The organism is Pseudomonas sp. S36 (assembly GCF_016647875.1).
Classification (GTDB): domain Bacteria; phylum Pseudomonadota; class Gammaproteobacteria; order Pseudomonadales; family Pseudomonadaceae; genus Aquipseudomonas; species Aquipseudomonas parafulva.
Window position 1 is genome coordinate 55,256 of record NZ_JACVVG010000006.1, and the last position, 112,105, is coordinate 167,360.

Sequence of the window (112,105 nt, forward strand, 5' to 3'; positions counted from 1 at the left end):
GGGCGACCTCACCGAAGACGGCCGCCTGATGGTGAACCTGGACCCGTACGAGGCGCTGTGCCTGCGTATCGTCAACAGCACCGGGCACGTCTGAACCCCGGGCAACTTGCTTTTACGACGCTACAGGCATAGCGTGCGGGGGTTCCCAACCGTGCCCAGGAGCCCCCATGTACACCGGCATCGTCCAGGCCGTGCGCCCTTTGCTTGATGTGACCCGTCACCCAGGCCACAACCAGTTCACCATCGACCTCACCCCTGCACTGCTGGACGACCTCAAGGTCGGCGCCAGCGTGAGCGTCGAGGGCACCTGCCTTTCCGTCACCGACATCGACGGCACCCAGGTTCGCTTCGATGCCATGACCGCCACCCTCGAACGCACCAACCTGCGCACCTTCGTTTCAGGGCAACAGGTCAATATCGAGCGTTCGGCAAAAATGAACGCGGAGGTCGGCGGCCACTTGATGGCGGGTCATATCGCCACCACTGCTGAAGTGGTCGAGCTCTGTATTGCCGAGAGCGGTGCCTTCGTGCGTTTCCGCATGCCGGCCGAGTGGGGGAAGTACGTATTCGCCCGGGGCTTCATCGGCGTGAATGGTTGCAGCCTGACGGTGGCCGATATCGACGACAACGTAGTCACGATCAATCTGATCCCGGAGACGCTGCGGCAAACCACGTTCGCCCGCTACACGCCCGGCGACCTGCTGAACATCGAGGTGGATCACCACACCATGGTGCTGGTGGATGTGGTTGAACGCACCATCAAAAGCACCCTCGCCCGCGAAAACCTGCTGCCCTGAGGCCTGCCCATGCTGCCTTACGCTCCAACCGCACGCACCGCCAGGCGCCTGCGCTTGCAAGTCTTGCGTGGCCGCGTAGGCCTTGGCCTGGTGGCTGGCCTTTCGGTGCTGGCGGGCATGACCGATGCGATCGGCCTGCTGGCGTTGGGCGACTTCGTGTCGTTCATGAGCGGTAACACGACCCGCCTTGCTGTCGCCATCAGCGAGGCAGACGCGGGCATGGTGCTGCGCCTGAGTGGCGCGGTGCTTGGGTTCGTGGCCGGGAATGCCCTTGGCGTGATGCTGGCGCGCGGATGCCGACGCCGTGCCTGGCCAGTATTGGTGGTGGTCGCCGGGTTACTGGCGTTTGCCGCAGCCTGGCCGTGGCCGGCTACATTCCCTGCTCTGCTCGCGGCTACCCTGGCCATGGGCATGATCAACGCAGTCGTGGAACAGGTGAACGGGCTGCCCATCGGCCTGACGTATGTGACCGGGGCGCTGTCGCGCTTTGGCCGTGGCCTGGGGCGCTGGCTGCTTGGGGAGCGGCGCAACGGCTGGCGGGTGCAACTGGTGCCGTGGGCGGGGATGTTACTGGGCGCAGCATTGGGGGCATGGCTGCAGAAACACCTGGGCCTGCAGGCTCTGGCAGGCAGTTGTGCCTTGACCTGCCTGCTGGCCCTGGTGTCGCTGTTCATACCGCGTTCATGGCAGCGGGGCTATATGCCCCACTGATCAATCGATGCGCGGGTGTTGCTGCACCAGCAGCTTGCGCTTGGCTTCCAGCTCGGCGATCTGGGTGTCGATGTCCTCGATCTTCTGCTCGATATTGTCGTGGTGCTCCTGCAGCAGCTCACGGGCCTCACCAATATCCGATGCCGCGGGTGCGGCGCCACGCAGAGGCTTGTTGGCGGTTTCCTTCATGGTGATGCCGGTTACCAGGCCGATCACCGCGATGACCATCAGGTAATAAGCCGGCATGTACAGGTTACCGGTGCTTTCCACCAGCCAGGCTGCCAGGGTGGGCGTAACGCCCGCAATCAGCACCGAAATGTTGAAGGCGCTGGCCAGGGCGCTGTAACGGATGTGCGTGGGGAACATCGCCGGCAATGTCGACGCCATTACGCCGATGAAGAAGTTCAGCAACACCGCAATCAGCAGCAGGCCCGCGAAGATCAGGCCAAGCACGCCACTGGTAATCAGCATGAAGGCCGGGATGGCCAACACGAACAGGCCGATGCTACCCACGATGATGAAGGGACGGCGGCCGACCTTGTCGCTGAGCAGCCCGATGATCGGCTGCACGAACAGCATGCCCACCATGATCGCGATAATGATCAGTACACCGTGGTCCTCACTGTAGTGCAGGTTGTGGGACAAGTAGCTGGGCATGTAGGTCAGCAGCATGTAGTAGGTCACGTTGGTCGCGATCACTACCCCGATGCAGGTGATCAGGCTACGCCAGTGCTTGGTTGCCACCTCCTTGAACGACACCTTCGGCCCCGAGGCCAGGCCTTCACGGTCACCTTGCTCCAGTTTTTCCACGTGTTGCTGGAACGCCGGGGTCTCTTCCAGCGCATGGCGCAGATAGAGGCCGATAATGCCCAGCGGCAGTGCCAGGAAGAACGGCAGGCGCCAGCCCCACTCAAGGAACTTCTCTTCTCCCAGTACTGCGGAGATCATCACGACCACGCCGGCACCCAGTACAAAGCCGGCGATGGAACCGAAGTCCAGCCAGCTCCCGAGGAAGCCGCGCTTGCGGTCGGGTGCGTACTCGGCAACGAAGATGGACGCGCCGGTGTACTCACCGCCTACCGAGAAGCCTTGGGCCATCTTGGCCAGCAGCAACAGTATCGGCGCCCATATGCCAATACTGGCGTATGACGGTATTAGGCCGATGGCAAAGGTACTGAGCGACATGATGACGATGGTGGCTGCCAGCACTTTCTGCCTGCCAAGCCGGTCCCCCAGGGCACCGAAGAACAGCCCGCCCAGCGGGCGGATCAGGAACGGCACCGAAAAGGTGGCCAGTGCTGCGATCATTTGCACGCTGGGGTCGGCGTTGGGGAAAAACACCTTGCCCAGTGCATAGGCGACAAAGCCATAGACCCCGAAATCGAACCACTCCATCGCGTTGCCGAGTGCTGCGGCCGTAATGGCCTTGCGCATCTTGGCGTCGTCGACGATGGTGATGTCCTTGAGGCCGATTGGCTGGACTTTTTTCTTGCGAGACTTCATTTGTGTATCCCTGACGGTGACTGCTCTATGCCATCAGATACAAAGGGACACTAAATAATTCAGCGCTTAGTGATTTTTTGTGCAGGGTGCGGCGCTCGGTCTTCCACGCGCCGCACCCGTCAAGAAGAACATCTCCCAGCCAAACCGCCTGGACGACGCTTGGGTCAAATACCTTGCAACGCCAAATCCATCGCAAAATACGTAAGGATCACATCCGCACCCGCGCGTTTGATGGCGCCGATGCTCTCGCGCACCACCCGGCCTTCATCGATCGCCCCAGCCAGGCCACCGAACTTGATCATGGCGTATTCCCCGCTCACCTGGTAGGCGGCCAACGGCAAGCGTGACGTCGCACGGATGTCGGCGATAACGTCAAGGTAGGCACCGGCTGGCTTGACCATCAACACATCCGCCCCTTCCTGCTCGTCCAGCAGCGATTCGCGCACCGCCTCACGGCGGTTCATGGGGTTCATCTGGTAGCTCTTGCGGTCGCCCTTCAGCGCCGTGCCGCCCGCCTCGCGGAACGGCCCGTACAGCGAAGAGGCGAACTTGGTGGAATAGGCCATGATCCCCGTGTCATGGAACCCGGCGCCGTCCAGGGCGCTGCGGATCGCCTGGACCTGCCCGTCCATTGCAGCGGAAGGTGCAATGAAGTCGGCGCCCGCGGCGGCAGCGATGACGGCCTGCTTGCCCAGGTTGGCAATGGTGGCATCGTTGTCCACGCCATGGTCGTGCAGCACACCACAGTGGCCATGACTGGTGTATTCGCAGAAGCAGGTGTCGGACATCACTACCATTTCCGGCACGGTGTCCTTGCAGATGCGCGACATACGAGCCACCAGGCCGTTTTCGTTCCAGGTGTCGCTGCCAACCTCGTCCAGGTGGTGGGACACGCCAAAGGTCATCACCGAGCGGATGCCGGCGCGGGCATAACGCTCGATTTCCTGGGCCAGCCGTTTTTCAGGGATACGGTTAACCCCTGGCATCGTGCTGATCGGCACGAAGTCATCGATACCTTCTTCAACGAAGATCGGCAGGATCAGGTCTTCGAGACGAAACTCGGTTTCCTGGAATACAGTGCGCAGCGACTCGCTCTGACGCAGACGACGGGGGCGAACGGACGGAAAACGGTTGGACATGACAGCTCCAGGGAATTTGAACGGCGTATACCTTATGCCTGCGGCGGCGCAGTGAAAAGGCCAAATGACGAGTTATTGCCCTGCGTCAAAGGCAATGATCGCAGGGCGCAGTTTCAACGCATCCAGGGTGGGGTTGGCTCTTCGGCCTTGGGCGCGCCCTGCTCGGCCTCGGCACGCGGCTCGCGGCGGCGTGCGTCGTCCAGCCGCGCGGCGTCGATCTCGCGCATCACACCTGCAACGTCTGCCGCCTGTTCCTCATCTTCAAATACCCCGGTCAGCAGGCTGTCCGGGCGCAGTTCGCCGGCTTCGAACAAGGCCCACATTTCCTGGGCATAGCGGGTGGCCTTGAGTTCCGGGGCGAAACGGCCGAAGTAATGGGCCATGTTGGTCACGTCCCGCTCCAGCATGCTGAACGCGTGGTTGTTGGCCGCCGCATCTACCGCCTGGGGCAGGTCAATGATCACCGGGCCGTCGGGGCCCAGCAGCACATTGAATTCCGACAGGTCACCGTGCACCAGGCCTGCGCAAAGCATCAGCACGATCTGACGGATGACGAACCCATGGTAGTCGCGCGCCTGGTCAGCTTCGAGGTGCACATCGTTCAGGCGTGGAGCCGCATCGCCATCGGCATCGGTCACCAGCTCCATCAACAGGACGCCGTCCTGGAAGTCGTAGGGTTTAGGCACCCTTACCCCGGCGCCCGCCAGGCGGAACAACGCGGCCACTTCAGCGTTCTGCCAGGCATCTTCCGCCTCCTTGCGCCCGTACTTGCTGCCCTTGGCCATCGCGCGGGCCTGACGGCTGTTACGCACCTTGCGGCCTTCCTGGTACTCGGCGGCCTGGCGGAAGCTGCGCTTGTTGGCTTCTTTATAAACCTTGGCACAGCGCACCTGGGTGCCACAGCGCACCACGTACACGGCCGCTTCCTTGCCACTCATCAACGGCCTGAGTACCTCGTCGACCAGGCCATCTTCGATCAGGGGTTCGATTCTTTTAGGGGTCTTCATCAGGCTGTGTTCGGGTCCTGGCTGTATTGCCGTACATCCTCTCACAGCCAGATTCCAGATGCTTGCCTGTGTTCACGGGGGCAGCGTGCACCTGAGCGTGCCAATGGCGCTAGATGAATTATTCTTAAATCGCCGGCCAGCTATTATTTGGCACAATCATGTCTCTATCTGGATGCCCGGGAACCCGCATGCCTCGCGTACTCACCATCGAAGACGACGCCGTCACCGGCCAGGAAATCGTCGCAGAACTCAACAGCCACGGCCTGGAGGTGGATTGGGCCGACAATGGCCGTGAAGGGCTGGCCAAGGCCATTGCCGGCGGCTATGACCTGATCACCCTGGACCGCATGTTGCCAGAAGTAGACGGCCTGACCATCGTCACCACCTTGCGCAACCTCAAGATCACTACGCCCATTCTGATGATCAGCGCCCTGTCCGATGTGGACGAACGGGTGCGCGGGCTGCGCGCAGGTGGGGACGACTACCTGACCAAGCCGTTCGCCTCCGACGAAATGGCAGCACGGGTCGAGGTGCTGCTGCGCCGCAACAGCGTGCCCCTGACCGAGACCCGCCTGCAGGTCGCCGACCTGCAGCTTGACCTGATCAGCCATGAAGCCCGCCGTGGCGAGCAGGCGCTCAACCTGCTGCCGACCGAGTACAAGCTGCTGGAATACCTGATGCGCCACAGCGGCCAGGTGATTACCCGCATGATGATCTTCGAAGAGGTATGGGGCTATCACTTCGACCCCGGCACCAACCTGATCGACGTGCACATCGGCCGCTTGCGCAAGAAAATCGACATGCCAGGCCAATCGCCACTGATCCGGACCGTACGGGGCTCCGGCTATGCCATTGCTGAACCCGTCTAAAGGCTGGAGCTCGTCCACCAGCCGCCTGCTGGCGCTTTACAGCTTCCTGTTCGTGGCCTGGAGCAGCATCCTCATGGGGGTGCTGTATTTCGAGGTATCCAGCTACCTGAACAAGCTTACCCGCCACTCGATGCTGCAGCGCCAGCACCTGTTCGCCCACATGAGCGGCAAGCAGCTCGACGACGCCCTGATCGCCAGCCAGGCCTTCGAAGAGCGCAGTTTCGATGCCTACGGCCTGTTCGACACCCAGCTCAACCCACTGGGCGGCACCCTTCGCAACCTGCCGCCGGAGCTTGGGCTCGACGGCAGAATCCACGAACTCAAGCGCTGCCTGGATGCCGATGACCCACGCATGCCCCGCGACAGCTGCGATGCCGTGGCCATCAAGGTGCAGGATGGCCGCTGGCTGGTACTGGTGCGCGACAACGGCTCGTTGTTCGTGGTCACCCGCATCATCCTTCACGCGCTGCTGTGGGGCATCTCGTTAACGCTGATACCAGGTTTTGCTGGCTGGTACCTGCTCAGGCGCCGGCCACTCAAGCGCATCCGCGCCATTCAGGCACAGGCCGAACTGATCGTGGCCGGCGACCTCACCCATCGCCTGCCCCTGTCGGCCAGGCGCGACGAGCTGGACATGCTGGCCGCCATCGTCAATGCCATGCTCGACCGCATCGAACGGCTGATGCATGAGGTGAAAGGCGTGTGCGACAACATCGCCCATGACCTGCGTACCCCCCTCACCCGCCTGCGCGCCCAGCTGTACCGCATCCGCCAGCAGAGCAGCCACGACCCGGCGCAAGCCGAGGCCCTGGACCAGGCCATTGGCGAAACCGATACCCTGATGGCGCGCTTTCGGGGGCTGCTGCGCATCAGTGAGCTAGAGGACCGCCAACGCCGTGCCGGCTTCGTCGAACTCGCGCCCCACGACCTGCTGGTGGAGTTGCACGACTTCTACCTGCCGCTTGCCGAAGACGGGGGCATTAGCCTGGAGCTGCAGCAGCCGGCGCGATTGCCAGCGCTACACGGGGACCGCGAGCTGTTGTTCGAGGCGCTCGCCAACCTGGTGGGCAATGCCATCAAGTTCACCCCCGAAGGCGGCCACGTACGGCTCTGTGCCAGGCACGACGACGAGGGTATTCACTTGGGGGTCGAGGACAGCGGGCCGGGCATCCCGGAAGAGGAGCGCGCCGCCGTGTTGAAGCGCTTCTACCGCAGCGATGAAGGCCATCGCCACGCAGGCTTCGGGCTGGGGTTGTCGATCGTTGCGGCAATCGTCGACTTGCATGGCTTTGGGCTGGAAATCGGCGAAAGCGAGCTGGGCGGTGCCAAGCTGGTGTTGCACTGCCCGCTACCCGGGGTAACCCAGTAAACGGAGGGCCGCCACACGGCGGCCCCCACGCCCCTGTCAATCAGCCAGGCGCCAGGTGGTGGTGCCCTTGCTGTCTTCCAGCACCACACCCATGGCCGTCAGTTGGTCGCGAATGCGGTCCGACTCTGCCCAGTTCTTGTCCGTGCGCGCCTGCAGGCGGGCCTGGATAAGGGCTTCGACCTCAGTTGCATCCACCTTGCCTTCGGCGCCGGCGCGCAGGAAGTCATCGGCCTCCAGCTGCAACACCCCCAGCACATCACCCAGTTCACGCAGGCGCCCGGCCAGGCCAGCGGCGGCTTGCGGGTCGCTATCGCGCAGGCGGTTGATCTCGCGCACCAGGTCGAACAGCACAGCGCAAGCTTCTGGCGTACCGAAGTCGTCGTTCATGGCCACGCTGAAACGCTCGACGTACGCCTCACCGCCACTGGCTGCCACACGCGGCAAACCGCGCAGGGCGTGGTAGAACCGCTCGAGCGCACCCTTGGCATCACGCAGGCTGTCTTCGGAGTAATTGATCGCACTGCGGTAGTGGCTGGCCACCAACAGATACCGCACTACCTCCGGGTGATACTTCTCCAGCACATCGCGGATGGTGAAGAAGTTGTTCAACGACTTGGACATCTTTTCGCCGTTGATGCGGATCATGCCGCAGTGCATCCAGGCGTTGGCGTATTGCTTGCCGGTGGCCGCCTCGCTCTGGGCGATCTCGTTCTCGTGGTGCGGGAACTCCAGGTCGCTGCCGCCGCCGTGAATGTCGAAGCTGTCGCCCAGGCAGCAGGTGGACATCACCGAGCACTCGATGTGCCAACCGGGGCGCCCCGGGCCCCAAGGCGATGCCCAGCTCGGCTCGCCGGGTTTCACGCCTTTCCACAGCACGAAGTCCAACGGATCCTGCTTGGCTTCATCCACCTCGATGCGGGCACCGATGCGCAGGTCTTCGATTTTCTTGCGCGACAGCTTGCCGTAACCGACGAACTTGCCCACGCGGTAATAGACGTCGCCGTTGCCAGGCGCGTACGCATAGCCTTTGTCGATCAGGGTCTGGATCATGGCGTGCATACCGGCAATGTGGTCGGTCGCACGGGGCTCCTGGTCGGGCGGCAGGATGTTCAGACGGCGCTCGTCTTCATGCATGGCGTCGATCATGCGCGCCGTGAGGGCATCGAAGGTTTCGCCGTTCTCGTTGGCACGGTTGATGATTTTGTCATCGATGTCGGTGATGTTGCGCACGTAGGTCAGGTCGTAGCCGCTTTTGCGCAGCCAACGGGTAACCAGGTCGAAGGCCACCATGCTGCGACCATGGCCCAGGTGGCAATAGTCGTAGACGGTCATGCCGCACACGTACATGCGCACCTTATTGCCATCCAGCGGCTTGAAGGTTTCCTTCGCTTTGCTCAGGGTGTTGTAGATGGTAAGCACGGCGGTTCCTCAGCTGCCCCAGGAGTCACGCAGGGTGACAGTGCGGTTGAACACCGGGCGGCCCGGCTGGCTGTCCCTCAGGTCTGCGCAGAAATACCCCTCGCGCTCGAACTGGAAACGGTCCTCCGGCTGGGCCTGGGCCAGGGAGGGCTCGGCACGGCAACCGCTCAGCACGTGCAGCGACTCAGGGTTGATATTGTCGAGGAAGGTACCGCCCTCTTCGGTTTTTTCCGGGTTGGACGAGCGGAACAGGCGGTCGTACAGGCGCACTTCGCACTCCACGCTGCCTTCGGCCGGTACCCAGTGGATCACGCCTTTGACCTTGCGGCCCTCGGGGTTCTTGCCCAGAGTGTCCGGGTCGTACGAGCAGCGCAGCTCGACGATGTTGCCTTCTGCGTCCTTCACAGCTTCATCGGCACGGATCACGTAGCTGCCGCGCAGGCGCACCTCGCCATTGGGCTCCAGGCGCTTGTATCCCTTGGGCGGCTCTTCCATGAAGTCGTCGCGGTCGATGTACAGTTCACGGGCAAACGGCAATACCCGCACGCCCATGTCTTCTTTCGGATGACGCGGCAGCTCCAGCTGTTCGACCTGCCCCTCGGGGTAGTTGGTGATGACCACTTTCAGCGGGCGCAGCACGCACATGGCGCGTGGGGCGGTACGGTCCAGGTCGTCACGGATGCTGAACTCGAGCATGGACATGTCCACCACGCCGTCGGAGCGGTTGGTGCCGATCATCTCGCAGAAATTGCGGATGGAAGCCGGGGTGTAGCCACGGCGGCGGAAGCCCGACAGCGTGGACATGCGCGGGTCGTCCCAGCCATGGACGTGCTGCTCGTCAACCAGTTGCTTGAGCTTGCGCTTGGAGGTGATGGTGTAGTTCAGGTTCAGGCGGCTGAACTCGTACTGGCGCGGGTGCGCCGGCACCGGCAGGTGCTCGAGGAACCATTCGTACAGCGGCCGATGGCCTTCGAACTCCAGGGTGCAGATGGAGTGCGTGATGCCTTCGATGGCGTCCGACTGGCCGTGGGTGAAGTCGTAGTTGGGGTAGATGCACCAGGTGTCGCCCGTCTGGTGATGATGGGCGTGGCGGATGCGGTACAGGATAGGGTCGCGCAGGTTCATGTTGGGCGACGCCATGTCGATCTTGGCCCGCAGCACGCGCTCGCCGTCCTTGAACTCGCCGGCCTTCATGCGTGCGAACAGGTCCAGGTTCTCGTCCACGCTGCGCTCGCGGAACGGGCTGTTCTTGCCCGGTTCCTTGAGGTTGCCGCGGTATTCCTTGGCCTGCTCCGGGGTGAGGTCGCAGACATAGGCGTTGCCCGACTTGATCAGCGCAACGGCCCAGTCGTGCAACTGGTCGAAGTAGCTGGAGGCGTAGCGCACCTCCCCCGCCCAGTCGAAGCCCAGCCACTTCACATCGCTCTGGATGGCGTCGATGTACTCCTGGTCTTCCTTGGCCGGGTTGGTGTCGTCGAAGCGCAGGTGGCAGACGCCGCCGAACTCCTTGGCCAGGCCGAAGTTCACACAGATCGACTTGGCGTGGCCGATGTGCAGGTAGCCGTTGGGCTCTGGCGGGAAGCGGGTGACGATCTGGGTGTGCTTGCCCGAGTCCAGGTCGGCCTGGATGATCGGCCGCAGGAAGTTCGCAGGGACAGCGGGGGCGCCTTTGGCAGCGGCGTTGGGCGCGTTGTCGGCAGTGGGCTTGCTCATAGGATCCTTGAATGCACGTAGCCGGCCTGGGTAGGCCGATTGAATCAAAGGGCCTATCATAGCCGAAGCAGTCAAGCTGCTGACAGTCGGGCCCGGGCAAACTCGCGTGATTTATCACCGCTTTTTTGCCGCGGCCGGGCAAAATGGCCGGTGCGCGCCATGTGTCGTAACCGCCCGAACCAGCGTCAGGTGGTAATGTGCGCCCTGCGCACCCCAATTTTCGATTGCCTTGAAAAAGCGAGTTTCAGCATGTCCAAAGTCAAACTGACCACCAACCACGGCGTAATCGTCCTGCAACTGGACGCTGAAAAAGCGCCAGCGACCACTGAAAACTTCGTTCAGTACGTCAAGGACGGCCACTATGATGGCACCGTGTTCCACCGCGTGATCAAGGGCTTCATGATCCAGGGCGGCGGCTTCGAAGCGGGCATGAACCAGAAAAAAACCCGTGCCACCATCCAGAACGAAGCCGACAACGGCCTGAAGAACAAGAAGTACAGCATTGCCATGGCCCGTACCATGGAGCCGCACTCCGCCTCCGCCCAGTTCTTCATCAACGCCTCCGATAACGACTTCCTCAACCACAGTGGCAAGAACGTGCAGGGCTGGGGCTACGCCGTGTTCGGCGAAGTCACCGAAGGCCGCGAAGTCGTGGATGCCATCGAGAAAGTCGCCACCGGCTCCAACGCCGGCCATCAGGACGTGCCCAAAGACGACGTGATTATCGAGAAAGCCGAGATCATTGAGTGATTCTGCTGATCTCCGATCTGCACCTGCAAGAAGAACGCCCGGACATCACCCGGGCGTTTCTTGATCTGCTCGATGGCCGGGCGCGCCACGCCAGGGCGTTGTACATCCTGGGCGACTTCTTCGAAGCCTGGATCGGCGATGACGCCATGACCCCGTTCCAACAGCAGATCTGCCAGGCCCTGCGGCGGCTAAGCGACAGCGGCACCGCCGTCTACCTGATGCATGGCAACCGGGACTTCCTCATAGGCCAGGCATTCTGCGACGCTGCCGGGTGTACGCTGCTCAGCGACCCGAGCGTGATCGAGCTGGGGGGTGAGCGGGTATTGCTGATGCATGGCGACACCCTGTGCACCCGCGACCTGGGCTACATGAAGATGCGCCGCTTGCTGCGCAACCGCCTCAGCCTGTGGGTTCTGACCCACCTGCCACTGTCGATGCGCCAACGCCTGGCGCGCAAACTGCGCAGTGAAAGCCGCGCACAGACGCAGATGAAGGCGACCGACATCGTCGATGTCACGCCCAAGGAAGTGCCCAGGGTGATGGCTGCCCAGGGTGTGCTCACCCTGGTGCATGGCCACACCCACCGCCCGGCGATCCACAAGCTGGTGGTCGACGGCCAGCCGGCGCGGCGTATCGTGCTGGGTGACTGGGACCGCCGGGGCTGGGCCTTGCAGGTGGACGAACAAGGCTTCCAGCTCGCGCCGTTCGAATTTACCTGACAGCAGCGCGCTCGCTGATCACCACCTCTGTGTACGCGGGGTCGGCCTTGATCTGCGCCTCGGTAAACGGAATCGCCGCCAGTTGCTTGGCTGCGAAGGCTTTGGTCTGATCGCTGGCGTGGGGGGATGCCGCTTCACTGGATTGCGAAAACGCCAACAGCCCCCGCGCCTCAGGCCCCTTGTCGGTAAAGCTGACCAGTTGCAGGTAGCTGGTGCCACTGACCACCAGGCGCTTGCCCGCCCCGTGGGGTACGCTGTACATCGCGTTGTAGATGCCCAAGGCCTGTGGGCCGCCCGGCACCGGCGTGCCATCGAGGGCCTGCTGCACCTGCCCCCACTTCGCCTGCCCTGGGGTCCCGCTTTCGCTCAATTGCGCCAGTGACGCCAGTGCAGCTTCGTGCACCCGCTTGCTCACCGCCGCCTGCTCCACTGCCAATCCGCGCGGCGTGTGTTGTGGATCCCTGGCGTCGAACGCCACTCGCCAGACCTCCGGGTGCTCTGCCAGGCTGTCGAGCAGGTTCTCGAAATGCACCAGGCCCATGCCACTGTCCAGGTCGGCCTTGCCATTCCAAGCCGCGAGGCTTTCACAAACCGATTGCACGTCCGCGCCCGCTGCCTTGCACCACTGCAGCAGGTCAGGCAACACCAGGCGCGCGAGGTACACCTCGTCATCCAGCACCATGTGCTGCAGGTCGTCCACACCCAGCCGCCCCTTGCCCTGCAAGCGCTGCAACGCATAGCGCCCACGCATGCTCAGCGGCTGGTCATTGCGGCTGACCAACGGCGAGTAGCCTGTCAGTGGCTGCGCCGGGTTCGTCATCCAGGCCGGATCGTTGGAGTTTTGTACGTAGTCATCACGCTCCAGGCTCGGCAGTAGACGCGCCGGGAAGATGCCGGCCTGAGCCGCCTGCGGGTCGACCTTCCACTGGCAAGCGCTGCGCGAGCCGTCCAGGATGACCAGGGGCCCTTGCGCCCGGGTATCGCCGCAGGTCGCCAGCATGGCTTGGTCGACATAGGGTACAACCGACTGGTTCAGGTACAGTGTGCTACCGGCAGCGTCCACCGCCAAGGTGTTGACCCATGGGATACCCTGCAGCTGCTCCACCGAGCGCTTCAGCCCTTTCAGGCTGTCGGCGCGGTTGATCTGGTACCACTGCTGCAGCACCCGGGTGTTGTCGGCGTTGGCGTCACGCAGGCTGTACGCCATGTGCGAGTCCCAATCGAGGCGCCCCGGCCATTGCACGACGGGCCCGAACTGTGAGCTGTAGACCACGTGTTGCACTTCGCCCAGGCTGCCATCCTTGGCTTTGACGGTGACAGAGACGGCGTGCTTGGCGAGCGGTATCGACTTGCCATCGAGCAGGTAGTGGGTCGGGTCCTTGGGGTCCAGCTGCAGGCGATAGAGGGTAAAGTGCCTGGACGTGTCAACCGTGTGGGTCCAGGCCAGGTGATGATTGAAACCAATGTTGATCACTGGCAGCCCTGGTAGCGCAGCACCCATCACGTCGAGCTTGCCGGGGATGGTCAGCTGCATCTGGTAAAAACGCATGCCACCCATCCAGGGGAAATGCGGGTTGGCCAGCAGCAGCCCGCGCCCATTGGCCGAGCGCTGCGCCCCCACCGCCACGGCATTGCTCCCGCGTTCGCTGGCAAAGCGTGCTTGCTGGGCCAGCGCCTGGGCGTAATCGGTAGCCGCCTGCGCCTGCTGCCGGGCCTGGCCTGGTGGCTGCGCGCCCGCCAGGGACTCGACGAATTGCCCTGCACCGCCCTCGGCCAACAGGCGCCGAGTGAGTTTGACCAAGTCTTGGCTGGTGATGGGGCGCAGCCACGTGCCGTCGCCGCACTCGGCCGGCAGGCCCTGGCTGCGGCGCTCCGCCAGCGCCCTGTTGTAGCCGCTGGCATACCCGGCAAGCAGCGCCTGAACCGCCGCAGGCTGGGCCTGAAGAAACGCATCAACCGCCTCCGGGCGATTCAGCCAACTGAAGAACACATCGCTGGCAAGGTTCTCCCGTTGCTCCAGGGTCTTGCCGTCAGCACCGAAATGGCGGGACCGCTCGCCACTCACCGTCAGCACCTCGTTGCCCAGCAGGCACAGGTTGTCCTGGGCGTAGGCATACCCCACGCCGTACCCCAACCCGCGCTCATCCTGGGCAACGATATGGGGCACACCGTAACTGGTGCGACGGATCTGCGCACTGGCATCGGCCACCACGGCCTGCGCCTGCGCGCCAACGCTCACCGCGAGCAGCGCGCAGGCCAGGCCTGCGAAATGGATGGGGCGGGTAAGTGAAAGCACGGGCACTCCTCGGGTTCGGGGTCATCCCGTTCAGACGAGCGGATGTGCCGAATTTTTAGCCAAATCGCCCCGCAAGCAATTGTGAAACAAAATTCAGCATTTTTTTAACCGGTTTGGTTGCAGATTTTTGTGGCTCATTCGTCCTAATAAGTGAGGCACCCAACTTTCGGGTTCGTCCACGAAAAGGAGCATTCACATGTACAACCCGCAAACCCCGGTTCACGCGGGGAGCCCCCCAGGGAAAGCGTCCAAGGGACAGGACGCGTTTGCCGACGAACGTGTAGGCAACGAGCAGATTCGCGAACTGTTGCGTAGCTTTGGCCTACGCACCAGCCTGATCCGGCTGAAGGTGATCGATGCACTGCATGCCGCCGACCGCAACGGCCGCAGCATAGGCGTGCGCGGGGTCCATGCGCAGCTGGAGCAACTGGACATACCGCTGTCGTTTCTCAGCGTGCGGGAAGTGCTGAAACGGCTGTGCTCAGAAGGCGTTATCGAACTGGGCAGCGACAAATGCTATAGCCTCAACCCCCAGGCGCGGGCGATGCTGGAACAAACGGCATCACGCTGAGGGCGTGGCCGGCCCGGCAGGCCGGCCGGCACGGATCAGCGCCTGACCTTGCGCCGCAGAATCCCGTTGATTACCACCACCACGACAGCAATGGCGATGGCCAGCAGCTGGAAGGTCTGTTCGCTGATGGTGCCCGCCTTCTGCAGATGGGAAAGGCCAAGCATCAGGCCAAGCACCACCAGAATGATCAGAAGGGAGTATTTGAGGCGCTGCACGTGTGTCATCAGAGGTTCCTTGCAACATCATGGGCAAATGGCTCGCTGCGAGCCGCGGCAATGATACAACGCGCACCGGCCCTGGCGCTGTATTTCCTGCTGGTTTGGCCTGCAACGGGCTGAAAGCATGGGGTTTCACAGCCCATGCGGAGCCTCTATGTACAAGCCCCTGTTGTTAGCATCGTTGTACCTGACCTCACCCTCCCTCCATGCCCTCGATACCGAAAAGCTCCCGGCCGAACAATTGCTTGAGTTGGGGAGCAGGCTGAGCGCACAGGCAGGTAGCAGCCAATGGCAGCAGTTGTGGCGACGTGTGCGTCAAGCTGGCTACCTGCACCCCGGCGGGTCTTCGCTGCGCTTTACCCTACCCGCTGCACAGCTACCGGCGTTGGCCCGCCAGACCTTGGCCGATGCCGACCAGGCAAGCCCGCTACATGCCACTCAGGTGGTGTACCGCCGCAGCTTCGCAGACCAGGTGATTGGTCAGCGCGATGGCCAGCCACTGCATGCACTGTGCCTGCTGGTGGATTGGCGCACCCTGCCGGACCGCATGCGGGACGCCCCTGACGCCTACCTCAAAAGTGCAGGGCTGGTCAGCAGCTACCCCTGCGATTGAGGGTAGTGGTACCCACCGCGCAGCAGCCAGCGCGCGGCCAACGTAAATAGCCCGCTGCGGCGGTATCGGGCGTTTATTTCCTACATCGGCAGATATCACTGCCTGCAAAAGCTAATCATCGAGGCTACAACCCCCAGCCTATATACCGCCTAGCGAGCAGCTTGGGCTGTCGCTGAGAATCCGGTCACACCTTCGACATAACGCCGCGGGTGATCGGGTAGCACATTCCATCCATCCCGAAGGAGCGTCATATGGAAATGCCAGACCTCAGCCATATCGATATCAGCCAACTGCCCCATTCACTGCAGGCCCTGATCGACTGCATCGGCATCGACAACGCGTACCAGCTCACCTGTGCCTACGGCGGCAGGCCCAAGTACATCCCCAAGCACCGCGAACGCACCCAGCTTGCCGACGTACTGCCGCCAGCAGCACTGGACGCTCTGATCAAGCGTTTCGCTGGCGTCGCGCTGGAAATTCCCAAGGCCGACCACTTCCTGCGCCAGCTGCGCAATCAGCAAATCCAGGAAGAAAGCGCCAAAGGCCTGTCGCGCAGCCTACTGGCCAACAAGTACGGCCTTAGCCTGCGCCAGATTGGCAACATCCGCCGCCAGGACTTGCCTGCACGCTGAGCATGACAGCGTGACGGTCAAGCGCCATTTCACCCCTACCCCCACTAAAAAGAGAATCCAGCATGTCGATAGACAACAGCTTAATTGGATCGGTCATCAACGCCTTGCCCATGGACCGCATGATCGCAGGCCCACTGCAAGCCATGGTCCAGGCCCAGGTTACCGCCAGCAAATCCTATGCAGACTTCCTGATGCAGGTGTGTGTGCAGGATGGCAAGGCGGTAGCCATCCAGTTCGACTACGACGAAACCATCGTTGACGAACAGGGCGAATACAAAGGTGTGGTCAGCAAGACCATGAAGGTGCCCCTGGTGGCGGCCATCACTCATCCAAACATCGCCATCGAACAAGGCACTGTCGAGTTCGAACTGGTCATCAACCAGGTGTCCGAAGAAACCTCGGGCAAGGACCTCAACGCCGAGGGTGCTGCATCTCTGGGCTGGGGGCCATTCAAGCTGAACGTCAAAGGCAGCGTGAGCCATAAGTCCACGCAAACCCGCAAGACCGATACCCGCGCCCGCTATGCGTTCAACACCACGCTCAAACGCCAGGAGCCGCCCGAGGCGATGATGAGGGTGATCGATTTTCTGACCGACGCTGCCACCAAACCCACAGTGGTCAAGAATGCCGCCCTGGAAAGCCAGGAACATATTTCGCAGGCAGACAGGCTCAAGGCCCCTGAAACCAACCCGACACCTCCCAGCACCACGCCCGCTCCGGGCGGAGCAGTCACCTGAACCCCACCCTTGATCGCGCCCACAGCCCCCGTGCATCGGGGGCCCCAAGGCCTGAAGAGTCGACCCATTGAACAAGCCCCCTGCCCCCATGACCTCCATCGACCTGCGCGAGATCACCCGCGGCCTGCAGGAAGCGGCCAGCGCGGCCAACAGCCTGATCGCACAGCAGTACATCAACCTGTTCGATCAGTTCTTCGAATGCGACAGCGACGCACTGGGCGCCCCCATGAAAGCCAAGATGGTGGAGGTGGCCATGGACGGCCATCACATCATGCGGGTGCCGTTGTTCGCCCTGGTGTCGCCCAAAGGCCTGGCGCTGGAGCGCATGCAAGTGGACTTGTCGGTGCGGGTGAAAGGTACCGAAGCCCGCCAGGCCCTGCGCAGCGCCGGGGATGACAAGACGGCAAGCTTCAAGGTCACCATCGGCGGCCAGGGCCGCCAAGGGGACAACCGCGACCCTGACGAGGTACAGATTCGCATGCAGTTCCAGGCCAGCGAGCCACCCGAGGCGCTCAACCGGTTGATCGAGGAATACACCAGCCTGATCATCCCGGTTCGGGCCCCGGCTGCCCCTCCCGCCCCTGACAGCAACGAGTTCATCGAGGCAGCCACTGTGCGCTGAACAGCGCCCAGGTGCCGCTAGAAGTCCCGCTTGTAGAAGATGTCGAGGGAGCTGGCCAGCCCGCTGGCCGCCTCCACATACACCTTCTTGCTGAGTTTATAGCGCAGCGCAATGGTGTTGGCCGGCTCGAACACACCCACCCCGTAACGCAGGCTGAGCTTCTCCGTGAGGTTACCGCTGGCCACCACGCTGGTGGTGTTGCCCGACCCCTCGGTATCGAGCTGGAAGTCATCGATACCCAGCCGGGACGCGACGCCGCCGGTAAACCCGGCACTCCCCGCCAGGCCCAGGCCCAGTGCTGCCTCGGCCAGCATGTTGTTGTCTTCGCCAGACGCCCCCAGCGGCCGACCCAGCACCAGGTAGGACAGCGCCTGCTCCTGGCTCATGGCAGGTTCCGAGAACACCGTGGAGGTGGGCTGCTCGGCATTGCCGCTCAAGCGAATACCTGCCACCACGTCATCCACCTGGCGGATCGCCTCGATATCCAGATAGGGCTGATCGATAGGGCCTGCAAACAACAGCCGTGCCCGGCGAATGGTCAACCGCTGGCCATAGGCGCGGTAGCGGCCATCCGCCAGGCTGAGTTCACCACGGGTATCGAGGTTGTCGCCGATATGCACATGGCCCAGCAGGTTGGCCGTGAGGCCGAACCCGCTGAACGACAATTTATCCCGGCCCACTTCCACATCGATGTCCATGGCCATGGCCATCGGCGGCTTGCCTTCTTCGGTCTGGTTGCCGACGATCACGGTGTCGTCCGACACCTTGACTGTAGAAGGCGGCAGCTCACGCACGGTGATCTTGCCCTTGGGCACCTGCACTTTGCCCGTCACCGCCAACTTGTCATCGATCAGTTGCAGCGTCAGGTCGGGGGCGACTTCGAGCGTGGCATAGGGCTCCACCGTGACCGGCAATTGCTGGCCCTGAATGCGTACCTGCATACCCAGCGCCTGCCCCCAGGTCAGGCTGCCACCCACCTGGCCGCGCCCTGCCGCACCGCTGCGCCAGCTGCCATCAAGCTTCACCTGCTCGCCGGCAATCTGCGCCTGCAGGTTGAGGTCCTCGAAGCTGGTGGGCAGTTCGGCACCGCTCACCTCACCCCCGCTGAGCATCAGGTTACCGTTGACCTGGGGTGTGAGCAGTGTGCCAGACAGCTGGCCACTGCCCTTCAACTGCCCGGCCAGGCGTTCGACCATGGGCACGAACGGGCGAGCGATGGACAGGTCGAGGCCGGCCAGGTTGAAGTCGCCCGACAACGGTTTGTTCTGGCCCAATGGGTCGATACGGGCATTTACAGTCAGTTGGCCAAGTCGCTCACCGCGAAAGGCCAGGCGTGTGTCTATACGGCGCGGTGCCAGTGTGCTGTCCAGGCGCAAGGCCTGGTACGGGAAGTCTACCCAGCGCTCATTGTCACGCACGCGCAGCGTGCCACCGCTGGCGTCCACAGCAACCGTACCTTTCGGGCCACTGGCGGGCAGGTCCAGGTTGATGTCGGCGTTGAGCAAGCCCTGCCAGGCAAAATCCTTGGGCATCCATTGCGCCAGGCTTTCCAGTGGGAAGCGTTTGAGGTGGTAGCGCAGGCGTGGCTCCGGCGCCAGCCGCTGGTCATCACCGCACAGGCTGGCCTGGCCGGAACGCCAGCAGTGGGCACCAAAATCCACCTGCCCGCTGGCCAGGCGCTGTAGCCTCGCTGGCGCTTGCAACTGCCAGTCCTGGCCACCGGCCTGGATGCGCCCGCTTGCCAGGCGTCCACGCCAGTCCTCCTTGTCCAGCTGGCCATCCAGGCCCAGGTCGAGCTTGAGCTGCGGCCCGTTCAGGGTCAGTGTAAGGGCCTGCCGACGGGCATCGCCCTTGCCATTGGCCTGCAACGTGCCCAGTGCGGTATCGCCTGCCTGTATGCCACTCGCCTTGAGGTCGATGACACCGCGCTGCTGGTTGTCCAGGCGGGCATCGAGGTTGAGCTGCTGCAACCTGTTATCCGCCTGCGCCAGCCGCTGGCCCTGAAGCGTCAGCACACCCTGCGGCGCTTGCAGGGTACCGGCGACGTCCAGGCGCCCTTTGACCTGCCCCTGCAGTTCTGGCCACAGCTGGCCCAGGCGTGGCAGGTCGATGTCCACCCTGCCGGCCAGCCGTTGTTGCAGGCTACCGCTGCCATTGATGCGGTTGTCACCCAGTTGCACGGCCAAGGTGCCCAAGGTCCAGTGTTGCCCAGCGCCGTCGGCCAGCACTTTCAGCGTGGCAGGCTGCCCCCGTAGCCGGCCCTTCAGGTCCAGCTGCGCATCGAGGTTGAGCGCCTCGCCTTTCATCTCCCCTTTACTGCGCAGCGGCCCTGCCAAGGTGCCTGGCAACTCGGCCACCCAATAGGCAGGGTTCAGGGCTGATAACTGCAGGTCGACATCCCAGGCAACGCCTTCAGCGAAGCGTACCGCGACACTGCCTGCCGCCTTGCCTTGCCCGGCGCTGAGGGCGAGCTTGGGCAACGACACCTGGCCAAGGTCGCCCTCGAACGGGCTCGCCAGGCTGAACGCACCGGCCGGGCCATCCAGGTCACCCTTGAAAGTGCCCTGGTAATGGCCATCGCGATAGTTCACCACCGCATCCAGGCGCTTCAGGCTTACCTGTGGCGGTGCGTCCAGCGGGTACAGGCGCAACCACGGGAAGTCCTGCCAGGCCAGCTGGGCGTCGGCGGCCAGGCCATTTTGCCAGTCGACCGAAGCTTGCAGCTTGACCCGCTGCGTGTCGCTGGCCGTCAGGTCCAGGCCATTGAGCTTCGCCCCTTTGCTGTCGACGATGCCCGATAAAGCCAACGGGATGGGACCCTGCCTGGCCGGCAGGCTGGCGGAGCCAGAAAGCGCGTAACCGTCGTTCAGGTTGCCCTGTGCATCCAGCACCAGTTGATCGAGCTGCAAGGTGTCTGGCAACGTATCAGCCGGTTTGAACGCCGCGGAGCGGATCTGCAGGGTCGCGGGCAAATGCTCTGCTAGCGCCTGCAACTGACCGGTGAGGGTGGCGTCCAGGTAACCGCTGCTGGTGCCGGTCAGGTTCAGGGTTTTCTGCAGTTCACCTGTGGCATTCAACGCCACTTGCCAGGGCTTGCCCTCTATCGCAGGCAACTGTACTTGGCCTTCGAGCTGCACCGGCCAGTCACCTTCCGGCTTGAGGTCCCCTTGCAGGTTCAGTTGCAGGTCATCGCGCTGCAGGTGCAGGCTGTCGATGCGCAGCCCATCGCGGGCCCAGTGGGCCGCCAATTGCAGGTCACCCAACAGATCACTGCCATCCAGGCGCAGTTGCCCCACCTTCACCTCGCCCAGTTCGATGGCCAGTGGCAAGCGCAAGGCTGGCAACTGCAACGGGCCTGTTTCGCTGGGTTCGGTTGCAGGCGCAAAGGCCATGTCGATGCGCTGCGCATGCAGGCGGCCGATGCACAGCGTGGCACGCAGCAGACAGGCAGGCGACCAGGCCAGCAGCGGCGCCTGCACCTCCACCCGAGTCTGCCCATCGACGAAGCTCAACCGGCTCGCTTGCCAGGTGCCGCCCAGCCGCCCCTCAAAGCCCACCACTTCAAGGCCCGGCACTTTACCCAGCACCCAGCGGCTGCCCGCTTGCGTGCCTGCCAGCACACTCACCACCAGCGTCACTGTCACGACCAGGCCAAGCAGGCCCAGCACCCCATACGTCATTACACGCTTCACAGCTCAGGCCCCATGGAAAAGTGCAGGCGGATGCCACCGTCTTCGTCCAGTGCCTTGGCCAGATCAAGGCGCAGCGGCCCTACTGGCGACACCCAACGCACGCCGAACCCGACACCGGTCTTCAGGCTGGGCAGTTCCAGGTTGTTGAAGGCATTACCCTGGTCGACGAAGGTCGCCAGGCGCCATTTTTCAGTCAGCGAATACTGGTACTCGACACTGCCCGCGACCAGATACCGCCCGCCAATACGGTCGCCATCACTGTTTTTGGGTGACAGGGTCTGGTAGTCGTACCCACGTACGCTCTGGTCCCCCCCCGCAAAGAAGCGCAGCGAGGGCGGGATGCTGTTCTTGAAGCCATTGCTGGCGCTGCCCCCGAACTGAACGCGCCCAAGCAGCCGGTGGTTCTGGCCTAGGGTGGTCAGGCCCTTGAGCACCACGTTACCGTGCACCAGGTTGGTGTCCGAGCCCAGCCCCTCCTTGGCTACCTGGGCGTCGAACTGCAGGCGGTAGCCATTGTGCGGATCGATGCGGTTGTCGCTGCGCAGGAACGAATAGCTGATGCCGGGCATCAGCAAGTTGCTCAAGCCGGAATCGTCACCCAGGCGGTATTCCTCGCGCTGGTACTTGAGCGATATCACCCGTTGCCAGCCACTGGGCAACTTGCTGTGCCATTCGGGGCCAACGGTGAGCAGCTTGCTGAGGGTGTCTGTGCCTGCCAGTTCCTCATTCTGGTAGCCGCCAGCAAAACGCAGCTTGTCGGTGAGTGGGGGATCAAGCGGAATGTCGTACCACAGCCCTACGTTCTGGCGCGGCGCCGAGAGCTCGGTTTCCCAACCATAGCTGTGGCCCTGGGCGTTGACCCAATGCCGGGTCCAGTTGGCCTTGCCGCGTGGGCCAACGTCGGTCGAGTAGCCCAGGCCAAGCCCCAGGGTGCGGGGTTTGCGGGTTTCGAGGCGCACGTCCACCGGGATTTTTTCATCCACTGCGGCGGTAGGTGCGGCATCGACGCGCACACCCTCGAAATAACCGCTCGACTGCAGGTCGTTGTTCAACTCGGCAATCAGCTCCGAATCGTAGGGGGTACCGGGCTTGAACGCGACCATGCGCTGCAGCAGGTCGTCGTCCAGCGGGGTATCACCGCTGAACGACACAGCCCCGAGGCGATAGCGCGGGCCGCTCTGGTACACCAGGCTGATGTCCGCCACCCCGGCCCGGGGGTCGACCGCCAGGCGCTGCTCGCTGAAGCGCCCGGCGAAGAAACCGTAGCGCGATGCCTGGTTCTGGATCAGCCGCTTGGCGTCTTCGTACAGGCCATGGTTGAGCTGCTCGCCCGGGCGCAGGGCCCTGCTGTCTGGCACCCGGAAGGCCGCCATTTCGCTGGCAGGGCCTTCGATGCGCACGTTGACGTTGCGCAGCCGAATCGGCTCGCCGGGGACAATGCTGATGATCAGTTGGGGGGAGCCGTCTGCGCCACTGGTGGGCTTGACCTCGGTGTTGATCTGGGCCTGGTAGTAACCCAGTGCCTGAGCGGCTTTGCGCGCCTGCTCCTCTGCCCCGCGACTGAAACGCAAAAGCGCTTCTTCGTCGCGGTTACCCAAGGTGCCTATGTAGCCTTCGACATTGGCCTTGAGCGCCTTGTTGGCGGGTTTTACCTTGACCAACAGCTCACTCTGGCCCCATGCAGCAAAACTGGCAGCCCAGAACACCAGGCCCCAGCGTAATCTTCCTGAATAAGTCATGCGGCGCATGCTACCAGACCAAAACGTTCAAGGGAGCCGCCCCCGTGCACTGCTTACAGCGAAGCGGCGCGGGCAGCGGTCGGGTTGGCGTGCAGGAACACGCGCTGGCGGAGCGGCCCAACGGCAACTTCGCCGATCTGCACAAAGCCCTGGCTCTGGTAGAAGGCAAGGTGGTGCTCGTTTCCGGTATCGACCACTACACCCTCGGTGACGGTGTCTTGCGCGCACCACTCTTGAACAGCTTGTAACAATTGCGCAGGGTAGTGAGTGCCCTGATGCTGTGCCTGCACGCCCAGAAGCGGCAACACGTGCAACTGGTCACTGGGCATGCAGGTGGCGATGGCTGCCTGATAATCCATGAAGCGGCGGGTGCAGCGCACACCAGCGCCCAGCATCATGCGCAGCCGCCAGGCCCAGCTGTCGGCTACGCCCAGGCGCCGCAGGGGCGGCACGATCAGCGCCACGCCGATCAGGCGGTCTTCGAGCAGCAGACCGACGGCCGGCAACTGCAGGTAGAAATGCTGGCGCACCCACTCGCGGATCAGCGTACGCAGGCGCCGCTCAAAGCCTGGGCGCTGGGCATCGAACAGATAGGCAAAAGTAGGGTCGTTGCGGTACACGTTGTACAGCAGCGCGCGCGCCTCACGGCGATAACCACCATCTAGAACACAGACACGGGCCGGGGCGGCAGTAGTGTGGGGCATTGCGGGCAGACCTCCTGGAATGAGCGTATTGTGCCTTGGAGGCGCTACGCCGGGCATCGTTCACCTGGCAACGCACGTTAGCAGCCACACCCCGAAGCCGCCACGCTGGTGATGCACAGCGATGTCCGCTAGCATCGCGCGTTTTACCGGGATCGTCTTGCCATGAAGATCGTCTGTTTCAACATCAACGGCCTGCGCGCACGCCCACACCAGCTTGCCGCTCTCATCGAAAAGCATCAGCCGGATGTCATCGGCCTGCAGGAAACCAAAGTCAGCGACGAGCAGTTCCCGCTCGCAGACGTGCAGGCCCTGGGCTATCACGTGCACTACCATGGGCAGAAAGGCCATTACGGCGTGGCGCTGCTGTCGCGCCAGGCGCCACTGAGCCTGCACAAGGGTTTCGCCACCGATGAAGAAGACGCCCAGCGCCGCTTTATCTGGGGTACCTTCGCCGACGCCCAAGGCAACCCGATCACCATCATGAACGGCTACTTCCCGCAGGGTGAAAGCCGCGACCACCCGACCAAGTTCCCAGCCAAGCAGCGCTTCTATGCAGACCTGCAGGCGCTGCTTGAAAGCCAGTTCCAGCAGGACCAGCCGGTGCTGGTGATGGGCGACATGAACATCTCGCCCCAGGACTGCGACATTGGCATCGGCCCGGACAACGCCAAGCGCTGGCTCAAGACCGGCAAGTGCAGCTTCCTGCCGGAGGAGCGCGAGTGGATGGAACGCCTGAAAGGCTGGGGGCTGGTGGACAGCTTCCGCCACCTGCACCCCGAGGTGAACGACCGTTTCAGCTGGTTCGACTACCGCAGCCGTGGGTTTGAGGACGAGCCCAAGCGCGGCTTGCGCATCGACCTGATCATGGCCTCGCAGCAGCTGGTGCCACGGCTGAAGGCGGCGGGTGTGGACTATGACCTGCGGGGGATGGAAAAGCCGTCGGACCATGCGCCGATCTGGCTTGAGCTCAGCTGATCAGCCCGTGCCCTGGCCGGGCACTGCTACAAGCCCAGGCGCAGGGCCTCACCTACCCCGGCCCCGCGCCTGTCGTCTGCCTGGCTGACCAACGCAAAGTTGTACGCCCCGTGCGACCAATAGCGGGCCTCCAGTGGGCCGTCGACCCGTTGCCCGGTCGGCATGCGGCGGTAATGCTCGCCGGGTGAACGCAGAAACAGGCTGATACGTCGGCCGCTGCCGTCCTCGAACACCAGCAGTGCAGCCGGCCCCTGCTCATTGCTTAGCAAACGGGCGCCGACCGGGGTGAAACCATAGCCGCTCAGGTCTGGCAACTGGCCTACCTGGCTGAAGTGCCGCTGCAACCAGCCACTCAGCTGTTCAGCGTCGCGGGCCTGAACGTCCAGCACCTGGCTGCCTGCAAACAACCGGTGGGCCTGAACGGCGTCGGCCATGGGCAAATCTGCGCGGGCAAGCGACACGTCACGCACGTGCCAGCCGCCCAGGCCGCCAACGCCAAGCGCAACCACCACCATTGCAGCAGCGGCCCAGCGCCGCTGCCGGCGTTGCCGCGCCTGGCGCAGCAGGTGCTGCCGGTTTACGCGGGTGCCCGCGTTAGGCTCGGCGTAGCCGGCCAGTGCTGCCCGCAGGCGACGGGCATCGGCGCGCCAACCTTCCACGCGCTCGGCAGCCTGCGGGTTGCTGGCCAGCCAGGCTTGCACTTCGGCCCTGCGCACTGCGTCAAGCCGGTCGTCGACATAAGCGTGCAGTTCGTCTTCGCTGGGGATCAGGCGTGTCATTTCAGTCTCCGCAATGCCGGTGGCTGGGGGGCGCCTTCGGTAAGTTCACGCAAGGCGGTGCGCGCGCGCGACAGGCGCGACATCACGGTTCCAATGGGGATGCCCAGGGCTTGGGCGGCTTCCTTGTAGCTCAACCCTTCAATGCTGACCAGCAGCAACAGCGCGCGCTGCTCGTCCTTGAGCTGGGCGAAGGCCTGCAGGTCGGCCTGGGCCAGGACGATGTCCTCCAGATTGTCACCCACAGGCTCGGCGTCCGGCTCAGCGCGCCCGAACCAGGCCAGCCAGCGCGCATGCAGGCGATCCCGGCGCTTGCCGTCGAGGAACAGCCGATAAAGGATGGTGAACAGCCAGGCGCGCAGAGCTGCGCCGTCGCGCTGTTGCTGGCGACGGCTGAGGGCGCGCTCGACGGTGGCCTGGACCAGGTCGTCGGCGCTGCCAAGGTCGCGGGTCAGCCATACGGCAAAGCGCCGCAGGCGGGCAAGCAGTTCGCGCCACTGATGGTCGTCCAGGTCCTGCATGGCTATGGTCCGGCCCTAAAGGCTGTGAGTGTAGAGAACAGACGCCTGGCGGAAAAAACTATTCCTGATCAGGGAATAAATTTTTGCCACCACCGTCGTACCGGCATCTTCACTGAACCGGATGCCCCCATGAACCCACCTTTGCACGGACCGGCAAAAGCCTTGCGCTTCGCCGCCATTGGCGCCGTGATGCTGGCCGCAGGCGCAGGCTTCGCCTACGCGGCCGGCTGGCTCGGCACACCAGCGCTGACGCCCCAGCGCATCATCGACACCTTCGAAGCACAAGCTGGGCACTATGCTGGCTACCGCAAGAACCACGCCAAGGGCCTTTGCGTGAGCGGCTACTTCGAACCCAGCGGGCAGGCTGCAAGCCTGTCTACCGCCCGCGCGTTCAGCCAGCCCCAGGTACCGGTGATCGGCCGCTTCGCCATTGGCGGTGCAAACCCGTTTGCACCCGACACCGCCATACCCGTGCGCAGCCTGGCGATCCAGCTATCCACCGACGATGGCCAGGTCTGGCGCACCGGCATGAACAACCCGCCAGTGCTCGCAGTGAGCACAGCCGAAGCGTTCTACGAGCAGGTGCTGGCCAACACACCGGACCCTGCAACCGGCAAGCCAGACCCGGCCAAGGTCCAGGCGTTCTTCGCTGCACACCCCGAAAGTGCGCCGTTTCGCCAGTGGGCTGCGGGGTACAAACCTAGCGACAGTTTTGCCAGCACCGCCTACCACAGCATCAATGCCTTTCGCCTGATTGACGCCAAAGGGGGTGAGCACCCGGTGCGCTGGCAGCTCGAACCCCAGAGCCCTTTCGCGGCACTGCCGCCCCAGGTGGATGACAAGCTGTTCCTGCAGCACGACTTGCAGGCACGCCTGGCCAAAGGCCCGTTGCGCTGGGCCCTGCGCCTGGTATTGGCAGAGCCCGGTGATGCTGTGGACGACCCTGCCAAACCCTGGCCTGCCGACAGGCCCAGCGTGAATGCTGGCACCCTGGTGCTACAGGGCGTGGACGCCCCCGAGCAGGGGGCCTGCCGTGACCTCAACTTCGATCCGTTGATTCTGCCGAAAGGCATAAAACCGAGCGCGGACCCGATTCTTGCGGCACGCTCGGCGGCCTATTCGGAGTCGTTCAACCGCCGTAGCCGCGAGTCCCTCAACACCGGAGCCCAGCCATGAAACCCACCGCCTTCCACCCACTTGCTCGCCTGCTGCACTGGATGATGGCCGTGATGATTCTGGTGATGTTGTTCATCGGTGTCAGCATGGTCGGGGACCTGTCCGTACGCCACCCTGTGCTGGTCAGCCTGCACAAGGCGACAGGCCTTGCGCTGCTGGTGCTGGTGATCGTGCGTATCATCCTGCGGCTGAGCCTGCCGCACCCGCCGCTGCCTCGTGACCTGCCGCCGCTGCAGCGCTTGGCAGCCGCGGCATCGCATTGGGTGCTGTACGGGTTGATGCTGGCCATGCCGCTGCTGGGCTGGGCCATGTTGTCCGCCGGGGGGTACCCGCGCCCGCTGGGCCTGCCTGCAATCGCCCCGCATGACCTGCAACTGTATGCGGTACTGCGCCGGGCCCACGGCTGGGCAGGTTACCTGCTATTCGCCACGGTGCTGGTGCATGTGGGTGCCGCGCTGATGCACGCATGGGTACGCCGCGATGGCGTGATGCGCAGCATGTGGCCCGGGCCTCTGCGCCGCCGGAGCCCAGGGGGCGCCGCAAAGGGTTCGACAGCCGATAATGGTTCTTACTAATATCGTCGGCCTCTTATCTGCACTGCCTGGACTTCGCCATGATCGCTGCAAAGGACACTGCCTCCCCAACTGCCGCAAGCACCCTGGACCTGCGCCCACTGTTACTGGCCAACCTGGCCTGCACCATGTCGATGATGGCCTTCGTCGTGCTGGTAGGCCCGCTGGCACGCCAGTTGGGGCTCGCCACCTGGCAGGCGGGCGCTGCGGTGACGGTGGCGGGCGTTGTCTGGGTGCTGCTGGCGCGGCCGTGGGGCCGCGCAGCAGACCGCCTGGGCCGTTGGCGTGTGCTGTTGCTGGGCAGCGCAGGCTTTACCTTGGCGTACTGGGTGTTGTGCCTGTTCGTCGAGGGGGCCTTGCGCTGGTTGCCAGGCCCGACACTGGCGTTCATCGGCCTCATGCTTGCCCGCGGCTGCATCGGGGCGTTGTACGCAGCGATCCCGGTGGGTTGCAACGCACTGATTGCCGACCATATCGAACCCCAACGCCGGGCACGGGCCATGGCATCGCTGGGGGCGGCCAATGCTGTTGGCCTGGTGGTAGGCCCGGCACTCGCGGCGCTGCTGGCCCGTCACAGCCTGAGCCTGCCACTGCACGTCATGTCGGTGCTGCCGGCATTGGCGTTTCTGGTGCTGTTGTTCAACCTCAAGCCCCATGCACCGGCCCAGGGCCACGCGCCCAGCCCGGTCAAGTTGAGCGACCGGCGCCTGCGGCGCCCCCTGCTGGTAGCGTTCAGCGCGATGTTCAGCGTTACCGTGTCACAGATCGTGGTTGGCTTTTTTGCGCTGGATCGCTTGCACCTGGCAGCAGCCGAAGCCGCCCAGGCGGCAGGTATCGCACTGACCACGGTGGGTGTTGCACTGATACTGGCCCAGGTCCTGTTGCGGCAGCTGCAATGGCCGCCACTGAAAATGATCCAGGTGGGTGCAACCGTTTCGGCCCTTGGTTTTGCGGCCGGCGCGCTGGCGACCACAGCGCCTTGGCTGTGGGCTTGCTACTTCGTGGCCGCTGCTGGCATGGGCTTTGTTTTCCCGGCATTTTCAGCGTTGGCGGCCAATGCCATGCAGGCCTCGGAGCAAGGCGCTACGGCAGGCTCGGTGGGCGCTGCACAGGGCATGGGGGCAGTGCTTGGTCCACTGGCAGGTACGCTGGTGTACGCACTGGACCCACGGCTGCCTTTTGTGATGGTGGCGCTGTTGCTGCTGCTGGTGGGGCTGTGGCCGACGCCTCGGGCCAGGCACGCCTAGATGCACAGCGCGTGTGCCCTCAGAGTGTGTTTTAATGCGCGTCGCTCATTATTCTTGACACCTCTGATTACAAGGCGGCTATGGACACGGGGACACGACTCAAACTGGTGCGTGAACGCAACAACCTCTCCCAGCGTGAGCTGGCGCGCCGCAGCGGGCTGACCAACTCGACCATTTCGCAAATCGAGCAAAATCGTGTGAGCCCCTCGGTCAGCTCGTTGAAGAAGCTGCTGGAAGGCATCCCCATGAGCCTGGCAGAGTTCTTCAGCTTCGATGAACCTGTGCGCGAGGAGCGCTATGTGTTCCGGGCGGGTGAGCAGCCAGACCTGGGGCGCAACGGGCTGCGTATGTTGCTGGTAGGTGCCAGTGTCGAAGGCCGGCAGATGCGCATGCTGCGCGAGCTGTATGCCCCCGGTGCCGATTCGGGCGAGCCGATCGTGCATGCCGAAGGCGAAGAGTGTGGCCTGGTTACCCGGGGCACCGTGGAACTGTGGGTTGATGGCCAGGTGAGTGTACTCAGCTCGGGCGATGGCTATTACATTCCCACCACCCTGCCCCACAGTTTCAAGAACATCGGCCCGGACGAGGCCGAGATCATCAGCGCCAATACGCCCGCCAACTTCTAAGCACGCCCAGCGGCCCTCGAGCGAGGGCCGCACGCCTCGTCAGGACGCAGCCTGCACATCCTGTGGCTCATGGGCCCTGCTGGCGTAACGTTGCGCCAGCACCGCGCACACCATCAGCTGAATCTGATGGAACAGCATCAACGGCAGGATCATCGCACCAATCCCGCTGCCCACGAACAATACCTGGGCCATGGGCACACCGGTGGCCAGGCTCTTTTTCGAGCCTGCGAACAGGATGGTGATACGGTCCTCCAGGTTGAAGCCCAGCAGCTTGCCCAACACGTGGGTACCCAGCAACACCACCGCCAGCAAGATGCCGCAGACCGCGAACAGGCCGGCCAGGTGCTGCGGCGACACGGTATGCCACAGGCCCGTGACCACCGCCTCGCTGAAGGCGGTATACACCACCAGCAGGATCGAACCTTGGTCCACCACCTTCAACCAGCGAGCGTTGCGCTTGACCCACGCGCCAATCCAGCGCCGGGCAATCTGCCCTGCCACGAACGGCACCAACAACTGCAGGGTGATCTTCAACACCGCATCAAGGCCCGAACCGGTGTCACCACTGGCCCCCAACAGCAGCATCACCAGCAACGGGGTCAGGAAGATACCCAGCAGGCTTGAAGCGGCCGCGCTGCAGATCGCTGCCGGCACATTGCCGCGGGCCAGCGAGGTGAAGGCAATGGCCGACTGTACCGTCGCCGGCAGTGCGCACAGGTAGAGCACGCCCAGGTACAGTTCATTGCCAACCAGCGGCAGGAACAACGGCTTGAACGCCAGCCCCAACAGCGGGAACAACACGAACGTGCAGGAGAACACCAGCAAGTGCAGGCGCCAGTGCCCGGCGCCAGCAATGATCGCCTCACGTGACAGCTTGGCGCCGTGCAGGAAAAACAGCAGCCCGATCGCCAGGTTGGTCAGCCAGCCGAAATACACGGCGCCCTCACCGGAACACGGCAACACGGTGGCAATGAACACCACCCCAAGCAAAGCCAGGGTGAAATTGTCGAAAAGCATACGCAAGTACTTCATCACATTCCCGTCTTGTCATTGTGCAACGCCGAAGGATAGGGGTTTGCGCCCTGCCCCGCTAACGCCGGAACCCCTGGCAGTGTCGCGCAACGGACAACCCCGACCGGCGCTTGGATGCGAACGCATTCAAAGCCGTGCTCACCATGGGTAAACCTGGTCACCTGGAGAGCCTCCAGCACGCTCAGTGAGGCCCGGCAGATCCGCTTTGTCAGACAAATCGACAAAAATGTAGTTCCTAAAAATAATCACTACAAAACGGTTGACGCCGTTCATCCGGCTTGTGCATGATTGAGCCGTCTCCCTGATCGGGAGCGGTGGCAAGGGTATTCCAGACGGCCTGCGCGGTAACGCAGGCCGTTCGTGGAGAGGGATCTGTCCAAAAGGCAGCGTGAGAAAGCCCCTGTTGCGATGCTGCGGTAGCAGCCTTGTCAATGCGCTACATCGAGTTGGCGCCAACTGTGAAAATCACCTGAGAATAGGTAATGGGGGCTTTATGATGAACTTGAATGACAACCCAACCATCGATCAATTGGCTGAGCTGTTCGCCCTACGCAAGGACAGCCTCGATGACCATTTGCTGTGGGTCAGCCAGAGCGGCGAAGTGCGGCTTGACCGCCTGCCACCTAATACCATCGAAGACGAATTCGAAGAACACCTGCCCAGCATGCGTGCCCGCTTCAAGGTGTACCGCCGCGGTCAGGGTTATGTCGGCAAGAAGGCTGCCGCCGACACGGAGTTTGTCGGCCGGGTACTGCAGACCTTGCAGCAAGAATGGCCTGCTGCTCGCCAGCAGCAAGCAGTCAAGGTCATCGAACCGCTGAACTGAGGGCTTGCTACAGAGAGCCCGGCCACAGGTGCCGGGCTTTTTCATGCCCGGCGCTTGCGCGGGGTAGGCACAGGCAACGCGCCAGTGGCCATTGCCCGAGCGCGGTCAACCCCCCACACCAAGGCGCGGGTCATGGTTTCACCAGGGCGCGCCGGGTAATACTCCTCCACCAACGCGCGCCCATCGCGGGCGTACAACCCTATAAACAGCTGTGTTGCCCCAAGACGCGACAGGCGAACCTGAACGTCCAGCGTCGTGCCGTCACTAAGCGCCTCATCGTGACAGCGACTGTGAAGATGGGCATCTGCCCATTGCCAATACGTCTGTTCCCTGACTCGCATGAGCGTCCAATCCTCCGTTACGCAATGACTGCGTCAGAAGACCATAGCCCACACGAAGACGCGAGCACTACCGGGCAATGCCCTGAGGCGTGTCAATGAATCGCCAGAAAACCCCGCCGTTGGGCGGGGGCGCCGTCGGGCGCGCAGCGCTTCAAGGCTCAGCACCGCCGGGCCAGCTCAGCCGCGGGCGGCCAATAGCCGTTGCCCGATGCGTGCGCCGAACACGTTGACCAGCAGCCCAGCCATCACCAGTAACGCGCCCCACCCCTGCACCGTGGTCAGGCGTTCGCCCAGCAGCAACGCGGAGGAGCTCAGGCCAATCACCGGCACCAGCAGCGAAAACGGTGCAACCTTGCCTGCCGGGTGGCGCGACAGCAGCGTGCTCCATAGGCTGTAGCCGATGATAGTGGCGACGAAAGCGAGGTAGGCCAGGGCAAATACCGAACTCCAGCCGATGTTGGCCAAGGCATGGCCGATGCGCTCCGGCCCCTCCAGCCACCACGACAGCAACAGAAACGGCAGCGGTGGGATCAGCCCGCCCCAGATCACCAGGGCCACCAGGTTCACCGAGCCGAACCGCCGGGTGATGATGTTGCCCAACCCCCACATCGCCCCGCCGCACAGGGTCAGCACCAGCGCCAGCACGGGCACATGGCTGCCATCTTCGCTACCGATCAGCGCCAGGCCGCTGGCGGCCACCAGCAGGCCGAGCACACTGGCCATGCGCAAGCGCTCACCCAGAAACAGCGCAGCAAAACCCAGGGTGAAAAACGCTTGCGACTGCAGAATCAGCGATGCCAGGCCAGGCGGCATGCCGCTGTACATGGCCTGAAACAGGAAGGCGAACTGCCCCAGGGAAATCGTCGCGCCGTAGGCGATGAGCCAGCGCCAGGGCAATTTGGGCCGTTTGATCACCAACACGGCCGGGAAGGCTACCAACAGAAAACGCAACGCCCCCAACAGCATGGGTGGCAGGCCGTCCAGGCCCACCTTGATCACCACGAAGTTGACGCCCCACGCGACGATTACCACCAGCGCGATGAGCAGGTCCTTGAGCGGCATTGTGGGTTTTCCTTATGCGAACGAATTAGACATATTTCGTTACAGCATAACGGTATTCCTGTTCCACCGACCACCATGAGGCTGAAACCTGTCGCGCAGAGAACTGCCACAGCCAGTACGCCATGCCCACAGTGGCAGCGGGTTCACCCGCCAGGCACCGCCCCTCAAGCCACAGCAAACAACCCATTGGCAATCTGCGCCTGGGCGGCGTCAATCGCCTGGGTACGCTGCTCAGGCCCATACGCCAGCCCATGGGCGCGCACGATTTGCAAGTCAGTGATACCAATGAAGCCCAGCAGCACCTTCAAGAACTCTTCATGGCCAACGGCAGTCGGCTGCTCGGCGTGCAAGCCGCCTGCGGTGGAGACCAACACTACCTTCTTGTCGCCACACAGGCCCTGCGGGCCGGCCTCGGTGTAGCGGAATGTCTTGCCGGCAACCGCGATGCGGTCGATCCAGGCCTTCAGTTGGGTAGGCACGCTGAAGTTGTACATAGGCGCACCAATCACCACCGCATCGGCAGCCAGGAATTCTTCCAGGGTTTCGGCACTGAGCTTGGCTTCGAACGCCTGAGCGGCGTCCCGCATATCTTCGGCTGTGCCGGCCGCCATCAGCGTAGCTGCAGAGAAATGGGCGATGGCGTCTGCTGCCAGGTCGCGGTACACCACCTCGACGCTCGGGTCAGCGGCTTGCCAGGCCTGGACCACTTCGCGGCTGAGCTGACGGGAGGCAGAGTTGTCGCCGAGGATGCTGGAATCGATGTGCAACAGTTTCATGGGACGCTCCTTGGAATGAGAACCGCGATGTAGCGCGGCCAGGATGGGAGCATCCTACGTGGAACGACAAACGCTGTTAAGGCGGTGGAATTGTGCCAGTTCGTTCCATGGGTGGGACAATGCCAGCGGATTGACCGTGAAAAACCCTGCTTGCGCGCCTAGGTTTCAAGCAGCGCAAATCGCTCCCCGAGCATATCCAGCAGGGCACGCACCGCTGGCAGCAAGGCCTTGCGCGAGGTGAACACCGCATGAATCAAACCGCTCTGCGGGCGATAGTGCGGCGATAGCTCCACCAGCCGGCCCGCTGCCAGGTCGCCCCGCACCATGATCTCCGGCAGTTGCACTGCACCCACGCCGATCAGCGCAGCATGATGCAGCGCGCTCAGGTCCGAAGTCACCAGCCTGGGTACGTGCTGCACCCTCAAGGCATTGCGCAGCTCGTCGAACAATACCCACTCATGGGTCGGCCTGGCAGGCCAGAGCGCCATGGTCGGCAGTTTCGCCAACGCCTGCAGCGGGTCGCCGTGATCGTACCCCGCAGCCAGGCCAGGGCTCGCGACCAGGCGCTGGCAACTGTCCCCCAGGCGCTTCACCACCAGGCCATCATCGGCCAACGGCGGAAAACGAACCCGCAACGCAATGTCGACCCCGTCGCTCAACGGGTCCACCACACGGTTGGTGCTTTCAAGGTGCACGAGCACCTTGGGGTACAAGGCAATGAAGTCGGCAATCATGGCGTTGGCGCCGAGGGCCCCCAGCCCGGGTGGGCACGTAATCCTGATGATGCCCTGGGGCTCGCGCTTGGCCGACAGCACCCTGGCCTCCGCCGCCTCGGCCTCTTCGACCATGGCCTGGCAATGGCGGTAGTAGTCCATACCGATCTCGGTCACGGCAAAACGCCGGGTGGAGCGGTGGATCAGTTGCACGCCAAGGCGTTCTTCCAGCGCCAGCACCCTGCGGCTGAGCCTGGACTTGGGCACGTCGATTTTCCTGGAGGCCGCCGCAAAGCCGCCGTGCTCCACTACCTTGACGAAGATGAACAGGTCGTTGAGGTCAATCACTGGTAACTCGGGTTCCGCGCGTGAAGGCCTGACTATACCTCAGTGCCGGCACACTGCCCGCATTGCAAGTTTTGCTGAACTTGCAATTGCGCATGGCACGCAACTTTGAAGTTGATCATCACGTCAGGTTTTAGTGTCGGACAGCGCGAGTTGAAAGAGCTGGAAGCGCCCCAGGAAAGTTGCGACGGAGCGCCAGACACAAATGCTATTGATATTGGCTTGCATTTACACTTACGGATTTGTACGCTCTGCCACCTTCAGGACACCCCGCGAAAAGGATCTCGCATGTTTCCCTTTACACAATCCGCCGAGCAACTTCTATTGGCTCGTTGGGCAGAAGCCCTCACAACTCCGCACTTTTCCGCCAGGTCCGTCACCCTCTCAGACTTGTACTCAGCACTCGAGCCGGCCCAGACGCGGAGTTTCCAGCGCCTGGTCCAGGCCTTGTTGAGAGAGGGTCTGGTCGCCGCCACAGATACCGTATTCGCAGCCCAGCCCTTTATTGAAGTGCCACGCGCCAACGCAACACTCCGCTTCGATTACTTACGGCCCGGGCGCATGAACAGTTGGGATGTTCGCGGCCACATTAATTATCAAGTAGACGGCCAAGCCAGTTACCGCATCGCCTGGCCTTCCGAACTGCTCACCGCATTGAGCGGCACTTTTGAACAGGCCCCCGAAGACGCCATCATTGCCAGGCTGGCCGCCGAACTTGACGACAGCCTGATCAATGACACGTTGTGCCTGGCTTACCACAACCGATGGTCGCATGACCTCTCCCGCAGCATGGCGAGTTGCAGTTTGCTTCAGGGCCTGAGGCGCATGGAGGCGCCTGCCAACCCGTCCATTCTGCTCGAGCAATGGGGCACACTGGGCCACCCATGGCACCCCAACTACAAGACCAAACTTGGCCTGACCACGCAGCAGGTCGTGCAGTATTCACCGGAGTTCTGCGCAAACGTTGGCGTACGTCTGTATGCGCTGCATCGCCAGTATGCCCACATCGAACGACTGCCTGAAACCGATGACTACTGGCAGTGGTGGCAGCAGCGCTTCCCACAGGCAGCCAGCCAGTTGCAGGACCACTTGCTGGACAACGGCCTTAACGCCGCCGACTACGTTCCGCTGCCAGTGCACCCTTGGCAGGCTGAACAATCGCTGTACCAGGCATTTGCCGGGGAGATATCGGACCGGCTGCTCGTGCCGACCGACATCACTGCCTTCAACGCCGCGCCCACCATGTCATTCCGCACCGTGCTGCCCGAGGCCAGCCTCACGGCGCCGATGGTCAAGCTGCCGGTGTCGCTGCGCTTGACCAGCGTACAGCGCACTGTTTCGCCCCGGTCGGCGCGCATGGGGCCGAGGGTAAGCCAGCTGCTGCAGCAGATGCTTGAGCGTGAACCCGCCATTGCCACCCTGCTGGACATCGTGCCCGAGCGTATTGGCGTGCATTACACGCCCGTACCTCGCAACGATGATCGCGCGCGCCACCTGGGTGTCCTGTACCGGGACAACCCTGCCAGCCTTCTGGCTGAAGGGGAAATCGCCATCCCGGTGGGCAGCCTCTTCGCCACCGACGAAGCAGGCAGGCCACTGCTGCGTCAGTGGGTGCTGCTGACCACAGGGTGTGACGACAGTACCGGCATGCTGGACTTCTTCCAACGCTACATCGGCATCGCCGTGCCGTCGCTGCTGGGCATGTACCTCAAGTACGGGGTGGCTTTCGAGGCCCATCAACAGAACAGCTTCATGGTCATGGGTGCCGATGGCGCTCCCGCCCGCTTGCTGATTCGTGACTTCGGCGATATACGCATCCACCGTGCCACCCTGCATGCCCATGGTCTGGACCTGGCACTGCATGACCCGTTGATGACACTGTTCGACGATGATGCGTTCGTTCGCGACAAGCTGTTGCATACCACGTTCATGTGCCACCTGGGCGAGCTGGTATTGCTGTGTGCATGTCACTGGGAAACACCGCAGGCAGCGTTGTGGGGCTTGCTCGCCGAGGAAATAGAGCGCTGCTTCAATACCCTTGAACCACAAGTATTGCCGAGCCGCTGGCAGCAAGAGCACGACGCGCTGCTGCAGCACGATTGGCCGGCCAAGTCGTTCATGCGCATGCGCCTGCTCGACAGCCATGCCGACATCGTTGGCCGGTTGGCGAACCCGTTGCGGAACACACCTGATGAAGGCTGATGCATTCGCCTTGCGACTGCTGATCGTCATCCAGCTGTTGTCCATGGGGGCCATGGAGATGAGCGGGCCGTTCTGGCCGCTGCAAATTCAGGCCCTGTCAGGTGGCGACGACCCGCGAGTGATCGCACTGCTGTCGTCGGCTGTGTATGCCGGCCCCATGATCGCCGCCATGCTGCTGACACCCCTGTGGGGGCGGCTGGGTGACCGCACCGGCCACAAGCCGATGATCCTGCGCGCCTTGCTGGCCCTGGCACTGTGCCAAGGCTTGGCGGGGGTTATCAGTAACCCGTGGGGGCTGGTGGGCGTGCGTATTGCACAAGGCGCATTGGCAGGTTTTCTGGCGGCGGCCCAGGCGTATGCCTTGTACTGGTGCACCCCTACATCCCGCGGGCGTACCCTGGCGCACCTGCAGTCCGTCACCGCGATCGGCTCGCTGCTGGGGCCGGTGCTCGGTGGCTGGCTGATGGACAGCGCAGGTTTCGCAGTGCTGTGCTTCAGTGCCACGGGCATCTGCCTGGCGTGCGCCCTGGTCAGCGCCTGGCTGCCAGCCGACCCCGCACGTGCCCGCGCCGCGAAACACCAGGGCACCTCGGCGTCGCCCCTGCCCAGGCGCTGGCTGGGCGGCATTCTGCTGATCATCGTGCTGGTTCAGGCTGCCAAGATCATGCCGCAGCCGTTCTATGCGCTGTATGTGGCTGAAGTGCTCACCGCACCCAGCTGGATCATCGGTGCCACCTATGGGGCCAGCGCACTGACCCTGGCGTTGTCGGCACCCCTGTGGGGGCGCCTGTTTGACCGGCTGCAGCCCGCACAAACGCTCAAGGTGATCGAGCGCGTGACCTGGCTGTGTGCGGCAACGCTGGCAGCCACCGCCCTCGTCGGCCAATGGCCAGCGTTCATGGCCACCCGGCTGGTCTGGGGTGTCTGGCAAGGGGCACTGCTGCCAGTGGCCTACATGCTCATCGCTACCACCGTCAGTCACCAGCAACAAGGTTTCGCCATGGGCCTTGGCAACAGCGCGGCCAAGGCCGGTGCATTGCTCGGCACCGTGGTCGGCGGGGTAGCCATGGCCACCGTCGGCCTGCACCACGCTTTCTGGTTCGTGGCTTCGGCCTACCTCTGCGCTGCGCTGTTCATCGGCCTTGTGCGCCGCCACCACGGTGCCTCTGCTTCGTTCGTTTCTGCCAACCCCACCCATAATGCCTAGAAAACACCGCCATGAAACTTTCCAGACTCTCGCTGCTGATTTCGTTAACCGCCGCTGGCCTGCCTGCCTGGGCTGAGGAAGCCTCGAACGACACCGCTGTCCAGTTACAGGCCACCGTAACCTCCGCCACGCGTGTGGAATCCACCATCGCGTCCATTCCCGGCTCAGTGCAGGTTATCGACGCGCCCCAGATCCGCGAACAGATGGGCGCCGGGCGCCGGGTCGCCGACATCCTGGGCCAGTTGATCCCCGGTATCGCGCCGTCCAGTGGCGGCATGAGCAACTACGGGCAAACGTTGCGTGGCCGTAACATGCTGGTCCTGATCGACGGAGTCTCGCAAAACGCCACACGCGATAATTTCCGCCAACTGAACAGCATTTCCCCCGACAGCATCGAGCGCATCGAGGTGATTTCAGGCGCCAGCAGCGTGTACGGTGCCGGCGCTTCTGGCGGCATGATCAACATCATCACCAAGCGCAACCAGGGCGAGCCACTGGCCTTCACCAGCAAGCTGGGGATCACTGCCGGTGACAACCTCAGCCGCAAAGGTTTCACCTATGAGGGGTTCCAGAGCGCTACCGGCCGGCAGGGCCCTGCGGACTGGTACCTTTCCGGGGCTTACACCCAGCGTAACGACCAGTTCGATGCCAAAGGCCACCGTATCCCTCAGGACACCTCCCAGGGCTCGAACATGGACACCGACACCTACGACCTGCAAGGTCGGTTCGGTTTGGAACTGGACGAAACCAAGAAGCTGACGCTGGGCCTGCAGGATTACCGCGACAAGCAGGATACCGACTACACCAAAGACCCCAGCAACAGGCGTGAGGCCGTGGCGGTGAAAGGCCTGAGCCTGGATGACCAGCCGTCCACCCACAACCGCGCCGCCAACCTCAACTACACCGAGAAGGACTTCTTTGGCCAGGGCCTGAACGTAGAAAGCTACTGGCGCAAGTCCGATGCCTTGTTTTTCCCCGACATCTCCCGGGGCCGCGCCGGCGTATCGGCCACAGACAGCCAAACCACGGTGTATGGCCTGCGCACGGCCATCGATACCCCGCTACCAGCCATCGGCTCTGGCTCCGGTAACCTGGTATGGGGTGCGGACTACAGCCACGAGTTTGCGCGTCAGCGCGGCGATCAGTACGCCGTCAATGGCCTGAACTACCGTAAAACTGGCACCACCTACGAGCTAGGCCCAGACCTGGAAACCACCACCCGAGCCCTGTTTGCCCAGGTGGCCTGGGATGTGTCGGACTGGACATTCCGCGGCGGCGTGCGCCGCGAGTGGGTGCAGAGCAAGGTCGATGACAGCATTGCCTACGGCGAGATCGTCCAGACCGGCCGGCGCGCCACGCTACCGGGCGACACGCTGAAGTACGACGCCACCTTGTACAACCTGGGTGCGGTCTACCACTTCACTGAAAACCAGGACGTGTTCGCCAACTTCAGCCAGGGCTTTTCACTGCCGGATATCCAGCGTTTTCTGCGCGACGTGAACAGCACCTACAACATCCAGAACCTCAATGCCCAGGCGATCAAGGTAGACAGCTACGAGCTGGGCTGGCGCGGCAACTGGAACCCGGTGCAGGCGCAGGTGACGGTGTACAACAACACCTCGGACGTAACCCAGTTCTACGATGCCAACGACCGCGTCCTGCGCCTGATCAACCAGAAAGAGCGCGTACGCGGTATCGAGAGCAGCCTCACCTGGTACCTGACCGACCAATGGTCTACCGGTGGCACCTACGCCTACTCCAAGGGCGAAACCGAGCAGAACGGCAAGTGGATCGACTTGCCAGCCACCCGCATCGCGCCCGCCAAGACCACGCTGTTTGTGGCGTACGCCAACGACGACTACAGCGTGCGCCTGCAAGGCATGCGTCTGGCCGACTACAACGCGGCGGCACGGGACAACAATGGCCGGCAGATCAACGGCTACACCCTGCTCGATCTTATAGGTTCGGTGGAACTGCCCGAGGGCCGGTTGGAAGGCAGCATCCACAACCTGACCAACCGCAGCTACGAAACCCTGCTCACCCAGGCAAACGGCAGAACCCCTTACCCCAACGCCGAAGGCCGAACATTCAGCCTGGCCTATACCCTGGACTGGTGAGGCAGCGCTTGCGCGGCGCACCCAGCGCTGGTTTGATCACGGTGACCGTGCAAGAGACGAACACCATGCCTGCCAAGACGATGAGTGAAGCGCAAGTGGCTGCGTACTGCCTGAGCCTGCCTGGGGCGCGCGAGGACTATAAGTGGGGCGGTATCCGCGTGTTTTCGGTGGCAGGCAATAAAATGTTCGCCGTGCTTGACCTGGCGGGGGCGGGGCTATCGTTCAAGGTGGCCGATGAGCTGTTTCTGGGCTATTGCGATCGGCCTGGGGTACGGCCTGCGCCTTATCTGGCGCGGGCCCGCTGGGTCAGCATGGCGCCGCCCTACCCCATGGGCCGCGACGAATTGAGCGACCTGCTGCTGCGCTCGCACCAGCTGGTGGTGCAGCGTTTGCCCAAGCGCTTGCAGGTGGGTCTTAGGCCCTGACCCACCCGCAGGCCTGTGAACGACCGATTACCCCAAAGGCAGATAGCGCCCCTGGAAAAACAGCCAGTCGGCCCAGAACACCTGATGCAGCAGCACAATGGGCCAGAACAGTAACTGGTACGACACCTTGCGTGTCTTGTGCCTGAACAGTTGCTGCGCCACGAGTGCACCCGGCCAGCCGCCCAACAGCTCGCTGGCGTGCAACAGCTTCTCAGGCGTGCGCCAGCCCTGGCTGATGGCCTGGCGCTTATCGCGCCAGTACAGCAGCAGGCTGATCAGGCTCATGGCCGGGTACAGCGCCAGTGGCCACCAGGTTTGATCGTTCCAGGCCATGCGCGCAGCCCCAAGCCCCGGCAGCAGGCACAATACGCCCAACAGCAGCAGCTTCAGGCGCACATTGCGCACACCCGCCTGAGCGTGGCGGCTTGGCTGGTCACGCATGGGCGGTAGTCCAGTCGACCCAGCCGAACTGCCAACTGGCCAGGATCAGCAACCCGAACACGATCCGGTACCAGGCAAACGCTGCGTAGCTGTGGTTGGCAATAAACTTGAGCAAGGCGCGCACGGCGATCATGGCGAAAATGAACGAGGTCACGAACCCCAATGCGAACACGGGCAAGTCATCCGGCTGGAACAGGTGCCGGTACTTGTAGCCGGAATACACCGCTGCCCCGACCATGGTTGGCATTGCCAGGAAGAATGAAAACTCGGTGGCCGCTTTGCGCGACAAGCCGAACAGCAGGCCGCCGATGATGGTGGAGCCGGAACGTGAAGTACCCGGGATCATCGCCAGGCACTGGACGAAGCCAATTTTCAGCGCATGGCCCCAGCCCATTTCATCCACATGGTCCACCTCCACAGTGTGCTGGCGGCGCTCGGCCCAGAGCATGATCACCCCACCCACCACCAGCGCGGCTGCCACGGTGATGGCGTTGAACAGGTATTCATGGATCATGTCGGCGAACAATACACCCAGCACCAGCGCAGGCAGGAACGCCAGCAGCAGGTTGCCGGTGAAGCGCCTGGCCCGCGGCTGGCTGGGCAAGCCCCGGACGACATCGAAGATCTTGCTGCGAAATTCCCACATCACCGCCAGGATGGCGGCCAGCTGAATGATGATGTTGAAGGCCATGGCCCGTTCGCCGCCAAACCCGATCAGGTCGGCAACGATGATCTGGTGGCCGGTACTGGAGATTGGCAAAAACTCCGTCAGCCCTTCGACCACGCCCAATATGATTGCCTGAAAGGCAGTCCAAAAATCCATCATTCCCCCGATGAAGCTTGCGCGTGACAAGCCCCTTGTTCTTGATTTGCTTAGGTCGCCGCACGCGGCCCGGCATTTTTACAGCGCCTGTTGGTCACAAAGCCAGAAGAAAAGTTCACGCCCCCTAAAGGTTTCATCTTGCGCGGCCGAGATGCTAGCAGAGGCTCTTTGCATTGGCTTTACGCGACCTGCTGCAGACTATTTCTGAGATAGCACTTAGCCATTGGTCGAGTGGGGCCACGTAGCCAGCCGTGCTTGGATGCACCTGAATAAAAAGAACAAACGGGAGCACCTGAATGAAGACGTTGAGATCGATGTCGATCAGCAGCCGCTTGTGGCTGATTCTGCTGGTGTCGGTGGCCATGCTGGTGGTGCTGGGGCTGCTGATGCTGCGCCAGATCCACGGCGACCTGTACCAGGCCAAGGCCGAAAAAACCCGCCACGTGGTGCAGACTGCGGCCGGGGTGCTGGCGTATTACCATGGGCTTGAAGCAGCCGGCACGCTCAGCCGGGAGGCCGCTCAGCAACAGGCGTTGCAGGTGGTGCGGGCACTGCGCTACGACCACGACGACTACTTCTGGATCAACGACCTGGGGCCGAAAATGGTCATGCACCCGACCAACCCCAAGCTCGACGGCCAGGACCTGTCGGGTATCCGTGACCCGGACGGCTTCGCTGTATTCAACGAAATGGTTGCGCTCGCACGGCAACAGGATGCCGGGCCGGTCAATTACCGCTGGCCCAAACCCGGTGCCAGTGAGCCGGTTGCCAAGACTTCCTATATTCAGCTGTTCAAGCCCTGGGGCTGGATCATCGGTTCAGGTGTATATATCGACGGCGTGCAGGCCGAATTTGCCCGCCAGGTGCGCGATGCATCGCTGCTGGGCCTGGTTATCGCCCTGGTGCTGGCCGTGGTGGTGCGGCTGATAGCCCGCAGTATCGCGCTCCCTTTACGAGAGGCGGTAGAAGCCATGGGCACCATCGCCAGCGGCGAGAGCGACCTTACCCGGCGCCTGGACACCCATGGCCGGGACGAAATCACCCACCTGGGTGAACACTTCAACCGCTTTAACGGCAAGCTGCAGGGCGTGGTCGGCCAACTGCAGGGGGCGGCCCATGAACTGGCACGTTCGGCCGGCCATGTGGGCGACAACGCCGGGGCCGCTCAACATCAAAGTGCCCAGCAGTCGCTGCAGATGGACCAGGTGGCCACGGCGGTCAACGAAGTCACCTACGCCGTGCAGGATGTGGCCAAGACGGCCGAGCAGGCGGCGGGCGAGATGCGCACAGCCCAGCAGCAGGTGGCCCATGGGCAGCAGGCTATCCACGGCAGCCTGGCGCAAATCGACCGGCTATCGATGACCATCGACCAGGCCGTGCAGGTCATTCGTGAACTGGCCGGGCACAGCACGCGTATAGGGGGTGTGCTGGAGGTGATCCGCTCGATCGCCGAGCAGACCAATTTGCTGGCACTCAACGCCGCCATCGAAGCCGCCCGCGCCGGTGAACAGGGCCGAGGGTTTGCCGTGGTCGCTGACGAAGTGCGGCTGCTGGCCCAGCGGACCGCCCAGTCGACGGCTGAGATCCACACCATGATCGAGCACCTGCAAAGCCAGTCCGATGCGGCGGTGAAGGCCATCGACACCAGCAGCGAAGCGTCGCGCCAAACCGTCGAGCAGGCCCGTGAAGCTGGCGCCAGCCTGGATGCAATCAACCTGGTGTTGAACAACCTCACCGCACTGAACGCGTCCATCGCCAGCGCCACGTTACAGCAGTCGCACGTCGTGGAAGAGATCAACCGCAATGTACTGGATACCGCTGGGCTTTCTCAGCAGGCCGCCGAAGCGGCGCGCCAGTCAAGCGATGCGGGCCTGGCCCTGGGCCGCCTGAGCCAGGACCTTGAGCAGTTGCTGCGCCAGTTCCGGGTTTGATACACGCAGCGCGGTAGGCACAGGCTGGACCGCAGCCTGTGCCCTACACCTTACCCCTGCGAACGGCTACAATCGCGCCCCTCCCCGATTTATCCAAGGATCGCCGATGTCCGGCCTTGAACTCATCGCCGCCGTCCTCGGCGTTACCGCTGTATGGCTGACGGTCAAGCAGAACACCTGGTGCTGGCCCATCGGCCTGATCGCCGTGCTGATCTACGGCTGGTTGTTCTATGAGGTCAAGCTGTACTCGGGCATGTTGCTGCAGGTTGCCTACGCCGGTTTGCAGCTGTACGGCTGGTGGCAATGGAAGCGGCCTGGGCGCGCTGAAGAGGCGCGCCGGGTCTCTCGCCTAGCACCATTGCCAATGGTCGCCGGCCTGGCCGCCGGCCTGGTGCTGAGCGCAGGGCTGGGCGCCAGCATGGCCGGCTTCACCGATGCCGCGCTGCCGTGGCTGGATGCCACCCTGACCGGGTTCAGCCTGGTCGCGCAATTGTGGATGGCGCAGAAGCGTGTGCAGTGCTGGCCGCTGTGGGTAGTGGTCGATATCGCCTACGTCGGCCAGTACCTTCATCAGCAGCTCTACTTCACGGCGGGCTTCTTCGTAGTGCTGACCTTGATCGCCCTGCGCGGCTGGCTGGAGTGGCGCCGTGACCCGGCGCTGGCGCAACCATGAAGGTCGTGGTGCTGTGCGGGCCGGAATCCAGTGGCAAGAGCTGGTTGAGCGGGTTGATCCAGGCCCGTTTCGGGGGTGTGGTGGTAGGCGAGTACGTCCGCTACTTCATCGACCAGCAAGGGCGGGACACCTGTTATGCCGATATCCCGGTCATCGCCCGCGGCCAACTAGCCTGGGAAGATGACGCACGTGCAGAGGCCCCGCCACTGCTGATCCTCGACACCCACCTGCTCAGCAACATGCTGTGGAGCCAAGCCTTGTTTGCGGCGTGCCCGCCGTGGCTGGAGCAGGCATTGCTGGCGCGGCATTACGACCTGCACCTGTTGCTCAGCCCTCAAGGGGTACCTTGGATAGCGGATGGCCAACGCAGCCAGCCGGCGCTGCAGGACCGCCAGCAGTTCTTCGACGACAGCCTGCAGTGGCTGCAACGCCACCAGCAGGCCTACCATGTCATCGAGGGCACCTGGGAACAGCGTCAGCAGGTGGCCGCCGAGCAAGTCTCCATCCTGATGGGGCGCTGCGCGAGGCCATACCTGCCCCAGTGTTAAGCACGTGACACACGCCAGCTCCCGAATACCCCGCATTCAGGGGCTTTGGTGTTAATTGCAGCAGAGTGTCAAGGCGCTGAAACAGCCAAGTTTCCCCTTCAAGATTGAGGCCATTGCAGCTGTCCGCCCACCCTGGGTGGCGGTGCGCTGTATCAGGGCTGACACACATCCCCACCTCATCACCCCTCCAGAACGCTCAAGCCCTTGATATTGGTGCAGTTATCAAAAGCGGCACGGCTTCTGCTCTGCCTAGCGCATCGCTGAACAAGGCCAGCGGCTGAAGAGGGAACGCCGTCGTGAGGAAGATCAACCACCGCCTCAACCACCTGATGCTGATCGGGTGCGTGCTGGGCTCGCTGAGCCTGTCGGCCCAGGCCGACAACGGCATCATCGTGATCACCCGTGATGTGCAGACCCGCAACGCGGTAGTCCCCCCTCTGCAGCCTGACCCCTCCCCGACCACCGTCAACGCCAACCCCGTCGCTCACGTGCTCAGGCAAACCAACGAACTGAGCGATGGCGACTTCGCCAACATCAGCAGCGGCGCTGGCATCAATTCGCTCATCACCCAACAGACCGACCACCTGGGGGGCAACCTGTCGCATCAGAACCAACTGCCCAACCTGGCCGCAGGCAGAGGGACAGGCTCGGGCAACGGTATTTCCAACATGGTCAATTCAAGCGTGCAGAAAGGCCTGGCCCCTCTGCAGATCCTGACGGGAGGCAAGTGAGATGAAGCCCATGCTGCTTCTGCTGGCCGCGCTGTGCGGCGCGCCGGCCTTCGCCCAGCCACCGGCCGCGGTCAACAACACCGCCGACATCGACAACTCGGGCAGCGGTTACCAAGGCAACATGACGGTCAACCAGGCGGCGGGCGACATGCAGCAGCAGGCCAACGCCCGCGCCTTCGCAGCCGGGCACGGCGCCAGCGCCAGTACCCAGGTCCGTCAGCGCCTGAACGTACCGGCTGACCCGGCCATGGATGCAAAGGCCAGTATCGGTGGCACTGCGTTCAGCAATGGCAGTGGCGCCCTGGGCGTCAACCAGAGTGCCGGTGCCGGCACGCAGCAGGCCAACGCCCTGCGTATCAGTACCGGTGTACAACCGCAAAGCATCGACGACAGCGTCCTCATGCAACAGAACGTGGCGCTGCTCAACAACTCCGATTCAGCTGCCATCTCGGCCGGCCATCGCCAAGTCACGACCAGTGACCAGGCGTTCACCGGTGGCCGTGGGGTGGTACAGCTGAACCAGAGTGCCGGGGTGGGAAACCGCATGGCCAACACCTTGAGCATACGGGTCGCGGATTGACCCTTTTCGTTAAGAACGACACTTAACCCTTAAGAGCACGGAGAATCACCATGAAACCTTCGATGGCACTCAAGCCTCTGGTTTTCGCAATTGCGGCGGTCATGGCTGTAGCTGCACAAGCTGATCAGAACGGCCGCACCTACCATAACGGCAGCAGCACCACCTGGCTGCCCATTTCGGCCAAAGCCGATGCACTGGATACCCAGCGCAGCACCGGCAACACCATCACCAACCAGGGCACTGTGAACCAGGCCGAGATGAGCAGCTCGGCCACGGGCGCAAGCGGCAACGTGGGTGTCAACGTGGCGTCCGGTAATGGCAACCAGCAGGGCAACGCGTCGGCGATCGCCAATGCGGCGGCTGATTCCACCCTGGACAACAGCTTCGTGTTCGGCACTGCCGAAGCCAATGCTGATGTCAGCCAGTACAGCAACAACAACCGTGTCGACAACTGGTCTACCCAGTCTTCGGCCGTGATGAGCGGCTCGGGCGAGGGCAGCTCGGGTAACGTGGGCATCAACATTGCCGGCGGCGACCTGAACCAACAGAAAAACAGCATGGCCATCGCCAACACCAACGCTGGCATCGGTAACGCCACGGCCACCGCCAAGGCCGACCAGAATGGCCCAGGCCTGGTGGTCAACAACGGCGCCGACCGCACCTACCGTGTCGACACCCTGACCTTCACCACCTCGGCCACCGGCTCGAGTTCGCGCGAAGGCACCCTGAACTCCACCGACAACCGCAGCGCATCGTCCAACTTCAGCCTGGCCGGCTCGCAAAGCGCCAGCTCCAGCGGTTCGAACGGCTGGAACGCCAGCGGCTCGCACTCCAGCAACGCCAGCGGCTCCAACAGCGGCAGTGCCAGCGGCTCGAACAGCTGGGGCATGAACGGCTCGGCCAGCGGCAGCGCCAGCTCGTCCAGCAGTGCCAACCTGACCGCCACCCTCGCAGCTGCAGCGGATGCCACGCGCACCGTAACCGTCAACAACGGCAACGGCGACCGCACCCGCACCAACAGCGTCGACGGCTCGCTGAATGCCTCGCTGAACGCCTCGATCGACAAGTCGCAGCAAAGCGCTTATGACTCCTCGTTCGAAAAAGCCTTCGATTCGAACTACGAGAAAACCCACCAATCGTCCTATGACAAGTCGCGTGACTCTTCGTACACCAAGTCGCATGACTCGTCGTACGAGAACGCCTCGGCCTCGGCGTATCAGAAGTCTGGCCAAGCAGCCAGTCAGTCCTCGAACGACGTTGCCAAGAGCTACAGCGAAAGCAGCGCTTACGACTTGAGCAATACCGTGTCCTTCCAAGTGCTGACCCCGACCGGCTGGGCCAACCCTGTTACCAACACTGCAACCCTCAGCGGTTCGGTGAACGGCGGCAGCGGCAACCTGGGCGTGAACGTGGCGGCAGGTGTGGGCAACCAGCAGAGCAACTCGCTGGCCATCTCCAACACCTCGTTCTAAGTGGCGTGCCAAAGGCCCTCTTCGGAGGGCCTATCCCCAACACACCAGAAGGCAACCGATCATGCGCACCATCGCCTTGGCGTTCCTGTTGTGCGTGGCCTGCGTGAGCGAAGCCGCGCAGATGCCGCTGTCTGTATTGCCCGGCGGTGCCGTGGTGTTCAAACCGATCCAGAGTGTGCGCGAACGCAAGTTCGTCGACCTGGTGCAACAAAAAACCGATTTCAGCTGCGGTGCTGCCGCGCTGGCCACCATCCTGCGCCAAGCCTACTGGCTGGATGTGGACGAACATCAGATCATCGAGGGCATGCTCGCCCACGCCGACCAGGACTTGGTGCGTACGCAAGGCTTCTCGATGCTCGACATGAAACGCTACGTGGAGAGCCTGGGCATGCGTGCCCGTGGCTACCGGGTAGCACCCGATACCCTGCACGACGTGCGCATCCCGGTGGTGGTGCTGATGGACATCCGTGGCTACAAGCACTTCGTGGTCATGCAGAAGGTCGACAGGGGCTGGGTATACATCGGTGACCCCGTGCTAGGGCACAAACGCTACAGGGTCGATGACTTCATCAAAGGCTGGAACGGCATCATCTTTGCCGTGATCGGCCAAGGGTACGACAAAGACAACGCGCTGATAGACCCACCGCTGCCGCTCACCGCCAAGGGCCGCCTGGATGGCTTCACGCCAGTCAAAGACGCAGACCTGCTGGACTTTGGTTTCATCAAAAGCGACTTCTTCTAACGCCTCTTCCAATGACAAGGTGCATGATGCGCCGGGGAGCATTCCATGAAGACCCCAATCTGGCTGGCCATGGCCTGTCTTGCCGCCAGCCTGCCCATCCACGCCGAAACGTTCAAGCCCGTCGAGCTGAAGGACCAGGAGCTGGCGAACCTGCGCGGGCGCTTCGTGATGCCGGGGCGCATCGTCAGTTTCGGCATTGTCATGAGCAGCACCTGGCAGAACGCCCAGGGTGAGGTGATTGGCGCCACCAGCAGCCTGCAGGTGCAGCAATCCACAATCAAACCTCAGTTCTACGTATCGATGATCGATGAAAAAGTCCCCACCAGTGCCCATGCCAGTACCCCGGCAGGCGCTCAAGGTACCGGTACGGTAACCGGTGGCGGCGGGCTGGGGACGACACAAGGGGTCACCCAGGTGGTACGCGCCGCCGGTGACAACAACAGCGCCTACAACAATGTCGATGTGAACGTCACCAAGGCCAACGAGGCGCCCGTGTTCCAGCCTCAGGGCCAGGCGCTGGCCGCCGGGCAGACACTGGTGGGTGAAAATGGCGCCGGTGCGCTCAGCGTATCGTCCAGCGGCGTGGGCGTGCAGTTGAACATCAACGCCAACAATAATCAGGGGAGCACCGTGCAACGGCTGGCCCAGGGCGGGCTGATGCAGAACACCACACTGCTGGGCAATGGCAACTTCGTGAACAACGTGACCTCGTTGAATGTGGTGATGCGCGACAACCTGCCTGCGGCCGCGTCGCTCAATGGCAGCCTGGACCAACTTAAAGGTCTTCGCACTTTCGGATACTGATCTACGCTCAGTCTCATCAAAGCAGTCGGAAGGGACGGCAATTCCATGCAACGATCGTTAACGCTCAAAGCGGTTGTTTGTTTGACTACCTTGGCACCCGCCACCTCGCTGTACGCCGCTGTAGATCCGCAGGTAGAAGCATTGAAACAGGAACTGGTAGAGCTCAAGCGCCGCTACGAGGCCCAGCAGCAGGCGCTGATGGTACTGGAACAGCGAGTGCGTCAGGTTGAGGAAACCCCTGCCGCCCCGCCGCCCAAGCGCCTGGTGAAATCCCCGGCTGAACGCGTCAAGGGTGGCCAGACCGTGGCCACCGGGGCCCCTGGCACCACCGGCAGCTCCTACGGCCAGGCGTTGGCAGCAGACTCGGAGCCTGCACAGAGCGTGTCCAACCTGTACGACGAGGCCAGTGGCTTCTTCGGCGGTGGCAAGTTCAGCCTGGAAACCGGCCTGACCTACACCCATTACGACACCCGTGCGTTGACCCTCAACGGCTTCCTGGCCCTGGACTCGATCTTCCTCGGCAACATCAACCTGGACCGCATCAAGGCCGATAACTGGACCCTGGACCTGACCGCCCGCTACAACCTGGCTCAACGCTGGCAGTTCGACGTCAACGTGCCGGTGATCTACCGCGAGTCCACCTACTCTTCCGGGGGGGCCGGTGGCGCCGGGCCCACCACGTCCGATGCCAGCGTGACGCGTGACCCGGAAATCGGCGACATCAACGTGGGCGTTGCCTACAAGTTCCTCGACGAGTCCGAGAGCTGGCCGGATGCCGTTGCCACCTTGCGGGTCAAGGCCCCCACCGGCAAGGACCCGTATGGCATCAAACTGCGCCAGGTGGCTGGCAACGACAACCTCTCGGTACCTGAAAGCCTGCCGACCGGCAATGGCGTGTGGTCCATCACCCCCGGTATCTCGCTGGTCAAGACCTTCGACCCGGCGGTGCTGTTCGGCAGCCTGTCATATACCTATAACCTGCAAGATTCGTTCAGTGACATCAGCCCGCAGGTCAACAGCAAGGTGCCGGGCGACGTCAAGCTGGGTGACTCGTGGCAGATCGGTGGCGGTATCGCCTTTGCCCTGAACGAAAAAATGAGCATGTCGTTCTCGGTGTCGGACCAGATCGGCCGCAAGAGCAAGATCAAGCCCGATGGTGGTGACTGGCAAACCATCTCCAACAGCGACTACAACGCCGCCAACTTCAACATCGGCATGACCTTCGCTGCCAGCAACAACCTCACGATCGTACCCAACCTGTCCATCGGTCTGACCGATGACGCCCCGGACTTCTCGTTCAGCCTGAAATTCCCCTATTACTTCTGATGGTTGCACACACCGGGCCCGCCTGTGCGGGCTCGGTTTTTGTGTGGCAGGCCTTTGCACAAAGGCTTCCGAGCGCCCTTGCCTGTTATCATCCAGCACAGATGCATGACGTTTTAATGGCAAAAGGGAAGTTTTTGTGAAGAGCCTGTCAGACCGCCCACGCACCCGGTTGATCGCCCTGGCGATGCTGGTGCTGGTGATCCCCCTGGTTGCGCGCACCGTGCTTGGCTGGTCGAACCCGCTTGGCTATGTGTCGGACCTTGCCCTGGGCGGGGTTCTGCTGCTGTTGCTGTATCGCCGCCCCTGGTGGCTGGGCTTGCCGGTTTTGCTGGCCTGGGCGGGCCTCTGGGTGGCTTCGGCCGAGCTGGTCAGCGCGGTGGGCAGGCTGCCGACCAGCGCCGACCTGACCTATTTGTTCGACCCGCAGTTCATGGAAAACTCCACCGGCGGCAGCCTCGCGCACGCCTGGCTGCCCGGCCTGCTGGGCGCAGGCCTGCTAACCTGGCTGGTCTGCGCATGGCGCAGCCGTGGCCAACCCGGCGCGCCGTTGCCGCGCAGTGCGTGGGCCGGTGTCATGGGCCTGTTTGCCATTCACTGGGGCAGCCAGCAGTTGGCGCCCTCGGATGCCGATCAATGGCGCCAGTACAACCTTGGCCACCAGGTGTTGTCTGCGGGCGTGGGCAACCTGCAACGTCTTGTCGAGGGGCGCGCGCCTTTCACACCCCTACCCAGTACCGGGCTGACCCAGGCCGACCTGAACGGCCAGCGCCTGTTGGCCGCCACCGGCAGCGCCCGCAACGTGTTGATCATCACTGTAGAAGGCATCCCAGGGGCCTACGTGCGCCCTAATCGCGAGGCGTTGCACAGCCGCTTCGATGAAGACCTCATGCCCAGGCTTGGCCAGTGGGCGGCTCGGGGCATGAACACCCCGGACTACGTGCTGCACACCCACCAGACCATCCGTGGGCTCTACGCCATGCTGTGCGGCGACTACGACAAACTGGCCAATGGCACCCCCAAAGGCGTAGAGCTGCTGACCCAGGCCGAGCGCAACCAGGCGTGCCTGCCTGCCCAACTGCGCCAGGCCGGTTTTACCACCCATTATCTGCAAGGGGCGGGCCTGCGCTTCATGGCCAAGGACCGCATCATGCCGCACATCGGCTTTGAATCCGTGCATGGCGTGGAATGGTTCGGCAACCGTAACTACTTGGATTTCCCGTGGGGCAAGGATGACCGCGCCTTCTTCGAAGGTGCTCTGGACTACGTGGGCCAGCTGCGCAAACAGGACCAGCCCTGGATGCTGACCCTGCTCACGGTTGGCACTCACCAGCCCTATTCGGCACCGGCGGATTACCTGGCCCGTTACGACACCCCCAAACAGGCGGCCGTCGCCTACCTGGACGACGCCCTGGGCGGTTTCCTGGACGCCCTGGAGCGCCAGGGCGTCCTCAAGGACACCCTGGTGGTGGTCACCTCGGATGAATCCCATGGCATTGACGGTGTGCGCCTTGCCTCGTCCTGGGGCTTCAACCTGACCCTGGCACCCGAGCAGCGTTTGCTGCCAACCCTCAAGTCAGGCACCTACGGCCATGTTGACCTGGCCACCTCCGTACTCGACTATTTCGCGCTGCCCATCCCCCTGGCCCTGAGTGGGCGCTCCTTGTATCGGGATTACGACACTGGCCGCGAGATGATCTCGTTCACCAATGGCATGCTGCGCTATCACAACGGGCAGGGGGTGTTCACCGAGTGTGATTTCCAGCAGCGCTGCCGGCGCTATGCCAGCGACGGTTTCATCGCCGACAAGGCCCGCTATCTGGGCCAGGGCGATAGCTACCTGGGCCAGCAGGTCGGTGCATTGGCGGCGGTACTCGACCAGTCTTTGCTGCAGACCCCACTGAACCTGCGCTACCAGTTCGGCGGCCCCTCCCCCATCCAGCTGCGCAAGCGTATTCACGACGACTGGGCCGACAACCTGATTGGCGCTCAGTATCTGGAAATGCCACAGGGCTCGCACACGCGCGTCAGGGTCAAGGTGCGCTCACTCGACCCCAAGCGGGCAGCATTCATCCAGCTCAAGGCCAAGCAAATGGAGCAGGAAGTGGCCTTGGGCCTGCCCGCCGAGGTAAAGGTAACCACCAAGAAGCCGCTTGAAATGGAGTTCCGTTTCGACAACCCCGTTGAGCGCAAGGCCTTTTCATTTCACCTGCTTGGCTACGGCGGTGGCCAGGTGGAAGTCAGTGACTTCAGCGTGATCACCGCGCTGCCGGGTGAGGATGACGGCCTGGATGAGTTGACCGACGCCCCTGTCGCCCACGCGGGTTGACGGCATGGCGGGCTAGGTGCGCACACCCAGCATGCCGCGCTCGACGATGAAATCGATTATCGCCTGCAGGCCCTCGCCTTTTTTCAGGTTGCTGAAGGTCCAGGGCCGTTGTGGCCGCATGCGCTGGGTATCACGTTCCATGACCTCAAGCGATGCGCCCACATAGGGCGCCAAGTCGGTCTTGTTGATGACCAGGAAGTCCGATTTGGTGATACCTGGCCCACCCTTGCGCGGGATCTTCTCGCCTTCGGCCACGTCAATCACGTAGATCGTCAGGTCAGCCAGCTCTGGGCTGAAGGTCGCGCTCAGGTTGTCACCGCCGCTCTCGACGAAAATCACTTCCAGGTTGCCGAACTTGCGCGCCAAGGCCTCTACGGCGGCCAGGTTCATCGAGGCATCTTCGCGGATCGCCGTGTGCGGGCAACCACCGGTTTCGACGCCGACAATACGCTCGGGCTCCAGGGCGCCGGCCTCGGTGAGGATACGCTGGTCTTCCTTGGTGTAGATGTCATTGGTTACCACGGCGATCTGGTAGTGGTCACGCATGGCCTTGCACAGCGCTTCGAGCAATGCAGTCTTGCCAGAGCCGACCGGGCCACCGACACCGACGCGCAGGGGTTGTTGATAGCTTTGCATTTCAGGCAGTCCTCAAGAACGGAACAAACGGGTGTATTGGGTTTCGTGACGCGATGAGGCGATGGCCAACAGCGGCAAGCCGCCGCCGATCTGCTCATCCTCCAGCATCAGCGCGTGGTCGAAGGCTGCAGGTAACTCAACACTCAAGTCGCGTAAGAGTGTTTGGGCCGCCTGCTGGCCAAAAGGCACCAGCTTGACCCCAGCCATGACGGCGCCCTCCAGCCAGGCAAAGCCATGGCCCAGGGCCAGCTGCCGCAGGGGGATGGCCCACTGGGCTGCCAACCAGGCCATGCCACCCAGTTGGGTCATCTCCAGGCTGGTTCGCCAAGCCGGGGCCTGGCCCAACTGCCAGCCGTCGAGCAAACGTGCCAGCGCCGCGCCGCGCTGCTGCTCTTCCAGGCGCAATTCGGCGGTTTCGCGGTTTGCGAGCAAGAAGCGGCTCCAGTGCTCGAACGCCGCAGCATCCTCGGCCAGGCAGGCGTGGTACAGGCGCACCAGCACCGGCCAGTCGAGGCAGGCCAATGTGTCGTCGATCTGCTCGCGCTGCCAGGCAGTGAACCCGGCCAGGTCCTTCACCCAGCCAGCTTCCACCGCCCACTCAAGGCCTTGCGAATAGGTAAAACCACCTACCGGCAGGCCAGGGCTGACCAGCTGCAGCAAGCGCAGTAACGCCAGGTCGCTGCTCATCAACCGGCCAGCACCATGGCGGCGCTGGCCAGCAAGCCGCCGCCGAACACTTTCTGCAGCCCGGTGTGGCGACGCAGCAGGCAGCCAACGGCAAATCCGCCGGCCAACAGCAGGCCACTGACCAGCACAAAGCCTGCGCTGAACTGCCAGAAGGCACTTGGCGTGGCTTCGACGCCGTGGGCCCAACCGTGGAACAACGCGAACATCGGCATGGCCATGGCCAGCAGTACCTGCCGCCCTGGCAGCAGCAGGGCAGCACCGGCGACCACCAGCGAGCCGGCAATCAGGGTTTCCATGCCCAGCACACCACCGAACAGGTGGCCACACACCGCACCGGCGAACATCGCGGCCAGGGTCGCCAGTGGCAGGGTGAGGTTGCGCCGGGTCAGGGCGGCCAGCACGCCGGTACCCAGCAGCATCAGCAGGTGGTCAAGGCCGGTGAGCGGGTGGAGCAGGCCATCCTGCAAGGGGTTGGTGTCATGCCCAGGGTGGGCGAAAGCGGGTACGGCCAGCATCAGCAGCAACAGTGGCAGGGTCTTTTTCATTATCAGCTCCAGTGCAGTTCAGGAATGGGCAGGCAGGCGCACGAACGGATGATCATGGCCGTGGCTGTGGCCATGGGGCGCACTTTGGTAGGCCCCCGCCTCAGGTTCGAAGGGGGCCTGTTCGGCCTCCACCGTCAGCCCCAGGCCACGCAGCATGTCGTCCAGCACATGGTCATGCTGGAAGCGCAACAGGCCGGGCTCGATTTGCAGCGGCACATGGCGGTTGCCCAGGTGATAGGCAGCCCGGGCAAGCAGGTGCGGGTCGCTGCAGCGCACCGTCGACACCGCCTCCGGCGCCGCCAGCACACGAATGCACTGGGTACCTGCAGCGTCGGCCAGCCACTCCCCCCCACGCAGCAGGTGGCCGCGGTCGAGCATCAGCCCGGCCTCGCGGCCATCGTCCAGGGTCACCCGCAGGCGGCTCTTGATACGGCTGTCGACGTCCAGGGTGACGGTGCCGGTTTCAGCATGGGCGCCGGGGTCTGAAATACGGCGGGTAAGGACAATCATCAGTGCTCCTTCAGAACAGAAAATAACGCTGGGCCAGGGGCAGTTCCGTGGCCGGCTCGCACACCAGCAGCTCGCCATCGGCACGCACCTGATAGGTTTGCGAGTCGACTTCGATCACTGGCTGCAGGGTGTTATGGACCATGTCGGCCTTGCGCACCCGGCGACAACCCCGGGCCACACCGATCAGGCTGCGCAGGTTCAACTCCTGTGCCAGCCCGCGGTCGATGGCGGCCTGGGGCAGAAACGTCATGCGCGTGGCATGCCGGGCTGCGCCCAGCGCCCCGAACATGGGCCGGTAGTGCACAGGCTGTGGGGTGGGGATAGAGCCGTTGATATCGCCCATGGGCGCTGTCACGATCATCCCGCCCTTGATCACCAGGGCCGGCTTGACCGCGAAGAACGCCGGCGACCACAGCACCAGGTCGGCCAGCTTGCCGGCTTCCACCGAGCCCACCTCATGGGCGATACCGTGGGTAACCGCGGGGTTGATGGTGTACTTGGCGATGTAGCGCTTGACCCGGAAGTTGTCGCTGCAGGCGGTATCCGGGGCCAGCGGGCCCCGGCGCAGCTTCATCTGGTGCGCCACCTGCCAGGTGCGCAGCACCACTTCCCCTACCCGGCCCATGGCCTGGGAGTCGGACGAGGTCATGGCGAACGCGCCCATGTCGTGGAGAATATCCTCGGCGGCGATGGTTTCACGGCGGATGCGCGATTCGGCGAAGGCCACATCCTCGGCGATGCTGGGGTCCAGGTGATGGCAGACCATCAGCATGTCCAGGTGCTCGTCCACCGTGTTGACCGTATAGGGCAGCGTCGGGTTGGTGGAAGACGGCAGTACGTTGGCCTGCCCTGCCGCCCGGATGATATCCGGGGCGTGCCCGCCGCCGGCGCCTTCGGTGTGGAAGGTATGGATGGTGCGGTCACCGATGGCCGCGAGGGTGTCCTCGATGCACCCTGACTCGTTCAGGGTGTCGGTATGGATGGCCACCTGGATGTCCATCTCTTCGGCCACGCCAAGGCAGCAGTCGATGGCCGCTGGCGTCGAGCCCCAGTCTTCATGCAGCTTGAGGCCAACGGCCCCTGCGGCGATCTGTTCACGCAGGGCTTCGGGGCGCGAGGCATTGCCTTTGCCCAGCAGGCCGATATTGATCGGCAGGCTGTCGGCCGCCTGCAGCATGCGCGCCAGGTACCAGGGGCCTGGGGTGCACGTGGTGGCATTGGTGCCGGTAGCGGGGCCTGTGCCGCCACCGATGAACGTAGTGACACCGCTGTTGAGGGCTTCGTCCACCTGCTGCGGGCAAATGAAATGGATGTGCGAGTCCACCCCACCTGCGGTGACGATCTTGCCTTCGGCCGCGATCACCTCGGTGCCCGGGCCAACCGGTACGGTGACGCCAGGTTGCACATCCGGGTTGCCGGCTTTGCCAATGACAGCAATGCGCCCGTGCTTGATGCCGATATCGGCCTTGACGATCCCCCAGTGGTCGATGATCAGCGCGTTGGTGAGCACCAGGTCCATGGCGTCCGCCGCCAGCATCTGCCCCTGGCCCATGCCGTCGCGGATCACCTTGCCGCCGCCGAACTTCACCTCTTCGCCGTACAGCGTGTAGTCCTGTTCTACTTCGACCCACAGTGCCGTGTCGGCCAGGCGCACCCTGTCCCCCACGGTGGGGCCGAACATGTCCGCATAGGCCTGCCGGGAAATACGGCTCATGCCCTGCCCTCCAGCGCGCCCATTACCTTGCCCTGGAACCCGTATATTTCGCGCTTGCCAGCATAGGCCACCAACTGCACGGTGCGCGCCTGGCCCGGCTCGAAACGCACCGCCGTACCGGCCGGGATGTCCAGGCGAAAACCGCGAGTGGGCTCACGGTCGAACACCAGGGCCTGGTTGACTTCATAGAAGTGGTAATGAGAGCCGACCTGCACCGGCCGGTCACCGTGGTTGGCCACGCTGACACTGACCGTGTCACGCCCGGCGTTGAGTTCGATGTCGCCCTCGGCGACCTGGATTTCACCTGGAATCATGGGGGTACCCTGGGCGTAGTCAGACAATGGGTTCGTGCACGGTCACCAGCTTGGTGCCGTCGGGGAAGGTCGCCTCCACCTGCACGTCGTGGAGCATTTCGGCGATGCCGGGCATCACCTGCTCCCGGGTCAGCACTTCGCGCCCCAGGCTCATCAGTTCTGCGACCGTGCGCCCATCGCGTGCGCCCTCCAGCACAGCGGCGCTGATCAACGCCACCGCTTCGGGGTAGTTGAGTTTCAGGCCGCGGGCCAGGCGCCGCTCTGCCAGCAACGCAGCAGTGAACAGCAGCAGCTTGTCTTTCTCTCTTGGTGTCAGCTCCATGGGTGCTCTCTCAGGTAGCCCAGATACGCGGTGGGCAGGCTGGCAGGCCAAGAACGGCCGGGCGCAGCACTCGCCACAGGCATTGCAGGGTGTGTTGCAAGTGTTGGTTGTCGTGGTCGAGCAGGCGGATCACCAGCAGCGACCCGAGCAGGGTTGCGCCACCCGGGTTACCCAGGGCTTCGAGCAAGGGCCGTACCTGGTCGAGGGTGTGCTGATCGGCAGGTGCAGCGCACAGGGTCGCCAGCAGCGGATAGCCACCCAGCTTTTGAAGGCGGCCCCCCGTAATACGCAGCCTCTCGTGCAGGCCAGGCTCGCCGGGCAGTTCGATGCGCAACCGGCTGTCGAGCGCCCCCTGCAAAAACTGCTCGTTCATCACCGGCCGGCCCAGGCACAGGGTTTCCCAAGCCAGCAGCCTTGCGCCTGGCGCCAGGGTGAAACGGCTGTCCAGGCTGGCCCGGGCGCCAGAGAAGAAGATGCTGTCCTGGGGTAGCCATTCCAGCGTGCTGCCAGCGCCCAGGTGAAAGTGCTGGGCAAGGCGCGCGGTGGGGCCAATGCTGCGATAGAACTTGCTGGCCCCGGGCATGGTCAGCAACGCGTGGCTGCCGGGGTCGAGGTGAATGTCCAGCTCCAGCCGGTCGCCGGCGACAATGCCCCCAGGCGGGTGCAGCACGTACACATGACATGGCGCACCCTCCGGGTAAAACGGCCTTTGCACCAAAAGGGGTCCGTAATGGCGTCGCGCACCAAGGCGGGTCACGCCATCGCGCACAATGAAGCGCAGTTGCAGGTAGGCGCTCCACCCGGCTTCATCGGTATGTGTTGCAATATGCTCCGCCAGCGACATCCTGCGGCCCCTGAAATCCGTGGCCTTGATGGCCGTTGCGAGGGCCAGGCTGGCGCATATCGGTATGCGCACGGCCTGACCACTCGATCAAATTCTCAGGCTGGATATAGCAGGTTGCGGGCCAACTCCGCAGGTGAACTCAGATTAAACCTGTGGCAGGCCTGCGCCGGTGTCGGGCACGGCGCACTATCCAAGGGCGGCTGGCGGCGCTGTTTCAGTGCCTGGCGGGTTAATAGTCGAAACGGTCTACCGCACGACGCCGCTCGTTGTCGTCACGCCGGTCATAAATGGCGGTGGTCTGGATATTGGCATGGTGGGCGAGCTTCTGGGCGATCGACAGGTCGTGCTCTTCGATGACGCGGGTGATGAAGGCCCGGCGAAAATCATGGGGCATGATTTTCACGCCCACCTGTGCACCCCGCTGGCGGGCGATGTAGTAAATCGCATGTTTGGTGATGCGCGCGCGGGTGATGTGGTTGCCACGGCGGATGCGGTTGAACAGAAACAGGTCGTCTTCTGCGCCGGCAGGTAACGCCTCGCGGCGAAGGCTCAACCAGGCCTGCAGCTTTTCGAAGGCCCACGGCGGTGCGTACTTGATCAGCTGGTGGTTGCCCTTGCCCACCACTTGCAGGCTGCGCTCCTGGAAATCCACCTGGTCCAGGTTGATGTCCACCGACTCGGACTTGCGCATGCCGGTGCCATACAGCAGGGCAATGATTGCCGCATCCCGCACCCCTTGCGGGCGGGGGTCGGCGGCGCAGGCATCCATCAGCTCGCGAATGAGGCTGCGCCGCAGGTTGCGCCCAGGCGGCAACCGGGTGCCAGTGGCAGGCTTCACCTCGCGCATGCGCTGCAAGTGTTCATGCTCGATCAGCCCCTGGCGCCAGGCTTCGTTCATCACCCCACGAATGGCATTCACATACAGCGATGAGCTGTTGGGGGCATAGCCGTCTTCGCGCAGGGCCGACACCAGCCCAATCACGTGGCCAGGCTCCAGCTTGTGCCAGGGGACGTCGGCAAGGTTGCAGTCGACGAAGCCAAGCCGGTCGGCTGTGTCCTGAAGAACGTAGCGCATGGTCTGCTGGCTGGACGGCGCCAGCCGGGCCATGTATTGCAGCAACGGGTTGTTAGGAAGATCGGGCAAAACGTGGATCCTGTGGCAGCGGCAAGTGGCCAGGGCCATCTTAAGATGAAACGAGTCAAAGCGACATGATGCGAGTCAGTCGGACTCGCGGCTGGTAGGGTCATTACGACCTAAGGCAGTGCCATCACCTTGATATACAAGGGCTGCAGCATTGGCACAGATTCTGATGTTACCTGAATCACCCTGGTAGATCTAAGGCATTACCATGCTCGTACCCTTGATGGAGTCCCGCCGTTGCCGACCGCTGTGGAACCTCGCGTTCCGCCCGTTCTTCCTGGCCGGCACTGTGTTTGCGCTGATCGCTGTGATGGTATGGGCAGGCACATTGGCCGGCTTGTCCGCACCCGTGCCTACCGGAGGCATGCTGGCCTGGCACCGTCACGAAATGCTGTACGGCTTTACCGCAGCCATCGTCGGCGGCTTTCTGCTAACGGCGGTGCAGAACTGGAGCGGATTACCCAGCCTGCATGGGAGAAGCCTTCAGGCACTGTTCTTGATATGGCTGCTGGGGCGCGCGGCCTGGTTTCTGGCGCTGCCTGTTGAGTGGCTTGTGGTGACCGAGGGTGGTTTTCTGCCTTTGGTGACGTTGGCGCTGGCCAGGCCAATCGTGCAGCGGCGGTTGCGCAACAACTACCCGATTGTGGTGCTGGTGTTGGTTTTTACGGGCTGCCAATGGCTCACCCTCGCAGGCTTCCTGCGCCAGGACGAGCCGTTGCAGCGGCAAGGCGTGTTGGCCGGGTTGTGGCTGGTGGCTGCAATGATGACCGTATTGGGTGGCCGGGTGATTCCGTTCTTCACCCAACGCGGCCTGGGCAACATGACGGCAAGCACACCACGCCCCTGGCTGGACCGCAGCTGCCTGGTGCTCAGTGTCACGGCGGCACTGGCCATGGCAGCTGGCTTCGGCCAGGCGCCCCAGTGGGGCCTGGCCGTGCTGTTTGGTTGCCTGTTCGCGTTGCACGCTGCCCGCCTGCTGCTGTGGCATGACCGCAGGCTTTGGGGCATACCGCTGCTGTGGTCGCTGCACCTGGCCTATGCCTGGCTTGCCGTGGCCACCCTGGGCATGGCGTTATGGCACGCTGGAGTGAACGTCAGCCCTAGCCTTGTAACCCACGCATTGACCGTGGGCGCGATGAGCGGCCTGATGCTGGCAATGATGGCGCGGGTGAGCCTGGGGCACACAGGCCGCCCGTTGAGCGTGCCGGCCAGCGTGGCCATTGGGTTCGCACTGCTGCACCTGGCGGCGCTGGCGCGGGTGATATTGCCCCTTCTCACCCCTCTCGCATTCAGCCTGTCTGCCTTGTGCTGGTGCATGGCACTGCTGTTGTTCGTGAGGCACTACCTGCCGATACTGCTGCAACCCCGGGCGGATGGCCTGCCGGGTTAGCGGGTTGCAGGCGGCCACCAGCCGGGGAACATCTGCTGGACCCGGGGCTCGGTGAAGCGCTCGTCAATCAGTACCAGCACGCCTTGGTCCTGGTCCCCGCGTATCACCCTGCCCGCCGCCTGGATAACCTTGCGCACCCCCGGGTACAGGTACGCATAATCGAACCCTGCGCCAAACTGCTGGCCCAAGCGCCGTTTGAACTGCTCATTGACCGGGTTGACCTGTGGCAGGCCCAATGTGGCGATGAACGCCCCGATCAACCGCGTACCTGGCAGGTCCACACCTTCACCGAACGCCCCACCCAGTACCGCAAACCCCACACCCCGGCCATCGGCAACGAAGCGGTCGAGAAAACCCTGACGGGCAGCCTCATCCATGCCAGGCGCCTGGGCCCACACGGGCAGTTGCGGGTGCTGCTGGGTCAACAACCCAACCACTTGTTGCAGGTATTCGAAGCTGCTGAAAAACGCCAGGTAGTTTCCCGGCTGGGCCTGGTACTGCTGTGCAATCAACTCGACGATGGGGGCCAGCGAAGCGTGACGCTGCTGATAGCGGGTGGATACCTGGCTGGCGATGCGTACCTGCAACTGCTCGGCACGAAACGGCGCCGCCACCTCCAGCCAGGCGGTGTCGGCAGGCATGCCCAGCAGGTCACGGTAGAAGCGTTGCGGGCTCAGGGTGGCGGAGAACAGCGTCACGCTGCGTGCCGCGCGCATGCGTGGGCCCAGCAGCCGCGCAGGGTTGACGTTGCGCAGGCACAGGGTTGCCAGCCGCCGCTTGCGCGGGCCCTGGCGCACGGTGATGTCGAACAGAAAGTGTTCATCGAACAGTTCTGCCACGCGGGTGAACTGCAGGGCCTGAAAAAAGAACTGCAGCAGCGCCGGGTCAATGTGCGCAGGGGCCTGGTTCATCTGTTCCTGAATCAACCCCACGCACTGCTGCAGGGCGCGTAGAAGCCCCTCTGGCAGGTGCTCGCTGGCCTCATAGGGCGCACGCTGTTCCTTGTACAGCGCATTCCACTGCCGGTTCACACGGTCCAGTGCGCTGCCAAGGCCTGGCGGCTTGGCCTGGCGCAACGCGTGCAACTGGCCTTGGTCCAGGCTGGCGCTGTACATGCTGCGGCCGCGCTCCACCAGGTTGTGCGCCTCATCCACCAGCACGGCTACCCGCCACTGGTTGGTCTGGCTCAACCCGAATAACAGCGCATGCGCGTCGAAGTAGTAGTTGTAATCGGCAATCAGCACATCGACCCAGCGTGCCATCTCTTGCCCCAGGTAATAGGGGCACACCTGGTGGGCCAGGGCCACTTCCCGCAGCCGGGCACGATCAAGCAGGGGCAGGCCGGCCGCCGCTTGCCGTGCGGCAGGCAGGCGGTCGTAGAACCCCGCAGCCAGGGGGCAGGACTCACCATGGCAAGCCTTGTCGAGGTGTTCACACGCCTTGTCACGGGCGATCAGCTCAAGTGTGCGCAGGGCGGGCTGAGGGGCGCTGGCAGTGATCTGGCCGATAGCGTCCAGCGCCAGCGCCCGCCCTGGGGTTTTGGCGGTCAGGAAAAACACCTTGTCCAACTGTTGCGGCACCATTGCCTTCAGCAGCGGGAACAGCGTGCCCAAGGTCTTGCCAATCCCCGTACTCGCCTGCGCCATCAGGCAGCGCCCGGTGCTCACGGCTTTGTACAGGGTTTCGGACAACTGCCGCTGGCCCTGGCGGAACTGCGGGTAGGGAAAGGTCAGCGCCTGCAGCCCGTGGTCACGCTCGGCCAAGCGCTGTTGCTGGTAATGTGCCCACGCCAGAAACCGCTGGCACTGGGCCTCGAAAAAGACCTGCAGGTCGCCCGCTGTGTGGTGCTCGCTGATCAGTGTCTGGCCATCGTCGTCCACATCCAGGTACACCAGCGCCACCTCGATCGCAGGCAGCTGCCGGGCCTGGCACATCAGCCACGCATAGACCTTGGCCTGGGCCCAGTGCAGCTGGCGATGGTTAGCGGGCTGGCGCGCCAGGTCACCGCGGTGGGTCTTGATTTCTTCGAGGCGATTGCAGGCAGGGTCATAGCCGTCGGCGCGGCCGCGCACTCGCAGGGCCTGGTATTCACCTTCCAGGGGGATTTCCGATTCGTAACCAGCCGCCCGGCGTGCGACCACCCGGCGATGGCCTTCGATGCCTTCCTGTGCGGTGGGCGAAGGCGTGAAGCGCAGGTCCAGGTCGCCCACCTTGGCACTGAACTCGCACAAGGCACGCACCGCCACGCTGTAGCTCACGCCGCATCGCTCCAGCGCACGTGACACACCGCCACCGGTAGACCATGGGCGCGGCAGAACTCCAGCCAGCGCAACTGGTTGTCTTGCAGGCGGTCACCCGGCCCTTTCACCTCGACCATGCGGTAGCGGCCCTGCTCTGGCCAGAACTGGATAAGGTCCGGCATGCCGGTACGGTTGTTGCGTATGTCCTGCAACAAGCGCAAAAAGCATTGCTTGAGGTGCTCGCCGGGCAGGCACACCAAGGCTTGCTGCAGCAGCGCCTCGCTGAGCATGCCCCAAAACACGAACGGTGACTGCAACCCCCGCTTGGCCGCATAGCAATCGAGAATCGCCTGCTGGTGGCTGCCGTCTTCGAGGCGGCCCAGGCAGCGGGCGAAGTCCGCACTGCGACGGTGCTGGAAGTCACTGTCATGCAGGTCCTGGGGCGCCGCCTGGAACGGGTGAAAGAACGCGCCCGGCACCGGCGCAAAAATGGCCTCCCAGCACAACAGGCCGAACAGGCTGTTGAACAGCGTGTTCTCTACGTAATGTACCTGCCCGCCCGCCTGCGCCAAGTGCTGGCGTACGGCCTCTTCAACACCCAGTGCTGCATGGGCCCGGGGCAGTTCCAGCTCAATCAGCTCCAGCGGCGCCGCCCGCTGGCGGCGCTGCGGTGGGCCGCCAAGCTTGCGCGCCAGCCGCGGCAGCATGCGCTCCAGCGCCTGCACCTCCAGGGCGTTGGCCGGCGCTGCTGCCAGTTGCAGCGCCAACGCATGCGCCTGGGCCCAACACTGGGTGCGTTCCAGCACGCGCACCTGGCGGATGCGTGCCTGGGCATGGCTGCATTGGGTGTACACCGCCATGGCCTGGTCCCACTCACCCTGCCGTTCACACTGCTGGCCGAGCGCAAACAATAGCCGCGCCTGCCGCCGTGCCAACCATGGGTTTTCACTGCGCAGCCCCTGCAGCGTTGCCAGTATCGACAGGGTGTCGTCGCCCTGGTCCAGCCGCTCGGCGCATCGATGCAGTGCCATGGCCAAGTCAAGATCAGTGCGCTGCTGCAGGGCACGAGAGTCGGCACTGAACGGCACGTGTTCGTAGCGCATCACCCCGAGGTCGGCCAGCACGAAGTCGGACCAGTCCTGGTAGAGGTTGCCGAAAAACAGCAGGCGTATCCGGTCGCACACCGGCTGCAGGCACCACTCATAAATGCGAACGCCGGTGGCAGGGAACCACTCGGCCAATGACCGCGGTGCCAAGGCCATTTGTTGCAGGTGGCTCAGCCATTCATGCTTGGCCGCCCGCGGCCGGCTTAACCGGTCAGCGAAGCAGTTGGCCAGTTCGTCCTTGCGCAACAGGGCGAACAATTGCTCAAGTTCAAGCCGCTCGGGTTCGCGTACCCAGCCTAGCGCCTGCAGCGGTTGCAGGGCCTGGCAGGTATCGCCTATTTCGTCATACTCAAGGCGATCACCGCGAAACAGCTCGCCCTTGCGCATCACCATGCGCACCAGCAGCGCCTGGGCAGGCGCCTCAAGCTGAGTGAAGGCAGCGATGAAAGCCTTCTCCTGCTCATCGAGGAGGTCTTCGTAGCGCTGCCCCACCCACGCCAGCACCTGGCGGAAGTTGTGCAGGTAGTAGAAAGGGTCGTCGACGGAATGGGCAATCACGGAAATCAGGGCAGGCGGCGGCTCTCAGGGACACTGTTTATACATACAGACCTGCCAGCCTGGCAAGTGCCGCGGGTCGGGCCAGACACGCTAGCGACTGTCTGCGGCCCTCGCCAAACGCTCTACAGCCGCCTGTAGTTCCACCGGGTCGTCGCCCAGCCACCCCAGCGCCAGATAATGCCGATAGCGGCCTTGCAGGCTGAACTCCGCCCCAGGCATTGCATACAGCTCAGACCCTGCCACGGCAGCCATCACACGGCCCCACTGCGGTGCCCGGCGCAGGCGTACCCAGAGCAGCAGGCCACCCTGGGGTGGGTGCACAGCGGCACTTGGGCCGAACTGCAGTTCCAGCATACGCGACAGGGTTTGTGCACGCCGCAGCAGGCCCGTGCGCACCTGAAGCCACTGGGCGTCGACCTCACCTTTGCCGAGCATGCAGGCGAGTGCCAGCAGCCGCAGCGGCGCCAGCCGGTAGGCACGCTCGATGAAGGTCTGTTCCAGTACCTCGGCAGGGCCCAGCACATATGCGTAGGGCACCTCGGACCCCAATGCGGCCTCGAATCCCCCCAACACCAGCAACCAGCGCGGCTCTACCCAATCGCGCAACCGGGTGGTTGGCGGCCCGGCGTGGCACAGGTCGCTGTCCAGATCGTTTTCCAACACCCATAACGGGTGCTGTGACAGCAGGTGACCGATCTGTTGCTGGCAGGCGGTAGCTACCAACCGGCCCTGGGGCATGCCCAGGCAGGAAGGCATGACCACCATGCCCACAGGTTCGCTGTCGAGCAGGCCGGCCAGTGCGCGCAGGTTCGGGCTGCCACGGCCATCCACGGGCACTTCGAGTACGCGTAAACCGGCGTTGGTCAGGGCCCGCAATACCTGCCTGCAACACGGGGACTGCACCAGTACCGTGGCACCCTCCAGGGCCAGCGCCTTGAGCAATGTATCCAGCAGTGCCGTCACGTCCGGCGCCAACTGCACGTCACCCGCGCGCCAGTAGCGGCTGCACGAGCGTGTGTAGCGCTCGGCCAGCACCAGGCGCAGGCGGGCACTGGCCGGGTCTGCCCAAGGGCCCGAGGTGCTCGCTTTCTGCCGGGCCAGCCGCCGCTCATGGTTCAACAGGCTGCCCTGCAACACCGGCCGCAGCGGCAAGGGTGGATGGCCAGGCGTGGTCGCTGGCAATTGGCTGGGGCCACTGTGCACGAAGTAGCCCGACCGTGGCAGGCACTGCACGCGGCCCTCTTCTTCGAGCAGGTTGTAGGCATGCTGCACGGTTGCCAGGGATACCTGCAGCCTGCTCGACAGGGTACGTAACGAGGGCAACCGACAGGTGCCCGCGGCCAGGGCCTGGCCGATCAATGCTTCCAGGTACCTGCGCACCTTGCGGTAAGCGAACTCCCGGGGCATGTCGCCCTGCATCAGGTGAGCTCCGCCAAGCTGCGCGGTCGGTTTGGCAGGCGCCGGGGTAACAGCCTCAGGTGGATGTCACGGCGTGCCAGGTTACTGAGTACGCGCCAGGCTGAAAGCGGCAGCCGCCCTTCGTATATCCACTCCAGTTGCCCCAGTTGCAAGCCGCTGATGTTCACCAGCCAGGCCTTCACTGCCTCTGGGCAGGGTTTGCCCTGCAGGGCCCTGTGCAGGTAGGGCAGCGCCACCAGCATGTCGGTATGGCGACACTGCAAAAAACGCTCGAGGTTCTTGCCTTGCCTGGCAAAGGGGTTGAAGCACAGGCACGTCAGTTGGCCATGGTCGATACCATAGGCCTTGCCCACCTGCAGGCTTTGCGAGTCTCGCCGTTTGCCCTCCGCTGCCGGGCACGCCAGGCGCAACGCCGGGCGGCCGGGCTGCGGTTCCTGGCTGCGGGCGCGCAGTTCGTGCAGCTGTGCCAACGCCACAGGGTCTACAAATGCCCCGAAAGGCCAGGCATCCCTGGCCGTTTCGTCGATGGAGCCGAGCATCACGTCAAGCTTCTGGCCCTCCAGTAACTGCTCCAGAAAATCGTCCATGGGCATCACCCGCACCGATACTGCTTCGGTGGTGGCTTGGGGTTCAGGTACCGCGTGGGCCGCCGTCGGTGCCTGCGCGGCGTTACCCAGGCGGATGAGCGCCTGGGTCAGTGCCCCCAGGCAATGGTGCGTTTCATGAACCCCTCGCTCGCCCGCCAGCAGCAGGCTACGCCGCGCCCAGGCCAGAAACCGTCGCCGCTGGCGAGCGGCAATCGCAGTGACCAGTACATCCGCACTGGCCTGTGATTGCAGGGCAGCACCCACTGCCATCGCCACCTCCAGGTGAAGGCGGCTACCCAGCAAGGCCTCTGGCCTGGCGTCGATCAAATGCCCAAACACCAGCATGGCATCCTTGGCAACGGTTGAGGCCGGTGGCTGTGACACGCCGACGCTGCTGAACGGCACCACCCCTCGCCCCTCCATCATCTGCAACTGAACCCGTGGGTCATCCTGCATGAACAGCGCACTGAAGTTTCGCTCATGACAAGACCTCAACGGTTCGCCCGCCGCCGGCAAGCTGACCACCAGCACCCGCAGCTGGAACGTCAGCGGCCCGCGCAGGGCGATGCTCAATTGCGCAGCGCGGAGCATAGCCAGCAACCGGATACTGCGCCGGTCACTGCCGTGCAGTACCAACAAACGAAAGGTGCCGATATATTCTGCGCCCCCCGCAGCCACTAACAACCGCTGTATCAACAACTGCAAGGCCGCGCGCTGGGCTTGCGACATATGGTTCAACAAACGTTCCAGCACTTGCTGGTAGATATAGTGCATCGCCTGGTCGTGAATAGCAGTCACGGTATCACCTCATCAACTTCATGCGGCCAGCCCTGCCGAACACACTTTTATTGTTCCGGCACGCTGCGGGGTCCCCCCGCGAGGGGTACGGCAAATCGGTCAGGGCACACGCCCCATCACTGTCGCCATACCATCGAGAACACCGCAATACGGCGCCGCTTCACTGCTGCACATCCCCCTGGACCAGGCCTGGCCATGTTCATCACTCGCTCCTTGCGCAAACTATCATTAGGCCATTATCGAGGTACGGAAAACGAATTGAAGATACAGATAGGGGTAAAAAAAGCAGTCAGCAAAGATGAATAGACAGCTTGATGAGTCGACCGAGATAGTTCAAGCGAGGATAGTTGGCGAGATATTGCTAACAGCTGGTTAGTCAATCTATGGAATGTAGTCCAACACTGTTCTAGTTGTAGGAATGTTCTTTTTTTTAAATAAATGATCGTATGCTATCCCCCACAAAAAACCCGGGGCCAGCCCGGGTTCGTGGATGAACGGCAGTGCGCTCAAGGTTGCGACAAATCAAGCACCACACGCCCACCACATGGGCATTGGTCCATGTACCGGTGCGCCTCCACCACCTGCTCGAAGGGGTACACCTTGATGATTTGCGGGGTCAGCAACTGATCGGCGGTGAATTGGTTGATATCGCGCAGTGCGCGGTGCAGTGCCACTTGGTCCTGGGCAATGCCAAGCTCGGGTTTGCCGGTAAAATTGCCGATGCAATGCACATGGAACTGAATGTTTTTCTGGAACGCTGCGCAAGCTGGGAACGGCGTCTGGTTACCGCCTTGCAGGCCATACAGCACAAGGCTGCCACGCGGGGCGAGCACGTCGCCCAGCAACGACATCTGTGGCCCGCCAAGGCCGTCGAGCACCATGTCCACGCCGCGCCCGTCGGTGTACTTGCCCACCTGCATCACCAGGTCCTGCTCTTCGGTGACGATCACCTTGTCCGCCCCCAGGCCCAGCAGGTATTCACGCTGCTCGGCATCTTTGGTAGCCGCGAACACCTTGAGCCCCAGCGCCTTGCCCAATTGAACGAAGGCCGGCCCTGCACAGTGGCTGGCATCAGTCACCAATGCCGTCTGCCCTGCCTTGGCGCGGGCCAGGTCGACATAGGCAAAATAGGCGATGAGCAACGGCGTGTAGTGCACGCTCGCTTCGATGGGGCTGAGTACATCCGGGTAACGGGTGATCGCCGAGCGCGGCAGCACGATGACGTCGCCGTATACCGGGTGGTCGTTGGCACTGGTGGCCGGGAAGCTGGCCACCCGATCGCCAACAGCGATATCGTCAATGCCCTCCCCGACCGCCGTCACCACGCCGGCCATCTCATGACCGATGCCGGCAGGCAGCCGTGCACGCGACGATGCCAGGTTCTGGCGCCAGAGCACGTCATACCAGCTGATACCTACCGCTTCAACGCGGACCTGCACCTCACCGGCGGCGGGCGTCGGCTCGGCCTGCTCCTCGCAACGGAGCACGTCGGCAGCGCCGAACTTGTGGAAACGGATCATGCGGGACATCGCATACCTCGCCTGTGTGAAACGCTAATTACCATTGACTCTATCCGGGCTTTAGCGGTTAGGCCATCAGTGGTCATTAATAGTCGACATGCCTGTCATCGATTGGGCACCTGACTTTCCCTGGCATTGGCCACCTAAACGGGTGCAGGTTACCAGCCTTTGGCCTTAAGATTCACCCCTGCCCCCATTCAGGCGAAGCGCACCGATGAATCGAAACGACCTCCGTCGCGTAGACCTCAACCTGTTGATCGTGTTCGAAACGCTGATGCACGAACGTAGCGTCACCCGTGCTGCCGAAAAGCTGTTCCTCGGCCAGCCGGCCATCAGCGCGGCGCTCGCACGCCTGCGCAACCTGTTCGACGACCCGCTGTTCGTGCGCACGGGCCGCAGTATGGAGCCCTCTGCCCGCGCCAACGAAATCTTCGCCCTGCTGTCCCCCGCGCTAGACTCCATCTCCACCGCCGTCAGCCGCGCCGCCGAGTTCGACCCCGCCACCAGCAACGCGGTATTCCGCATCGGCCTGTCGGACGACGCCGAGTTCGGCCTGCTGCCGCCATTGTTGAAACGCGTCCGTGCCGAGGCGCCGGGGATTGTGCTGGTAGTGCGGCGGGTCAACTACCTGCTGATGCCCACCCTGCTGGCCTCTGGCGAGATCTCGGTAGGTGTGAGTTACACCAGCGAACTGCCTGCCAACGCCAAACGCAAGGTATTGCGCCGCAGCAGGCCAAAACTGCTGAGGGCCGACAGCGTGCCAGGCAGCATCACGCTGGACGACTTCTGCGCCCGCCCCCATGCGCTGGTGTCGTTTGCAGGTGACCTGTCGGGGTTTATCGATGAAGCCCTGCAGGAGCTTGGGCGCAAGCGCCACGTGGTGTTGGCAGTGCCGCAGTTCAACGGCCTGGGCAGTTTGCTGGCAGGTACCGACATCGTCGCCACGGTGCCGGACTACACGGCGGACGCCCTGACGGCCGCCGGCGGGCTGCGCGCCGAGGACCTGCCGTTGGAGGTGCGGAGTTTTGAACTGCATATGGCGTGGCGGGGGGCGCAGGATAATGACCCGGCGGAGCGGTGGTTGCGGTCGCGGATACAGATGTTTTTTGGGGATCCTGACAGTCTTTGAATTGCACGTTGTAGTGCATCAACTGATGCCGGACGCGATGTTAAGTTTTGTGTCGGACTCGGTTGGCGGCAGCTGCCGTTGAACTGATTTAGCCTGATCCAAATGCAGTGATGCATTAGATAATAGCTGACGTTGCTACGACCGATTAAATCCGCCGAGCAGAACGACGAATGGTGCCTGTGCCGGTACTTCATGCATGGGAGGCCTTCGAGGCGGTCTGCGATAGTCCGCGGGCCAAGCTGTCGACCGTGTTCAACTACACAGCAAACTCAGTGGTCAAGGCCATGATGATTTACACCTCGTCTTGGGACACGATCCAACGTCTAGCTTCATGCTGCAGCGCAATGCATACCGCCACGTTGAGTGTCACGAACTCGTCCCAGCTGTAATGCTGGGCAAAACGCTGCGCGTACAGACGATCCACTCGGCAGATGTCAGGGCGCTCCTCGTAAATGCCGCACCCCTTCTGCACCGCGTCGTAATGCTTGCACGTGCCATCGCCACGATCCAGGTCGCGGGTTTCGGCAGACTGGTCAACACGCTGGCAGCACAAGCCGCATTGGTTGCAGGGGAACAGGGAACGCTGTGAAACCATCGTGGACATGCAGACCTTTCAGCACCTTGAAGCGACTGGGTTAGCAAAGAAATTGCCCGCGCCAGGCGTGGGCATGGCTGCTTGGGGCATGGATCTGCGCCTGAACGCAATCAAGCTTCAGGTGCATCCAGGCCGGCTTTCTTGCCGTTGGCGACTAGGGTGACGTCTTTGATGCGTTTTTCGGTGGCCAGCACCAGGTTGCCGTCGGTATCCAGGATCGGGGTATCGATCATGGCCTTGAGCAGTTGCGCGAACTTGACCGAACCGAACACCGCGCTCTTGCTTTGGTCGGAGTAGGCGCGGAAGTCGACACCCTGCTGCTCGATGACGGTTTTCAGCTCGCTCACTGCGCGGCGCAGTTGCGAACTGACGTTGGAGAAGGTGTTGTTGGCCAGTGTGGTGACTTGGGCGATGGCGCTCAGCTTGTCGGTCAGCAGCTTAGCTTCGTCGCGGATGGTGCGCGCCTGCTCCATGTTGCTGCGCGCCTTGTTGAGCGCCTCTTCGCCCTTGTTGCCCAACACGTGGCCGAAGATGGCTAGCGCAGGGCCAGCAACGATGCCACCGAGCACCATCATGCCACCCGCCATGCCGTAGCCGCCGGCAGCCAGCGAACCGCCGCCCAGCCAGGCCAGCGTGGCGTTGGTCGCGGCCACGCCACCCAGCGAAGAAATCGCCGTGCCGGTGCTGGCGGTGGCCAGTAGCATGGTGCCGTTGTAGGCACCGAAGGCCAGCGCCGCGCCACCGCTCAGGCCAGCGCCCAGGCCCAGGCCGGCGTCCTGCAGCGCTTTGTAGTCCTTACGCAGGCCGGTCAGGGTCTTGCTGGAGAAGTCGCCCGCATTGAGCTTGTCCAGCTCAGGGCTTTGCAACAATTCGACGTTCTTGATGCGCTCGAAGGTGGTGATGAAATCGGCGACCACACCATTGAATGCGCGCAGCTTGCGCTGGCCGTAGTCTTCCAGGGTGCTGTTGGTGGTCTTGCGCTGCTCTTCGATTTGCTCATTGGCCTTGTTGACAAGGGTGCGGGCGTCTTCGTTGAGGTCGCTGGCATTACTGTGGTCGATGGCGCCGCTGACGCCTTTGACTGCACCGTAGATGCCGGCAATGGCGGCGGCACCGATAAGCAGGGGAAGTGGCATGATGTGGTCCTTACTCAAGTACGATGGAGAGGGTTTTGTTGACTTCCTTGTTCAGCACTTCCGCGCGTTCCAGGAGGTCGTCGAAGATGTAGTCTTCAAGCTTGTGGTGCTGTTGAAACTCTTTGAGCAGCGCCCATTCGATGCTGGAAATATTGCCGTCGCGCAGGGCCACCAGCAGCAATTCGAACAGCATCACTTTCGGCACGGAGGGTTGATCGGCATTCTTGTCCTTGAGCAATTCCTTGAGTACGGTCTTGGCCGCCTGAGCACGGGATTCCGGGCGCTCTGCCTGGGTGATCGGGAACTTCTTGGTCACCTCGACAAGGCGTGTGCCGATGTCACTGGTGGCCAGGAACATGCGCAGGGCCGGTGATACCGAAGACGAAATGCCGGCAGCCTGTTCCAGATCTGCGATCAGCTCGCGCTCGTGCTCGCCCTCCTCGATTGTCAGCTCTTTGAGATCGGTGTCGGACGTGAGCTCAGCGGAGGTCTTGCCATCCCACAGCAGCGGTTTGTCGGAAAGCGCCAGCAGCTTTGCCAGGTCGACCAGGTGTTTTTTGTCCGGCATGGACAGGAGTTTGATCAGCATGAACGGGGTGTCCTTGTTCCTTGGGGGGAATGCTTCAGGTAAGCAATCGGCTTACAGGACCAGCGGGCTGTCGCTGTCCATGAAGTTGTCGAACTCGTCCTGGGTCTGGAACTGCAGCTTCTTGCCCAGCAACGTGGCGTACGTGTTGATTGCCGCGACAACGTCGTCGGCACTGACGCTGCCGATGGCGTTGATCATGGAGAACAGCTGTTGTGTTTCCTTCTGCAGTTGTGGGATTTCGCGGTGGGTGAAGTCATCCAGAGCCGCCTGCTCTGCAGCAATGCGCTCGCGGGCAGCGCTCTGGATCGCACGGGTGCGCTCCAACTGGGCCCGGGAAAGCTCTGCACCGCGGGCAACGTCCAGGGCAGCCTGGTAGAACAGCGAAGACAGGCTGTAGCCGATCATGCCGCCCACGGCCGCGCCGACAAAGGGGATGGGAATGGCGACCTGGCCGACGGCCGCCATCATGCTGCTGGCAAGCATGCCCGAGCCTTTTTCGCCGACTTCGGCGAGCAACTGCGCTTCGCTGATTTCGCCCGTGACATAGCGTTTGATCGAGCTGCCCAGCGACAGGCAGACGTTCACCGCCATGGCCGGTACGTTGGTGTTGGCCAGGTTGCGCAGGGTCACGTTGCTCGACTGCTGCATGCCGCCTTTGAGCGCCGCGCCAAAAAACGCAGTGCCGTAGCCTAGCGCGCCCGCCTTGGCGGTGTCGGTGGCCAGTGCCAACGCGGCATCGGCGACGTCCTGCTTGCCCTGGGCCACTGCGAACACATTCTGCAAGGCAGAAATACTGGCGCCGACCATCGCACCGTACTTGGCACCCTCCACGCCCGCGCGGTGGCTGGTGAGGGCAATATCCATGGCCGTGGCCAGCTCGGGGTACTCACGGTAGAAAATGGCGTCCTCGGTGGTCAGCCCGCTGTCCTTTACGTTGTCGGCCAACTGCTCATAGTTGTCGGCGTCACGGCGCAGCTTGGCAGCGACCTCGGGCTTGCCTGCCGCGTCGACCTTGGCAGCCTGCTCGCGCAGGACCAGCGCCTTTTCACGGCAATGGGCCTCTGCGCCTTCGAACTGCTCAGACGGCAGTTCGAGCTTGACCCCACGGTAGCGGGAGAACTTGCCGTTCTCGCTGGCGATGTCGTCGAGCAACTGGTCACGGTTGCCCACGAACTTCATCTGTGACTGCGTACCTTCGATGATCTGCCCATCGAGGATCTGCACACGGTCCACCACGTTGTGGTTCCTGCCGTACTGAGTCAAGTCGTCACTGCGCGAGGTACGCACTTTCGAGCCGCTGATGATGGCCTCGGCGTTGTCACGGCTGGTGGTGGCCACTTCCGCCGAGTAGCCGGCCTGTTGCTTGATATTCTGCTTGGCGTACAGCGGGTCGTCGTTGACTTTGTGCCCGGCGATATCGGCCAGGCCCTTGGCGAAGCGCTGCCCGGTTTCATTATCGACGCCGGTGAAGCCTTTGATGTACTCGGCGTTGGCACTACCGAAGCGGCTGACGGTTTCGCTGGTGGAAAGCGCCGTCACGCTCTGGATGATGTCGCGCTGGATCTCGTCAAGGTTGTTCGATTCATGTGCAGTGGACGGCTTGGACAAATCAGGCTTCATAGTTGGTTTTCCTGGCAGCCGAGGGTGTGGTTGGCAATGGAAGAAGGTTCAGCCAGCGGCTGCGCATACAGCGCCTGCGCTTCCGCAAGCCGGGCTCGGATGGCTTGGGCCCAGCTGTGCGGCGCCTGCAGGCGAACGTTTTCGCCCAGCCCGAACAACCACCACAGCGTCTCCAGGTCGTCAGGCACGGTGGCGCGCAAGCGCTGCCACTCGGAGCCCTGCAGCGGTTCCAGGCACTGATCAGGAGCCAGCGGCGTTTCGCTCAACAGCCAAGCAATCTGCGGGGACACGTCGGCGATCAATTCGACGCGCGCGACCGGCCCTAGACTATTGAACCCGCCACCCTGGACGTAATCGTCAATATCGAAGCCATGTGCCGATTGCGCCGCAGCGTCCAGGCACGTGACCTGCAGGATGCGATGCAACGCGAACTGGCGTGCGTCGCTGTAACCGTCGACCATGGCAATCAGATAGCTGATGGAGTGACGCGCGACGATACCCACCGGGTGCAGGCGCAGCGTCTTGAGCTGGCCTTTGCTGCGGCTGAGGTACTGCACGTGCAGCTGGCGCCTGTCGAGCAGCGCGTCGGCGACGTGCGACCAGATGGCGGGGTCCACTTCGGCAGGCTGCAGCGCCTTGCCGTTGGGCATCGCGCGCACGCAGTCGGTCCACTGCGCCAGGTGGTTATGCTGCAGCGCCTTGAGCTGGCGGTGTGCTAGTTCGAAGTGCGGCATCAGAAGCTTCATCACACTGGGCGGCATCAGTTTGCCCAGGTGGCTCTGGGCCAGGACGAACGCCAGCGCTGTGGGCGTGTCCAGTGCCGGGTAGTCGAAATACGGGGTGTTACTGGGGAAGCTCCATCGGTAGGGCTTGCGGCTTTCATCGCAGAGCAATGGGAAGTCCAGCGCCAAACGTCCTGCCAGGTCGCGTTGCAGCGTGCGGGGATCGAAGTCGAAACGTTCACGCTTGAGGCGCTCGAACAATTCGCTCGTTGTGATGCTTTTCGGCTCGCGGGGGATGAGCCGCAGCAAGGCCAGATGCCTGAATAGCCTGTCTTTGGGATCTGACATGCAACCGTGCTCGATCAACCTTGATAATAGTTCGCTGGTGTCATATACCCGGCGAATGGTCCTTTGATGGCTTTTTAGCACTATCCGGAATTTACCGCTAGTAGCAGAAAGCCATACATACAAATGTCCGGCGCCGGGTTACGCAGTACTGCGCTCACGCTCGCGTTCCAGCTCGCGCTTGAGGTCGTCGACTGTCTGGCTTTTTGTCATCAACAACACGCCAACAACCAGGCCGATGGCGAAGCAGGTCAGTTCCTTCATGTGGGTTCCTTGAGCTGGATGGGACGGAGGCCATCCTGAATCAAGGCAGCGACATTCTGTGTCGCTGCGTGCATGGTTTTTTACCGCAGAGCCAGTTCAGCGCCGCGTACCGGTGAGCAATGTCATATTGACATCACTTTGGAGCCAGGTCGAATTGCTGAAATTCCGATCAATCGAAGCCGCCCTGCGGCGGCTTCATCGATCGCGTCCCTGGAAGTGATGTAACTCATCTTGCGGTGCTATTGAGCGTCCTCCCCGCCTATGCTTGTCCAGCTGAAAACCAAGATTGACCGAGTAAGGATTATTCCTTACCATCTAATCAATCCATCCGGGAGAACACTCATGCCTGCCATCCACGAAATCGCCACGTTGACCTCGAAGGGACAGGTCACACTGCCCAAATCCATTCGCCAGCTTTTGGGCATTGACACTGGTGGCAAGATCGCATTCGACGTGCGCAGGGGTGAAATCGTGGTCAGCCGTGTAGAAACCACCCATGAAGACCCTGCCATCGGTGCGTTCCTGGGTTTGCTGGAGGCTGATATCCGAGGCGGCCGCAACCTCACCACTCTGCCGGAAGACTTGGCGCAAACCATGCTCGCCAACGCAAACCACTGCGTAAACCTGGACGAAGATATCGATGGTGAGGTCGCGATCTGATGCTGCGACATGGCTGGACACTGTTGTTCCATGAAGGTGTGACGTTACAGCTACGCAAATTGCAAGAAGCCGCAGCCCGAGCCGAGCAGAATGATCCGCAAGGTTTTGAGAGCAACGCCAACGTCAAGCTGTTTCGGGCGCTGAGCCATCTGATCATGGAGGCTGTGCCTGCCGATCCGGGCCGTGATGAGTTCCGCCAAGGCAATACGCTGGGCACCGCCTACAGACATTGGCGCCGTGCAAAAATCGGCAGGCGCTTTCGGCTGTTCTTTCGCTACGACTCAAGGTCCAAGGTCATCGTTTACGCATGGGTCAACGACGAAAACGCCCTACGCTCCGCAGGCAGCAAATCCGATCCTTACGCCGTATTCGAGTAGATGCTGGGCCGCGGCAACCCTCCTGATGACTGGGATGCGCTGACTGCTGCGACGCGCAGCGACTGGGACGAGACCAAGGCATAAATTGCGCGAGAGGGTGAGGGATTGCACCTTTGAAACCGATCCCTCCTTGTTGCGTCCTGCTGTTGAAAGGGGTACATCTGCGGGTACAAATCCAATTTTCCATTCATAACCATTTGATTTATATGAATGTCCAAATGTTTTTTGGCGACCCGGATAGTCTTTGAGCTTCGTCGGGCAGGCTGTTTAGCTGATCATTTCTGCCTTTATAGGCCATGGAGATTCATCCACTTCCAGTGGCAAGATTGTATTCCACGTACGCAGGGGGAAATCATGGTCAGCTGCTTAGAAACCATCCACGAGGCCCCTGCCATCGGTGCGTTCCTGTGTTTGCTGGAGGCTGATATCCGAAGCGGCCGCAACCTCACCACTGTGCTGGAAGACTTGACCCAAACCCTGCTCGCCAACGCAGAGCACTCCGTAAACCTGGACGAAGATATCGACGGTGAGGTCGCGATCTGATGCTGCAGTCTGGCTGGACACTGTTGTTATGCAGGGCACCGCCTACCGACGCTGGCGCCGCGCAAAATAGACCGGCGCTTCTGGCTGCTCTATTGCTACGACTCAACGCCTAGGGAAACCCGAATCGGCAACGGATATTCCGCGCCTGACCCTTCTGGATCGTCCTGAACACGCGCTGCCGTGCACAGGATTAAGACTGTGGGCGTCTCACACGCCGATTGAAAAAATATTATACAAACCCGCCCCGCTCCCCAAAGATCCATGGGCCGCCCTCGTCAGCGGAACTTCCCTGGTTCTTCGAGCAGGCCCCTCTCATGGCAAGATTTAAAACCACGCTATTGGCGTTCCATTTCCTGACCGTCGCAGGCCTATTCATGCCCTCACTGACTGCCCACGCCAACGTGACTGGCTCAACCGCAGCGCCGCTTGCGCAAGACGCCATCTACCAACTGCGCATCTACGAAATCTTCGAAGACAATAAGGTTGCGTTTCATGAAAGATTTCGTGATCACGCCATGCGCATCATGGCCCGTCATGGGTTCGACATCATCTCGCTGTGGGAAGCCAGGACCGACCAGCGTACCGAGTTTGTCTACCTGATCAGATGGCCGGATACCGAGAGGATGCGCCAGGGTTGGGCAAACCTGATGGCTGACCGGGAATGGTCTGCCATCAAGGAAAAAAGCGCCGCGGAGCACGGCGCAATGGTGGGCCAGATTCAGGAAAAGGTGATGGTGTTGACCGACTATTCACGGATACCTGCCGCCCTGCCTCGGCCTTGAAGCATGTGCGACTACAGTTCCTTGAAACGGTGGCGCGGCCTTCCAGGCACCTGCAACCGGATGCTGTAGATATTGCCCGCTGCCGGATAGTCTGCGTGCTCGTCCGCCGACATGCCGAATTTGGCGGTGGTAATGAACAGGGTACGCATATCCGGTCCGCCAAAGCAGCAACTGGTGGGCCGTGGCACCGGCACTGCCAAGGTCTGCAGGAGGGCGCCATTGCGGTCATATTGCAGCAGGCAGCCTCCGTTGAACTGGCAAACCCACAGGTTATCCTCGATATCCAGCGCCAGGCCGTCGGGTCGGCCCAGTTTCTCCGGTGTCCGGGCGAATACCGATACCTGTTGCAAGTAGTTGCCGTTCGCCAGGTAAGGAGCGCGGTAGAGCGTGCGGGCCACCGAGTCGACGAAAAACAACGCGTCGCCCCCACTGGCCCATGCCAGTCCGTTGGGCAGGCTGATACTGTCCAGAATCACCGAGGCGTTCAGGCCGGCGTCGTAGCGATAGAGCTTGCCCGTATTGCTGCTGTGACCTTCATCCATCAAGCCGGTGATGAAGCGGCCCTGCGGGTCGCACGCACCATCATTGAAACGATAGGACGACAGCGTAATGGCCAGCTTTGAGTTCTGGGTGACCCGCAGGCTGGTGCGGTCCAAGATGGCAACCCCGGCATTCTGGGTGAAAATCAGGTTGCCCTTTTCAGTCAATGCCAAGGCACCAATGCGCGCAGGCGAGTCATACAGGCGCGTCAGTTGCCCGTGCAGGTCCAGGGCATTGATCTGGCCGCCACTGATGTCGACAAAGAGCAGGCACTGATGGGTTTCATCCCAGACCGGGCTTTCACCCAGATCGGCCTGGCACGGTGAAAATAGTTTGAGCTCTTCCTGAGCAGGCATATTCAACGCTCCTTGATGTGGCCCCAAAGCTGGGCAACCTGTTCAGCACTGGCGGCCTTCACTCGGGCCAGATCGACCGGGTAATCGACCCCCGGGTTTTCGACAAACCGCGTCGCCGTAAACTGGCCATTGCTGGCACGCAGGACATAACCGGAGTCCTGGCACTGCTGCGACGCCAGGAACACCACGCCAGGGGTCACCCATTCAGGCTTGAGGTTCTCCGGTTCGCCCGTCACGCCCCACATGCGGGTCTTGGCCACTGGGGACACCGCATTGACGAGAATGCCGGCTTCCGTACCCTCAATGCTTAGCGCATTCATGATGCCCAGTTGTGCCATCTTGCCAGCGGCATACGCCACCAGGCCCGGTTGGGCATACTGCTGGTACATCGCGCGGTCGGATGACGTCAGCACGACCCGTGCGGCAGCAGACTGCTTGAGGTGTTTCCAGGCGTGTTTGCATAACCACACGGGGGTATAGATATTGATGTCCACCGCGCGGCCGATGAATGTTGCATCAGCCTCTTCAATCGCTTGATAACCGACCCAGCCGGCGTTGTGAATCAGGATATCGAGTTGGCCAAATGCGTCGATGGCCGTTGCCACCAATTGCTCGCAACCCTGCTCACTGGACAAGTCCCCATGATGGCCCACCACGTTGAAACCTTTGTCCCTGAGGGCTCTCGCAGCCTCCATGGCGATGGAACTATCGCCCCCGGCGCCCAGCTTATCTGCGCCGATATCACTGATCACCACATTAGCGCCCAGCGTGGCCAATGCGTGCGCATAACTTAAACCGAGCCCTCGGCCAGCGCCCGTTACAACGGCGGTCTTTCCTGTAAAATTCATTGGCTGTTTCCTCTTGAGTGCCGCCTCACCTTAACAATGAACAGCCACGCTGTTTAATACTAACGGCGGCGCACGTTGATACCTGGCTCATATCAAGTTGATGTTCAATCCGAATGATCCCTTGATGATGATTCAGCTGAAGGCTCTTCCTAACACTACGCCACGGCATTCGGACCTGCCCGACAGCCCTTGCAATTTTTGGATCCGAAGTTCAACTTAGCCCTGTGTATGCTTTAGGCGAGCGCCCATTTACCGGTGACATTGCCGCACCCGCCCACAGATCAGTTCAAATGAAGGAACAGAAGAAATGATCGAAACCCGCCTGCTACGCCAATTCATCGCCGTGGCTGAAGAGCTGCATTTCCACAAGGCCGCCATTCGCCTGCACATGGCCCAGCCGCCGTTGAGCCAAGCCATCAATCGGCTGGAAGACAAACTGGGATTCAGCCTGTTCACGCGCAATAAACGCGGGGTCAAGCTGACTCCCGCTGGCGGTGCATTCCTGAATGCGGCCTATAGCACGTTGAAAGAGTTGGAACTGGGCATCGAACACGCACGCCAGGTGTCCGAGGGCATTGCCGGCAAACTCACGGTGACGGCGGTGTCCATCGCCTACTACGAGTCACTGCTCAGTACCCTGCGCCAGTTCCGCGAGACCTACCCCAAAGTCCAGTTGATCATCAGGGAAATGCCTTCTTCCAGCCAGGCCAAGGCGATTCTGTCGGGAGAAGCAGATATTGCCTTCATGCGCAAGTTGCCGATCTCGGCGGAAAACGTCGAGTCACGCCTGTTGCTGGACGAGGAGATCATGATGGCGCTGCCCGCCCACCACCCCAAGGCAAAAGAAGATCAGATCGATTTGAGGGATTTCGCCGGGGAAGACTTTGTATTCACCCCCGAAGCTCTGGGCACCGGCTATCACAGTCAGCTGATCGCCTTGTGTGAGGCCGCCGGTTTCTACCCCAAGGTGGTGCAGGAGGCCGCGCAGATCCATACCTTGATCGGCTTGGTGGCTTGCGGTTTCGGCGTTGCCCTGGTACCCGAGTCGATTGCCAACTCAATCATGCGTGACAAGGTATTGTTCCGCCGGATCTACCCCGTGACCGCCTCCCCCAACCCGGCCATCGGCCTGTACATGAGCTGGAACATCCACAACGAATCACCGTTGATGGACAGCTTCATTTCCATGCTCGACTTCAAGGCCGCTCCCCGGGTCGAGGGGATGCTCTCCGCTCAAGTGAGTTAGAGCGCCAGCTGGTAATCCTGGAGCCACGCGGCTAGGGACAAGGCGGTTTCGAGGTTATTGCGCTTGAGCTGGGAGTTGAAATCACCCACAGGCTGCTCAAGCTCGCGACGCAAGTGCGTGCGATCAATAATCTGGAAGACCGGGTTGCCGGCCTGTTGCAACAGCACTTTGGTCTGGGCGCGCAGGAACTGTTCATACGCGAGGTTGGCAGACGTCGGGTATGGACTTTTCTTGCGCTGTAGCACGGCGTCAGGCACCAGGTCGGCACAGGCCTGCTTGAGCAACCACTTTTCCACCCCGTCTTTGCCTTTGATGCGCCACGGTACGTTGTAGATGTATTGCACCAGTTCATGGTCGGTGAACGGCACACGCACTTCGAGACTGGCGTACATGCTCAGGCGGTCCTTGCGGTCCAGCAGGATCGGCAGCCAGCGATGCAGGTGCATGTGGCAGACTTCGCGCATCCTGCGCTCCTCAGGACTGTCGCCCTGCAGATGCTCGACGCTGTCGACGGCCTGGCCGTAACTGCTGCGTTGGTATTCGGCGAAATCACAAAGTTTGTTGAAGTCCGGGTTGATCATCTCCGGCTGCAGCAGCTGCATGCGTGAAAGCCAGGGGAAGCGCTGGGCTTCAAGCGCCTGGGGATCGCGAAACCATGCATAGCCACCAAATACCTCATCCGCCGCTTCACCGGAAATGGCCACGGTGGAGTGCTCGCGAATAGCCTTGAACAGCAAATGCAATGAGGTGTCCACGTCGCCGAACGTCTGGGCCGAATCGTTGGCCCTGAACACCGACTGCCGTGCCCCCTCGCTCACCAATTCCTGATTGTCGATCAGGATGGTCTGGTGATGGCTGCCGATCGCTTCGGCGGCCGCCAGCGCGAAGGGCTGGTCGCGGTCCGGACGGAAATTATCGGCACGGAACTGCTCCGCCTGCCCGACAAAGTCGACCGAAAACGAATTGACCACACCGCCGTGTTCGGCTTGCAGCTTCTTCTGCGCCATGGCCGTGAGAACGGTCGAGTCCAGGCCGCCGGAGAGCAAGGAACAGACCGGCACGTCGGCATATAGTTGCTCGCCCAGGGCCCGTTCAAGCAAGGCCCGGGTTTTCTCGACGGTCTGCGCTTCGGTATCGGCGTGCTCGTGACGCTCCACCGCCCAATAGCGCCGTACGCTCGGTGCGCGCCCTGCCAGCAATTGCAGGCGATGGCCAGGCGGCAATTCACGAATGCCCTTGAAGGCGGTCTGCGCGGTCGCTTTGCACAGGGATAACGCATCCACCAGCCCCACGATGTCCAGCGCTCGCTGGAACTGCGGGTGAGCGAGAATGGCCTTGGGTTCCGAGGCGAACAACAAGCCTGCGTCCAGCGCTGCATAATACAGTGGCTTGACCCCCAGGCGATCGCGCAGCAGCAGGAAACGTCCTTCGCGCTCGTCGAAAATAGCCAGCGCAAACATGCCGGTGAGATGCTCGACGCACTGCTCGCCCCACTCCAAGTAGGCGTGCAACACCACTTCCGTATCGCTACGGGTGGTGAAGTGGTGCCCGGCCTTTTGCAAACGCTCACGCAGCGGGACGTAGTTATAGACCTCGCCGGTGTACACCATCGCCACCGTGGCGCCGCCTGCGGTGGTGAATGTCATCGGTTGTGCACCACCGCTCAAGTCAATGATTGCCAACCGGCGGTGCCCAAGCAATGCGTGCTGGCCCTGCCAGATTCCCTCGGCATCCGGGCCGCGTCGTGCGAGGCTGGCGGTCATTTTCTGCACCAGCGGACGTTGATCGTTGAGGTCTCGCGTGAAGTCGACCCAGCCTGTAATTCCACACATGTCAGAGAATCCTTATTGGTCGGTTACAGCCGCAGGTAAGGGGCCACGCAGTGCTTCAAGGCGTTTCGCCAAGTCAATCAATTGCAGCTCGCTGTCGCGCCGTCCCATGATCTGCAGAGCCAGGGGGGCCTTGCCGTCAACACTGAGCCTGATCGGCAAGGTTATCGCCGGCAGGCCGCTGAAGCTGGCTAACGGGGTAAATCCGATTTTCTGTGGATAGTCCGGATCGGCCGGTGACGGGATGGTCGAGTCGCCCGGCAGCGGCCGACGCACGTCAAAAGGCCGGCACGGATCGATGGGAAACACCACCACATCCACACCTGCGTCTTCAAAACACTGGTCGATGCCAGCCCGCACCGTTTGCATGCGCGCAATTATCTGCCCGTACTCGGTATCGCTCACGGCGGCGCCCACATCCAGTGCGGCTTGGGTCGACCAGTGCAGGTCCGTATCGAAGACCTCGCGCCAAACCTGGGAGGCCAACCAGGCGTCCCGCGCACATAACTGCCAGGCCGACCCACGACTGGCCCACAGCGCTGGCAATTGCACGGGCACCTGAGGCAGACCCAAGTCAGCCAGCAGGCTTTTCGCCTGTTGCATCATGGCGAGCATCGGCGCGCTGGTGATGCCCTCGTCAATGTGGCTCAGTACGCCAACCCGGTAGGTATCGGCCAGTGGCCTTTGCTCGCCTAAATGTTGCTCGAGCCCCAGCATGGGCATAAGAAAGTCCAGATCATCGGCGGTACGCGTGACCCAACCCAGAGCGTCCATGGAGGGTGACAACGGGAACACGCCATCCAGGTTGGAAGCCTTGTGTGTCATGCGCAGGCCGACCATGCCGCAATGGGCTGCCGGCCAACGCACGGATCCCAGCACGTCGGTTCCCAGGGAGATGTCACACAACCCTGCAGCCACGGCTACCGCCGAGCCGGTGCTGGAGCCTGAAGGGTCAATGCTCGGGTACAACGGGTTACGCGCCCCGCAGCCAAAACCGATGTTGAGTTCGGTGGTGGCGACCTTGAACAGGACGCGCACGTCGGGATGCAACGACCTCAAGGCGCTGGCAGAGACATCCGGGTAGTGCCGGTAACTGCGCAACCCCAGGCGTGTCGGCAGGCCGGCCACATCGACGGTGTCTTTGACCCCCATGCGGAACAGGGCACTGTCGTCAATCACACTCGAGACCAGGCAACGGTATTGGCTATCCGCCGAGCCTGCCCACTGGTTGTACTGCCCGGCCCATTGCTGCCGCAGCCGGGGTTGCTCCAGTTGCAAACGGTGGCGCTGGCGTAACGGTAACCGGAGAAAGTCCGGCATAGCCTCGGCGTGTTCACGTTGGCTGGCGTGGCCTGACAGGTAAGCAGTAATGCTCTGTTCTGCAGTACGGATGCTCATGACTCACGACTCCCTGTTTACTGAATAGCCCATGCCTGCGGTTTGCCGCTGGCTGACAACGGCACCTGTTCGACGTGGCGAATGCGCACCGGCTTGGGAAAATGCCCTCCCAGGCGCTCGATTGCCTGGGCGATGATCGCCGCGCTGAGCGTGGGCGAACTGAATACGATTTCGTAGGCCTCGCCGCGTACCTCATCGCGCAGGGGCACGCATGCCAAGTGCTGGCATTGGGTCACCGCACTGAGGTCTGCGCGCAAGACGCCCAGATCCTGGCGCACGCCATTGATTTTTATCAGCTGGCTGGCACGCCCCAACCAATGGAACTGCCCATGCCCCACCGCAATAATCCAGTCATCGCTCTGGTGACTTGGCGCAGCCACTTCATCCTCGACGGCCCTGGCGATTCGCGGGCTCGACACTCTGAGGCGTGACTCCACACCCACCGGGCTGAGCAACGAGACATCCTCGAACACCGTCCAGGGCATAGACGTTTCACTGACAGGGCGATGGGCAATGGCGCCGGTTTCGGTCGAACCCAGCAGTTCGATGAACGTCACCCCGGGCCCGGCAAAACGATTGACCACCCCGTACGCCTTGGACGGCAAAGCCGAGGCGCTGTGCAGTACCAATACCGGCACCTGCGGCGCCAGGCGCTTGAGCAGCGACGCGAGCAGTGTCCAGGTGCTGGCAATGCAGAGGATCACTGTGGGCCCTCTGACTTGCAGGTCTGGCAGTTGGAATGTCTCCAGAGAGCAGCATTGCAACCTGGCCTGTGTCACCTCGGCTCCTATCTGACCCAGGATCATGCCGTAGCTGTGCTCCGTGGGGGCGAACGCCAGGATGTCGGTCACACCGGTGGCCCATGTACCGAGGATCATCCGCGCTTCCTGCTCCATCTGTCGCCGGGTGCGACTCCACTGGCGCGGCGCCTGGGTTGAGCCGGAGGTACGAAATACGTGCTCCACGCTCATCGCCTAAAGCGCCTGCAACGTGGCTGTGTCTTCCAGACGCTCGGTGACGAACTGCTCCATCTTTTCCAGGGTTTCGAACCAGTAGCGAACGTCATCACCCACGTAGTCCACCTCGATGCCAAAGCGCTCCTCTATGGTCGTCACCACTTCTACGGCCATCAGGCTATCGAAGCGCTCGCCAATGAAGTCGCGAAAACTCTGGTCGGCGCCAATGGTCCGGACTTCAGGCCCAAGCAAGGCTTCCAGGGCTGAACGAATAGCGTCTTTTACAGTGTTGGAATTGGTCATGTTGTTAACCTTTTGTGCCAGCGTTCGTGAGTGTTTCACCCGTGGCGTAAAACACATTTTCAGTGAAAACATCTTCGTACTGCAGATAAAAGAATGAACCGGCAAACTGCGTGGAAAAAAAATCGAACAGTTGCGTGGCGAAGTCCTTACGGAAAAACTGATCACGGCTGGCAGCAATCGACGCACGGATAAAAAACACTTGACTGCGCGTGCTCTCGCCATTGTTGATTGGCATCGGTAGTCCGGCGCTGAATAGACTGCCTTCGTCCAACGCACTGAAAATCACCATACAGTGCGACGGATCCAGGCCATGCCCCTTGAGTTCGCGAGCCACTTTCAAGGCGATTTTCTTTTTGTCACTTATTCCAAGAAACCCGGAGCGAATGTTGATCGTCGGCACAGTACCCTCTCAAGACAGATACAAGTTAGGAAGTACAGGCAGGCGCCCTTTCAACCACTGCATCACCAGACTGCCCAGGCAGGTGGATAGCGCGTCGTGCCCTTCACGGTACATGGGTGACCAGGCGTAGCCGTCGTCCGTCTCGACGTTTTCCAGGAAATACAGCACGTGAGCGCGGTCCACCTCGAGGCCGAAGTCACAGGAGGCAGCCATGGCTTCGTAAGTGCTGAGCAAATCCGGAATGCGATTGCCGATATTGGCGAAACCACCCTGCTTGACCTTGTGCCGCTGCAGGAGCGCCAACATCCCTTCGTTGTCGGTGTAGCCCAGGTAACGCAGGCACTTGAGCGCCTGGACACTGGAACGGAACGTCGCTACGCCACCTGGGAAGTTGGCAAAGGCCAGGGGCTCCTGGGTGATGGCGCAACGCCTGACAAAACGCTCCAATTGCTCGCAGTCGACACCGTCACTGCGGCCCAGACGGGTAATGATCGACACCGCGGAGGCGGTGGACACCAAGTCCGAGCCACGCCCTTCCCAGAAGCCGAAACCGCCGTCGGGGTTCTGGATCCGGGCTAGCCAGGCCAGCACAGCCTGCCGGGCCTCGGGCGAGTCACGCAGCGCGCCGGCGGCGAACGCCCAGGCGGTGCACCGCACTTCGGCGCCTCGCCCGGGCATGTACATCACTCCGGCTTCGTTGGGCAGCTGGCAACCCTCGATCCACTTCACCGCTGAGGCACGCGCCTGCGGGGTGAGGCGACCGTCCAGGACAGTGGCGGCGGTGGTCAAGACGTCCGCCGCCGCACTTTTTTCACAGTAGGTGTAGCCGCCGCTATCGACATACAGCTGCTGGATAAACCGGCTGACGCCCCGGGCCAGCCCACTCACATCACGGCCCAGGGCCTTGAGCGAGCCAACCGCACAAAACACCGCCCAGACGTCTTCGCAGTCATAGCCTTGCCAGCGTACGAACCCACCCTCCGGGCCACGCAACGACTCTATCCACGCGACACAACCGGCACTGTGTAACGGCGCGCGCCCCAGCGCAGCAAGGGTTGCGGTGGTGCGATAAGTCGCCCACAGGCACTCGGTTTCAGCCGCCTCGCTGAAACGAAAGCCGCCCCCTGCAACCTGCTGGGCCTGCATCCAGTCGATCAGCCGATCCATGTCCCAATCCGGTACCCAGTCGCCTTGCTGGCTCAGCGCCCTCCAGGCCATCACTGCATAAAAGCACGCACGCACGTCCGCCTTGTTGCGCTGGGCAAATGCCGGCGACCAACTCAACCCACCATTGTCACATTGCAGCGCACTGAGCCAATCGAGCAGTACGGCCGGGGCTTTCACCTCACCGTGACAGACATTGATCAGGGTGCGCACCGCATAGTGGGTTGCCCATACATCCGCGCCCTGCCCCGCGCACATGGCGTAGGCATGCCCATCCCACAGGCCGTCCAGCCAAGGTTCGGTCTTTTCCGACACCTGCTCCAACGCACCGAGATCGTTCAGTGTTTCGGTGCAGTAAAACGTTGCCCAGGCATCCGAAGGCATGCCTTTGCTCCAGGCGTAGCCGCCATCCCGGTTCAAGCGCGACTCGATATAGCGACGAATCAGCGGCTGGTCGACCGTTTCCAACTGATCGACCCACGCCAGGCTGCGGATGGCCGCATAGGTGCACCAGAGGTCTGGCTGGCCGCTGACCGCTGCGCGACCTTCGGGAAAGCGCGGCGGAATCTGGCTGAACGCATTCATTGCTGGCCACCTACGAAACGCAGGTTGGTCTTTTTCCAGCTTTTCTGCGAAGCCCCACTCTTGCTGACCACCGCCAGGTTGTTGACGAACAGGATCCTGTCCCACCGCAGCTTCATCCGTTCCTCGGAACACTCGCGCAACGAGTGTGCAAGCCCGGCCTCCAGCTTATTGTCCCAGACCACATCGCGCTCCAGGATCAGGCTCGCGCTATCTGTTGTGCGGTCCACTTCGATCAGATAGCCGGTGGCGTTGCTGAGGCCATAGACAATTTCTTCGATCTTGCGGATTTCCAGGTCCACCCCGGACACCACGACAGCGTCGGAATCGCGGCCGTTGACCATCATCGTCGGGCCCGGCAACCCCACGGCGCACTCGGACGTGATGGTCACACTGTCGCCGGTGTCCAAGCGCAACAGCGGGCGGGCGTACAGGTTCAGCGGCGTTACGACAAGGCGCCCGCTGGCGCCATTGCTCAAGGGTACGATCTGACCGTCGGCGGTCACCAACTCGAAATAATTCGTGGCCGTGGTCAAGCGTTGCGCCTTGCCCTGGGTCACCGCCGCCAGGGTGCCGGTTTCGGTGCTGCCATAGCTGGCATCGTGAATATCGCAAGCCCACCACTGCGCGAGGTTTTCCCGGAAGGGCTGGGTGTTGACTTCACCCAACAACATAATCGCTTTGATCGACTCCCTGACACGCTCAAGCATCTGCCGCTGCTTGAGATAGCGCGTCAGTTGCACCAACACCCCAGGCGCGATGAATATCACTGTCGGACGGTAGGTCTCGAACAGCCTGCATAGACGCTCCCAATCCGTGATCCCCGTGGTGAAGGGGTAGGCACGCACATGGGAAACGTCCAGGTATTCGCATACATTGGCGATCAAGTCGCCCACCGGGACAATGTCCGACGGCATCAGGTTGGCCACCCGTGAGCCAGGCTCGATGACGTGGCGCCAGTGGAACGCGACCGACACGGCGTTCCAAATGACGTCCTCCTTGAGCCTGGGGCTGGGAGTGGGCTCGCCGGTGGTACCAGTGGTCGCGTAATACTTGGCGGCCTGGCCGTAATCAATGGTGCAGAATGCACGCGGGGAGCCTTTGAGACTGGCCTTGGGCGTCAGCGCCAGGGCCTCGAACCCGGCGAAGCTGAAGTCGCCGAGGTCACAATAGAACTCGCTGTGGCGGGCGCGCTCCCACACAGCCTGCAGTTTTCGCTCATAGAAAGGGGCGTCGGGGATCAACTCCCCATGACGCAGGATTTCGCGTTCGGCGCCCTGCAAAACCCTGTAGTAATGGTCGTTATTAACTAACATTAACTTGCCCTCGTTAAAAAACCCCAGTGAGAATTGGCGAGTCGACCGATAAAGTAAAATACTTTTGCGGTCTATTAGTAAGAGCCTGCAGATATCAGAGAAAAAACCCGACACTTGACGACTCGCGCCCCTTGTTTAGTTAGGGTCGCGCCCACGTGATACGCCAACCCGCCGAAAAATACACCTGAAGATAACGCGCATCATGGATTAATACAGGCGTCATCAAAAAGCAACTAAGCCTCGCCGATAGTATTAAACAGAGACGTTTATAGTATTTCTCATCTGATGCTTGGCCCCGCACTATCACCGCCACCTTTGCAAGCACGCGTTTTGGGCATGGTCACGGAAGTCGGTTTAACGAGACGCCAACTTAGTGCATCTGCGCCGGCTGGATCCCCGATTCACGCACAGACAAGGAGACGCTGAATGCTGACGACATATCCACATTTCCAGGCCATGGCCACTGACTGGACACCCGATACCTGGCGATCACGCCCAGCCTTGCATCAGCCCGCCTATTCCTGCCCCGCCGAGCTCCAGCACACCTTGCACGCATTGGCCCAGCGGCCAGCGCTGGTGAACGCCGACAAGATCCTGCAACTCAGGCACCTGATCGTGCAGGCGCAGAACGGCCACGGTTTTATCTTGCAGGGCGGCGATTGCGCGGAGTCCTTCGAGCGCTGTTCCAAAGACGCCACAGCCAGTCAGCTCAAAGTGCTGCAGCAAATGACCCAAGTACTCATGCAGGGCCTGCAAACGCCAGTCATCTGCCTGGCGCGCCTGGCAGGGCAATATGCCAAGCCGCGCTCAAGCGAGTGTGAAACCCTGGGGCAGCAGACCCTGCCGGTGTACCGTGGCGACATCGTTAACGATAGCGCGTTTACTCCACTCGCACGCCAGGCAGATCCGAAGCGCCTGTTGCAGGCCCATGCGTGTGGCGCTGCAACACTCGGGTTTATCCGTGCGCTGTATGAAGCCGGAATCGACGAGCTGCTCAAACCCGTGCACTGGCCCACGGCATGGATCGACGCGCTGCCCGAACGGGAGGCCTTCCAGCGCACGGTCCAGGGGGTGCAGCGCACCACACATTTCATGACCTCGCTGTCGGGCAGCGATGCGGACCGTTTCCTGCACCGTGAAACCTTCGTGTCCCATGAGGCCCTGCTGCTGGACTACGAGCATGCCCTGACGCGCCAAGTGCCCGGCTTCGACGGCTGGTTCAACCTGTCCACGCACTTTCCATGGATCGGCAAACGCACTGCCGAATTAGAGGGTGCTCATGTGGAGTACTGCCGGGGCATTCACAATCCATTGGGCGTCAAGGTCGGTCCCGACGTGAGCCCCGATGCCTTGCTGGCGTTGATAGATCGGCTCAATCCCGGCAACGAACCCGGTCGTCTGACACTGATCCACCGCATGGGCGCTGACCAAATCCGGGAAACACTGCCTGCCTTACTCAACGCCGTCACGCGCTCAGGCAGCAACGTGCTCTGGCTGTGCGACCCCATGCATGGCAATACCGAAACCCTGACGTGCGGCACCAAAACCCGACACTTTGAGCAGATCATGCGCGAGATTGAAGCGGCCTTCAGCGTCCACCGCGAACACGGCACTCGCCTGGGCGGCCTGCACCTGGAGCTCACAGGGGATGACGTCACCGAATGTCTGGGCGGCGCGCGCAACCTGCAACCCAAGGACTTGTCCCGACGTTACCTGAGCAAGGTTGACCCACGCATCAACCATGAACAAGCCCTCGAACTAGCGCTACGCGTTGCACAACTGGCCCGCTGAGACGATCCCGCCCTTCCCCACAGCCGAGTTTTTATGCCTGCCGTCATCTACATTTTTTCGCTCTGTACTTTTACATTCGGTTTGTCCGAATTCGTCGTTGCCGGCCTGGTGTCGGCGATCTCGGCGGACTTGCATGAGTCCATCTCGCAAGTCGGCTCAGCCATTGCGGCCTATGCCTTGGGCGCCGCCATTGGCGCCCCGATCATCACGGCGCTGTTGGCCAACTGGCGCGACAAAACCGTGTTGTTGCTGACCCTCGGCGTGCTTACCGCTGGCGGCGTGGCCATCAGTCTGGCGCCCGATGTACTGATCTTGCATAGCGTGCGTTTCATCGTCGGCCTCGCACATGGGGTATTCATGGCCGTGGCCTCCAACGCAGCCGTCAAACTGGTCGACCCGATGCGCGCAGGGCGGGCGCTGTCTCTGGTATGGATGGGCCTGACCCTTTCAATCGCCTTTGGTGTACCTATCGGCACGTTCTTGGGCAGCTACTGGTCATGGCGCGTGGTGTTCCTGGCCATCGGCGGCTTGGGCCTGGTCAGCACCATCGGCTTGGTGCTTCTGATGCGCCAGCAACCCCTTTCCTCGAATCAGTGCGCCACAGACCTGAAAGAAAGCCTCGCGGCCCTGTTGCACCGCGAACTGTTGGGGGCCGCCACGATCGCGATGCTGGTGAGCGTGGCGACTTTTTCATTCTTTACCTTCGTGTCGCCGTTCTTGTTGGACATCACCCGTGTCCCGCCGCAGGTTCTGAGCCTGGCAATGCTGCTGTTCGGTATCTGCTCCATTTTCGGCAATTTGCTTGGCGGCTATCTCATCGATACCTTCGACGCCGATCGATGTTTGCTCGGTGGGTTAACGGCATTGATGCTTAACCTGGTGAGCTTGCACATCTGGGGCGATTCGATGATCGTCACGTTAACGCTGGTGGGGCTATTGGGAATTGTGTTCTTTGCCATAGTGACCCTGTCGACCTTGCGCATGCTACGCCTGGCACATCACGCTGTTCCGCAGTCCAGTGCAGTGGCTTCAGGACTGAATATTGCGTCGTTTAACCTAGGAACGGCGTTGGGAGGCATCGGCGCAGGCTGGGTGATTACCCATTTCGGGCTCGCCAACATCCCGATTGCGGGCGCCGCTGCAGCATCGGTAGCCATCGGCACGCTTGCCCTGCAGATGGGAGGCAGGCCTCCAACTGCCGATGGACACGCGGATCAATGACCCTAGCGAACGTTTGGGCAGTGTGCACTAGCGACGTCCACGACGCGCACTCAACTCAATCCAAACGGGCGCATGATCGCTGGCCTTAGCTTCATTCCGCACCCAAGCATCAACGCCCGCACTCTTCAGGTAGGGAGCAAGCTCCCTATTGAGTAACAGATGGTCAATCCTCAACCCGGCATTGCGGGCCCAGTGGTTGCGGAAATAATCCCAGAACGTATAGATGCGCTCGTCAGGGTACACGCGGCGGATGGCGTCGACCCAGCCCTGCGCCAGCAGCTGTTCGAACCCCGCACGGGACTCAGGCTGGACCAGCGCGTCCTTGCCCCATGAGCGCGGGTTATAGATGTCCATGTCAGTCGGCACCACATTGAAATCACCGGCCAGCACCGTTGGATGACCACTGTCGTACAGCGTTTGTGCATGCCTGACCAGGCAGCCCAACCAGCGTAGCTTGTAGTCGAACTTAGGGCCGGGTTGCGGGTTGCCGTTAGGCAGGTACAGGCAGCCCACCAGTACCCCATGGGCGGCAGCTTCAAGATAGCGGCTCTGGTCATCGTCCTGCATGCCGGGCAGGTGCCTGGCAACTTCCAGCGGCTCGCTGTCACGGGCCAGCACGGCCACGCCGTTCCACGCCGGCTGCCCCAAGTAAAGGCAGCCGTACCCCGCTGCTTCGATCTCCTGGCGCGGAAACTGCCGATCCGCTGCCTTCAGTTCCTGCAGGCAGGCAATGTCGGGCCGTTCACGCGCCAGCCACGCCAGTAACGCCGGCAGGCGGCTGCGGATACCGTTGATGTTGAAGGTGGCGATCTTCAGGGCTTTCATGTGTCCGGGTCACTGACGTGGGCCGCCACTGCATCTTCAAGTGCCCGCACATGCGCCTGGTCGGCCAGTGACTCGAGCGCTAGCCAGTCGTCCCAGTCAATGATGCCGTCGTCACGCAGGGCCTCAGCCGTGCGGACCAGTTCATGGTGGTAGGCGTCCGGCGACGCCTGCCGGTAGCTGATGTCGTCGTACTGTGCATACCAAGCCGCAAGTTCGGGGATGCTGCGTTCGATGCTCATCTGAACGTCCTCGCTTGACCATTACTGGTCAGAGCCTGGGCTTGGCGCGATGTTCAACCGCAATGTGTGCGCCAGACAAGGAGCCGTGCTTACGTGCGCCACAAAGTGTGGCGCCGAGGCTGTTCGTCCCTTACGTCGGCCCCATCGCACAGGTCGCCCGGCGGGCAGGACAAAGCAAGGGTGAGCATCCAGAAGGAGATACACCATGAAGATTCTCAAGCCCCAATCGCTAGTACTGGCTCTGTGTCTTGGTGCCAGCGCGCCCCTGGCGCTGGCAGCGACCGACATGAACGACCAACGCGCACCGGGCGTGCAAACCCAAGACAGCGGCCACATGAATGGCAATGGCGGAGCCACAGGCTCAGGTACGCCCGGAGATGGCATGGGTACCGGCGCTAGCGGTACCGGGAGCAACGGCACCGACAACACCGGTGGGGATGGCACTACCGACGGCTCAGAGACTGATACCGGAAACGGCAACGGTAGTGGGTCAAACATGGGCGGTGGCACGGGCGGCTCAAGCGGCTCCGGAGCGGGTGGCGCGGGTGGCGCGGGTGGCGGAGGTTAAACCTAAGCGCCCCCTGCCCTCCAGGTAGATCGTAAACAGTACGAGGCCGGTGCCGCTGTAAGCCCCGGCCTCCACCTGCCACTGCACCTACACGTCCGTCACAGCACCTGAAATCCATGCGCCAAAGGGTCACGCTCATCCACGAACAGCGTATTCAGCCCTGTCACACGGGCCCACCCAGAAACGCTTGGGATAACTGCATCGTACTCACCCACCTTACAGGCCGACTCGATACGCCCGAGGTACGTAGTACCGATCAGGCTCTCGCTGCAATACGTATCGCCCACCCCTAGCCGCCCTCTGCCGTATAACTGTGCAAGCCGAGCGGAGGTGCCGGTGCCGCCTGGCGAACGGTCCAGGGCACTGTCGCCATAAAAGACGATACCGCGCCCATCGGCATCGGCCTGCCGCCCTGCATCACACCAGAGCACATGGTGCACCCCGCGGATGTCATCGTGCTCCGGGTGCCTGGGGTCGCACAGCGGGGCAAGTGCACTGCGCAAACGCCGACTCTGGTCGACGATCTGCGCCGCCGACAGGCCGTCCAGCCCGGGCCAACCAGGCTGAGGCTCAACGACGGCGTAATAATTGCCCCCGTAGGCGATGTCTACCTTCAGTACCCCAAGCCCTGGCACTGATACTTCGAGATCAGCCTGGTGGAGGTAGCTCGGTACATTGATCAACCGCACCGAACTCACCTTGCCCTGGGCTTCAACGTACTCCACCTCCACCTTGCCGGCTGGCGTTTCGATAGCCAGCCGCCCCGGCGTTCGGGGTGTCACCAGCCCATGCTCGAGCACCACCGTGCTGAGCCCGATGGTGCCGGCGCCGCACATTGGCAGGCAGCCGCTGACTTCGATGAACAGCACGGCGAAATCACAGTCCTCACGCACCGTCGGGTAAATCATGGCGCCAGACATCACGTCATGCCCACGCGGTTCGAACATCAGTGCCCTGCGCATCCAGTCGTGATCACGCAGAAAGAGGGCACGGCGCTCGGCCATGCAGACGTGGGGCAGCAACGGCGCGCCCCCCACCACTACACGCACCGGGTTGCCACAGGCGTGGGCATCGATGCAGAAGAACGTCTTGCGCATGCAGATCTCCTTAGTGTTGGCGTACCGGCTTACGCTGCAGCAAGCCGCGTGACAGACGGTCCAGCAGCAACGCAACGGCCACGATGGCCAGCCCTGCCCGTAGCCCCAGGCCCATCTCCATGCGCGTCAGGCCCCGGGTCACTTCAGCACCAAGGCCGCCAGCGCCCACCAGGCCGGCCAGCACTACCATCGCCAGGGACAGCAGGATGCACTGGTTCAGGCCCACCAGCAGTGTGGGGGCAGCCGAAGGGAGCTCGATCTTGCACAGGATCACCCGGGGCGTAGCGCCCAATGCCTGGCCCAGTTCCAGCAGGTGGCGCGGCACCTGGCGAAACGCCAATGTGGTCAGGCGCATCATGGGTGCCACCCCGTAGATCACGGTGGCCATGATGGCGGGTACCTTGCCGAGGCTGAAAATCATCACCGCAGGTATCAGGTAGACCCACGGCGGTACGGTCTGCATGATGTTCAGCACGGGGCTGGAGGCTTGCTCGAAACGCTTGAACCGAGCCGCGAGGATGCCCAGCGGGAACGCGATCATCACTGACAGCAACACGGACACCGACACCAGTGCGAGTGTCTGCATGGATGCCGTCCACAACCCCGAAAGCAGGCAGAAGCCCAGCATGGCGGCGGCCAGCACGGCCGTACGCACGTTGATCATCACCAGGGCGAGCGCGGTGACCAATGCAATCACCCCCCACGCAGGCAGCGCCAGCAGCGCCGCCTCGAAACCGCCCAGCACGGCGTCGACCACACGGCTGATGAACGCAAACAACGGGTGGAAGTTGGCATTGAGCCAGTCGACCCCTGGCGCCAGCACGGCACCCGGAGAAAAGCGCATGTCAGTGAGCATTATTCTGGGCCTCGCGCTGCGAAGGGGTGGCGTTCTGTGCCAGACGGTCCAGGATCAGGGTAAGGATCACGATCGCCAGGGCGGCATCGATGGAGCGGGCAATATCGAGGGTGCGTATGGCCCCGTAGATGGCTTCGCCAAGCCCTCCCGAGCCTACGATCCCCGCAATCACCACCATGCCGAAAGCCATCATCAGGCTCTGATTGACGCCTGTCATGATGCTGGGCAAGGCGAACGGCAGGCGGATCTTGAAGAACAGCTGCATTGGGCGGGTGCCGCTGGCCTCGCCCAGTTCGATGAAAGCGCGTGGTGTCATGCGAATACCCAGCGCCGTGAGGCGCAGCACCGGCGGGATAGCGACGATGAACGTCGCCACCAAGGCTGTCGCCGAGCCATAACCCAGCAGAGCAATAGCGGGTAACAGGTAGATGTAGGGTGGCAGGGTTTGCAAGAGGTCCAGCACTGGCTCGACCACACCGTCGAGCTTGGGCCACAGCCCACCGATCACACCGCATGGGATGCCGACCAGCAATGCCAATGTGGTTGCCGCCAGGACCAGCGCCAGTGTGCTCATGGTTTCGCCCCACATGCCGATCAGTGCGCATACCAGCAGACCGATGACCGTCAGCGCTGCTGATCGCCAGTGCCCCGACAGCCGCCAGGCCAGTGCGCCGATCGCCAACGCCACGACGTAAAACGGCGCCAGGTTCAGCACCCATGACAAAGCATCTACCAGGCTGGTGAGCACCCCGTTGATCCAGTCGAATACTTGGGCGCCGCTGTCGGTCAACCATTCCAGCCCGGCGTCTACAGCGGCATCGAAATTGGCGGGAAAGGTCGACAGGTTCATGCCCTCGCCTCCCGCTCAGCGCCTTGCACCCCACGGAGCAGGTCGGTGGGTGTGACAATACCGATGGGCTGGCCGTCGTCCACGATCAGCAAGGCTTCACGCCTGGACAAGACCAGGCAATTGATCAGCTCGTCGAGGTCGGCCTGCGGGCTTGCAATGGGCAGCGTACCCAGGTCGATGTGGGGGTGGCGCATGCCCCACGCTGCGTGACACGCCATCACCGAGTGCGCCCTCACCAGATGCAAGCGTGAGATCCCGGCAACGAAGTCGGCCACATAGCCATCGGCCGGGTTCAATACGATGTCTTCAGCGGTACCGACCTGGATGATCACGCCGTCCTTCATGATCGCGATACGGTCGCCCAGGCGGATGGCCTCTTCCAGGTCGTGGGTAATGAAGACTGCCGACTTGCCCAGGGATTTCGTCAGGCTGCGAAACTCATCCTGCAGTTGGCGACGAATCAACGGATCCAGCGCGCTGAACGGTTCATCCATCAGGATGATCTCAGGGTCGCAGGTAAGCACCCGGGCAAGCCCCACGCGTTGCTGCATGCCCCCGGACAGCTCGCTTGGGTAGCGCGCGGCCCAATCGCTCAAACCCACCTTGTCCAGCGAGCGTTGGGCCGCCGAGAGCCGGTCGGCCTTGGCGACGCCCTGTACCTCCAGGCCAAACGCGACGTTCTCCAACACCGTCCGGTGGGGTAGCAGCGCCACGCTCTGGAACACCATGCCGATGTGCTGCGAACGGACGTTGCGTAATGCCGGGCCATCAAGCGTGGCCAGGTCTTGCCCCTTGACCAGTACCTGCCCTGCACTGGGTTCGATCAGCTTGTTCAGCAGCCTGATGAGGGTCGATTTGCCGCTGCCCGAGAGCCCCATGATGCAGAAAATCTCGCCCCGCTTGACGTCCAGGCTGACGTCGGACACCCCGATGACGCAGCCATGGTCCTGCAGTATCTGCTTTTTGGAGATGCCATGATCGCGGCTCGCCTGGATAGCATCTTCAACATGCTCGCCGAACACTTTCCACACACCACGGCAACTTACCAGCACATCATCAGCGCAACTAACTGAACTCTTCATTTCACACCCGTCAACCCAGCAATTTCTGGTTTTATTGTTTAAGTCGTTTACGGCAGTGTCAGTGGCAGATCGGCAATCATGAACGTGACCGCCCTCCTTCAGCGGTCACGCTTCAGGTCAGGGCTTTTTGATGTTTTCCCAGCGTTTGATCAGCTCGGCATTACGCGATGTCCAGTCCGCGACGGCCTGGTCCATGGTCTTGCCGTCCTTGACTTCGCCATTGATGGCGGTGATATCGCTGAGCGGCACATAGACCCCGGCCAGCACTTCACGGGCGTGGGGGTTCTTTTCCGCGAAGCCTTTTTGCCCGATCCAGTAGTAGCCCTGCGGTGGCGGGAACACCCCTTTGGGGTCCTTGAGGAACTTGAGGTCGTACTTCTGCGACATCCAGGAAGGCTCCCAGATCGTCACCGCCACCCATTCCTTGCGGTCGATGGCCGACTTCAGCGCCGCGGTCATGGCCGCAGAGCTGCCCTCCAGCAGGTTGAGCCGAATACCGTACTCGGTGACCGCTTTCGCCGCGTCGCTCATCAGCCCAGAGCCTGGCTCAATGCCAATGATCTTGTTGCTGAACTTATCGGCCTGGTCGTTGAGCTGTTCGAGGGAGTCGATGGGTACGTACTTGGGCACCGCGATGCCCTGGTACAACCCGTGTGAAACCGGGGACAACTTCTCCAGCCGGTTCTTGTTGCGGTTCCAGTAATCCTGAGCGACGTAGTCAATCTGCGACGCCAGAATCTGGATGTCGCCTTTGCTCAGTGCAGCGTAGGCAATGCCCCATTCGGAAAACGATGTCACCTTGACCGTATAGCCGGAATCTTCGAGCACTTTCTTTGTAATACCGGTAATGGGTGTCAGGTCTTCCCACGACAGGGTACCCATCTGGATCACGTTGTCTTCCGCCTGCGCGTTGAGCACCGCTGCGCCTAACATCGCGAGCGCACAGAGCGCTTTCTTCATGTAACCCATTGGCTCTTACCTTTATTGTGAATTTATAAGTGACGCCTATGCCGAGTACACGCCCGGGCTTGCCGAGGGCTCCCCACCGGGCGCGTGCAGCGAGACTGGCACGGGCGCACAAGCCGGTCAATACTTACTGAATTCTATATGTATACAAATAGAATTCATCAACTCAGCTCAAACCTTTGAATCTTCTGCGCTTGAGCTCGTCGAGGTGCTGGGCGCCGAGGCCAGGGCCAGTCGTAATCAGTAATTGTTCTGTCGTGAATGGAACAGCGCTACCGCCTGGGCTTGGGCGTAGGGTGTAACGCGTTGGCGCAATGTGAGCGGCAGATGGGCCACCGAGCGCAGCAGCGTGGGCCCTTTGATAAAAGCAGCGATGGCAAAGCCAATACCGTAGACTGACGGCGAAACACCTTCATGATTGTGTGTAGGCCTGCTGTCTAATCACCTTCTAAAGCCCTTATCCAAACCGTAGACAACCTCATGACCAACAAGAAGTCTTCCATGAATGCGCCGAAGGCCACGGATATCCCGATTGATCGCAAAGTGGTATTGAGCGAGGCACTCCGTCGCCGCATCCTGAATATGGAGCTTGCGCCTGGCGCGGTCGTCGACGAGATCGCCCTTGGCAATGAATTCGGCCTGTCCAGGCCGCCGGTGCGCGAGTTGCTACGTCAGATCGCAGCGGAGGGCTACATCGAGCTGGAAACCAACCGCGCCCCGCGGGTCGCAGCGATGAACCACGACTCCCTGCGAAGTTTCTTTCTTGCAGCACCGCTTATCTACATCGCCACCACCCAACTGGCTGCGCTGCACGCCAGCGACGCGGAGATCGAACAGCTCAAGCGTATCCAGCAGCAGTTTCGCCAGGCGATCGACAGTAAAGACGTTGAAAACCGCGTCATCCTCAACGACGCGTTCCATCTCGAGATTGGCAAGATGGCGCACAACGAGTACCTGATGCCCAGCCTGCGCCGGTTGCTGATTGATCACGCGCGCCTGGGGCGGATCTTCTACCGCCACCCCACCACCGATGACATGCAACGCGACCTTGAACTGGCCTGCGACCAGCACGACCAGATGATCGACGCCATCGAACGCCGCGACCCGCAGGCTGCTACTCAGATCGTCCAGGCCCACTGGGAGCTGTCCCGCAGGCGGATGGCCGAATACACCGCACCCAGCGGTGTTGAGGTCGCCTTGGCTTACTGATGTCGCGCCTGGGCTCCAACGAAAAAACCACTGCCCCAAGGGGCAGTGGCCAGTTGCGTGCCGAACGCCGTCAGAACAGCAACGCGACTGCTCGGATCACGAAGCGTTGATCCAGATGGTCTTCAACTCCGTGTATTGGTCATGGGCCCAGATGGACTTGTCGCGCCCACCAAAACCAGACTCCTTGTAGCCACCGAAAGGCGTGCTTACGTCACCTTCGCCAAAGCAGTTCACGGTCACCACGCCGGCACGAATTTCACGCGACAGGCGCAGCGCATTGCGCAGGCTGCCGGTGTACGCCGACGCTGCGAGGCCGTAAACGGTATCGTTGGCCAGTTCGATCGCCTCGTCGAGGGTTTCGAAACTGGTCACACTCAGCACCGGGCCGAAGATTTCCTCTACGAACAGTTTGCTGTCGCGGGTAACGCCATCCACGATGGTCGGCTGCACGCGCAGGCCGCCCTCGGTATGGCCACCCTGCACCACGTTGAGCTTGTGCTCGTTGGCGTAGTCCAGGTAGGACTTGACCTTCTCGAAATGCGATTTGCTGACCATCGCCCCCAGGCGGTTTTCCGGGTCGAGCGGGTCGCCCAGTTTCCACGCTTTCAGGTGCTTGCCGATCAGCGCCAGCAGCTCATCCTTCACGTCCTTGTGCACGATCAGGCGCGAGGACGCCGAGCAGTTCTCGCCCATGTTCCAGAACGCGCCGGCAGTGACGAACTGCGCCACTTCATCCAGGTCTTCGCAGTCGTTCATGACCACCGCCGGGTTCTTGCCACCCAGCTCCAGGACGATGCGTTTGAGGTTGGACTCTGCGGCATATTTGAGGAACAGCCGCCCCGTATCGGTGGAGCCAGTAAAGCTCACCATCGGGATATCCATATGGCGGCCGATGGCTTCGCCCACTTCGCGGCCGCCGCCAGGCACCAGGTTGAACACCCCGGCAGGAATGCCCGCTTCATGGGCCAGCTCCGCCACGCGCAAGGCGCTGAGGGTGGTTTCCTTGGCGGGCTTGACCACTACCGAGCACCCGGCAGCCAGCGATGGGGCGATCTTCCAGGCCAGCATCAGCAGCGGGAAGTTCCACGGCAGCACCAGGCCGACCACGCCGATGGCTTCGCGCACCACCATGGTCACTGCCGCATTGCCGGTCGGGGCGGTAGCGTCGTAGATCTTGTCGATCAGTTCGGCGTGCCAGCGGACAGTGTGGATGGTCTCCGGCACGTCGACGGTCTGGCACTCGCTGACCGGCTTGCCACTGTCCAAGGCTTCCAGCACTGCCAACTCGTGGGCGTTGTCTTCGAGCAACTGGGCGAACTTCTGCAACACATGCTTGCGGTCGTTCGGCTGCATCTTCGACCAGGTACCCTGCTCGAACACACGTTTGGCTGCGGCGACGGCGACGTTCACGTCGTTGACATCGCAGGCTGCGACCTCGGCCAACTGCTCGCCGGTAGCCGGGTTGGTGGTGACGAAGGTATTACCCGAGATCGCGTCGCGGAATTCACCGTCAATGAACGCCTGGGTGCGCAGTTGCAGGTCGGCGGCGATGGCCGCGTATTGATCCTTGCTCAGCAAGTCAGCCATGTTCAAGGCTCCTTAGTTGATCTGGGCGATGGTGGCTTTCAGTTCAGCTACAACCTGCTTGAGCGTGTCTTTCTCGGCGGCATCCAGGTCGGACAACGGTTTGCGCACACCACCGGTATTCAGGCCATTGAGGGCAACGCCGTACTTGATGGCCTGGACGAACTTGCCACCCTCGAGGAAATCCATCAGCGGCATCATCGCGGCCATGATCTTGCGGCCCTTGTCGAAGTTCTTCTCGATCACGCAGGCCTCGTACAGGGCCACGTGCTCACGCGGGATGAAGTTGGAACCGGCGCAGACCCAGCTCCTGGCGCCCCAGGCGAAAAATTCTAGGGCCTGATCGTCCCAGCCGCAGGAAAGCTGGATGTTCGGCCGCTTGATGGCCAGGCGGTGCAACTGGGCCATGTCACCTGAGCTTTCCTTGATGGCGACGATGTTTTTCACGTCAGCAACGGCGTCGAAGAACGCTTCGCCCATGCTCACGCTCATGCGGCCTGGGTAGTTGTACAGCATGATCGGCAGGCCGGCAGCGGCATCGACCGCTTTGACGTGCAGGGCGATTTCCTGCTGGGTCGGCAGTGCATACGGCGGGGTGCCCACCAGCAGTGCATCGGCCTTGATGTCCCTGGCGTGCTGGGCGAAGGCCACGGCGTCTTCGGTGCGGATGCCGCCGGTGCCCACGATCAATGGCAGGCGGCCGTTGAGCACGTCCTTGGCCTGTGCGGCCAGTTCAACGCGCTCTTGGGAGGTGTGGGCGTAGTATTCGCCGGTTGAACCGCCGATGATGACCCCGTGCACCTTCGAATCGACCAGGTACTCGAGAACGTCGGCAAAGGCCGCTTTGTCGATCGAGCCGTCGGCCGACAACGGGGTCACTGCAGGTGTGTAGATGCCTTCGAACTTCACGGTATATCTCCAGTATGTCGTTGGATTAAAACCACGACGCACGCACGCCGCGGCTTGGCTGGGTCAAGCGAGTGACGCCGCCTGCTGCAGGTTCATGGAGCGCGTCTCAGGCGCCAGTGCGTACGAGAACGCCAGGCCGATGAACGTAACCCCCGCCGCTGCGTACATCGTTGCGCCGATGCCATAGGTGTCGAGGCCAATTGGCACGAGCCAGGTGCCCACCGCCGCCCCTACGCGAGACAGGGAGGTACCCACGCCTACTGCGCCAGCGCGGATCTCGGTCGGGAACAACTCGTTGGGGTAGACCAGTTGCAGTACCTGGGCGCCGCCAATGAACAAGGCGTACGCACCGAACAGCACCAAAATCAGCACCTCGGAGCCGGCACTGCAGGCACCCAGGCCAAGCAGCGCCAGCCCCGACCACAGAAAGCTGTGCAGCAGTGTGGTGCGTCGGCCCAAGGTGTTGAGCAAACGGGTGGCGATGATGCAGCCGACCACGAACAGGCTGGTGATGGCCACAGAGCCTATCGACGCCCACTCACCTTTGAGGTTGAGCGCACCCAGCACCTTCGGCGCGAATGCATAAACCGCGAATACCGGGATCACCGAGCAGGTCCAGAACATCGTGACGAACAACATGCGCTTGCCGTAACCCGAGTGCAGCAGGCTAAGGAACGAGAGCTTGCGGGTCTTGGGCTCTTCGGGCAGGTTGCGCAGCGAGAACGCCTCGCCATACACCTTTTTGATGACCTGCTCGGCCTCTGCGTTTCTGCCTTTGCTGATCAACCAACGTGGTGATTCGGGGGTGCCCAGGCGCAGCGCAAACAACACGGCGCCCACCACCGAGGCACTGGCCAGCACCAGGCGCCACGCATCATCCCCACCCTGCAGCAGAATGGCCTCACCGGTCATGTAGGCAGTTGCGGCACCCGCGAACCACAGCACCGTCAGGGTCGCCAGGCGAGGGCCACGGCTTTTCTTGGGCAGAAACTCCACCAGCAGCGAAGTCGCTACCGGGTACTCGATCCCGACTGCAATGCCGATCGCGAAGCGCAAAAGGAACAGCGCGAGCGCCGAGTCGACCCAAAGCTGGGCCAACGACGCCAGGATGAAGAAGGTGGGCCCGACGAAAAAGACCCGTTTGCGACCAAACCGGTCAGTCAACCACCCGCCGCAAAACCCGCCGAAGAAGATACCCATCAGGGCGGAGGCCGCAATCATGCCCTGCCAGAAACTGGTCAGCCCCAGGCCCACGGACATCTGTGACATAGCCACGCCAATAATGCTCAGGACATAGCCGTCCACGAACGAACCGCCGCCGGACCTGACCGTCAGCAACTGGTGAAAGCGGCTGATAGGAACGTCTTCAATCGATACATCAGAGTTTGTCATTATTTTCTCCTGCTACCGCTGTAGTGCCGACCTGTTCAGCCAGCGGCCAAGGCCGGCCACGGCATTCAAGGCATTGAAAGGGCTCAGCTCTCCTTACCCGCCCGGTATTGCCCCCACCTGAGGTTCATGTTCAAGCCCAGCGACATGAGGGGTGCGGGCGGGTTGGCATTGGGCCCGGGCGTCTTGCGCACGAAGTCGATGAGCTCGTTGTGCTCCCCCGCCAGCCAGTCGGCCAACAGTTTTCCGGTGGCCGTGCCCCGGGTCACACCCAGGCCGTTGCAGCACAGGGCGCCGTACACGTTTGGCGCCAGTTCGCCAAAAAACCCCATGTGGTTACGCGACATGGCCAGGGCGCCGCCCCAGGTGTATTCGAACGGCATGTTGGGCAACATGGGGAAACGACGCGTGAAGGCGTCGCGATGACGGGCCGCGAACCTGTCGATGAACTTGCGGTTTGCACGGCCATCCGGGTTGAAACTGAAGCTGTTACGAATGAGCAGGCGGTTGTCCGGCGTACGCCGCACCGTGGTGCCGAATGGGTCTGCAGGGATCACGCCCCAGTAAGGCTTGCCGCCCAGGCGCGCTTGTTCCTCATCGGTCATTACCCGGGTCAGGCTGGCGTAGGTGAACACCGGCAACATGCGCCCTTTCAGGAACCCGAAGCTCATGCCAAAGGCATTGGTAGTGAGCACCAGCTTGTCGGCGGTAATCGATCCGTTGGCATGCTTGAGCACGGTCTGAGCGCCATAGGCGACGTCGGTGATCGGCGTGTGTTCGTACAACGTGACGTTGGCGGGCAGGTGATCTGCCAGGCCTTTGACCAGTGCCGACGGTTGCACCAGCGAGGTACCTGGTGTGAACAGCGCCTTGCGATAGAAGTGGGTGCCGATGTGCTCAGGCAACTCATCCGCCTCGATCATCTGATAGGGCTGTTCGAGTTTGTCCAGGCCCCGTCGATAGGCTTCCAGCACCGCGATACCGCGCGGCTCGACGGCCGCCTGGTATTTGCCGCAATGCTTCATCTGGCAGTCGATCTGGTAACGCTCCACCAGGTCCTTGAGCAACGACTGGCCACTGATATTGAGCTTTAGGGTGGTACGGGCAATGCCAATGTCACCGATGTAGTCTTCGGCGCCGATATCGTGCGGCAGGTCGATGGCAAAGCCGGCGTTACGCCCAGACGAGCCGTAGCCCACCTCCTGGGCCTCCAGCAGAACGACTTGGTCGTCCGGAAAATGCAATGCCAATTGCCGAGCAGCGGCCAGGCCCGTAAAGCCAGCACCCACCACCACCCAGCGAGCATGGGTGTGGCCGGTATGCGGGAGCTTGATCTGCCGCCCTTTACTGAGGTGGTACCAGCCGCATGTTGTGTCGTCAGCGGGCAACGAACTTATTTTTATCATTTCAGGAACCAGTTGTTGTTGTTAGCGCCTGTTCCTCATCCCGCCTCGCGATCACGTGGCAATCGGTGTACTGGGCCTGTACGGCCGAGGTTTTCGAAGCTCGCGAATGGTCATGCGATGGCGCTATGTCTACAGTCTGTATACTGAATATAGGTAGCGTTAGACAGTGTGTCTACAGATATTTTTCTGTTTTCGATACCGCTCACAGCGGCACGCACACGGCACGTCTGTTAGCGACTCAATCATGTCTATTTACGCCTGAACGCGACCTGATACCCACGTTTTAGATACCGCCGCAGGCTCGATACCCATCTACTGTATTCATTGTCTATCTTTGGTATACATTAGCCGCTGCCTGCCCTAGCACCCTCTGCCAGTGCGTTTAACCCGCCTTGAATCTTCGAGAAATCAGCCGTGAACCCGACGCGCAACTTCAGCAATACCCTCAGCGGTCACAACTCACGCTTCACGCCCCCGGTCGATGCTGGTGTCAGGCAGCAGACGCAGGTTGGCTTCCTGCTGCTTGAGCACTTTTCCCTTCCTGCGTTCACGCAGGCGCTGGATACACTCGTCACCGCCAACCTGATCCAGCCCGGAAGTTGCGCCAGCAGCACATTCAGTGTTGATGGGGCCGCCGTCACCAGCGACCTGGGCATTGTGATCTGCCCCGCAGCAGCCATCACTTCAGGCCTTCAGCAGCCGCTCGACTTACTGGTGATCTGCGCAGGGTTGCGCACCCCACTGGTCGCTTCGGTGCAATTGACGGGCTGGCTGCAGGCGCTCGCGCACAAAGGCGTCGCACTTGCAGGGCTCTGGAATGGTGCATGGTTCATGAGCCAGGCCGGCCTGCTGGATGGCTACCGCTGCACCGTGCACCCCGAGCACCGGGCCGCAGTGGCCGAGACAGCGCCGCGCAGCCACGTCAGCTCGGAGAGCTTCGTGGTGGACCGGGACCGCTTGAGCGCTGCCAGCCCTGCCGGCGCGTTCAATATGGTGCTCGAATGGCTGGGCACGAAACGGGGTACGCAACTCACCGACGGCATTACCGCGATCCTGGCTTTTGAGGCGTCGCGCTACCGCCGCGCCAGCCCCGCTCCCCATGCGAACATCAGCGAGCCTTTGCGCGAGGCCATCAACCTGATGAGCGCCAACCTTGAAGAGCCCTTGAGCCAGGATCAGCTGGCCAGCTATGTAGGCCGTTCGAAGCGGCAGATAGGCCGCCTGTTTCAGCACCAACTGGGCACTACCCCAGTTCGGTACTATATGGAGCTGCGCATTACCGAAAGCCGCCGCCTGCTGCAGTACTCAGAGCTGCCACTACTGAGTGTGGCAATCGCCTGCGGCTTCGTTTCGGCGAGCCATTTCAGCAAATGCTATACGACATTCTTCGGCTACAGCCCTTCCAAGGAAAAACGCTTTGGGTGCATTAAAAGCATGCAGCGTGAAGTGAAGTGAGCCCCGGCCCCATCAACAGCGCACCTGGGGCTCAGTGCCCGGTTCGCGGCGTTAATGGGGGGTAGGCTTGCAGCGCGCACCGAGTACTGTTGCCAGAACAACCAGCAATGCCCCTGCAGCCATGCGCAGCGATGGCTCATCCTCGAACAGCCACCACGCGCCAAGGATGGCGTAAACGGGCTCCAGGGCGATGATCATGCCCGCGGTGCGCGCTTGCAAACCCTCCAGACTCTTGACGAAGAGAACCTGCGAAAGCCCGGTGCAGAACACGCCGAGCAGCGCCAGGTACATCCAGTCCTGTGCATGCAGACCGATAGCCGGCAGATGATCAAACGCGAAGGGCACCATCAGCAGGGCAACCACAACGTTCTGCCAGAACGCCACCTGCAAGGCTTTCATGTGCGTGGTGTGCCGCCGGTTCACCACTGCCAGCAACGCGAATGAAACGCCCGAGCCCAGCCCCCAGATCAGCCCGACAGTACCCTCGTTGAGCAGGTCGAACGTAGGCACCACCAGTACCAGGCCAGCCGTTACCATCAGCAGTAACAGCCCTTCGCTACGGCTGATGCGTTCGCGGAAGAACAGCAGGTCGATGAGGGCAATGAAGGCCGGGAAGCTGGCGAAACCGAGCGTGGCTACCGCTACCCCTCCGACCTTTACGGCAATGAAAAATGTCACCCAGTGTGCTGCCAGCAACGTGCCGGTAAGGCCAAGCACGGGTACGTTGCGCCAGGTCAGGGCATCGAGTAGACGCGTACCTTTAAGGCCCGCAACGAAACCTAGCGCAATGAAGGCAAAGGTCGCCCGGCCAAAGGTGATGATACTGGCGTCTGCCAGGATCAACGCCCCGAGGATACCGGTAAGGCCGAACAGCAAGGCAGCGATATGCGCCCAGAGCAGTGCATTACGATGACCGGTGGCAACACCGGCCGCAGAAACGGAAGTAGCGATCATGGCAGTCGTCTCAATAGGTGCGCGAACGCAATCCGCACAGTCGCAGCGCGGCGTTGAGTGTGATTGGACATTTATAGTTATGAGGTGCTACCGGCGGGCCGGTGCGGGGCGCTGCAGCGTTGGAATTATGAGACGAGGCTGCTTACTCGCAGATAGTGCAGCGGCTTACCGGTAGCGCGCAGTAAGCCGTTATGTGAATTATGGCCCGCCAACAGGGGCCTCTATCGCCTTGAGAGGACGTGCCCTTGTCAAATGTAGACACGCCAAGCAGAACACCCACCTGAAGGCAGCCCAGATAAGGGTCGGAGCATGAGGGCAACGTCGCACCTTGTGTTGACAGTGTTCGCCCAGAGCATGATGGCAACGTTTCCAACCTCCTACTCTGCCACCTTGCCACAGGCGTAACCCTTGAAAAACTAACCACCCGATGCCACGGAAGCACCTTGCATGCCCATCGATTTCAGACCCGCTCAAGCCTCGGATGCGCACGATATCGCGCGCTTCTTTCAACTGACCTCAGAGGGCATGGCCGATTACATATGGAGCAAGCTTGCCGCACCAGGTGAAGCACTGCTCAGTGTCGGTGCGGCCCGCTATGCCCGGGAGCAGGGCGACTTCTCCTACAAGAACTGCCTGATGGCCACCGACGCAGGGCGCGTCATCGGCATGATGCACAGCTATGCATTGCACGCCACGCCTGACGGGCATGTCGAGACCGACCCGGTGCTTGCGCCTTATGCCGACATGGAAATACCCAACACCTTGTACATCTCCAGCCTGGCCCTGGATGAGCCCTGGCGCGGCCAGGGGCTTGGCGTGCAGTTTCTTCGCCATGCCCAGCAGCGCGCCGATGCTGCCGGGCTGGAGGGGCTATGCCTGATCGATTATGCAGAAAACCACGGCGCACGCCGGTTCTATGAACGCCATGGCTTCCGAATTGTTAAAACCTGCCAGATCGTTGCGCACCCGATGCTGGGCGTAACCGGTGACGCCTACTTGATGTATCGCCCTACCCACAACCTGCTCGAGAAATAATGATGAACAAGACGCTGACCGTATTCCGCGACCTGGATATCCAACCGGTGCGCGACCTTCCCTTTTTCGAAGAAGTCCTGGAAGGTACCCCCCACACGCTGACCTCCAAGTACTATCACGATGAGCAGCAAGGCCGCATTTCCGGGGAGTGGGAAGCCAGCATCGGCGCCTGGCGCATCGACTACAAAGTCTGGGAGTTCTGCCACGTTCTGGGTGGGCGCTGCGTCATCGAGCTCGAGGGTTGCGCCCAGGTCACACTCGCCGCTGGCGACACGTTCATTATCGAACCAGGCGCCAAGGGCAAATGGACTGTGCTCGAAGACATGAAAAAGAATTTTGTGATCCTCTTGCCCGCCAGCACGTGACTTGTCTCGGCATCAGACTGAGCGTCTTTGGCAGTTCAGCAGCGGTTTCGGGGACAAACGCATAATCTGCTATTGTTCGCGCCCTGCATCAAGGCAATGACAGCCTGAATCACTGACAAGGAGTGTTGCGATGAAACACCCAGGGCGACTGAGCGGCGGCCAATTCGACGCGTTCATGGCGCGGTTTTTCCCAAGCTTTGCGGGCGGCTTCTTGCTCTGTGCGCTGGCGTCAGGAAGCGGCATCGCGCTCTGGCAACACAGTTATCTGCGTGGTGTGCCTGACAGCGGGAACTACACCATGGCAGTACTGCTGGGCCTGGTACTACTGCTGTGCACAGGTCAGTTCGCCTTCATCCGGGGTTTGCGTTGGGGCATCTGGCTGGTAGTGCCTTGCCTGCTGGCGCCCGCGCTGGTAGCCGCCAGCCTGTTCGGTACTCGCTACGCCGGCCCAGGGCAACTGGCGGTGCTGGCACTGGCCCTGCTGGGTTTGCTGGTGATCAACAGCAAACGCCATCGCGGCATGCGCCAGCGCTTGCATGAAATGCGCCTGCAACGCAAAGGCGTACTGCCGGCAACACCCGCTGACCACTTCCCGGACGGCGCACCACCCAGCAAACCCTGGTTAGCGCGGGTGGTGCTGGGTTTGCTGGTCATCATGGTGGCCTGCAAGATCTACCTGGTTTTCTGGGGCTGATCGCTGGCGGGCACCGCCGAGCTTTCCGACAGCCACACTGGAAATACCCGCGAGTCTCATGATCCCTCAGGGCCTTTGCCAGATCGATGCATCCACCCGCACCCGCTTTGGGAGCAGTTTGTGCTCGAAAAACAGGTCAGCCGTTTTCTGCTGAGCCGCAACCACCGCGTCACTCACCGGCAGTACCGGTGATGGCGGCCGGTGGATGAAGCTGCGCTGCACCACCGCCTCCGGCAGGCCCATGAACGCCGCCAGCAGCCGCACGCTGCCGGCTTCGTCGCTGCGGGTCAGCGCCTCGGCACGGCTGATTTCGTCAAGCACCTGCGCGACGAACCGTGGGTGGCCCTGTACATAGGCCCGGGCGCCCAGCATGAAGGGGCCACTCAGGCCCAACCCCTGCCCGTCGGCCAGCAGCCGCGCCTTGCCCTCAAGTGCCATGGCCGAATAGAACGGGTCCCAGATCGCCCACGCATCCACGCTGCCACGCTCGAAGGCAGCGCGGGCGTCAGCCGGGGCCAGGAACACCCACTGTACATCGCGGATGCTCAAGCCTGCCTTTGCCAGCGCACGCAGCACCAGGTTGTGCGCACTCGACCCCTTCTGCAGGGCGATACGCTTGCCCTTGAGCCCGACCACCTGGGTAATCGGGCTGCCGTTGGGCACCAGGATCACTTCGGCCTGGGGTTTGGCGGGCTCAGCCCCGATGTACAGCAGGTCGGCCCCTGCTGCCTGAGCGAAGATCGGGGGTATGTCACCGGTGGCGCCAATGTCCAGGCTGCCGATGTTCAGCGCCTCGAGCATCTGCGGCCCCGCGGGAAACTCCAGCCACTGGACCTGAGTGTTCGGGAAGCGCTGTTCCAGCAACTGGTGCTGCTTGGCCAGCACCAGGCTGATCGAGCCCTTTTGATAACCGATGCGCAGGCTGGGCGGGTCGCCGGCATGGGCGAGACCCGCCAGCGCTGCCAGCAGCAACAGGGCAACACGTGCAAGCGCCATGGTTTATTCCTTCCAGTCGGTCGAGGGCTTTTCCCAGAGGTTTATCCCGCCTTCAACGGCGTACTGGTCAATGGCCGCCAGCTCCTCGGCGCTGAACGCCAGGTTGTCGAGGGCTGCGACGTTTTCGGTGATCTGTTCCGGCCGGCTGGCGCCGATCAGTGCCGAGGTCACCCGTGGGTCGCGCAAGGTCCAGGCCAATGCCAGCTGGGCCAGGCTCTGGCCACGCTGGTGGGCGATGGCATTCAGGGCGCGAGCACGGGCGATGTTGGCTTCGGACAAATGCTGGGGCAGCAGCGACCCGCCGCCTGCGCGGTTGACCCGTGCATCGGCCGGGATGCCGTCAAGGTACTTGTCGCTGAGCAGCCCTTGGGCCAACGCGGTAAACACGATCACCCCGGCCCCCACGGCCGCTGTGGTGTCGAGCAGGTCGCGCTCTATCCAGCGGTTGAACAGGTTGTAGGACGGCTGGTGGATCAGCAGCGGCACGTTGAGCGTGTCGAGCAACGCTGCCATCTCGGCGGTTTTGCCTGCCGAGTAGGACGAGATACCGATGTACAACGCTTTGCCCTGGCGCACGATATCGGCCAACGCAATGGCCGTTTCTTCCAGCGGGGTATCGGCATCGAAGCGGTGGGAATAGAAAATATCCACATAGTCCAGCCCTAGGCGAGCCAGGCTCTGGTCCAGGCTGGCGATCAGGTATTTGCGCGAGCTGCCGCCCTGCCCGTAAGGCCCGGGCCACATGTCCCAACCGGCCTTGCTGGAGATGATCAGTTCATCCCGGTAGCTGCGCAGGTCCTCGCGCAGCAGGCGGCCGAAATTCACCTCGGCGCTGCCGTACGGCGGGCCGTAGTTGTTGGCCAGGTCAAAATGGTTGATACCGGCATCAAAGGCGGTATGCAGCAAGGCGCGCTGGGTGCTGATGGGCGTGGCATCACCAAAATTGTGCCACAGCCCCAGTGACAGGGCCGGTAGCACCAGGCCATTGCGCCCTACCCGGCGGTAGGGCATGCGTGCATAACGGTCGGGGTTTGCGTGATAGCTCATGGGGATTCTCGTCAAACAAAATGGGGGTTGGCCGGGCGTTGCAGGCCTAGATGCTCGCGCAGCGTCTTGCCTTGATAGTGGCGACGGAACAGGCCACGTCGCTGCAGTTCGGGCACCACGTGCAGGGCGAAGTCTTCGAGCCCCAACGGCAGGTGGGGGACCAGTACGTTGAAGCCATCGGCTGCGCTGCCTTCGAACCAGGCCTGCAGTTCATCGGCAATCTGCGACGGCGTGCCCACCACGCTGTGGTGCCCTCGCCCCCCGGCGATGCGCCGGCCCAGCTGCGCCAAGGTCAGTTGCTCGCTGCCGGCCAGCTCGGTCAGTAAAGCCTGGCGGCTTCGCTGGCCGTTGTCGGTGGGCGGCAGCGGTGGTAGCGGGCC

Annotated in this window: 109 protein-coding genes and 2 pseudogenes (2 of these 111 cut by a window edge); 48 read left to right on the forward strand and 63 right to left on the reverse strand. The window is 62.3% G+C overall.

Annotated elements, in window-relative coordinates:
* The 3 genes from treS to IAE36_RS04970 form a co-directional block, all read left to right on the forward strand.
* Positions 1-94: the end of a maltose alpha-D-glucosyltransferase gene (gene treS / locus IAE36_RS04960; protein ID WP_201210722.1), read on the forward strand. Its footprint begins 1,973 nt before the window's first position; the window shows 94 of its 2,067 coding nt (coding positions 1,974-2,067); its start codon lies beyond the left edge, outside the window; it ends in the stop codon at positions 92-94.
* 73 nt (positions 95-167) lie between these two features.
* Positions 168-797 (forward strand): riboflavin synthase subunit alpha, encoded by a 630-nt coding sequence (locus IAE36_RS04965; RefSeq protein ID WP_201210724.1) that lies wholly within the window; start codon positions 168-170, stop codon positions 795-797.
* A 9-nt stretch (positions 798-806) separates the two neighbouring features.
* The gene (locus IAE36_RS04970) at positions 807-1,508 is read left to right on the forward strand and encodes a YoaK family protein (protein WP_201210726.1); all 702 of its coding nucleotides are present in this window, start codon (positions 807-809) and stop codon (positions 1,506-1,508) included.
* Here IAE36_RS04970 and proP read toward each other — a convergent pair whose 3' ends face one another.
* The 3 genes from proP to IAE36_RS04985 all read right to left on the reverse strand — a co-directional run bounded on the left by proP (position 1,509) and on the right by IAE36_RS04985 (position 5,157).
* Entirely contained in the window at positions 1,509-3,011 is a 1,503-nt protein-coding gene (proP, locus tag IAE36_RS04975; protein WP_028634187.1) for a glycine betaine/L-proline transporter ProP, read from the reverse strand.
* A gap of 164 nt (positions 3,012-3,175) precedes the next feature.
* The gene (hemB, locus tag IAE36_RS04980; protein WP_201210728.1) at positions 3,176-4,150 is read right to left on the reverse strand and encodes a porphobilinogen synthase; all 975 of its coding nucleotides are present in this window, start codon (positions 4,148-4,150) and stop codon (positions 3,176-3,178) included.
* Between the two features lie 113 nt (positions 4,151-4,263).
* Positions 4,264-5,157 carry a PA4780 family RIO1-like protein kinase gene (locus IAE36_RS04985; RefSeq protein ID WP_201210730.1) on the reverse strand — a complete coding sequence of 298 codons (894 nt, stop codon included), beginning with the start codon at positions 5,155-5,157 and terminating at the stop codon, positions 4,264-4,266.
* A 188-nt stretch (positions 5,158-5,345) separates the two neighbouring features.
* Here IAE36_RS04985 and IAE36_RS04990 point away from each other — a divergent pair, with 188 nt between their 5' ends.
* The gene (locus IAE36_RS04990; protein WP_028634557.1) at positions 5,346-6,026 is read left to right on the forward strand and encodes a response regulator transcription factor; all 681 of its coding nucleotides are present in this window, start codon (positions 5,346-5,348) and stop codon (positions 6,024-6,026) included.
* On the forward strand, positions 6,004-7,395 hold the full coding sequence (locus IAE36_RS04995; RefSeq protein ID WP_201210732.1) for a sensor histidine kinase: 1,392 nt from the start codon (positions 6,004-6,006) through the stop codon (positions 7,393-7,395). The genes IAE36_RS04990 and IAE36_RS04995 overlap by 23 nt, the downstream gene beginning before the upstream one ends.
* 36 nt (positions 7,396-7,431) lie before the next feature.
* On the opposite strand, the gene cysS is transcribed toward IAE36_RS04995, so the two are convergent.
* Positions 7,432-8,814, reverse strand: a complete 1,383-nt coding sequence (gene cysS, locus IAE36_RS05000; protein WP_201210734.1) for a cysteine--tRNA ligase — start codon at positions 8,812-8,814, stop codon at positions 7,432-7,434.
* Between the two features lie 9 nt (positions 8,815-8,823).
* The gene (locus tag IAE36_RS05005; protein ID WP_201210736.1) at positions 8,824-10,527 is read right to left on the reverse strand and encodes a glutamine--tRNA ligase/YqeY domain fusion protein; all 1,704 of its coding nucleotides are present in this window, start codon (positions 10,525-10,527) and stop codon (positions 8,824-8,826) included.
* A 249-nt stretch (positions 10,528-10,776) separates the two neighbouring features.
* On the opposite strand from IAE36_RS05005, the gene IAE36_RS05010 reads away from it, so the two are divergent.
* Together IAE36_RS05010 and IAE36_RS05015 are read left to right on the forward strand one after the other, a co-directional pair.
* Positions 10,777-11,277 (forward strand): peptidylprolyl isomerase, encoded by a 501-nt coding sequence (locus tag IAE36_RS05010; RefSeq protein ID WP_028634193.1) that lies wholly within the window; start codon positions 10,777-10,779, stop codon positions 11,275-11,277.
* On the forward strand, positions 11,274-11,996 hold the full coding sequence (locus IAE36_RS05015) for a UDP-2,3-diacylglucosamine diphosphatase (RefSeq protein ID WP_201210738.1): 723 nt from the start codon (positions 11,274-11,276) through the stop codon (positions 11,994-11,996). Before IAE36_RS05010 ends, IAE36_RS05015 begins: the two co-directional genes overlap by 4 nt.
* Here the strand turns inward: IAE36_RS05015 and pvdQ are convergent.
* Positions 11,989-14,292: a bifunctional acylase PvdQ gene (pvdQ, locus tag IAE36_RS05020; RefSeq protein ID WP_328822853.1), complete on the reverse strand. Its 2,304-nt coding sequence runs from the start codon at positions 14,290-14,292 to the stop codon at positions 11,989-11,991. The genes IAE36_RS05015 and pvdQ overlap by 8 nt on opposite strands.
* Positions 14,293-14,488: 196 nt before the next feature.
* Between pvdQ and IAE36_RS05025 the strand changes: the two genes are divergently transcribed.
* Positions 14,489-14,863, forward strand: a complete 375-nt coding sequence (locus tag IAE36_RS05025) for a fe2+ zn2+ uptake regulation protein (RefSeq protein ID WP_028634196.1) — start codon at positions 14,489-14,491, stop codon at positions 14,861-14,863.
* Between the two features lie 35 nt (positions 14,864-14,898).
* Here IAE36_RS05025 and IAE36_RS05030 read toward each other — a convergent pair whose 3' ends face one another.
* The gene (locus IAE36_RS05030; RefSeq protein WP_028634197.1) at positions 14,899-15,087 is read right to left on the reverse strand and encodes a hypothetical protein; all 189 of its coding nucleotides are present in this window, start codon (positions 15,085-15,087) and stop codon (positions 14,899-14,901) included.
* Between the two features lie 148 nt (positions 15,088-15,235).
* Between IAE36_RS05030 and IAE36_RS05035 the strand changes: the two genes are divergently transcribed.
* From IAE36_RS05035 to IAE36_RS05050, 4 genes are all read left to right on the forward strand, one after another.
* Positions 15,236-15,694: a hypothetical protein gene (locus IAE36_RS05035; protein ID WP_201210740.1), complete on the forward strand. Its 459-nt coding sequence runs from the start codon at positions 15,236-15,238 to the stop codon at positions 15,692-15,694.
* 251 nt (positions 15,695-15,945) lie between these two features.
* On the forward strand, positions 15,946-16,326 hold the full coding sequence (locus IAE36_RS05040) for a Mor transcription activator family protein (RefSeq protein WP_201210742.1): 381 nt from the start codon (positions 15,946-15,948) through the stop codon (positions 16,324-16,326).
* Between the two features lie 62 nt (positions 16,327-16,388).
* Positions 16,389-17,063 (forward strand): DUF2589 domain-containing protein, encoded by a 675-nt coding sequence (locus IAE36_RS05045; RefSeq protein WP_201210744.1) that lies wholly within the window; start codon positions 16,389-16,391, stop codon positions 17,061-17,063.
* 67 nt (positions 17,064-17,130) lie between these two features.
* Positions 17,131-17,685, forward strand: coding sequence for a DUF2589 domain-containing protein (locus IAE36_RS05050; RefSeq protein ID WP_201210746.1), 555 nt, complete (start codon positions 17,131-17,133; stop codon positions 17,683-17,685).
* A 17-nt stretch (positions 17,686-17,702) separates the two neighbouring features.
* Here the strand turns inward: IAE36_RS05050 and IAE36_RS05055 are convergent, their stop codons facing one another.
* From IAE36_RS05055 to IAE36_RS05065, 3 genes are read right to left on the reverse strand one after another with little or no spacing between them, the layout of a single operon-like run.
* Positions 17,703-21,365 (reverse strand): translocation/assembly module TamB domain-containing protein, encoded by a 3,663-nt coding sequence (locus tag IAE36_RS05055; RefSeq protein WP_236408607.1) that lies wholly within the window; start codon positions 21,363-21,365, stop codon positions 17,703-17,705.
* A gap of 8 nt (positions 21,366-21,373) precedes the next feature.
* Positions 21,374-23,116, reverse strand: a complete 1,743-nt coding sequence (locus IAE36_RS05060; protein ID WP_201210750.1) for an autotransporter assembly complex protein TamA — start codon at positions 23,114-23,116, stop codon at positions 21,374-21,376.
* A 53-nt stretch (positions 23,117-23,169) separates the two neighbouring features.
* On the reverse strand, positions 23,170-23,820 hold the full coding sequence (locus tag IAE36_RS05065; protein WP_201210752.1) for a GNAT family N-acetyltransferase: 651 nt from the start codon (positions 23,818-23,820) through the stop codon (positions 23,170-23,172).
* A gap of 162 nt (positions 23,821-23,982) precedes the next feature.
* Here IAE36_RS05065 and xthA point away from each other — a divergent pair, with 162 nt between their 5' ends.
* The gene (gene xthA, locus IAE36_RS05070) at positions 23,983-24,795 is read left to right on the forward strand and encodes an exodeoxyribonuclease III (protein ID WP_028634204.1); all 813 of its coding nucleotides are present in this window, start codon (positions 23,983-23,985) and stop codon (positions 24,793-24,795) included.
* A gap of 26 nt (positions 24,796-24,821) precedes the next feature.
* On the opposite strand, the gene IAE36_RS05075 is transcribed toward xthA, so the two are convergent.
* Positions 24,822-25,574: an anti-sigma factor family protein gene (locus IAE36_RS05075; RefSeq protein ID WP_060483321.1), complete on the reverse strand. Its 753-nt coding sequence runs from the start codon at positions 25,572-25,574 to the stop codon at positions 24,822-24,824.
* Positions 25,571-26,092 (reverse strand): sigma-70 family RNA polymerase sigma factor, encoded by a 522-nt coding sequence (locus tag IAE36_RS05080; protein ID WP_201210754.1) that lies wholly within the window; start codon positions 26,090-26,092, stop codon positions 25,571-25,573. The genes IAE36_RS05075 and IAE36_RS05080 overlap by 4 nt, the downstream gene beginning before the upstream one ends.
* Before the next feature lie 129 nt (positions 26,093-26,221).
* Between IAE36_RS05080 and IAE36_RS05085 the strand changes: the two genes are divergently transcribed.
* The 4 genes from IAE36_RS05085 (at position 26,222) to IAE36_RS05100 (ending at position 29,713) form a co-directional block, all read left to right on the forward strand.
* On the forward strand, positions 26,222-27,268 hold the full coding sequence (locus IAE36_RS05085) for a catalase family peroxidase (protein WP_201210758.1): 1,047 nt from the start codon (positions 26,222-26,224) through the stop codon (positions 27,266-27,268).
* Positions 27,265-27,843, forward strand: coding sequence for a cytochrome b (locus tag IAE36_RS05090; RefSeq protein ID WP_201210759.1), 579 nt, complete (start codon positions 27,265-27,267; stop codon positions 27,841-27,843). Before IAE36_RS05085 ends, IAE36_RS05090 begins: the two co-directional genes overlap by 4 nt.
* Positions 27,844-27,881: 38 nt before the next feature.
* Positions 27,882-29,087, forward strand: a complete 1,206-nt coding sequence (locus IAE36_RS05095; protein WP_201210760.1) for an MFS transporter — start codon at positions 27,882-27,884, stop codon at positions 29,085-29,087.
* An 80-nt stretch (positions 29,088-29,167) separates the two neighbouring features.
* Positions 29,168-29,713, forward strand: coding sequence for a cupin domain-containing protein (locus tag IAE36_RS05100; RefSeq protein ID WP_028634209.1), 546 nt, complete (start codon positions 29,168-29,170; stop codon positions 29,711-29,713).
* A gap of 39 nt (positions 29,714-29,752) precedes the next feature.
* Here IAE36_RS05100 and IAE36_RS05105 read toward each other — a convergent pair whose 3' ends face one another.
* Complete coding sequence (locus IAE36_RS05105) at positions 29,753-30,745, reverse strand: bile acid:sodium symporter family protein (protein ID WP_028634210.1); 993 nt, start codon at positions 30,743-30,745, stop codon at positions 29,753-29,755.
* Between the two features lie 493 nt (positions 30,746-31,238).
* Here IAE36_RS05105 and IAE36_RS05110 point away from each other — a divergent pair, with 493 nt between their 5' ends.
* On the forward strand, positions 31,239-31,571 hold the full coding sequence (locus IAE36_RS05110) for a hypothetical protein (RefSeq protein ID WP_028634211.1): 333 nt from the start codon (positions 31,239-31,241) through the stop codon (positions 31,569-31,571).
* A gap of 41 nt (positions 31,572-31,612) precedes the next feature.
* Here IAE36_RS05110 and IAE36_RS05115 read toward each other — a convergent pair whose 3' ends face one another.
* From IAE36_RS05115 to IAE36_RS05130, 4 genes are all read right to left on the reverse strand, one after another.
* Positions 31,613-31,912 carry a hypothetical protein gene (locus IAE36_RS05115; RefSeq protein ID WP_060483316.1) on the reverse strand — a complete coding sequence of 100 codons (300 nt, stop codon included), beginning with the start codon at positions 31,910-31,912 and terminating at the stop codon, positions 31,613-31,615.
* Positions 31,913-32,089: 177 nt separating this feature from the next.
* Entirely contained in the window at positions 32,090-32,974 is an 885-nt protein-coding gene (locus IAE36_RS05120) for an EamA family transporter (protein WP_201210762.1), read from the reverse strand.
* 164 nt (positions 32,975-33,138) lie between these two features.
* Positions 33,139-33,750 (reverse strand): FMN-dependent NADH-azoreductase, encoded by a 612-nt coding sequence (locus tag IAE36_RS05125; RefSeq protein ID WP_060483314.1) that lies wholly within the window; start codon positions 33,748-33,750, stop codon positions 33,139-33,141.
* A gap of 158 nt (positions 33,751-33,908) precedes the next feature.
* Positions 33,909-34,811, reverse strand: a complete 903-nt coding sequence (locus tag IAE36_RS05130; protein WP_201164869.1) for a LysR substrate-binding domain-containing protein — start codon at positions 34,809-34,811, stop codon at positions 33,909-33,911.
* 285 nt (positions 34,812-35,096) lie between these two features.
* On the opposite strand from IAE36_RS05130, the gene IAE36_RS05135 reads away from it, so the two are divergent.
* From IAE36_RS05135 to IAE36_RS05150, 4 genes are all read left to right on the forward strand, one after another.
* Positions 35,097-37,010, forward strand: a complete 1,914-nt coding sequence (locus IAE36_RS05135; protein WP_201210765.1) for an IucA/IucC family protein — start codon at positions 35,097-35,099, stop codon at positions 37,008-37,010.
* The gene (locus IAE36_RS05140) at positions 37,000-38,217 is read left to right on the forward strand and encodes an MFS transporter (RefSeq protein WP_201210767.1); all 1,218 of its coding nucleotides are present in this window, start codon (positions 37,000-37,002) and stop codon (positions 38,215-38,217) included. The genes IAE36_RS05135 and IAE36_RS05140 overlap by 11 nt, the downstream gene beginning before the upstream one ends.
* 11 nt (positions 38,218-38,228) lie before the next feature.
* Positions 38,229-40,334 (forward strand): TonB-dependent receptor, encoded by a 2,106-nt coding sequence (locus IAE36_RS05145; RefSeq protein WP_201210769.1) that lies wholly within the window; start codon positions 38,229-38,231, stop codon positions 40,332-40,334.
* A gap of 65 nt (positions 40,335-40,399) precedes the next feature.
* Positions 40,400-40,759 (forward strand): MmcQ/YjbR family DNA-binding protein, encoded by a 360-nt coding sequence (locus IAE36_RS05150; RefSeq protein ID WP_201210771.1) that lies wholly within the window; start codon positions 40,400-40,402, stop codon positions 40,757-40,759.
* A 27-nt stretch (positions 40,760-40,786) separates the two neighbouring features.
* Here the strand turns inward: IAE36_RS05150 and IAE36_RS05155 are convergent, their stop codons facing one another.
* A complete protein-coding gene (locus IAE36_RS05155; protein WP_201210773.1) occupies positions 40,787-41,200 on the reverse strand; it encodes a DUF1294 domain-containing protein in 414 nt (137 codons plus the stop codon).
* Complete coding sequence (locus IAE36_RS05160; protein ID WP_060481934.1) at positions 41,193-42,023, reverse strand: undecaprenyl-diphosphate phosphatase; 831 nt, start codon at positions 42,021-42,023, stop codon at positions 41,193-41,195. Before IAE36_RS05160 ends, IAE36_RS05155 begins: the two co-directional genes overlap by 8 nt.
* A 386-nt stretch (positions 42,024-42,409) precedes the next feature.
* Between IAE36_RS05160 and IAE36_RS24000 the strand changes: the two are divergent.
* From IAE36_RS24000 to IAE36_RS05210, 11 genes and pseudogenes are all read left to right on the forward strand, one after another.
* Positions 42,410-43,081: pseudogene (locus IAE36_RS24000) on the forward strand (cache domain-containing protein); the annotation flags it as partial.
* A 138-nt stretch (positions 43,082-43,219) separates the two neighbouring features.
* Positions 43,220-43,954, forward strand: a complete 735-nt coding sequence (locus IAE36_RS24005; protein WP_428829806.1) for a methyl-accepting chemotaxis protein — start codon at positions 43,220-43,222, stop codon at positions 43,952-43,954.
* Between the two features lie 106 nt (positions 43,955-44,060).
* On the forward strand, positions 44,061-44,627 hold the full coding sequence (gene pnuC / locus IAE36_RS05170) for a nicotinamide riboside transporter PnuC (RefSeq protein ID WP_060481923.1): 567 nt from the start codon (positions 44,061-44,063) through the stop codon (positions 44,625-44,627).
* Positions 44,624-45,175, forward strand: a complete 552-nt coding sequence (locus tag IAE36_RS05175; protein WP_201210777.1) for an AAA family ATPase — start codon at positions 44,624-44,626, stop codon at positions 45,173-45,175. The genes pnuC and IAE36_RS05175 overlap by 4 nt, the downstream gene beginning before the upstream one ends.
* 296 nt (positions 45,176-45,471) lie before the next feature.
* Complete coding sequence (locus IAE36_RS05180; RefSeq protein ID WP_028634225.1) at positions 45,472-45,906, forward strand: hypothetical protein; 435 nt, start codon at positions 45,472-45,474, stop codon at positions 45,904-45,906.
* A gap of 1 nt (position 45,907) precedes the next feature.
* The gene (locus IAE36_RS05185) at positions 45,908-46,486 is read left to right on the forward strand and encodes an adhesin (protein WP_201210779.1); all 579 of its coding nucleotides are present in this window, start codon (positions 45,908-45,910) and stop codon (positions 46,484-46,486) included.
* Positions 46,487-46,536: 50 nt separating this feature from the next.
* Positions 46,537-47,958 carry a hypothetical protein gene (locus IAE36_RS05190; RefSeq protein WP_028634227.1) on the forward strand — a complete coding sequence of 474 codons (1,422 nt, stop codon included), beginning with the start codon at positions 46,537-46,539 and terminating at the stop codon, positions 47,956-47,958.
* Between the two features lie 61 nt (positions 47,959-48,019).
* Positions 48,020-48,700: a C39 family peptidase gene (locus IAE36_RS05195; protein WP_028634228.1), complete on the forward strand. Its 681-nt coding sequence runs from the start codon at positions 48,020-48,022 to the stop codon at positions 48,698-48,700.
* Positions 48,701-48,745: 45 nt separating this feature from the next.
* Positions 48,746-49,504 (forward strand): hypothetical protein, encoded by a 759-nt coding sequence (locus IAE36_RS05200; RefSeq protein WP_201210781.1) that lies wholly within the window; start codon positions 48,746-48,748, stop codon positions 49,502-49,504.
* Between the two features lie 45 nt (positions 49,505-49,549).
* A complete protein-coding gene (locus tag IAE36_RS05205) occupies positions 49,550-50,830 on the forward strand; it encodes a hypothetical protein (protein ID WP_201210783.1) in 1,281 nt (426 codons plus the stop codon).
* 136 nt (positions 50,831-50,966) lie between these two features.
* Entirely contained in the window at positions 50,967-53,156 is a 2,190-nt protein-coding gene (locus IAE36_RS05210; protein ID WP_201210785.1) for an LTA synthase family protein, read from the forward strand.
* Positions 53,157-53,168: 12 nt separating this feature from the next.
* On the opposite strand, the gene ureG is transcribed toward IAE36_RS05210, so the two are convergent.
* From ureG to IAE36_RS05255, 9 genes are all read right to left on the reverse strand, one after another.
* A complete protein-coding gene (gene ureG, locus IAE36_RS05215) occupies positions 53,169-53,792 on the reverse strand; it encodes an urease accessory protein UreG (RefSeq protein ID WP_201210787.1) in 624 nt (207 codons plus the stop codon).
* Between the two features lie 12 nt (positions 53,793-53,804).
* Positions 53,805-54,479 (reverse strand): urease accessory protein UreF, encoded by a 675-nt coding sequence (locus IAE36_RS05220; protein ID WP_201210788.1) that lies wholly within the window; start codon positions 54,477-54,479, stop codon positions 53,805-53,807.
* A complete protein-coding gene (locus IAE36_RS05225) occupies positions 54,479-55,024 on the reverse strand; it encodes a HupE/UreJ family protein (protein WP_060481915.1) in 546 nt (181 codons plus the stop codon). The genes IAE36_RS05220 and IAE36_RS05225 overlap by 1 nt, the downstream gene beginning before the upstream one ends.
* A gap of 18 nt (positions 55,025-55,042) precedes the next feature.
* Positions 55,043-55,534 carry an urease accessory protein UreE gene (gene ureE / locus IAE36_RS05230; protein ID WP_201164855.1) on the reverse strand — a complete coding sequence of 164 codons (492 nt, stop codon included), beginning with the start codon at positions 55,532-55,534 and terminating at the stop codon, positions 55,043-55,045.
* A 10-nt stretch (positions 55,535-55,544) separates the two neighbouring features.
* Positions 55,545-57,248 carry an urease subunit alpha gene (gene ureC, locus IAE36_RS05235; RefSeq protein WP_201210790.1) on the reverse strand — a complete coding sequence of 568 codons (1,704 nt, stop codon included), beginning with the start codon at positions 57,246-57,248 and terminating at the stop codon, positions 55,545-55,547.
* Positions 57,245-57,562: an urease subunit beta gene (locus tag IAE36_RS05240; protein ID WP_028634237.1), complete on the reverse strand. Its 318-nt coding sequence runs from the start codon at positions 57,560-57,562 to the stop codon at positions 57,245-57,247. Before IAE36_RS05240 ends, ureC begins: the two co-directional genes overlap by 4 nt.
* Positions 57,563-57,581: 19 nt before the next feature.
* Positions 57,582-57,884 (reverse strand): urease subunit gamma, encoded by a 303-nt coding sequence (locus IAE36_RS05245; RefSeq protein ID WP_028634238.1) that lies wholly within the window; start codon positions 57,882-57,884, stop codon positions 57,582-57,584.
* Between the two features lie 10 nt (positions 57,885-57,894).
* On the reverse strand, positions 57,895-58,728 hold the full coding sequence (locus IAE36_RS05250; protein ID WP_201210946.1) for an urease accessory protein UreD: 834 nt from the start codon (positions 58,726-58,728) through the stop codon (positions 57,895-57,897).
* A 229-nt stretch (positions 58,729-58,957) separates the two neighbouring features.
* On the reverse strand, positions 58,958-59,872 hold the full coding sequence (locus tag IAE36_RS05255; RefSeq protein WP_201210804.1) for a site-specific integrase: 915 nt from the start codon (positions 59,870-59,872) through the stop codon (positions 58,958-58,960).
* Between the two features lie 205 nt (positions 59,873-60,077).
* On the opposite strand from IAE36_RS05255, the gene IAE36_RS05260 reads away from it, so the two are divergent.
* Positions 60,078-61,259 (forward strand): NnrS family protein, encoded by a 1,182-nt coding sequence (locus IAE36_RS05260; RefSeq protein WP_201210806.1) that lies wholly within the window; start codon positions 60,078-60,080, stop codon positions 61,257-61,259.
* On the opposite strand, the gene IAE36_RS05265 is transcribed toward IAE36_RS05260, so the two are convergent.
* The 5 genes from IAE36_RS05265 to IAE36_RS05285 form a co-directional block, all read right to left on the reverse strand.
* Positions 61,256-63,517 carry an ATP-dependent DNA helicase gene (locus IAE36_RS05265; RefSeq protein ID WP_201210809.1) on the reverse strand — a complete coding sequence of 754 codons (2,262 nt, stop codon included), beginning with the start codon at positions 63,515-63,517 and terminating at the stop codon, positions 61,256-61,258. The two genes, IAE36_RS05260 and IAE36_RS05265, sit on opposite strands and share 4 nt — an antisense overlap.
* Positions 63,514-65,163, reverse strand: a complete 1,650-nt coding sequence (locus IAE36_RS05270; RefSeq protein WP_201210817.1) for a VRR-NUC domain-containing protein — start codon at positions 65,161-65,163, stop codon at positions 63,514-63,516. Before IAE36_RS05270 ends, IAE36_RS05265 begins: the two co-directional genes overlap by 4 nt.
* Positions 65,164-65,253: 90 nt before the next feature.
* Positions 65,254-66,582, reverse strand: a complete 1,329-nt coding sequence (locus IAE36_RS05275; protein ID WP_201210825.1) for an aminotransferase class I/II-fold pyridoxal phosphate-dependent enzyme — start codon at positions 66,580-66,582, stop codon at positions 65,254-65,256.
* Positions 66,582-67,967 carry a hypothetical protein gene (locus IAE36_RS05280; RefSeq protein WP_201210827.1) on the reverse strand — a complete coding sequence of 462 codons (1,386 nt, stop codon included), beginning with the start codon at positions 67,965-67,967 and terminating at the stop codon, positions 66,582-66,584. Before IAE36_RS05280 ends, IAE36_RS05275 begins: the two co-directional genes overlap by 1 nt.
* Positions 67,968-68,473: 506 nt before the next feature.
* The gene (locus IAE36_RS05285; protein ID WP_201210829.1) at positions 68,474-69,496 is read right to left on the reverse strand and encodes a zinc-dependent alcohol dehydrogenase family protein; all 1,023 of its coding nucleotides are present in this window, start codon (positions 69,494-69,496) and stop codon (positions 68,474-68,476) included.
* A 205-nt stretch (positions 69,497-69,701) separates the two neighbouring features.
* Between IAE36_RS05285 and IAE36_RS05290 the strand changes: the two genes are divergently transcribed.
* Positions 69,702-70,616, forward strand: coding sequence for a LysR family transcriptional regulator (locus IAE36_RS05290; RefSeq protein WP_236408609.1), 915 nt, complete (start codon positions 69,702-69,704; stop codon positions 70,614-70,616).
* Between the two features lie 292 nt (positions 70,617-70,908).
* Here IAE36_RS05290 and IAE36_RS05295 read toward each other — a convergent pair whose 3' ends face one another.
* From IAE36_RS05295 to IAE36_RS23830, 6 genes are all read right to left on the reverse strand, one after another.
* Complete coding sequence (locus IAE36_RS05295; RefSeq protein WP_236408611.1) at positions 70,909-71,220, reverse strand: YkgJ family cysteine cluster protein; 312 nt, start codon at positions 71,218-71,220, stop codon at positions 70,909-70,911.
* 101 nt (positions 71,221-71,321) lie between these two features.
* Positions 71,322-72,347, reverse strand: a complete 1,026-nt coding sequence (locus IAE36_RS05300; protein WP_201210830.1) for a hypothetical protein — start codon at positions 72,345-72,347, stop codon at positions 71,322-71,324.
* A 10-nt stretch (positions 72,348-72,357) separates the two neighbouring features.
* Complete coding sequence (locus IAE36_RS05305) at positions 72,358-72,936, reverse strand: hypothetical protein (RefSeq protein ID WP_060481902.1); 579 nt, start codon at positions 72,934-72,936, stop codon at positions 72,358-72,360.
* A gap of 51 nt (positions 72,937-72,987) precedes the next feature.
* Positions 72,988-74,556 carry a hypothetical protein gene (locus IAE36_RS05310; RefSeq protein WP_201210832.1) on the reverse strand — a complete coding sequence of 523 codons (1,569 nt, stop codon included), beginning with the start codon at positions 74,554-74,556 and terminating at the stop codon, positions 72,988-72,990.
* Complete coding sequence (locus tag IAE36_RS05315; protein WP_201210834.1) at positions 74,553-75,626, reverse strand: helix-turn-helix transcriptional regulator; 1,074 nt, start codon at positions 75,624-75,626, stop codon at positions 74,553-74,555. The genes IAE36_RS05310 and IAE36_RS05315 overlap by 4 nt, the downstream gene beginning before the upstream one ends.
* Positions 75,627-75,764: 138 nt before the next feature.
* On the reverse strand, positions 75,765-75,887 hold the full coding sequence (locus tag IAE36_RS23830; RefSeq protein WP_268933042.1) for a hypothetical protein: 123 nt from the start codon (positions 75,885-75,887) through the stop codon (positions 75,765-75,767).
* Between the two features lie 342 nt (positions 75,888-76,229).
* Here IAE36_RS23830 and IAE36_RS05320 point away from each other — a divergent pair, with 342 nt between their 5' ends.
* From IAE36_RS05320 to IAE36_RS05335, 4 genes and pseudogenes are all read left to right on the forward strand, one after another.
* Positions 76,230-76,547: a type II toxin-antitoxin system PrlF family antitoxin gene (locus IAE36_RS05320; RefSeq protein ID WP_201210842.1), complete on the forward strand. Its 318-nt coding sequence runs from the start codon at positions 76,230-76,232 to the stop codon at positions 76,545-76,547.
* Positions 76,547-77,008 (forward strand): annotated as a pseudogene (locus tag IAE36_RS05325) (type II toxin-antitoxin system YhaV family toxin). Before IAE36_RS05320 ends, IAE36_RS05325 begins: the two are co-directional and overlap by 1 nt.
* A 270-nt stretch (positions 77,009-77,278) precedes the next feature.
* Entirely contained in the window at positions 77,279-77,467 is a 189-nt protein-coding gene (locus tag IAE36_RS05330) for a hypothetical protein (RefSeq protein WP_236408613.1), read from the forward strand.
* Between the two features lie 314 nt (positions 77,468-77,781).
* On the forward strand, positions 77,782-78,249 hold the full coding sequence (locus tag IAE36_RS05335; protein WP_236408615.1) for an NIPSNAP family protein: 468 nt from the start codon (positions 77,782-77,784) through the stop codon (positions 78,247-78,249).
* Positions 78,250-78,260: 11 nt separating this feature from the next.
* Here IAE36_RS05335 and IAE36_RS05340 read toward each other — a convergent pair whose 3' ends face one another.
* Together IAE36_RS05340 and IAE36_RS05345 are read right to left on the reverse strand one after the other, a co-directional pair.
* Positions 78,261-79,145, reverse strand: coding sequence for an SMP-30/gluconolactonase/LRE family protein (locus IAE36_RS05340; RefSeq protein WP_201210844.1), 885 nt, complete (start codon positions 79,143-79,145; stop codon positions 78,261-78,263).
* Between the two features lie 2 nt (positions 79,146-79,147).
* A complete protein-coding gene (locus tag IAE36_RS05345) occupies positions 79,148-79,993 on the reverse strand; it encodes an SDR family NAD(P)-dependent oxidoreductase (protein ID WP_028634249.1) in 846 nt (281 codons plus the stop codon).
* 307 nt (positions 79,994-80,300) lie between these two features.
* On the opposite strand from IAE36_RS05345, the gene IAE36_RS05350 reads away from it, so the two are divergent.
* Positions 80,301-81,239: a LysR family transcriptional regulator gene (locus IAE36_RS05350; RefSeq protein ID WP_201210846.1), complete on the forward strand. Its 939-nt coding sequence runs from the start codon at positions 80,301-80,303 to the stop codon at positions 81,237-81,239.
* Here the strand turns inward: IAE36_RS05350 and asnB are convergent.
* Genes asnB through IAE36_RS05385 form a run of 7 tightly spaced genes read right to left on the reverse strand, consistent with a single transcriptional unit; the run spans position 81,236 to position 89,187 of the window.
* Positions 81,236-83,071, reverse strand: coding sequence for an asparagine synthase (glutamine-hydrolyzing) (asnB, locus tag IAE36_RS05355; protein ID WP_201210848.1), 1,836 nt, complete (start codon positions 83,069-83,071; stop codon positions 81,236-81,238). The two genes, IAE36_RS05350 and asnB, sit on opposite strands and share 4 nt — an antisense overlap.
* A gap of 12 nt (positions 83,072-83,083) precedes the next feature.
* On the reverse strand, positions 83,084-84,466 hold the full coding sequence (locus IAE36_RS05360) for an amidase family protein (RefSeq protein ID WP_201210850.1): 1,383 nt from the start codon (positions 84,464-84,466) through the stop codon (positions 83,084-83,086).
* Positions 84,467-84,483: 17 nt separating this feature from the next.
* On the reverse strand, positions 84,484-85,437 hold the full coding sequence (locus IAE36_RS05365) for an acyl-CoA synthetase (RefSeq protein WP_201210852.1): 954 nt from the start codon (positions 85,435-85,437) through the stop codon (positions 84,484-84,486).
* Positions 85,438-85,440: 3 nt separating this feature from the next.
* A complete protein-coding gene (locus IAE36_RS05370; RefSeq protein WP_201210854.1) occupies positions 85,441-85,725 on the reverse strand; it encodes an acyl carrier protein in 285 nt (94 codons plus the stop codon).
* Positions 85,726-85,729: 4 nt separating this feature from the next.
* Positions 85,730-86,125 carry a hypothetical protein gene (locus IAE36_RS05375; protein WP_201210856.1) on the reverse strand — a complete coding sequence of 132 codons (396 nt, stop codon included), beginning with the start codon at positions 86,123-86,125 and terminating at the stop codon, positions 85,730-85,732.
* 9 nt (positions 86,126-86,134) lie between these two features.
* Positions 86,135-87,874 carry a prenyltransferase/squalene oxidase repeat-containing protein gene (locus IAE36_RS05380; protein WP_201210858.1) on the reverse strand — a complete coding sequence of 580 codons (1,740 nt, stop codon included), beginning with the start codon at positions 87,872-87,874 and terminating at the stop codon, positions 86,135-86,137.
* Positions 87,871-89,187, reverse strand: a complete 1,317-nt coding sequence (locus IAE36_RS05385; protein ID WP_201210866.1) for an AMP-binding protein — start codon at positions 89,185-89,187, stop codon at positions 87,871-87,873. The genes IAE36_RS05380 and IAE36_RS05385 overlap by 4 nt, the downstream gene beginning before the upstream one ends.
* 426 nt (positions 89,188-89,613) lie before the next feature.
* On the opposite strand from IAE36_RS05385, the gene IAE36_RS05390 reads away from it, so the two are divergent.
* Together IAE36_RS05390 and IAE36_RS05395 are read left to right on the forward strand one after the other, a co-directional pair.
* A complete protein-coding gene (locus tag IAE36_RS05390) occupies positions 89,614-90,978 on the forward strand; it encodes a 3-deoxy-7-phosphoheptulonate synthase (protein WP_201210868.1) in 1,365 nt (454 codons plus the stop codon).
* 33 nt (positions 90,979-91,011) lie between these two features.
* Positions 91,012-92,199 (forward strand): MFS transporter, encoded by a 1,188-nt coding sequence (locus tag IAE36_RS05395; protein WP_201210876.1) that lies wholly within the window; start codon positions 91,012-91,014, stop codon positions 92,197-92,199.
* Positions 92,200-92,226: 27 nt separating this feature from the next.
* Here the strand turns inward: IAE36_RS05395 and xth are convergent, their stop codons facing one another.
* Both xth and IAE36_RS05405 read right to left on the reverse strand, forming a co-directional pair.
* Positions 92,227-93,024: an exodeoxyribonuclease III gene (xth, locus tag IAE36_RS05400; RefSeq protein WP_201210878.1), complete on the reverse strand. Its 798-nt coding sequence runs from the start codon at positions 93,022-93,024 to the stop codon at positions 92,227-92,229.
* On the reverse strand, positions 93,021-93,263 hold the full coding sequence (locus tag IAE36_RS05405; RefSeq protein WP_201210880.1) for a hypothetical protein: 243 nt from the start codon (positions 93,261-93,263) through the stop codon (positions 93,021-93,023). Before IAE36_RS05405 ends, xth begins: the two co-directional genes overlap by 4 nt.
* Before the next feature lie 205 nt (positions 93,264-93,468).
* Between IAE36_RS05405 and IAE36_RS05410 the strand changes: the two genes are divergently transcribed.
* Complete coding sequence (locus IAE36_RS05410) at positions 93,469-93,831, forward strand: hypothetical protein (RefSeq protein ID WP_201210882.1); 363 nt, start codon at positions 93,469-93,471, stop codon at positions 93,829-93,831.
* Positions 93,832-93,929: 98 nt separating this feature from the next.
* Here IAE36_RS05410 and IAE36_RS05415 read toward each other — a convergent pair whose 3' ends face one another.
* The 5 genes from IAE36_RS05415 to IAE36_RS05435 all read right to left on the reverse strand — a co-directional run bounded on the left by IAE36_RS05415 (position 93,930) and on the right by IAE36_RS05435 (position 98,685).
* Positions 93,930-94,928, reverse strand: a complete 999-nt coding sequence (locus IAE36_RS05415) for a 4-hydroxyproline epimerase (RefSeq protein WP_201210884.1) — start codon at positions 94,926-94,928, stop codon at positions 93,930-93,932.
* Between the two features lie 10 nt (positions 94,929-94,938).
* A complete protein-coding gene (locus tag IAE36_RS05420) occupies positions 94,939-95,787 on the reverse strand; it encodes an ABC transporter permease (RefSeq protein ID WP_201210952.1) in 849 nt (282 codons plus the stop codon).
* Positions 95,774-96,634, reverse strand: a complete 861-nt coding sequence (locus tag IAE36_RS05425; RefSeq protein WP_060481880.1) for an ABC transporter permease — start codon at positions 96,632-96,634, stop codon at positions 95,774-95,776. The genes IAE36_RS05420 and IAE36_RS05425 overlap by 14 nt, the downstream gene beginning before the upstream one ends.
* Positions 96,631-97,716, reverse strand: a complete 1,086-nt coding sequence (locus IAE36_RS05430; RefSeq protein WP_201210886.1) for a quaternary amine ABC transporter ATP-binding protein — start codon at positions 97,714-97,716, stop codon at positions 96,631-96,633. Before IAE36_RS05430 ends, IAE36_RS05425 begins: the two co-directional genes overlap by 4 nt.
* Positions 97,717-97,833: 117 nt before the next feature.
* Positions 97,834-98,685, reverse strand: coding sequence for a glycine betaine ABC transporter substrate-binding protein (locus IAE36_RS05435; protein ID WP_201210888.1), 852 nt, complete (start codon positions 98,683-98,685; stop codon positions 97,834-97,836).
* A gap of 498 nt (positions 98,686-99,183) precedes the next feature.
* Here IAE36_RS05435 and IAE36_RS05440 point away from each other — a divergent pair, with 498 nt between their 5' ends.
* On the forward strand, positions 99,184-99,891 hold the full coding sequence (locus IAE36_RS05440) for a GntR family transcriptional regulator (RefSeq protein WP_028634259.1): 708 nt from the start codon (positions 99,184-99,186) through the stop codon (positions 99,889-99,891).
* Positions 99,892-99,987: 96 nt separating this feature from the next.
* On the opposite strand, the gene IAE36_RS05445 is transcribed toward IAE36_RS05440, so the two are convergent.
* From IAE36_RS05445 to IAE36_RS05460, 4 genes are all read right to left on the reverse strand, one after another.
* Positions 99,988-101,478: an aldehyde dehydrogenase gene (locus tag IAE36_RS05445; protein WP_201210889.1), complete on the reverse strand. Its 1,491-nt coding sequence runs from the start codon at positions 101,476-101,478 to the stop codon at positions 99,988-99,990.
* Between the two features lie 12 nt (positions 101,479-101,490).
* A complete protein-coding gene (locus IAE36_RS05450; protein WP_028634261.1) occupies positions 101,491-102,384 on the reverse strand; it encodes a dihydrodipicolinate synthase family protein in 894 nt (297 codons plus the stop codon).
* Positions 102,385-102,447: 63 nt separating this feature from the next.
* Complete coding sequence (locus tag IAE36_RS05455; protein ID WP_201210891.1) at positions 102,448-103,776, reverse strand: MFS transporter; 1,329 nt, start codon at positions 103,774-103,776, stop codon at positions 102,448-102,450.
* Positions 103,777-103,859: 83 nt separating this feature from the next.
* The gene (locus IAE36_RS05460; protein WP_201210893.1) at positions 103,860-105,179 is read right to left on the reverse strand and encodes an NAD(P)/FAD-dependent oxidoreductase; all 1,320 of its coding nucleotides are present in this window, start codon (positions 105,177-105,179) and stop codon (positions 103,860-103,862) included.
* A gap of 414 nt (positions 105,180-105,593) precedes the next feature.
* On the opposite strand from IAE36_RS05460, the gene IAE36_RS05465 reads away from it, so the two are divergent.
* Positions 105,594-106,634 carry a GlxA family transcriptional regulator gene (locus IAE36_RS05465; protein ID WP_201210894.1) on the forward strand — a complete coding sequence of 347 codons (1,041 nt, stop codon included), beginning with the start codon at positions 105,594-105,596 and terminating at the stop codon, positions 106,632-106,634.
* Positions 106,635-106,685: 51 nt separating this feature from the next.
* Here the strand turns inward: IAE36_RS05465 and IAE36_RS05470 are convergent, their stop codons facing one another.
* Positions 106,686-107,588, reverse strand: coding sequence for a DMT family transporter (locus IAE36_RS05470; protein ID WP_201210895.1), 903 nt, complete (start codon positions 107,586-107,588; stop codon positions 106,686-106,688).
* A gap of 447 nt (positions 107,589-108,035) precedes the next feature.
* Here IAE36_RS05470 and IAE36_RS05475 point away from each other — a divergent pair, with 447 nt between their 5' ends.
* The 3 genes from IAE36_RS05475 to IAE36_RS05485 all read left to right on the forward strand — a co-directional run bounded on the left by IAE36_RS05475 (position 108,036) and on the right by IAE36_RS05485 (position 109,682).
* A complete protein-coding gene (locus tag IAE36_RS05475; RefSeq protein ID WP_201210896.1) occupies positions 108,036-108,623 on the forward strand; it encodes a GNAT family N-acetyltransferase in 588 nt (195 codons plus the stop codon).
* A gap of 2 nt (positions 108,624-108,625) precedes the next feature.
* Positions 108,626-108,988, forward strand: coding sequence for a cupin domain-containing protein (locus tag IAE36_RS05480; RefSeq protein WP_201210898.1), 363 nt, complete (start codon positions 108,626-108,628; stop codon positions 108,986-108,988).
* 130 nt (positions 108,989-109,118) lie between these two features.
* Positions 109,119-109,682, forward strand: a complete 564-nt coding sequence (locus IAE36_RS05485) for a hypothetical protein (RefSeq protein WP_201210900.1) — start codon at positions 109,119-109,121, stop codon at positions 109,680-109,682.
* Between the two features lie 66 nt (positions 109,683-109,748).
* Here IAE36_RS05485 and IAE36_RS05490 read toward each other — a convergent pair whose 3' ends face one another.
* The 3 genes in view from IAE36_RS05490 to IAE36_RS05500 are tightly spaced (at most 11 nt apart) and all read right to left on the reverse strand, a layout consistent with a single transcriptional unit that may run on beyond the window.
* The gene (locus tag IAE36_RS05490; RefSeq protein WP_201210902.1) at positions 109,749-110,678 is read right to left on the reverse strand and encodes an aliphatic sulfonate ABC transporter substrate-binding protein; all 930 of its coding nucleotides are present in this window, start codon (positions 110,676-110,678) and stop codon (positions 109,749-109,751) included.
* 3 nt (positions 110,679-110,681) lie between these two features.
* A complete protein-coding gene (gene mgrA, locus IAE36_RS05495) occupies positions 110,682-111,725 on the reverse strand; it encodes an L-glyceraldehyde 3-phosphate reductase (RefSeq protein ID WP_201210904.1) in 1,044 nt (347 codons plus the stop codon).
* Positions 111,726-111,736: 11 nt separating this feature from the next.
* Positions 111,737-112,105, reverse strand: partial view of an LLM class flavin-dependent oxidoreductase gene (locus tag IAE36_RS05500; protein WP_201210912.1) — the 3' portion only. Its footprint extends 951 nt past the window's final position; the window shows 369 of its 1,320 coding nt (coding positions 952-1,320); its start codon lies off the right edge, out of view; its stop codon occupies positions 111,737-111,739.

Excerpts from the sequence above, each read along its gene's own strand:
- IAE36_RS05155 (WP_201210773.1), bottom strand. The coding sequence starts at position 41,200 with ATGCGTGACCAGCCAAGCCGCCACGCTCAGGCGGGTGTGCGCAATGTG.
- IAE36_RS05415 (WP_201210884.1), bottom strand. The coding sequence starts at position 94,928 with ATGCGCAAGACGTTCTTCTGCATCGATGCCCACGCCTGTGGCAACCCG.
- IAE36_RS05320 (WP_201210842.1), top strand. The coding sequence starts at position 76,230 with ATGCCTGCCATCCACGAAATCGCCACGTTGACCTCGAAGGGACAGGTC.
- IAE36_RS05480 (WP_201210898.1), top strand. The coding sequence starts at position 108,626 with ATGAACAAGACGCTGACCGTATTCCGCGACCTGGATATCCAACCGGTG.
- IAE36_RS05370 (WP_201210854.1), bottom strand. The coding sequence starts at position 85,725 with ATGACCAATTCCAACACTGTAAAAGACGCTATTCGTTCAGCCCTGGAA.
- IAE36_RS05310 (WP_201210832.1), bottom strand. The coding sequence starts at position 74,556 with ATGAAGCCTGATTTGTCCAAGCCGTCCACTGCACATGAATCGAACAAC.
- IAE36_RS05135 (WP_201210765.1), top strand. The coding sequence starts at position 35,097 with ATGTTTCCCTTTACACAATCCGCCGAGCAACTTCTATTGGCTCGTTGG.
- IAE36_RS05350 (WP_201210846.1), top strand. The coding sequence starts at position 80,301 with ATGATCGAAACCCGCCTGCTACGCCAATTCATCGCCGTGGCTGAAGAG.
- IAE36_RS05145 (WP_201210769.1), top strand. The coding sequence starts at position 38,229 with ATGAAACTTTCCAGACTCTCGCTGCTGATTTCGTTAACCGCCGCTGGC.
- IAE36_RS05030 (WP_028634197.1), bottom strand. The coding sequence starts at position 15,087 with ATGACACACGTGCAGCGCCTCAAATACTCCCTTCTGATCATTCTGGTG.
- IAE36_RS05080 (WP_201210754.1), bottom strand. The coding sequence starts at position 26,092 with ATGCAGGACCTGGACGACCATCAGTGGCGCGAACTGCTTGCCCGCCTG.
- IAE36_RS05105 (WP_028634210.1), bottom strand. The coding sequence starts at position 30,745 with ATGAAGTACTTGCGTATGCTTTTCGACAATTTCACCCTGGCTTTGCTT.
- IAE36_RS05410 (WP_201210882.1), top strand. The coding sequence starts at position 93,469 with ATGAAGATTCTCAAGCCCCAATCGCTAGTACTGGCTCTGTGTCTTGGT.
- IAE36_RS05200 (WP_201210781.1), top strand. The coding sequence starts at position 48,746 with ATGAAGACCCCAATCTGGCTGGCCATGGCCTGTCTTGCCGCCAGCCTG.
- IAE36_RS05175 (WP_201210777.1), top strand. The coding sequence starts at position 44,624 with ATGAAGGTCGTGGTGCTGTGCGGGCCGGAATCCAGTGGCAAGAGCTGG.
- ureC (WP_201210790.1), bottom strand. The coding sequence starts at position 57,248 with ATGAGCCGTATTTCCCGGCAGGCCTATGCGGACATGTTCGGCCCCACC.
- IAE36_RS05365 (WP_201210852.1), bottom strand. The coding sequence starts at position 85,437 with ATGAGCGTGGAGCACGTATTTCGTACCTCCGGCTCAACCCAGGCGCCG.
- IAE36_RS05240 (WP_028634237.1), bottom strand. The coding sequence starts at position 57,562 with ATGATTCCAGGTGAAATCCAGGTCGCCGAGGGCGACATCGAACTCAAC.
- IAE36_RS04990 (WP_028634557.1), top strand. The coding sequence starts at position 5,346 with ATGCCTCGCGTACTCACCATCGAAGACGACGCCGTCACCGGCCAGGAA.
- ureE (WP_201164855.1), bottom strand. The coding sequence starts at position 55,534 with ATGATTGTCCTTACCCGCCGTATTTCAGACCCCGGCGCCCATGCTGAA.
- IAE36_RS05225 (WP_060481915.1), bottom strand. The coding sequence starts at position 55,024 with ATGAAAAAGACCCTGCCACTGTTGCTGCTGATGCTGGCCGTACCCGCT.
- IAE36_RS05100 (WP_028634209.1), top strand. The coding sequence starts at position 29,168 with ATGGACACGGGGACACGACTCAAACTGGTGCGTGAACGCAACAACCTC.
- IAE36_RS05150 (WP_201210771.1), top strand. The coding sequence starts at position 40,400 with ATGCCTGCCAAGACGATGAGTGAAGCGCAAGTGGCTGCGTACTGCCTG.
- IAE36_RS05330 (WP_236408613.1), top strand. The coding sequence starts at position 77,279 with ATGGTCAGCTGCTTAGAAACCATCCACGAGGCCCCTGCCATCGGTGCG.
- mgrA (WP_201210904.1), bottom strand. The coding sequence starts at position 111,725 with ATGAGCTATCACGCAAACCCCGACCGTTATGCACGCATGCCCTACCGC.
- IAE36_RS05005 (WP_201210736.1), bottom strand. The coding sequence starts at position 10,527 with ATGAGCAAGCCCACTGCCGACAACGCGCCCAACGCCGCTGCCAAAGGC.
- IAE36_RS05470 (WP_201210895.1), bottom strand. The coding sequence starts at position 107,588 with ATGATCGCTACTTCCGTTTCTGCGGCCGGTGTTGCCACCGGTCATCGT.
- IAE36_RS05340 (WP_201210844.1), bottom strand. The coding sequence starts at position 79,145 with ATGCCTGCTCAGGAAGAGCTCAAACTATTTTCACCGTGCCAGGCCGAT.
- IAE36_RS05195 (WP_028634228.1), top strand. The coding sequence starts at position 48,020 with ATGCGCACCATCGCCTTGGCGTTCCTGTTGTGCGTGGCCTGCGTGAGC.
- IAE36_RS05485 (WP_201210900.1), top strand. The coding sequence starts at position 109,119 with ATGAAACACCCAGGGCGACTGAGCGGCGGCCAATTCGACGCGTTCATG.
- IAE36_RS05045 (WP_201210744.1), top strand. The coding sequence starts at position 16,389 with ATGTCGATAGACAACAGCTTAATTGGATCGGTCATCAACGCCTTGCCC.
- proP (WP_028634187.1), bottom strand. The coding sequence starts at position 3,011 with ATGAAGTCTCGCAAGAAAAAAGTCCAGCCAATCGGCCTCAAGGACATC.
- hemB (WP_201210728.1), bottom strand. The coding sequence starts at position 4,150 with ATGTCCAACCGTTTTCCGTCCGTTCGCCCCCGTCGTCTGCGTCAGAGC.
- IAE36_RS05300 (WP_201210830.1), bottom strand. The coding sequence starts at position 72,347 with ATGCCACTTCCCCTGCTTATCGGTGCCGCCGCCATTGCCGGCATCTAC.
- IAE36_RS05335 (WP_236408615.1), top strand. The coding sequence starts at position 77,782 with ATGGCAAGATTTAAAACCACGCTATTGGCGTTCCATTTCCTGACCGTC.
- IAE36_RS05010 (WP_028634193.1), top strand. The coding sequence starts at position 10,777 with ATGTCCAAAGTCAAACTGACCACCAACCACGGCGTAATCGTCCTGCAA.
- IAE36_RS05275 (WP_201210825.1), bottom strand. The coding sequence starts at position 66,582 with ATGCAGGGCGACATGCCCCGGGAGTTCGCTTACCGCAAGGTGCGCAGG.
- IAE36_RS05110 (WP_028634211.1), top strand. The coding sequence starts at position 31,239 with ATGATGAACTTGAATGACAACCCAACCATCGATCAATTGGCTGAGCTG.
- IAE36_RS05490 (WP_201210902.1), bottom strand. The coding sequence starts at position 110,678 with ATGGCGCTTGCACGTGTTGCCCTGTTGCTGCTGGCAGCGCTGGCGGGT.
- IAE36_RS05185 (WP_201210779.1), top strand. The coding sequence starts at position 45,908 with ATGAAGCCCATGCTGCTTCTGCTGGCCGCGCTGTGCGGCGCGCCGGCC.
- IAE36_RS05125 (WP_060483314.1), bottom strand. The coding sequence starts at position 33,750 with ATGAAACTGTTGCACATCGATTCCAGCATCCTCGGCGACAACTCTGCC.
- IAE36_RS05475 (WP_201210896.1), top strand. The coding sequence starts at position 108,036 with ATGCCCATCGATTTCAGACCCGCTCAAGCCTCGGATGCGCACGATATC.
- IAE36_RS05040 (WP_201210742.1), top strand. The coding sequence starts at position 15,946 with ATGGAAATGCCAGACCTCAGCCATATCGATATCAGCCAACTGCCCCAT.
- IAE36_RS05445 (WP_201210889.1), bottom strand. The coding sequence starts at position 101,478 with ATGGCTGACTTGCTGAGCAAGGATCAATACGCGGCCATCGCCGCCGAC.
- IAE36_RS05435 (WP_201210888.1), bottom strand. The coding sequence starts at position 98,685 with ATGGGTTACATGAAGAAAGCGCTCTGTGCGCTCGCGATGTTAGGCGCA.
- IAE36_RS05190 (WP_028634227.1), top strand. The coding sequence starts at position 46,537 with ATGAAACCTTCGATGGCACTCAAGCCTCTGGTTTTCGCAATTGCGGCG.
- IAE36_RS05220 (WP_201210788.1), bottom strand. The coding sequence starts at position 54,479 with ATGAGCAGCGACCTGGCGTTACTGCGCTTGCTGCAGCTGGTCAGCCCT.
- IAE36_RS04985 (WP_201210730.1), bottom strand. The coding sequence starts at position 5,157 with ATGAAGACCCCTAAAAGAATCGAACCCCTGATCGAAGATGGCCTGGTC.
- IAE36_RS04970 (WP_201210726.1), top strand. The coding sequence starts at position 807 with ATGCTGCCTTACGCTCCAACCGCACGCACCGCCAGGCGCCTGCGCTTG.
- IAE36_RS05260 (WP_201210806.1), top strand. The coding sequence starts at position 60,078 with ATGCTCGTACCCTTGATGGAGTCCCGCCGTTGCCGACCGCTGTGGAAC.
- IAE36_RS05405 (WP_201210880.1), bottom strand. The coding sequence starts at position 93,263 with ATGAGCATCGAACGCAGCATCCCCGAACTTGCGGCTTGGTATGCACAG.
- IAE36_RS05295 (WP_236408611.1), bottom strand. The coding sequence starts at position 71,220 with ATGTCCACGATGGTTTCACAGCGTTCCCTGTTCCCCTGCAACCAATGC.
- IAE36_RS05095 (WP_201210760.1), top strand. The coding sequence starts at position 27,882 with ATGATCGCTGCAAAGGACACTGCCTCCCCAACTGCCGCAAGCACCCTG.
- IAE36_RS05025 (WP_028634196.1), top strand. The coding sequence starts at position 14,489 with ATGTACAACCCGCAAACCCCGGTTCACGCGGGGAGCCCCCCAGGGAAA.
- IAE36_RS05290 (WP_236408609.1), top strand. The coding sequence starts at position 69,702 with ATGAATCGAAACGACCTCCGTCGCGTAGACCTCAACCTGTTGATCGTG.
- IAE36_RS05245 (WP_028634238.1), bottom strand. The coding sequence starts at position 57,884 with ATGGAGCTGACACCAAGAGAGAAAGACAAGCTGCTGCTGTTCACTGCT.
- xth (WP_201210878.1), bottom strand. The coding sequence starts at position 93,024 with ATGAAAGCCCTGAAGATCGCCACCTTCAACATCAACGGTATCCGCAGC.
- IAE36_RS05250 (WP_201210946.1), bottom strand. The coding sequence starts at position 58,728 with ATGTCGCTGGCGGAGCATATTGCAACACATACCGATGAAGCCGGGTGG.
- pnuC (WP_060481923.1), top strand. The coding sequence starts at position 44,061 with ATGTCCGGCCTTGAACTCATCGCCGCCGTCCTCGGCGTTACCGCTGTA.
- IAE36_RS05455 (WP_201210891.1), bottom strand. The coding sequence starts at position 103,776 with ATGACAAACTCTGATGTATCGATTGAAGACGTTCCTATCAGCCGCTTT.
- ureG (WP_201210787.1), bottom strand. The coding sequence starts at position 53,792 with ATGCAAAGCTATCAACAACCCCTGCGCGTCGGTGTCGGTGGCCCGGTC.
- IAE36_RS05385 (WP_201210866.1), bottom strand. The coding sequence starts at position 89,187 with ATGTTAGTTAATAACGACCATTACTACAGGGTTTTGCAGGGCGCCGAA.
- IAE36_RS05395 (WP_201210876.1), top strand. The coding sequence starts at position 91,012 with ATGCCTGCCGTCATCTACATTTTTTCGCTCTGTACTTTTACATTCGGT.
- IAE36_RS05425 (WP_060481880.1), bottom strand. The coding sequence starts at position 96,634 with ATGAACCTGTCGACCTTTCCCGCCAATTTCGATGCCGCTGTAGACGCC.
- IAE36_RS05060 (WP_201210750.1), bottom strand. The coding sequence starts at position 23,116 with ATGACTTATTCAGGAAGATTACGCTGGGGCCTGGTGTTCTGGGCTGCC.
- asnB (WP_201210848.1), bottom strand. The coding sequence starts at position 83,071 with ATGTGTGGAATTACAGGCTGGGTCGACTTCACGCGAGACCTCAACGAT.
- IAE36_RS05075 (WP_060483321.1), bottom strand. The coding sequence starts at position 25,574 with ATGACACGCCTGATCCCCAGCGAAGACGAACTGCACGCTTATGTCGAC.
- IAE36_RS04995 (WP_201210732.1), top strand. The coding sequence starts at position 6,004 with ATGCCATTGCTGAACCCGTCTAAAGGCTGGAGCTCGTCCACCAGCCGC.
- IAE36_RS05035 (WP_201210740.1), top strand. The coding sequence starts at position 15,236 with ATGTACAAGCCCCTGTTGTTAGCATCGTTGTACCTGACCTCACCCTCC.
- IAE36_RS05440 (WP_028634259.1), top strand. The coding sequence starts at position 99,184 with ATGAATGCGCCGAAGGCCACGGATATCCCGATTGATCGCAAAGTGGTA.
- IAE36_RS05160 (WP_060481934.1), bottom strand. The coding sequence starts at position 42,023 with ATGGATTTTTGGACTGCCTTTCAGGCAATCATATTGGGCGTGGTCGAA.
- IAE36_RS24005 (WP_428829806.1), top strand. The coding sequence starts at position 43,220 with ATGGACCAGGTGGCCACGGCGGTCAACGAAGTCACCTACGCCGTGCAG.
- IAE36_RS05120 (WP_201210762.1), bottom strand. The coding sequence starts at position 32,974 with ATGCCGCTCAAGGACCTGCTCATCGCGCTGGTGGTAATCGTCGCGTGG.
- IAE36_RS04965 (WP_201210724.1), top strand. The coding sequence starts at position 168 with ATGTACACCGGCATCGTCCAGGCCGTGCGCCCTTTGCTTGATGTGACC.
- IAE36_RS05090 (WP_201210759.1), top strand. The coding sequence starts at position 27,265 with ATGAAACCCACCGCCTTCCACCCACTTGCTCGCCTGCTGCACTGGATG.
- IAE36_RS05285 (WP_201210829.1), bottom strand. The coding sequence starts at position 69,496 with ATGTCCCGCATGATCCGTTTCCACAAGTTCGGCGCTGCCGACGTGCTC.
- xthA (WP_028634204.1), top strand. The coding sequence starts at position 23,983 with ATGAAGATCGTCTGTTTCAACATCAACGGCCTGCGCGCACGCCCACAC.
- IAE36_RS05085 (WP_201210758.1), top strand. The coding sequence starts at position 26,222 with ATGAACCCACCTTTGCACGGACCGGCAAAAGCCTTGCGCTTCGCCGCC.
- IAE36_RS05430 (WP_201210886.1), bottom strand. The coding sequence starts at position 97,716 with ATGAAGAGTTCAGTTAGTTGCGCTGATGATGTGCTGGTAAGTTGCCGT.
- IAE36_RS05315 (WP_201210834.1), bottom strand. The coding sequence starts at position 75,626 with ATGTCAGATCCCAAAGACAGGCTATTCAGGCATCTGGCCTTGCTGCGG.
- IAE36_RS05460 (WP_201210893.1), bottom strand. The coding sequence starts at position 105,179 with ATGATAAAAATAAGTTCGTTGCCCGCTGACGACACAACATGCGGCTGG.
- IAE36_RS05305 (WP_060481902.1), bottom strand. The coding sequence starts at position 72,936 with ATGCTGATCAAACTCCTGTCCATGCCGGACAAAAAACACCTGGTCGAC.
- IAE36_RS05055 (WP_236408607.1), bottom strand. The coding sequence starts at position 21,365 with ATGACGTATGGGGTGCTGGGCCTGCTTGGCCTGGTCGTGACAGTGACG.
- IAE36_RS05115 (WP_060483316.1), bottom strand. The coding sequence starts at position 31,912 with ATGCGAGTCAGGGAACAGACGTATTGGCAATGGGCAGATGCCCATCTT.
- IAE36_RS05140 (WP_201210767.1), top strand. The coding sequence starts at position 37,000 with ATGAAGGCTGATGCATTCGCCTTGCGACTGCTGATCGTCATCCAGCTG.
- IAE36_RS05065 (WP_201210752.1), bottom strand. The coding sequence starts at position 23,820 with ATGCCCCACACTACTGCCGCCCCGGCCCGTGTCTGTGTTCTAGATGGT.
- IAE36_RS05360 (WP_201210850.1), bottom strand. The coding sequence starts at position 84,466 with ATGAGCATCCGTACTGCAGAACAGAGCATTACTGCTTACCTGTCAGGC.
- IAE36_RS23830 (WP_268933042.1), bottom strand. The coding sequence starts at position 75,887 with ATGAAGGAACTGACCTGCTTCGCCATCGGCCTGGTTGTTGGCGTGTTG.
- IAE36_RS05390 (WP_201210868.1), top strand. The coding sequence starts at position 89,614 with ATGCTGACGACATATCCACATTTCCAGGCCATGGCCACTGACTGGACA.
- IAE36_RS05205 (WP_201210783.1), top strand. The coding sequence starts at position 49,550 with ATGCAACGATCGTTAACGCTCAAAGCGGTTGTTTGTTTGACTACCTTG.
- IAE36_RS05345 (WP_028634249.1), bottom strand. The coding sequence starts at position 79,993 with ATGAATTTTACAGGAAAGACCGCCGTTGTAACGGGCGCTGGCCGAGGG.
- IAE36_RS05380 (WP_201210858.1), bottom strand. The coding sequence starts at position 87,874 with ATGAATGCGTTCAGCCAGATTCCGCCGCGCTTTCCCGAAGGTCGCGCA.